The organism is Streptomyces sp. NPDC104381 (assembly GCF_055583745.1).
In genome coordinates this window covers 54,337-136,306 of sequence record NZ_JBVJNK010000014.1, presented here as the reverse complement: position 1 = coordinate 136,306, position 81,970 = coordinate 54,337, and the positions used below count along the sequence as shown (strand labels likewise).

Sequence of the window (81,970 nt, the reverse complement as noted above, 5' to 3'; positions counted from 1 at the left end):
TCCGGATCGGCGTAGACAGCAACGCTCCCGATCCCGGCATCCCGGCAAGCCCGAGCAACACGGACAGCGATTTCACCACGGTTGGCGATGAGCACTTTACGCACGATGAACGTCTCCTGACTCGCTCGGAGTCACCAGACTGTTCGATCGTCGTGCACTTGTTCAACGCATCCGGTTACAGAACTGGGTGCACATTCCCAGGACTCGCCCAGCTGTGTCGAGAGTCGGGCAGGAAATGGTCAGACGCCCGTCAAAACTCTCCGCCGACCTGGGCCCTTCCGGAAAAATGCGGGTGCGGCGGCCGGACCGGCCGCCGCACCCGGAAGGGCGGTGTCGTTTCAGACCGCCCGGACCGAATTTCCGTACCACTCCCGTGTTTCCGCGAAATCACCGGCGAACCCGGGGCCCGGAACGCGGCCCAGATCGGACCAGAGCGGGGCACTGTCGAACCAGTGATCGGTGGCCAGCATGTCCAGGGCGAGCTGCGGCAGGTTCGCGGCGACGAGCAGCTCCCGCGTCTGGGCCACCGTCAACTCCCGTCGCGGCGCGGGGAGGCCCACACAGTCGGCGACGGCACGCAGCAGCTCCGCCGCGGTCACGGGTCGCGGATGGGCGGCGTGGTAGACGGACGCGGTCAGGCTCCCGGCCGGCGCGGATCCCACGCCCAGCACCAGCCGGGCCAGTTCGGAAGCGGAGACGGCGGACATGCAGGCGTGCCACCCCGCCGTGCCGCCGGACATCGCCAGGAGCAGCCGGGCCAGCGCGGGGACGACCCAGATGTCTCCCACCCCGTACACCAGATGGGGCCGGAGCACGATCCCTCCCGCTTCCCGTACGACGTCCTCGGCGGCGGCCCGGGTCCTGGACGTCGCCGAACCCGGGTGGCGGTCCAGGGCCTCGGCGCGGGCGCTCCGGAAGGTCCCCCGGCCGTACACGGAAGCGGTGCTGAGATAGACGATGCGCCGCACTCCCGCCCGCCGGGCCTCCGCGACGAGGGCTGCGGTGCCCCGTGCGTTGACCGCCTCGTTGGCGTCGGCCGGGCCCCCGATCTGCGAGGCGCAGTGCAGCAGGACGTCCACTCCGTCGCAGGCACCCCGGAGGGTCTCCGGCCGGGCGAGGTCGGCGACGACGCCCTGGGCGGGGACGGTCGCGGTCAGGGGGTTCCCCGACACGGTGTTCCCCGGGCCGGCGTTCCTCGGCCCCGCTCCCCCGGAACCGGCGTTCCCCGGCACCGCTCCCCCGGAACCGGCGTTCCCCGGGGCGGCCGGTCCCGCCATGGCCGGCGGGCGGTGGCGCGACATCAGGCGGAGGGGGATCTCCCTGCTGCGGGCTTCCTCGACGACATGGCGGCCGATGAAGCCGGTCGCCCCGGTGATCATGGTGGTGTGCACGAGGCACTCTCTCCAGTCGGCTGGACGAGGGCGGGCTTCAGCAGTCGCGGGGCCGCAGGACGAGCTCGGCGGAGTAGACGGCCCGGCCCTCCTGGATGCCCCGCACCGTCACACGGACGCCGCCGGAGGCGTCGGGACGGCCCGGGGTGGCCTCGATCAGGCACGGCGTGTCGAGTTCGACGTAACGGGTGAAGACGCTGTCGAGGGCGACGACCAGCGCGTCGGGCATTCCGGTGGAGGCGTGGGCGGCCTGCCTGGCCGCCTCCAGCAGCACCATGCCCGGAACATGGTCGACCGGGTGGTCGAAGAAGATCGGGTGCGTGGTGTCGACACGCAGCTCCCACCGGTGCGCTCCGGCACCCGTGCCGTCCTCCCGGTGCACTTCCGCACCCGTGCCCTCCTCGGCCAGGACCACGTGCCCGGCACCGTTGCGCCCGACGCGTGCCGGGTCGATCGGGCGGCCCGGGACGTAACCCGTGCTGGTGGGGCGGTCGCCGCGCAGACGCCGGTGGACGGCGGGGCTCGTGCAGCTGAACCCGGCGCGCCCGGTGGCCAGGGCCACTCCGTCGACGACGGCCGTGACGTCGTACCGCATGCTGCTGAGCGATCTGCCCCTGCGGACCACGTCGCTGCAGACCGTGTGCAGCTCCACCTCGGTCGGCGCGGGGCCGGCGACGAGCATCTCCTCGGTGGTCGCGAAGGACATGTCCCACATCAGGAACTGGTGGCCGAAGGGCGCCCCGAACTCGGCGTGGGACAGCAGCGATCCGATCTGGCGGACCGACTCGATCAGCAGCATCGGGTCCTGATACCCGGCGACCTGCGAGAAGAGCGAGTGCCCACGGGGCCACTGGGCCCGCACGACGAACGATTCGGCCCCACCGGCAGCGCTGTCCGCGACCGCCTCCCACCCGGTGAGCAGCACCTCGGACACGGAGGCGCGGTGCACGTACTGACGCGGCACGGTCGTGGTGAGCTCGGGGACGGACGCGGTGGGACGCGGCGTTAAGACGAGGTTCCTGCTGGGCTCGTACGGTGCTGAGGCAAGGGACGGCATGCGTGGCACTCCCGATCTATGTCTCTGGACAGGGGTGAGCAAGCCGGACGCCGGCAGCCACCCCCGTGGCCGACGATTCGTTGCTGGTCCCAAGATACAGACAGGTCGGTTCGTAATGACAAGTAAAAACTTGGTCTGCGCGTCGTCGAAATCAGGTGTACCTCACAGACATCAGGCCACCCGCAAGCGGAACCCTGACCACCCACTTCGCCCCAAAGTGGACTCCCGGTGACATACACAACACGTACGACGGACATTCGGTCACTCCGGACCCCTTTGACACCCCCACCGGAAAAACAGGCAAGTCAGCCTGATAACTCCTCTGATCAGGCACCTTGGGCACGCGCGTACCGCACCACCCAGACCTCGCGAATTGCCGAACAACTCACCACAAACTCATCATCGCAGCAGGTCAATTGCAGGCTCTCACGAGCAACGCGGCCCGCTTTGTCGTCCGTTGACAATCAGACAAGTCTGTTTGCTATCTTCGGTAGGCGTGAGCATTCAGCAGTCCGTGATGTCACGCCTGTGCCTCAGGAGGAGCAGATGAACCGGCAGGCCTCAGATCTACTCGAACCCCGGACCACTCAGCACCGCCCCTTGGTTTCCCAGCCGCACCGCGCCTCAGCCCTGCCCCATCCACCCTCCGCCGGAGAACGTGACGTCCTGCGTGTCCTGGTCGTCGAGAACGAGGAACGCGCCGCCGACACCCTCGTCCAGGCACTGCTCCGGCAGGGCTACGACGCCGACAGCGTGGCCACCGGCGGCAAGGCGTTACAGGGCCACCACCAGGCCGATCTGATCCTGCTCGACCTGGACCTCCCCGACCTGGACGGCCTGGAGGTCTGCCGCGGGATCCGGGCCGTCAGCGACACCCCGATCATCACCGTGACCGCACGCGGCAGCGAACTCGACCGGGTGCTGGGACTCCAGGCCGGCTCGGACGACTACATGGTCAAGCCGTACGGATTCCGTGAACTACTGGCCAGGATCGAGGCGGTGATGCGCCGGTCGCGCCCCCGCAAGGAGATCGCCCGGACCGTCGACCACGGCCCGCTCCGCATCGACGCCACCACCCGCGAGGCCACGCTGGACGGGCGCCAGGTCGACCTCACCCGCAAGGAGTTCGACCTCCTGCACCTGCTCGCCTCCCAGCCGGGGGCGGTGATCTCCAGACGCCAGCTGATGACCCAGGTCTGGGAGGACACCTGGTCACAGCGGGGCCGCACCATCGACACCCATGTCAGCAGCCTGCGGGGGAAGCTGGGGTCGAGCAGTTGGATCATCACCGTCCGGGGGGTCGGCTTCCGCCTCGGGCACCCCTGACGGGCCCCGGCGGGGCCGGGGCACCGGGAGCGGCGCGACCGCGGACCCGGCGCCCTCGGCACGCGCGGGAACCACCGCTTTCCGGAATGTGCGACCCCAGGTAATGACGCCGTGGGGGCTTCGTCATAGGATGCAGACAAGTCGGTTTGATATCCGTGGTGGCGAGCGCAAGGATCCGGGATGGGTAAGCAGGAACGCGGGACAAGGTCGCGACTCTCGATCCTGGAAGCCGCCGCCCGGGTGTTCGACGCCCGAGGCTTCGACGCGGCGAGCACCAACGAGATCCTCGCGAGCACCGGCCTGACCAGGGGTGCGCTCTACCACCACTTCCCGTCCAAGGAAGCCATCGCCGTGGCGCTGCTGGCCGCGCACGACGAGGCGCTGGTCGTCCCCGACCGCCAGGTGAAGCTCCAGTCGGTCATCGACCTCACCTTCGAATTCGCCTTCCGCCTCCAGCGCGATCCGGTGCTGCGGGCGAGCGTGCGCCTCGCCGTCGAGCAGACGTCCTTCCCCCGCCCCGTGACCACGCCGTACGAGCAGTCGGGCTCGGCCATCCACGATCTGCTGAAGCAGGCACAGCAGCAGGGCGAGATCCTCCCGGGCGTGGACCTGGTGGAGGCGACCTCGGTGATCATCGGCGCGTTCACCGGCATGCAGGTGATGTCGCAGATGTACACCAACCGGAGCGACCTGCCGGAACGCGTGAGCACGATGTGGCGCTTCCTGCTGCCGGGACTGGCCAACCCCGGCATGATCAGCCACCTGCGGATCACGCCGGCCCCGGAGCAGACGCCGAAGCCCGATCCGCAGCCGGAGTCCGAGCGGACCGAGGAGCCGGCAGGGAGCCTCGCACCGCTGAAGGCGCCCGTCCCGGCGACGAGTTCCGCCCGGTCCTGACCCCGGATCAGCCGACGCTACTGATCGGCGGTGGCCCCGATTCCATGGGCCGCGACTCCATGGGCCGCGACTTCCTGCGCCCCGACTTCCTGGACCCCGGCGAACAGGGGCCGCAGAACACCCCAGAGCCGCTCGGTCTGCCGCGGGTCCCACCATCCGCTGTCGGTGTACCCCAGGGACTCCAGCCCCGCGGTGACCACGACGGCCAGATCCGCCAGCGCGTCGGGCGCCGCGCCACCCCGGGCGTCCTCGACGATCCGGTCACGCACCATGCCCAGCACTTCGTCCCGCAGCCGCGGCGCGCTGTCCGTACCGTCGGCACCCAGACCCATCCCGGCGCAGATGAGCTGGTCCTTGGCCATCGCCGCCCCGAGAGCGACGCTGAACCGGGCGGGGGCATCGGCGGCCGGCCCCGCGAAGGAGTCCTCGACCAGCACGGTCGCCCGCTCGCGCGCCTGTGCGTACACCTCGGCCACGAGCTCCGCGATCGACGTGAAGTGGTGGTAGAGCGCCCCCCTGCTCACCCCGGCGACCCGGCAGATGTTCACCAGCCCGGCATCGGCGAACCGTCCGGTGGCTATGAGCTCCGCCGCAGCGCTGACGAGAGCCTCACGGGTCTGCTCGGACCGCTTGTACATGGGCCTGCGCCTGCCTCTTCCTCGATTCGGCACCCGAAAAAGGTCAGGGGAAACCTACCGGCGCCACTGCCTAATCGGAATCATACAAGTCTGCCGGTATCTTGTACCACCCTCTGACCGGACTCGATTCAGGCGCCGACCAGCCGAACCCTCCAATTTCCCGCAAGAATCCATATGTGACCTGAATTGACCGAGAACGACCCCATGAGTACCAGAATTGAAAACAAACCACCCTGTCCGTTCCGACGCCCCCACCCCTCCCCCGCACCCCTGCCCCACCCGGCACCCCCCACCCCGCCACGACCACACCCCCACGCCCCGCCGCGAAGCACACCCACCCGCTACACTGATCCCGCGCCTTCGTAGCTCAGGGGATAGAGCACCGCTCTCCTAAAGCGGGTGTCGCAGGTTCGAATCCTGCCGGGGGCACAAGCGAAAAGGCCACCTAGGAACGTTCCTAGGTGGCCTTTGACATCTACAACTGACATCAACGGCAGCGGTCACTCACGGCCGGGCCGCCTCTTGAGCAGGCGGTCCATGTGGCTGATCGCCTCGCGCTGCGTGTCCTGGACGACGTGTGTGTAGACGTCCATCGTGATGCTGATCTGGCTGTGCCCGAGGATCTCCATCACGACGCGAGGAGCCACCCCGGCAGCGGTGAGGATCGTGGCGCAGCCGTGCCGAGCATCGTGCAGCCGGATCACGCGGAGGCCGGCAGACTCGGCAACGCGGGTGAAGGAGCGGTAGACGTTCCGCGGCTCAACCGGGCGGCCGGTCCGAGTGACGAAGACATGCCCGCCTTCCTGCCACAACTCCCCCGCGCGAGCCTTGGCATCGACCTGCCGCATCCTGTGCCAGCGAAGGGGTGCAATGCACATGGCCGGCAGCGGCACAGCCCGGCGGCGCCGCCCCTTGGGATCGTCCTCGTAGAGAACCCCGCGCCGTCGCTGAGTCTGCTGGCGAACGTAGAGGACCCGGTTGCCCAGGTCCACGTCAGTCCAACGAAGCCCGACCAGTTCCCCGCGCCGCAGGCCCATCGTGATGGCGAGGACGAACGCCGCGTAGAGCGGATCCTTGCGTGCCGCAGCCAGGAAGGCCAGGGTCTCGTCCAAGGACCACGGGCTCAGCTCTCGCGACTTGGCCCGCGGCGGTTCAACGAGACTGGCCACGTTCCGAGTAACCAGCTCTTCCCGGCAGGCCGCGGTAAGGGCGGTGCGTAGCACCCGGTGCGATTCCTTAGCAGTAGCCGCGGTGGTCTTGTTCTCCAGCTGGACGAGGAAGCGCCGGACATCAGCGACACCCAGCGACTCCAGCCGCTTCCCTCCGACCATGGGCACCAGGTACAGCCGGACGTGCGCTTCGTACTTGTCGTACGTACTGAGCTTGCGCCGAGGCTTCACCACGTTATCGAGCCAGTAGGGCAGCCATTCGGAGAGCTTGGCGGACCGCGTGGGTACGGGGATGCCCTGGTCTACCTTGGCGAGCAGTTCGCGGCGCTTGGTGTCGCACTCGGCCCAGGTCTTGCCGTAGGCGAACTTGCGGGCGCGGGTGCCGTCCGGCTGGAGGACGTAGACCGCGGCTTGGTAGCGGCCGTCCTTGCGCTTGGTGATGGTGCCCGCGCCGTTGGGGTTGCGCTTGCGCTGCGTGGCCATCAGGCGGCTTCCTCAATCTCGGTGACGATAAAGTCCCGTACGGCGTCAGCGGGGATGCGCCGGGACCGGCCGATGGTGATGGAGACCAGTCGGCGCGAGCGGATCAGGTCGTAGACGGTGGAGCGCCCGAGCTTGAGCCGCGCCATGACCTCGGGCACGGTGAGCAGTTCGGCGGTGGCGGTGGTCATGCTTCGGCCCCTTCCAGAGCGAGTTGGTCTTGCAGTTCGGCGCGGTGTTCGCGGGCGGTTTCGCGGTTGTGTTGGAGGTCGCGGTGGATGTTGGCGGCGAGCCAGGATTCGCCGGGGGTGTGGCCGTTCCCGGCGTAGGCCCAGTGCGCGAGGGTGAGCGTGGTGGCCTCGGGGTGGTCGTCGGGGTTGGGGAGGCCGAGGGCGGCGCGTTGTTCGGCGGCGCGGTAGTCGGCGCGGACCTGTCGGAGGGCGCCGAGGGTGGTGGAGTAGCGGCGGGATTTGGTGGAGAAATGGCCGCGGAAGCCGAGCATGTGGGCCCAGTCGCGGAGCTTGCGGTCGGGGTAGGCGTGGTGGAGGTCGAGGCACGCTTCGATCAGCCGCCGAGGGTGTTCCGGTACGTCGAGGAGGATCAGGGCCTCCTTGTTGCCGACGCGATGGTCCACGGTCCCGGTGGTCTCGGCTGCCTTCGTGGCGTACTTCGCGACGTAGGAGGCCACGGCCTGTTCGGTGAGGTCCTCACCGTTGCCGAACGCGCCGATGGGCTGGACGTCGAGTTGCGTGCCCCAGCGCAGCACCCAGTCCGAGGGAAAGCCGGCTTCCTCGTTGGCCGGCACGGTGACTTCGACCCGGGCGGCTGCCGCGCGGATGGCGTCGTCGAGGAGATCGAGGGTGGCCCAGGCCGGCGGGGGTGAGTCGGGGCCGTCGGGTCCGTCGAAGCGGATCACGGCGTGGAAGTGGACGGCACCGCGCTTTTGGTACTCGGCGACCTTGCCGAAGGACACCTTGGACTGTTCGCGGGCGGCTTTCTGGGTGAGGCCGGCACGCTTGGCGATTTCGCGGCGGAGGTAGATCGTGAAGTAGCGCCAGAGGTCGGATGCGTGGTTGTTCCACAGCACGGCGCCGGCGTAGTTGTACCGGTCGGGGTCGAGCGGGGTCCCGAGCTCAGCAGCCGTTTCGGGGTGGTGGGTGCCGCAGCGGCAGGGCCGGTTGCCGGGCCGGTTATGGACCGGGCCGAACGAGGGGGCAGTGAGGGTGGCGAAGACCCGCGGGTGGTCCCGGATCGTGGTGGGGGTGCCCTTGTCCGGATCTCCGGTGAGCCCTGCGCGGATGAGGTGGTAGGTGTCGCCGGCGTAGGTCCAGGCGCAGGCGGGGCAGCGGGAGGCGCGGCGGTTGCCGCAGGCGATGCGTAACAGGCCGCCGGGCTCGGTGTCGGTCGTGTAGTGGTGGAGCAGGGTGCCGGTTGTCCGGTCGGTGGTTTTGGTGGCGCCGGTGAGGTGGATGGGCTGTGCGCATCCTCCGGTGCGGCGGATCTGTTCGTTCCAGCGGTCGAAGCCGGTGGACCCGGCCACCCTCAGCACGTCGGCGAGGGTGGTCGGGTCCAGGCCCGCCGCGGTGGCGGTGGTGGTCATGGTCAGCGGCCCGTTCGGTTGTGGGCGGGGCCGTGGTTGGCGGTGTAGCCCTCGACCAGGGCGCGGACCTGGGCGTCACCGGTCGCGGTCGCCGTAGCACCGCAGTGGCATACGGCCGAGCCGGTGGCCGGGGTGTTGGGGGACGGCTTGCTCACGTGGAGTCCGGGGCGGCCCGGGGTGGGGGTCAGGTCGGACACCGTGCTCACGCTCCGATCCGGGCGTCGGCACGGACGGACAGGACGTGGCCGGCCCCGCGGCAGGCGGGGCAGTGGGCGGTGATGGTGTGGCGCTCGCCGGTGGGGGTGGTCTGTCCGGTGGTGATGGCGACGGTGGGGAAGCCGTCGCAGTGGGTGCAGATCGGCCGGGGGCGGGTGTTCTCGGGCATGATGGAGCTCCCTTTCGGGTCCTTTGGATCTGGATGGGGTTGGGCACCCGGGGCGGCGGATACTTGGCGGTTGAGGCCGCCCCGGGGGCTACTTGCTGCGGTGCGAGGAGCGCTTGAGCGTGAGGCCCACGCCGCCCGTGGCCGAGAGAACCGCGACCGTGGCGGCGGCGAACACGTGCAGGGTGACCGCGATCATGAGGATGATCAGAGCGATACCGCCGGCAACCGTGATGGCCAGCACAACGGGGCCGGTGTAGTTGCGAGGCGCAGCCTGAACGATGACGATCTGCTTCGGGTCGGTGCCGGGCGGGAGCTGCCCGAGCAGGTCCGCCGGGATGTGACCGGCGTTGATCTGGTCCTCGGGGTAGCGCACGGGTTTCACCTCCTGTCAGGGGTTGCAGCGGTGGGTTTTGGCGGCGAGTTCGGCGGCGGGGCGGCCGTGGTAGTCGGCGGAGAAGTTGCAGCCCGGGGCCGTGCAGGCCGCGGTGTGCTTGGTGCGGCCCCGGCCGTCGGAGTGCGTGCCGACCTGGACAGGGCCGATACGGATCACGTTGGTGAAGCGGTTCGGACGCGGCATGAGGAAACCTCCTTTCGATCAGGCGAGTTGGGCGTTGATGGCGTCAGCCAGCGGGGCCGGGACGCCGAGGCGAGCGCGGAGGGTGACCGAGTCGATCCGGGCGCCGGTCGTCGCGTGATGCGTGTCCGCGACCTTCCGGGCGTGATCGAGCAAGGCCGGCGGAACAGCCACGGTCGGCTGCTTTGTCGCCGGAGCCGCAGCAGCCGGAGCAGAGGCCGGCGGGAGTTCGGGGGCCGGTTCGGACGTCCGCTCCACCGTGACGTCCGGGGCTGGTTCGGGCTCCGGAGCGGCCAGCGGTGCGGCGGTCCGGGCAGCGGGGTCGGGTGTGGTGGGTGTGTGGGCGAGGAGGGTGCCGCCGAGGAAGGCGAGGGCGGGCCAGCCGGCGACGAGGATGCGGAGCCAGGCCGGGACGTCTTCGAGGTTGAGGAGTCCGGCGGTGGCGATGTTCGCGCCCAGTGATGCGGCCAGGGCGATGACGAACCAGATCCAGGCGGCGCGGTTGTCGGCGTGGGTGCGCATGCGGCGCCAGGCGGCGACCAGGAGCAGGTCCACGCTGATCGGGTAGGCCCAGGCTTTCCAGCCGTCCTGCCCGGCCGCTTCGGCAAGGTCATGCAGGTGAGAGAAGGACAGCGCACCAGCAATGACGGCTTGAACGAGTACGGCGTCGAGACGGAGTGTGCGGGACATCAGGTCACCTCCTTTCAGGGGTGGGCCAGGGGCCGGGCGGGATGTGGTGTTCACCGCCCGGCACCCGGGGTGTTGGGTCAGGCGTCGGGGTCGGTGCCGGAGCCGAAGCAGTTGAGGCAGAGGCCGTCCTGCTGGCCGACCGGGCGACGCTTGCGACCGACCCGCACCGTGGTGGGGACGTTTCCGGTCCCGCCACAGGGCTTGCACACGGCCGGCTCGGTCGAGGTGGAGGGCTGGGTGGGCTTGGTGGTCCGTGGGGCCATGACGTGGGTCCTTCCGGTTCCGGGCATGGGCGGGGTAGGGACCTGGCGCGAGACGGTCACGCCAACCGGAGGTGCGAGGGGTGTTACTCGGTGACCGGCACCGGGGTGGCCAGCGGCGACGCCGGGGCCGGGGTGGTGCGGACGACGGGGCGGAACGGGGCCAGAGCCGGGACGTCGGGGGTCAGGTGCGCGTATGCGTGGCAGATGGCCACAGCGTCGGCTGCGCTCAGTTCGGGGGTGCGGATGCGGGACCAGCCGCCGGAGGCGTCACCGGCCACGGCCACACCGGGGCGATCCGGCGCGATGGTGGTGACGGCGTAGACCGCATCGGGGGCGATGTCGCCGAGGCCCATGTCCGCGGTCTGCTTGTCGTTGACGCGGTGGACGACGCGGCCGGTGAGCTGGGCGCGGAGCATGGTTGCGCCCTTGCCGAGTTCGGAGCCGAAGCGCTGCCCGCAGATCTCCAGATAGATCCCGACCGCCCGGGCCATCTGCGCGAGGCGCACCAGGTGCATGACCATGCGGTCCCGGCGTTCCTCGTCCTTCTTCGCGGCGACGAGGAAGAGTTCCGCGACCTCGTCCACCAGCACCACCAACGGCACCGGACGCGCTTTGATCGGCAGGGCCCAGAGGTCCGAGACGCCGTGGGCGCTCAAGGTGTCGAAGCGCTCTTCCATCTCCCGCACGAGGACTTCGAGCAGGTCCGAAGCCTCAGCCGGTGTGACCGCGAGGGCGGAGAGCCGGGGTGCGTAGCCGCGTTGCTCGACACCGCGCTTGCAGTCGATCCCGACCAGGCCCACCGGGAGCTTCGCGAGGCCGGTGATCAGGTTGCGCTGATACATCGACTTGCCCGACTGGTTCGCACCCAGGGTCAGGCTGTGCGGGATCTTCGTGTAGTCGCGGACGAACGCGGTTCCGTCCTCCCGCAGGGCCACCGGCACCACCAACGGGCCCGAGGTGACCGTGCGGGGCAGCCGGCGCGGCATCTTCACCCGACGCAGCACGTCATACCCCGTCATGCGGAGTTCGACGAAGCCGGGCTTGATCTCGACGACATGGACGGAGTGGACGCCCCAGGCGTGCCGGAGCCGTTCCGAGGCGGCGGCGACGTCGGCAGGCTCCAGGCCGGCGGGGAGACGGAGGGTGACCCGCATGCCGGTGGAGGAGCCCCGGACCCGGCGAACCTTCGGGGGGACCGGCTGGACGTCGGGGCGGCGGGCCACGTTGCGGACCATGAACGCCCGCAGGCGAGACGGCTGGACCGTCAGCCCGCACACATCCATCGTCGAGCGGTACGTGGCGGCGAAGCGGACCCGGGCGACCGGCAGGCCGGCCAGCGACCAGAACACGCGAGGAGCGTGCACCTTCGCATAGCCGAGACCGCCGGCAGCCGATAAGGCCCCCGCCACCTCGATCACCGTGGACAGGTCCGACATGATCAGGCACCCGCCGTGATGGCCACCGCGCGGAAGCTGATCCCGTGCCGGGTCTGCCCGTTGAACGTGTTCTCCCAGTCCCGCGCCTTGAGCCCGATCACCGTGACCGGCGTCCCCGGGGTCAGGTTCTCCGGGACCCCCGTGCTCGGCACCGTCACCTGGTAGAGGTTGCCCTCCCCCTCATCCGAGATCAGCAGACCCACCGTGGCCAGCGGGGCACCGGTCTCCCGGTCCACCGCGATCTCACCGGTCTGCTTACTCACGAGCTTCGGAGTCGGAGGCGTCGCAACGAACACGACAGCGGTCGAAACATCGATCTTGAACGACGGCATAGCAGTCTCCTAGATGCACGGCCCATACCTCTTGGACCTCTTGCTCAACTTGTTGGTACAAGCTGATACCCAGAGATTGCAGCACCGAGTGTGAGTCGTCAAGCACTTCGGGCGAACATGTACCAACAAGTTGACCGAGTGCGTCATGATGGGGTCATGAGTAAGCAGCCGAAGTACCGACAGGTGGCCGACGCACTGCGTCGTGAGATCGACAGCGGCGCCTACGGACCCGGCGCGAAACTCCCCTCAGAGAGTGAGCTCTCAGCCCGCTTCATCGCGTCCAGGAACACCGTTCGTTCCGGCCTGAGCATGCTGGTCAGCGAGGGTTTGATCACGTCTAGCCAGGGGCTCGGGTACGAGGTACGGAAGCACGAAGTCTTCGAACTGAATGCGTCACGGTTCGAGAACCTGAGCTTCCCCCAGGCGGGAGACGCGTACTCAACTGACGTCACCAACGCAGGCCGGCGACCGCACCAGACTTTCCGAGTCGAGCTGACCACCGCTCCCGACTACGTGGCCGCGCGGTTGAAGGTCGACGCGGGATCCCGCGCGGTGCTCCGGTTCTGCCACCGATTCGTGGACGATGTCCCGTGGTCCACACAGGCCACGCACTATCCCGATTGGCTCGTCGAGAAGGCGCCTCGCTTGACGGAGCCCGGCGACATCGCAGAGGGAACGACCCGATATCTCGCGAGCCTCGACATTGAGCAGGTCGGGTACGCCGACGAGATCGCGACGCGGATGCCGACGCCCGAGGAAGCCCGGCTCCTGGAGATCGGTGCGGGCGTTCCCGTTCTCCTGTGGACGCGAACCGGTTACTCCTCCGAACGCCCCGTGCGCTGCACCATCACCACGTTCCGGGGAGACCTAAACCGGATGACCTACGACATCGGCGATCTCTCCGCACGAAGCGAGAACGACCCTCAGTGAAGATCACGACCGCAGTGCCCAGCGACCTAGACCGACTCCTGGCCTTCCGGGTGGAAGCTGCCGCTTGGATCAGCAAACTGGGCAGCGACCAGTGGAGTCGCCCGTACCCCGCAGATCGCCTGTTGGCCACGATCGAAGCCGGGACTGTTTTCATGCTTCGCGACGGGGACCGAACTGCTGGGACGATCACCCTCACGCCAGAGGCGGAAGAGGGTTTGTGGGCTCCCGAAGAGTTGAGGGAAGCGTCCCTTTTCGTCAACAAACTGACGGTGTCCCGCGACTATGCGGGGAAAGATCTTGGAGGAAGGCTGCTCGATTGGGCGGCCGACCGAGCTTACAGGTCAACAGCCAAATGGCTCCGCCTTGATGCATGGACGAGCAACGCGGCCCTACAGCGCTACTACCTGGACCACGGCTTTGAGCATGTCCGGACCGTACGGGAAGGCGGCGCCATCAACGGTGGCCCACGTGTCTCGGGCTGGCTTGCTCAGCGTCCCACGTCCCCCACTTCGCACGGGTTCGAGGACCAGACCCCCGGTCCGCAGGCTTTCGAGCACTGAGTTGTTACAGGTTTCTCTACCTCATCAAGGCACCCGGCTGCGCTCCGCTCCGCCGGGCGCGCTTCCCGGCTCTGGCCGCGCCCGCGCTCCTGCCTTCGGCCCGCTCGGCGCTGCCGCCGCCGACGCGCGCCCGCAGTGGATAGGCCCGAGGGGCATGAGACGAGAACCAAGCCCGCGGCTTCCAGACATGCCTCCGGCGGGGGCGCTCAGACTCCGGGATGGGAGGGGCGCCGTTCGCGAGTGCCGGCCGGTTCGTGGTGAGCGTCGTGGGGGCTCCCATCCCGACCACCTTCGACCCAGGCAGAGCCGAGCAGTCGCGGCCCAGGGCGTCAAGGTCGTTCGTACAGTGGCGCGCTCCACCTTGACGCCCTGAACCACGCCCGCTCCACGGTGTGTGGGTCGAAGGCGGACGGGATGGGAGCTGGGGTGAGTGGTGGGTTGAGACTGGCAGCGCTCGACGCTGTACTGCCAGCCCCTACTCCGTCGCCTTGGGGTGTCCCGGGCCTGCATGAAGAAGCCAGACGATGCGTTTAGCCTCGTCGACGCAGTACCAGATGCGCCCACCCGAGGTAACTTCGTACTGCCACTGAGGATAGGACTGGCCAGCAAAGACTGTTGACTTGAGGCTGCCCTTCAGTCGATGCTGCCGAGTCGTCTCCGGGAACGGACACGGCTGTTCGCGGAGAGTCTCAAAAGCCCTGCGGGCGTTAGTCGTTGCTGTCCGGCAGAGTTCGTCCCAGCCGCGCTTGACATCCGACTTGCCGAACTTCACGTCCCACTCATCACCAATGGGCGGGGGCGCGACACGCTCGCGCTTTGCCCCGCCCACTAGGCGAACTCCCCTATCGGGTCAGCAGACTTCGACCCGCCCGTGATCATCAAGATCCCCCTCAGTCAGCGCAGCGCGCACCTTGGGGTCAGCATAGACCTCGGCGGTACTCCTCCACGCGGCCACAGCGGTCTCAAGTGGCGCGAGGTTGCCTAGGTCATCACAGGCATGGATCGTCTGTACCAGATCAACGAGAAACTCTCGGACGTCCTCTTCGGGGAGGTAGCGGACCCACGGGAACACGTCAGGCAGAACCATGAGCAGCTCCCTAGCTCCGTCGTCCTGCTTCATCAGTGAAACGAACATGCGGCTGGCAACGCTGAAGCCGTTTGCTGTGGACTCAGCCTGAGTCGCACTCATCAGTACAAGGTCATCTTCGTTACGGCGGCGCAGCAGCACCCCCTTACCGTGGGCAGCTCTCTCAGCCACCTCACTCTGCTTGCGCATGAGCTCGGAAAACGGGACCTGGTCTGCGAATCGCGTGCTCATGAGTCCGATGATTGCAGAAGTAGTGCTGAAGTCAACTGGTGGCGCTGTGTATTTCCGCAGCTCAGGGGCTTACATCCGTAACGTCGCAGCTCAGTCTTTGGTAAAGGTTGGGTAAAATTATCGGGCATATCGGACATCCGTTCGCGCTAAACCGACACTTGGCATTTTTCGCTACTCTAGGTGACATTGTCGAGCATTGGCTGTGTGTTTGCCCCGTTTCATGAAGTCAATTCCCTCACGCAGTCTCTGTTGAGGTTCTCGCGCAGCTGTACTCGCGAGGCGGGGATTTCGTGACTTGCATCACACCATCTTGGGTCTGCGTAAGGGCTGTCCTCGATGCGGGCCTATGACTGGGTGAATGGCAATGTCAGTCCCGGCTGCAAGGCTGTCGCCATGATTGGTGAAGTGCCCAACACTCACGTTGGCCAGGAGTTCATCAGCCGGCGACTCGCCCACGAGGCTGGCATCCATCGTCCGCTCCAAGCCGGCATCTGCGGCACCAAGAAGAATGGCGCTGAGTCGATCGTCGTATCCGGCGGGTACAAGGACGACGAGGACCACGGCCACGTCATCGTCTACACCGGACACGGGGGCCAGGACTCATCAAGCAACCAGGTCAGCAACCAGAGCCTCGATGACGCGGGGAACGCGGCCTTGGTTACCAGCTACCTGGAAGGCCTCCCCGTCCGCGTACTTCGCGGTGCACACAAGGGCTCCCAGTGGGCCCCGACTCAGGGATACCGATACGACGGACTCTTCCGAGTCGCCAGCTACGGCAGCAGGCTCGGCATCGACGGCTTCCTGATCTGGCAGTTCCGGCTGGAGGCATACGACGGCACCCCTCTCCCAGAGCCAGTTCAGCAGGAGACGCTTCCAGGCAATGAGGGACCGGCCCGCCCTGACCTCGAACGGGCTCCAGCCGGCAACGAGGCGCCCGAACGTGTGACCACCACCGTCCAGCGAATCGTTCGCAGCAGTGCGGTAAAACGCCAAGTCAAGGCATGGCACGACAACCATTGCCAAATCTGCGCTTTGCGGATCGAGGTACCGGGGGGCAGCTACAGCGAGGGAGCCCACATGCAGGCCCTTGGTAGCCCTCACAACGGCCCCGACACGACAGGCAACGTGCTCTGCCTCTGCCCAAACTGTCACGTGATGCTCGACGCCGGCGCCATCGTGATCAACGATGATCTGGCAGTCATCCGCGGGGGAACTGAGGTAGGGCTACTTCGCACCCACCCGCGGCACATTCTCGATCTCAGCTGTGTCCGCCAGCACCGCGAGCGGTGGCGGCAGGACTGACCTACGCTCAGCTTGGCCCTGACATCCACCGTTGACATCAACGACGCCGGACAGCGACGCACATGCGCATCTCTGCTCGGTCGTCATGGCGGCAGCAGGCATGGGGTACAACGGCGCTCGGCCGAACTCCTAAAGCGGGTGTCGCAGGTTCGAATCCTGCCGGGGGCACCAGGGAAAAGGCCCGGACCGATCAAGGTCCGGGCCTTTTTCGACGCCATCACGTGACGGCGGCCACGTCACCTCGCGGGCTGCATCACGTGCCCCAGCGCGACAAGGCCGATGCCGATCACCAGCAGCGACGGGGATCCCTGGTTCCAGCTCACCACCGAGCAGCCGGTCCATGCGGCTGATCGCCTCCCGCCGGGTGCCGTGGTCGACGTGGGTGTAGGCGTCCGTCGCAAGTCAGCCTCCACCGGCCCTTGTTAGATTCCTGTCGACTCGAACCATCAGGGGGCACAGGTGAATGAAGAGGAAGTGGCGCGCGCGGTCGAAGAGGGCATGCGCCGGCACCACAATCAACGAGTAGCAGCCTGGCAACGCGAGCGGGACAGAGAAAGCGCAAGGTTTTTGGGGTGCCTGGTCTTCGGCGCCCTGATGATCCTTGGATTCATCTTGCTGGTGACGTACGGATAGCCCGCAGCCCACGGCACCGAGCCCTTCGACGCCTGATCCGGTCGCACGGAAGCCGCCCCGAACCCGGCCCCGAAGGGCCGGACAGGGGGCGTCGTCACCTCATGAGGGCAAGGATTCCGGTGGCGATACCGGGCGCCGCGTACGTAAGCCTGTCAGCGGCGGTCACCCCGCCAGGGGCAGCGCCGCCGCTATCGCGTTCCGTTCCTTTCGTGCGAGCAGCGGGAACACGATCTTCAGGCCCTGTTCCTCGTCCGGGGAGGAAACGACGAAGGACGAGTTGAGCAGACGTTCCTTCACCTCGGTACGCACCAGACCCGCGCGAGGAATCGTCATCAGGTGCTCCTCCGGCCGGGCGAACGTCGGGTTGGCCCGGAAGATGAAGATGCGGCGGCCGGTCATCGCCAGGTACATCGGGGTCGGCACCGGCACCACGGCCATGCCGCCGCCGCTCATGATCGCCGAGGCGACCGCGAACGCGGCGGTCCGGCGCACGGACACCGACCTGAGGTTCACGATGGTCGCCACCTCGACCTGCTCGCCGGGTTCGAGCATGGGATCGATGGCGGCCAGCAGCAATCGACGACGCTTCCCGTTCACGGGGCTCTCCTGCATGTTCGGTCTCGACCGGGGGGATGTTCCCGCCCGGGATGCGACGGTCCCGCGTCGGAAGGAATCGCGGGAGGTCGTGGTCCGAGGAGCAGCCGCGGGCCGGACTCCCTCGCGAGATCCGGTCGGCGTGAGCTGTCGGCATACTGTGCCATACGGGGAACGGCGCTCCTCGACCGTGCCCGCTGAGGCACTTGGCAGGCGTCGCCCGAGAAGCTCGGCTCACGCCACCGCCGGCTGCCGCCGCCCCGTCAGCCCGTCTCCGCCACGATCTCCCCGATCACCTGCCGGGCCGTCTCCGCCATCACCGCGTTCGACGTCCGGTAGTACGAGAGCTCCATGAGCGCGATCGACAGGGCCCAGCCCCTCGCCCGTTCCCAGGTCGCCGGGCCCGCACCCACCCGCGTACGGAAGGCCGTTCTCGCGTCGGCCCGTAGCAGGTACCAGGCCGCGATCAGGTCGACCGCGGGGTCGGCCAGGCCCATGGCGCCGAAGTCGATGACCGCGCTCAGGCGGCCGTCCTCCGCGACCAGGACGTTGCCCGGCTGGAGGTCGCCGTGCACCCATACGGCCGGGCCCTCGGGGTCAGGGGCCCGCAGCGCGGCCGCCCAGGCCTCGGACGCGGCGGCGGTGTCGATCACGCCGTGCAGGGCGTCCAGGGCCTTCAGGGTCGCCGTGTCCCGGGCCGCCAGCGGTTCGCTGCGGAAGGCCGGCGGGCCGCCGGTGGTGTCCACGTGACGTAGCGCGAGCACGAAATCCGCCAGATCCGCGGCGAGTTCGGTGGTACCTGCCCCGGGGGGCGGGTTGGTGCCGTCGAGCCAGCGGCAGACCGACCAGGACCACGGATAGCCCTCGCCGGGCCCGCCCTGGGCCAGCGGTGCGGGGATGGCGTGCGGGAGGTGCGGGGCGAGGTGGGGCAGCCAGCGGTGTTCCGTCGCCACGTCCCGCGAGCCGCCCTCGATCCGGGGCAGCCGTACGGCCAGGTCCGTGCCCAGCCGGTAGATGGCGTTGACCGTGCCGGCCGAGCGGACCGGCTCGACCGGGAGATCCGCCCAGGCCGGGAACTGCGCGGCGAGCAGACGTCGTACGAGCGCCGCGTCGGTCTTCGTCTCGTTGGCATGCATCCGGACCATGCAAGCCGAACCGGGCGGGCGCTGTCGACCGAAATCCGGTGGGCGGCGCGGCGCCGCTGCGGCAGGATCCATGCCCATGCCCCTCGTGCTCCCGCCCCGTCTCACCGCGTCCGCCCGGACGATTCGCGACTGCGCCCGGCGGCGAGATCTGCGTACCGTGCAGCTGCCGGACCGGAAGGTGCCCGAGGAGCTGCGCGGCGGGGACGCGTATCTGCACGCCGGGCCCTCCTTCGCCGACGCCGTGGCGCCCGCGCTGGGCATCGCACCGCTCGAAGCTCCCGCCGACTGGCTGGCCCTGCTGCCCGCCGCGTTCGTCCGGCGCGAGATCCGGGCCGTCCCGATCCGGGAGGCGTACGGGCTGCGCCGCCCGGTCTTCGTCAAGTCGCCGAACGACAAGAGCATCCGGGCGCTGGTCTACGCGGACGGGTCCCGGCTGCCGGGGCCGGACGCCGTCGGCCCGGAGACGGTGGTGCTGGTGAGCGATGTCGTGGTATTCGACGCGGAGTACCGGCTGTATCTGCTCGACGGGCAGGTCCACACCGGCAGCCGGTACGCCGCCTCGGGGCAGCTGCACCTGGCTCCCCTCTCCGCCGAGGCACGCGCGTTCGGCTCGGAGCTGCTGGCCGCCGCCGGGCACACGCTGCCGTCCGCGATCGTCGTCGACGTAGGCCGCACCGATGCGGGGCGGTGGGCCGTCGTCGAGGCCAATGCCGCCTGGGCCAGCGGGTGTTACGCGTCCGACCCGGACCGTGCGCTGGATGTGGTGCTCAGGGCCGCCGGCCCTGCCGCGCTCCTGGCGGAACGGGACCGAGCGTTCGTACGGTGATCCCTCCCCCGCTCCGCGTCAGCGGCAGGAGGCCCTCAGCTGCGCCGCCCCGTGGTGCGCGCCCACCAGCGCCGCGTCGCCCCAGTCCCGGCCCCGGTCGACCAGCTGCACGGCGAAGGTGTCCCCCTTGACCGGGTAGCTCCGTACGTCGACCGAGGTGCCCCGGTGCTCCGGCTGGTGCACGGCGAAGCCCGTATAGGCCGAGTCCGTGTTCCGCGGGTCGGACAGGACCCGGTAGACCGTGGGGTCGCCCGCCACGTCCCGGTCGCGGACGCTTCTCGGCACGAAGACCGTCAGCGCGCACTCACGGAAGCCCTCGCCGAGGTGCCAGGACCAGACGGCGCTGCTCCCCCGGTCCTGGACCGGGCTCCCCGACATCGGGACCGCGCTGAACCGGCCGTCGCACGAACCTCCGGTGAAACCACCCGAGTCGACGGTGTACCAGCCGGCGTCGCCGCGCTCGAAGCGCCCGTACTCCGCGTACTCGCCGCTCGTGCAGCCGGGGCCGGCCCACGCGGAGTAGCGGTAACGCCCCGTACCGCCAGCGGGTCCGGAGGGGTCGGCGGATTCGGTGGGTTCGGTGGTTGCCTCACCGGACGGCGCTCCGGTGCTCTCGGGTCCCGTCGGGCCGATCCGGGTCGGGACCCCGCCGCCGATCGGGGCCGGTACGGCGCCGGCCCGGCCCGCGGGCTCCGGGCGCGCGCTACCGGACCCCGTGGCGAGCAGCGACAACGCCGTGGCCAGACTGCCCGCGGCGACCACGACCCCCGCCGCCAGCAGCGCCTTCCGCCGTCTGGGCAGGGTGGAGACCCGGCCCATCAGCGTCTCCTGGGCGATCCAGGAACCGTTCCCGCGAGGCGAGCGCTCCACGGAACCGCAGCGGGGGCAGACCATGCCCGGCAGCGGACCTATGTGTTCGCCGCCGCAATGTTGGCACCTCATGGCAGCACACCATGCCAGTGCTGCCCGCCCGGAGGGAGAGTTCCCGCACTATTGGCGCAGTTCCTCGGGGCACGGTGTGCCCGGCTGGAACTGGTACGGCCCCGCCAGTCGGTAGACCCCCGGGCGCGGTGCGAGGAGTTCGGTCCACTCGTCGCCGTCCCCGTCCTCCTCCACCTTGATGAGGCAGCCGTGGTCGTTGGTGAACTCCTTCGGGGCGTCCCCGTCCTCCGCCGAACGCTTCTTGGACGCCTCCGTCTCCTGCGGCCGCTCCACGCCCTTGCCCTCGTCGTCGACGACGGCCAGCCAGCGGGAGTACGGGATGCGGATCAGGACCCGGCCGGCGGACTGCACGCGGATCGTCAGCGTGTCCTCGCCGGCCCGTTCCACCGTCGCGGGCGGGTCCGCGAGCGGCACCGGGTCCACCACCCGGAACAGCTTCCAGTTGGCGTCGCGCCAGACCGCCTTCAGATACGGCAGCCCCTTCTCGACGAGCGCCGTCTCCTGGAGGGCTCCCGAGTCCGGCTTGCCCGTCGGCAGCACCACGTAGTGCACGGCCCAGCGGTCCAGCCACTCCCGGTAGTTCACGGCGTTGAGGGTGTCGTCGTAGAAGAGCGGGTTGCGCTTCATGTCGGCCTGCCGGTTCCAGCCGCGGGCCAGATTCACGTGCGGCAGGAGCGCCGAGGCCTCACGGTGGCTGCTCGGGGGCACGACCTCGACCCGGCCCCGCTCCGCCCCGGCCCGCTGGAGCTGGTTGACCAGCGGGGCCAGGGCACGGTTCCAGGACGCGGTGGGGGCGGTACGGACGATGTCGTCGACGCCCTTGAAGCCGATCCAGAAGTTCAGCCCGGCGAAGACGACGACCAGGGCGTACCAGCGGCGGGTGCGCGGCGCGGTGTACGGGAGCGCGGCGAGCAGGACCACACCGGCGAACAGCATCGCCATGCGCGACACGTTCGAGCCGATCTGCGAGTCGACCACGTAGGTCAGCAGCGTCCCGGCGCCGTAGACCGCGGCGGCCGTCCGCACGGTGTGCCAGTCCCGGGGCACCAGGAAGAAGACGAACACCGAGTACAGGAAGGGCAGCGACAGGGTGCCCAGGGCCATCGGCTGGGTGCCCGAGAACGGGAACAGCCACGCGGACAGGACCACCACCGCGACGGGGGCCAGGCCCAGCGCGTACGCCCCGGGCCGCCGTTTGTTCAGGAACAGCGCCGCCGCGACCACGCCGAGGAAGAGCCCGGCGACCGGGCTGCCCGCCGTCGCGAGCCCGGCCAGCGGCGCGGCGACACCGGCCTTCGCCCAGCGCTTGTAGCGCCAGCGGTGGGGCCAGCAGAAGACGGCGGCGACGGCACCCAGCGCGAACATCATGCCCAGCCCGAACGTCACCCGGCCCGACAGGGCGTTGCACAGATAGGCGAAGACCCCGGCGAGCGCGCACGCGAGGGGGTTACGGACGGCGGGCACCCGCACCAGGATCAGGGCGGTGAGCGCCGAGGACACGGTGCCGACGACCATCATCGTCGACCGGACGCCGAGCAACGACATCAGATACGGCGACACCACGCTGTACGAGACCGGGTGCATGCCCCCGTACCAGGCGAGGTTGTACGCCGTACCGGGGTGGCGGCCGACGAACTCGGCCCAGGCGTCCTGGGCGGCGATGTCGCCACCGCTGTTCGCGAAGAAGAAGAACCAGAGGAGGTGCACCGCCGCGGCCACCGCGGTCGTCAGCAGCACCGGGTGGCGTCGCAGACGGCTCCGTATCGAGCTGTCGGCGCCGTCCAGGTCTCCGGCCGCCTGGGCCGGGATCCGGACGGGTACGTCCTCGGCCGGCCTGTCGGCGTCGGCCCGTGTCGGCTCAGCGGTGGTCACTGCGACTCTCCCCGTCCTTGCCCGGGCCTGCCGAACCGTCCTAGTACCGCACGGGCCTCATCCGTATGCGGACAGACGCGTCCCGGCGCCCGTCCGTTGCTTTCGGGACGCTAGCATGCGGCATTTTCACCGCGCTGCCCCATCGGCTTCACCGCGCTTCCCCATCGGCGGACGGGCCCCCGGTCCCCGCCGGAGCGGGTGCGGGGGCCCGGCCCGTCAGGTGATGCGGGTGAGCTTGTCGCCGAAGCCGGCTTCCGTCATTCCGCTCTGCAGGGCGACGGGGACCGACACCTTGCCCGTGCCGGTGCCTACGGACACCTCGCCGACGACGGTGCCCGCCTTCGCCACGTGGGCGGGCGTCTTCCCACCGTCCGTCAGCTCGAGGTCGACCTGGAGCCCGCCCCAGCCGACGGCCTTGAGGTCCTTGGTCGCGACCACGGGCGTCCGCGTGCCGAAGCCGTTGTCGACGTACCCGACGACCTGGCCCTTCTTGACGACGGCCGCGGAGTCGACGCCCTCCTGGGCGGTCTGGATCAGCGCGAGACTGCTCTGCAGGGCACGCTGCAGCTTGGCGTCCAGAGTCCCGTCGGTGTCGGCACCCATCACCGCGCCGATGATCCGCCGGGTCTTGCCGTCGATGACCGTCTCGGCCGTCCAGATCAGGTTGCCGCCCGCGGGGGTCGACGAACCGGTCTTGATGCCGCTGACGCCGGGCTCCAGCAGGATGTTGTTGTTGTTGTAGATCGTCTTGCCGATGCCCGGGATCTCTGCCTGGGGCATGTTCACGATCTCGCGGAAGACGTCGTTCTGCGTGACCGCCTTGGCCAGCTTGAGCTGATCCGCGGGGGTGGACCGGGTGGTGGACTCCAGGCCGCTCGGGTCCGTGTAGACCGAGTTCGTCATCCCGAGGTCCTTCGCGGCCGCGTTCATCTTCTCGACGAACGCCTTCTCCGTGGTGGCGTCCCAGCGGGCCAGCAGCCGCGCCACGTTGTTGCCGGACGGGATCATCAGGAGCTGGAGCATCTGACGCTCCGTGTACTTCTGACCCTCCTTGATGGGCGCCGTCGACTCGTCCGGGCGGTTGGCCTCCTCACCGGCCTTCGCGTCGACCACGATCTGGTCGCCCGCCTGCTTACCGGAGATCGGGTGGCCCTGGAGGATCACGTACGCGGTCATGATCTTCGCGACGCTCGCGATCGGCGCGGACTTCTCCTTGCCGTACGTGCCGATGGTGCCGACGCCCTCGACCTCGACGGCCCCCTGCCCGTCCTCCGGCCACGGCATGTCCAGCTTCTCGCCGCCGAAGGTGTACGTGGGTGCGGCGGAGAGGGTCAGCGTGGGGTCGGGCAGCGGACGTACGGCCTGTGCGATCGCAAAGATGATCAGTACGAGCAGGAGGAGCGGGGTCCAGATCTTGACCCGCCGGACCGCGGTGCGGACCGGCGTCTCCGGGGGCGGCGGAGTGTTCGTCAGCTCGGCGAGCAGGTCGAGCGGCGGCCGGGGCGGCATGGGCTGCTGCCTGGTCCGCTCGGCCTCGGGGATGCCTGCCCCGGGGCTCGCGGGGGTGCCGGGACCGGCCGCGACGTCCGGGGTGATCGTGGGACCGACGACGGGCGCGGGGCGTACGTCGTCCGAGCGCAGCGGCACGAACTTGCTGGTCCGCTCGGCGGGGGACTCGGGGGCCTCGGACGCCCCGGTGGCTCCTGTGGTCCCGGAGGCCCCGGTGGTCCCGGAGGCCTTGGCCGCCCAGGAGGCGGGCTTGCGCGCGGCCTCCTTCTCCTTGGACGGGAGCTTCAGTGCGGTCGTCGGCTGGTCGATCTGTTCGGCGCGCGGCGCCTTGAAGACGGCGGTCGGATGATCGATTCCTCGCCCGTCGGCAGCGGCCTCGGCGTCCTTCGCCGGGTCGGCCTCCTCGCGGGTCTTCGGGACGCGGGGGGCGTCGGCGGCGGGGGCGCCGGCGGCGGTCTTGCCGGAAGTCTTGCCGGCGTCTGCTGCCGGGGCCTCGGTCGCGTCGTCCTCGGCGTCGGCGTCTGCCGCAGAGGCGTCGGCGACTGCCGCAGAGTCCTTGTCGTCGGCGTCCTCGTCCTCGACGTCCGCTGCCGTGATCTCGTCGGCATCGGCAGGCGTCCCGCCGGCGGGGGAAGCAGCGTCGGCGCTGCTGCCGGCCGCCTCGCCGCTGTCCTCGGACGGCTTGTCGTCGCCGGCGTCAGCACCGCCCTGAGCTGCGGCTTCCTCGTCGGGACCGGTCGCCACCCAGGCCGCTACAGCGGCACGGAGACGGGCATCGGTCGGCGTCGGCTCATCTCCGGAGCCGGAGCCGGATTCGGCCCCGGACTCGGCCGCAGACGCGGAAGCGGCTGCGGGCTGCTCCTTGGCGTCGGCATCGGCGTCGGCATCGCTGTCATCGTCCGTGCCGGCGCCCGTGGCGTCGTCCGCGTCCGTACCGGCGTCGTCCGTACCGGCGTCGGAGGCGGACGCGGCGGTGTCCCCGGAAGCGGCCACGGACTGTTTGTCGCCCTCGGCCCCCTCCTCGGCTCCGGAGCCCGAACGGGCCTCCGTGCCGCCCGGAACGGGCCCGCTAGCGGCTACAGGCCCCTCAGACGCCTTCGTGGGCTCCCCGGCCGTGTCCTCCGCCTCTGCGGGCTCCTCGGCCCCGTCGCGAGGCTCGGAGGCCTCCTCGGGGCCCTCTGAGCCCGCCGAGCCCTCTGCGTCCCCAGGGGCATTCGCGCTCTCCCGGGTCGCGGACGCGTCGGCGTCCGAGGAACGCGGCACACGGAAGACAGCCGTCTCGCTGTCCGTCGCGGCTCCCGTCGTCGTCCCGCCCGCTGTGTTCCCGCCCGCCGCAGCGACCGGTTCACGGAACACGGCGAGACGCGGATCGCGTTCCTCAGCCGTCCCCGACGACTTCCGCTGCTCCGACTTGTCGGGGGACTCGCCCGCCACCGATACCTCCTTGTGCGCCGCGGGGACATGCCCGCACCTGTCCGAACCATCTACCAGTGTCCTGTGTGAACCCTTGACCGAGCCGCTAGACGAGAACGACATACCTAACGGTTCCCTCACAAAGCACCCAGGCACCCTCGACAGACCAATGTGAGAGGGGTCACCCTGTCAGACATCCACGCGGGGAGGCATGGATGGGCAGGAGCCGCAGAACAATTCCGGAGGAGCTTCTGCTGCTCGCTCTGGACCCGACCACGGGTACCACAGCGCAGCCGCAGTCGCTCGACCTCGGCCTGGCCGGGGCACAGCTAGTGGAGCTGGCTCTGGCAGGACGGATAGCCCCTGACGGGGATCGTATCGCCGTGGTGATGCCACGGCCGACAGGAGATCCGACTCTGGACTCCGCACTGGAACTGCTGCGCCGTCGCGGCAGTCCGGTCCGGGCCGTCCACTGGATCGGCGGGCCCCGACTGGGACTTCGCCAGATCTACCTCGCTCATCTGGAGCGGTGCGGCATGGTGCATGCCGTGGCGGGCCAGATGTGCGGAGTGCTGCCGACGACTCGCTACCAGGCGACGGACACGGCAATCAGCCGGGACATCAAGGCCCGGCTGGACAACGCGATCCGCACCGGCGTACCACCGGACCCGCGGACCGCGGCGCTCGCCGCACTGGCCCACGCGGTCGGACTCGGCAAGCACCTGTACCCCGGGAACGAGGGGCGCTCGTCGCGCTCCCGGCTCCGGGACCTGATCAGACACGACCCGATGGGCGGCCTCGTGGCGCATGCCGTGATGGACGTCCAGAACGGTGTGGCCGTCCAGCCGCGCCGCAATCAGCAGACGGCGAGCGTGCCGTTGCAGCCGCAAGCGCAAGCGCGCCGAGGCAGCATGGCGCACACCTCCGTCCACTGACAGCACGACCGCGCGGACAGTTGCGCGGAGTACCGATACACCGCCGTACCGCCGCACCGACGTCCCCATGACCCGGTTCGGGAGCCGCACCAGGCGCGGGGCAGCCGGATCCACCGGCTGCCCCGCGCTGTTGCGCGTGGTCATTTCGGTGTGGCCATTTCCCAGCGCGGCCGGGACCCCGGGTGGCAATCTGCTGAGCAAGCAGATACGCACAGCTACAACAGCTGCATAGCCGGAGGTGCCGTTCCCGTGCCGACCAACGTCAATCCCACTGTCAGGCGACGCCGGCTGGGCCAGGAACTGCGTCGCCTCCGCGAGATCAAGGGCATGACGGCGGAGGAGGTGGCGGAGCGGCTGCTGGTCTCGCAGTCGAAGATCAGCCGCCTGGAGAACGGCCGCCGCTCGATCAGCCAGCGCGACGTACGCGATCTCTGCGGGGTGTACGAGGTCGAGGACCACCGCATCGTCGACTCCCTGATGCAGATGGCCAAGGACTCCCGCCAGCAGGGCTGGTGGCACGCCTTCGGCGACATCCCCTACAGCGTGTACATCGGCCTGGAGACCGACGCCGAGTCCCTCCGGGTCTACGAACCCCAGGTCGTCCCCGGACTGCTGCAGACCCGGGGATACGCGGAGGCCCTGATCAACGGCGCACTTCCCGAGACGCCGCCCTCCGACATCGAGAAGCGGGTGAACGTCCGGGCCCGCCGCCAGGACCGGGTCAACGCCCCCGAGCACCCCCTGCGCCTGTGGGCCGTCATCGACGAGTCCGCCCTGCGCCGGCTCGTCGGCGGCAAGCAGGTCATGATCGAGCAGCTGGAGCACCTCATCGAGCAGTCCCAGCTGCCCCATGTGACCGTGCAGGTGCTGCCCTTCGACATGGGGGCGCACCCCGGCATCAACGGCCAGTACGCCATCCTGGAATTCCCCGACGCCGCGGACTCCAGCGTGGTGTACATCGAGGGGGTCACCAGCGACCTCTACCTGGAGAAGGCGAACGACGTGCAGCGCTACAGCGTCATGTACGAGCACCTGCGGGCGCAGGCGCTGAACGTGGACCAGACCCGTCAGTTCATCGGCGACATCGCCAAGAGCTACACGCGCTGAGAGCCCTGTGAACCAGGTGGGGGCGGGAAGATACACCGCCACCACCTCACAGCGGAAGACCCGTATGGAATATGCCATCCGGTCGAGTGAACGGCCCCACCACCGGGCGATGTTGGCGAGTAGCGTCGATCACGCCAACAGATCGAAGTTGGTGCCACTCACATCAACTCTCTGAACCGGAGTGAACATGGCCATTCTTCAGGGTGCTACGGAAAACTGGACGAAGTCGTCGTACTCCGGCGGCAACGGCGCATGCGTCGAAGTGAAGTCGCCCGTCACGCAGGCCATCGCCGTGCGTGACTCGAAGGCCCCCGAAGGCCCCTCGCTCTCCTTCGTGTCGGGAGCCTGGAACACCTTCGTCCGCGACGTCGCGTCCGGTTCCATCAACGCCTGACCGGTTCGCCGGTCCTCACGCACCGCACCGTGGCCGGTCATCGCACACGACCGCCAGGAGCCCTCTCGACTGGTCCGCCGTCCTGGCCGAGGGGGCTCGGCCCGCCACCGGAATCGGCGCATGGGAAACAGCGCGTCGGATCCATGCCGCGCGCGCTCAATCACGTCGTACAGCTTTCCCCTTTCTCCGGCCGCACGGGACCCGCATCCCGTGCGGTCGTTCTGCGTTCTCGGGCGTTCCTGATTGCGTCGGTCTCTGCACAGCCTGACGAAGTGCCCGCTCATCGTGTGGCCGCGGTCACGTCGGCGACAACGCCCCGCAAGGTCAAGAACGAGCAAAATCGTTCGCCTTGCTGATCCGCGTTCACATCCCTGACCGAGAAAACCTTGACCGAGGACCCGGGCAAGCGGTTCAATCCCCCAAGTCCCCGTTCCCGCACGGGGGCCCCGCTGAACGGCCGTACTGACGAAGTGCGTTCTCGTTCACAAGGCGGACCCCTGGAGGGGGCACATGAACAGTCTCGACTGGGCCGTGCTCATCGGATACTTCGGTGTGATGGTCGCGATCGGACTCTGGTCGCACAAGCGCGTGGACAACGTCAGCGACTTCTTCACGGCCGGCGGCAAGATGCCGTGGTGGCTGTCCGGCATCTCGCACCACATGTCCGGCTACAGCGCGGTGATGTTCACCGGCTACGCGGGGATCGCGTACCAGTACGGCGTCACGTCCTTCGTGACCTGGTCCCTGCCGATCGCCATCGGGATCGGCATCGGCGCGAAGCTCTTCGCGCCCCGGCTCAACCGGCTGCGGTCGCGGCTGCACGTCGCCTCGCCGCTCGAATACCTGAAGAACCGCTACAACATCCAGACCCAGCAGGCCCTGGCCTGGTCCGGTCTGCTGCTGAAGATCGTGGACGTGGGCGCCAAGTGGGCCGCCATCGCCACGCTGCTCTCCGTCTTCACGGGCATCACCCTGACCCAGGGCATCTTCATCACGGGCGCCATCACCGCCGTCTACTGCACGGTCGGCGGGCTGTGGGCCGACGCGCTCACCGAGCTCGGGCAGTTCGTCATCCAGCTCTTCGCCGGTCTGGCCATGCTGTTCATCGCCATGAGCAAGCTGGGCGGCTTCAGCTCGCTGTGGACGGTCTGGGACAAGCTGCCCGAGGGGCACACCAGCCCGACGGCCGGCCCGTACACGGTGACGTTCCTGCTCGCGTACCTCTTCATCAAGACCTTCGAGTACAACGGCGGCATGTGGAACCAGGCCCAGCGCTACATGGCCACGGACTCCGCGCGCTCCGCGACCCGTTCGGCCCGGCTCTCCGCCGTGCTGTGGCTGGTCTGGCCGGTGGTCCTCTTCTTCCCGATGTGGGTCGCCCCGCTGCTCGTCGAGGCCAAGAAGCCCGACGCCTCGGACAGTTACGCCCTCATGACCGAGCAGCTGCTGCCGCACGGCCTGCTCGGCCTGGTCGTCGTCGGCTTCTTCTCGCACACGATGGCCATGTGCTCCTCCGACGCCAACGCGATCTCGGCCGTCTTCACCCGTGACATCGCACCGGTCTTCTCCAAAGCGGCCCGGAACTGGAGCAACCGCAGCGGTCTGCTGGCCGCGCGGCTCTCCACGCTCGCCTTCCTCGGGCTGTCGATGGCACTGGCGACCCAGATCAACTCGCCGACGTTCAAGGACATCATCTCGGTCGTCATCAAGTGGGTGGCCGGCCTGATGGGCCCGATCGCGATCCCGTTCATGCTCGGCCTGCTGCGCAGGTTCCGCCGGTCCGGCCCGACGGCGGCCCTGACCAGCTGGGCGGCGGGGCTGCTCGCCTTCTACTTCACCAACTACAACTTCGACGGTTCGGTGAAGACGGATGTCGCCCTGCAGTACCAGGTGGCCCTGCCGCTCGCGATCTCGCTGGTGCTCTACGTCGTCATCGGCTTCATCAAGCCCGAGGACACCCCGGAGCGCGACGCGCTGATCGCCAAGATCAACTCGGACGACGGGGGCCCGGCCGCCGACGCGACGGCCGCAGCCGTCCCGCTGCAGAAGCCCGGTCCCGAGAACACCGGCGTTCCCGAAGGCGTGAAGGACTGACCGTCCCTCACGGAGGGGACACATGAACGGTGGGCGGGCGCGGCGGCGCCCGTCCACCTCCGGGCGCGGCGGGAGCGCCCCGCCCGCCTCCGGAGACCCCTCAGTCCCTCGGATAGCGGGCCAGCCAGCCCGGAGCGACGGCGGCCGGGCTGTGCAGGGCGGGGCCCTGGGTCATCTCCATCGCGAAGTCGTCGGCGAGTTCGAGGAGCGTCGAGCGACCCTCCAGCTCCGCCAGCCAGGCCGGCGGCAGCGCCGTCTCCCCGTGCAGCGCGCCGAGAAGGGCGCCGCAGACGGCCCCCGTGGCCGCCGACGGCCCGGAGTGGTTCACCGCGAGCCGCAGCCCGTGACGTATGTCCTCGCCGACCAGCGCGCAGTACAGCGCCACGGCCAGGACCTCCTCCGCCGAGTCGGTGTCCCCGAGCGCCTCGATGAGCGCCGGCCCGGGAATCCCCTGGCGTACGGAGCCGAGGGCCTGCCGCAGCGCCTCGGAGACCTGCTCGTTGCCCGGGCGTTCGGCGAGCAGGGCCAGGGTGCGCTGGACCGAGCCGTCCAGGGTCTCGCCGCGGGCCAGCCCGTGCACCATGACGGCCAGGGCTCCGGCCGCGAGCTGCGCGGTGGCATGGCCGTGCGTGTGCGCGGCGCACTCGACGGCCAGCTGGAGGACGAGCTGGGGCTCCCAGCCCACGAGCAGCCCGAAGGGTGCGGAGCGGGTGAGCGCGGCCGAGTCCCGCGCCGCCGGATTCTTGGGCACCGCGAGGGTGCCCATCGTGGTGTCGCCGAAGCCGACGAGGCACTCCCGGGTGGGGGCGCGGCGGGTGTACAGCCACTCCTCCCTGGCCAGCCAGCCGTTGTCCTTGCGGCGTTCGTCGGGACCCCAGGCGCTCTGGGTGGCCGCCCAGCGCAGATGGGCGCGGTGCACGTCGGTCGGCGGGTGCCAGGCGCCGGTGTCCCGGCGGACCTGGGCCCTGATCAGCCCGTCGACGGTGAAGAGGGTGAGCTGGGTGACGGCGGTGACCGCGCCCCGTCTGCCGTGCGCGGGGACGAAGTCGGCCACCCCGTCCACCCCGTGGGCCGCGCGTATCGCCTCCAGCGTGAGCCCCGAGACGCCCGCCCCGAGCGCGTCCCCGATGGCTCCGCCGAGCAGGGAGCCCCGTACCCGCCCACGGAAGTCCTGCTGCTGGGCACGGCCCCAGACAGCTGTGGTCCCTGTGCTCACCGTGCCCCTTCCGTCCGTCTTACCGTGTGCGACTGCGCAAGCACTGTAATCGAACGGAAGGAGCGGTTCAGGGGGCGGAACGGAATGTACGGACTGGTACGCGAGAGCCCGTGTGCGCGGCTTTCCTCATGATTTCCGGGGCGGTTCGCAAGGGGCGGACCGGGCCTCCGGGGGCGCCGGGATCAGCCGAACATGCCGGGCCGGTAGTCGCCCGCCGGCTGCTGCACGATGACGTTCAGCCGGTTGTACGCGTTGATGACGGCGATCAGGGCCACCAGGGCGACGAGCTGGTCCTCGTCGTAGTACTTGGCGGCGTTCGCCCACACCTCGTCCGGCACCCCGCCGGCCGCGTCCGCGATCCGGGTCCCCTGCTCCGCCAGTTCCAGGGCGGCGCGCTCGGCGTCGGTGAAGACGGTGGCCTCGCGCCACACCGCGATCAGGTTGAGCCGCAGCGACGTCTCGCCCGCCTCCGTGGCCTCCTTGGTGTGCATGTCGGTGCAGAATCCGCAGCCGTTGATCTGGCTGGCCCGGATCTTGACCAGCTCCTGGGTCGCGGCGGGCAGACCCGAGTCGGTGACCACCTTCCCGGCCATGTTGATGTGCTTCAGGAAGGTGGTGGCGGCCTTGTTGCCGAAGAGTTCGAGTCGAGCGTTCATGATCAGCTCCTGCGTAGTCGCGCGATGCTTACACCCCCTCGACGGATGGTCCCCGGCGGGATGTGACACGGCGCCGTGTGACCTGGGTCTCGTGCGGATGTCATCCTCGGCGCTGCCTGCACTCCGCGACCCGACCCGCAGCACATCCCGCCGCACCCGGGCCGCCTCCGTCGCCCACGCGGCTCATCCCACGGCGTCCAGCGTCGGGTAGTCCGTGTAGCCCGTCTCCCCGCCGACGTACATCATGTACGCGTCCCGGACCTGGTTGACCGGCGCGCCCGTACGCATCCGGCGGACCAGGTCGGGGTTGGCGAGGAAGGGGCGGCCGAGCGCGATCACCTCGGCTCCGGCGGCCAGCAGCCGCTCTGCCTCGGCGAGGCCGCCGTCCTCCGGGATGCGGTCCTTCGGCAGTACGGGGTTGGCGATCAGCGTGCCCGCCCAGTCCTTCCGGATCCGCTGGAAGACGGGGTCCTCCGGGTCGGCGTACCCCACGTGCAGATAGGCGAGGCCGGTGCCCGCCAGGGCCGCCAGGAGCGCCGGGTAGATCTCCTCGGTGTCGCCCTCCACCATGCCGTTGACCGTGCTCCAGGGCGAGATCCGCAACCCCACCCGCCCGGGCCCGATCGCCGCCGCCACCGCCTCGGTGACCTCCACGACGAAGCGGATGCGGTGGGCCACGGACCCGCCGTAGGCGTCGGTACGCCGGTTGGTCCCCTGGCCCAGGAACTGGTGGAGCAGGTGGCCGTTGGCGCTGTGCACCTCGACGCCCTCGAAGCCCGCGTCGAGGGCGTTGCGGGCCGCGGAGGCGAAGTCCGCCACGGTGGTGCGGATGTCCTCGGTTGTCATCTCGCGGGGTACGACCGAGGGCACGCGTCCGGCCGGGGTGTGGATCGTCTCCGGCAGCGCGATCGGCGAGGGGGCGACGGGCGTCAGCCCGCTGGTGTCGGGGTGGCCGGCGCGCCCGCCGTGCTGGAGCTGGAGGAACATCTGCCCGCCCTCCGCCCGTACCGCCTCGGTGACCCGGCGCCAGCCCTCCACGTGGGCCTGGCTGTGGATCGCCGTGATGTTCGGGTACGTCTGCCCCACGGCGTTCGGCGTGGATGCCTCCGCGATGATCAGCCCCGCCGAGGCGCGCTGTGCGTAGTACGTGGCCATGAGCGGGGTGGGGACGCCCTCGGGCGTGGCGCGGTTCCGGGTGAGCGGGGCCATCACGAGACGGTGAGGGAGGGCGAGGGGGCCGAGGGCGACGGTCTCGAAGAGCGTCCGGGGGGACGTGGCTGCGGGGGAAGTGGCTGCGTTCGTCATGCCGGAACGGTAAGAATTGACACCGGTGTCAGGTTCAAGTCCCGGAGGCGAGGAATTCCATGCGGATCGGCGAGCTGGCCCGGCGTACGGGCGTGAGCGAACGCTCCCTGCGGTACTACGAGACCCAGGGCATCCTGAAGGCCGACCGTACCCCCGGCGGCCACCGCGACTACCCGGAGGGCGCGGTCGACCGCGTGATCCGCATCCAGGAGTTCTACGCGGCCGGGATCAGCAGCCCGAAGATAGCCGAACTGCTGCCCTGCGTACGGGATGTGGACGGCGGCCCCTCCGCGATCGCCACCCCGCGCCTGGTCGACGACCTGTCCGTGGAGCGCGACCGCATCGACCGGCAGATCGACGAGCTGCGCCGCTCCCGGGAGGTGCTGGACGACGTGATCGCCACGGCGGCGGGCGAGGGCACGGACCGCGGCTGAGCCGCGCCACAGTTCGTGCACCGCCGGGTGCGCCCAAGAAATACGACACAAGCTGTCGGGTATGGCGTCGAGCATGGCTGCACCGGTCCTCGGCGATGACGTTCCCGGGCCGGCTCGCACAGCCGCACAGGACTCGAGGAGACTCATGCCCGACACATCGACACCCGCGCTCCACGGAAGGATCGCCCTGGTCGCAGGTGCCACCCGAGGCGCCGGGCGCGGCATCGCGGTGCAGCTCGGGGCGGCGGGTGCGACCGTCTACGTCACCGGCCGCACCACACGGGAGCGGCGCTCGGAGTACGACAGGCCCGAGACGATCGAGGGGACCGCGGAGCTCGTCACCGCGGCGGGCGGGACGGGCATCGCGGTGCCGACCGACCATCTGGTGCCCGAGCAGGTCCGTGCGCTGGCCGAGCGCATCGACGCCGAGCAGGGGCGGCTCGACGTCCTCGTCAACGATGTCTGGGGCGGCGAGCGGCTGTTCGCGTTCGACAAGCCGGTGTGGGAGCACGACCTCGACGACGGACTGCGGCTGCTCCGGCTGGGCGTGGAGACCCACGCGATCACCAGCCACTTCGTGCTGCCCCTGCTGGTGCGGCGGCCGGGCGGGCTCGTGGTCGAGATGACCGACGGGACGGCCGCCTACAACGCGGCGAACTACCGCAACTCCTACTTCTACGACCTGGTCAAGAACAGCGTGCTGCGCATGGCGTTCGTGCTCGCCCACGAGCTGGAACCGCACGGCGGGACGGCCGTGGCGCTCACCCCGGGCTGGATGCGCTCGGAGATGATGCTCGACGCCTTCGGCGTGACCGAGGAGAACTGGCGCGACGCGCTGACCGAGGTGCCGCACTTCTGCATCTCGGAGAGCCCGGCGTACGTGGGCCGCGCGGTCGCCGCCCTGGCCGGTGACCCCGACCTCGCGCACCGGAACGGCCGGTCCCTGTCCAGCGGGCAGCTCGCCCAGGAGTACGGCTTCACGGACCTCGACGGATCCCGCCCCGACTGCTGGCGCTACCTGGCCGAGGTCGAAGCCGCCGGCAAGCCGGCCGACGCCACGGGATACCGGTGAGGGACCCGGGGCGCCGGCCGGACGGGAGGCCCGCTCAGGCCTCCAGCACCGGCAGCAGCTCCGGCAGGTGGCCGTCCGAGGCTGTCGCGGCCTTGACGCGCTCCTCGGGCACCTCGCCGTACAGCGTCGTGCGCGGCTTCGCCGGGCGGCCCGCCAGGTCGGCGATGGCGACAAGGTCCTGGATCGAGCGGTACGAGCCGTAACTGGAGCCCGCCATGCGGGAGATGGTCTCCTCCATCAGCGTCCCGCCCAGGTCGTTGGCGCCCGAGCGCAGCATCTCCGCGGCCCCCTCCGCGCCGAGCTTCACCCAGCTGGTCTGGATGTTGGTGATGTGCGGGTGGAGGAGGAGCCGCGCCATCGCCGTCACCGCCCGGTTGTCCCGGTCCGTCGGGCCCGGGCGGGCGATGCCCGCCAGGTAGACCGGGGCGTTGGTGTGGATGAAGGGCAGCGTGACGAACTCCGTGAAGCCGCCGGTCTCCTGCTGGAGCCGGGCCAGCGTCCGGAAGTGGCCGAGCCAGTGGCGGGGCTGGTCGACATGGCCGTACATCATCGTGGACGAGGAGCGCAGGCCCGTCTCGTGGGCCGTCCTGATGACCTCCAGCCAGGTGGCGGTCGGCAGCTTGCCCTTGGTGAGGATCCAGCGGACCTCGTCGTCGAGGATCTCCGCCGCCGTGCCCGGGATCGAGTCGAGCCCGGCGTCCTTGGCGGCGGCCAGCCAGTCGCGGATGGACAGGCCGGTGCGGGACGCGCCGTTGACGACCTCCATCGGCGAGAAGGCGTGGACGTGCATGCCGGGGACGCGTTCCTTCACGGCCCGCGCGATGTCGAAGTACGCGGTGCCGGGCAGGTCCGGGTGGATGCCGCCCTGCATGCAGACCTCGACCGCGCCGACGTCCCAGGCCTGCGCCGCGCGGTCGGCGACCTGGTCCAGGGAGAGGGTGTAGGCGTCGGCGTCCGTACGCCGCTGGGCGAAGGCGCAGAAGCGGCAGCCGGTGTAGCAGACGTTGGTGAAGTTGATGTTCCTGGTGACGATGTAGGTGACGTCGTCACCGACCACGTCCCGGCGCAGGGTGTCCGCGATCCGGCACAACTCGTCCAGCGCCGGGCCGTCGGCGTGGAGCAGGGCCAGGGCCTGGTCGTCGGTGAGCTTCGTCGGGTCGTCGGCGGCCTGGCTCAGCGCCTGGCGTACGTCGGCGTCGATACGGGACGGGACCATGCCGGGGGCCGCGGCCTCGCGCAGGGCCTCCCAGTCGCCGTACACCTCGTCGAAGTCGTTCCGCCGGTCGCCGGTGCGGCCCTCGGTGTCGATGGTGCGGTGCAGGTCGGTGCGGCCGGAGGCGTTGAAGCCCTCGTCGGGTTCCTGCCAGGGCAGCCCGGTGGGGATCGCGCCCTCCTTGGCGAGGCCGGTCTCCGGATCGGCGAGCGCCCGCACGTGCGGCAGGAGGCGCGGGTCGAGCCAGGGCTCGCCGCGCTGGATGAACTCCGGGTAGATGGTGAGGCGTTCGCGGAGCTGGAAGCCGGACTCCGCCGTACGGGCCGCCAGTTCCTCGATGTGCGGCCAGGGGCGCTCGGGGTTCACATGGTCCGGGGTGAGGGGCGAGACGCCGCCCCAGTCGTCGATGCCCGCGCCGATCAGCAGGGCGTACTCCGCGTCGACGAGGTTCGGCGGGGCCTGGATGCGGGCCGAGGGGCCCAGGATGTGACGGGCGACGGCGATGGCCGCGGCCAGCTCCTCCAGCTCCGCGTCCGGCATCCCGCGCATCGCGGTGTCCGGCTTGGCGCGGAAGTTCTGGACGATGACTTCCTGGATGCCGTGGTAGGCGCGGGCCGTCCTGCGCAGCTCGAAGAGGGAGTCGGCGCGCTCCTCGTACGACTCGCCGATCCCGATCAGGATGCCGGTGGTGAACGGCACGTTGGACCGGCCCGCGTCCTCCAGCACGCGCAGCCGGACCGCCGGCTCCTTGTCGGGGGAGCCGTAGTGCGGGCCGCCCTTCTCGGACCACAGCCGGGTCGCGGTCGTCTCCAGCATCATCCCCATGGACGGGGCGACGGGCTTCAGCCGCTGCAGGTCCGTCCAGGTCATCACACCGGGGTTCAGGTGCGGCAGCAGCCCCGCCTCCTCCAGCACCCGCACCGCCATGGCCCGTACGTACGCCAGGGTGTCGTCGTACCCCTCGGCCTCCAGCCACTCCCGTGCCTCGGGCCATCGGTCCTCGGGCCGGTCGCCGAGCGTGAACAGGGCTTCCTTGCAGCCCATTTCGGCACCCCTGCGGGCGATGTCGAGGACCTCGTCCGGCGAGAGGAACATGCCGTGGCCCTCGCGCCTGAGCTTCCCGGGCACGGTGACGAAGGTGCAGTAGTGGCAGGTGTCGCGGCAGAGCCGGGTCAGCGGGATGAAGACCTTGCGGGAGTACGTGATCACTCCCGGCCGGCCCGCGGCGTCGAGGCCCGAGTCCCGGACCCGGGCGGCGGACGCGGCGAGGTCGGTCAGGTCATCCCCCCGCGCCTGGAGCAGGACGGCGGCCTCGGCCACGTCGAGGGCGACACCGTCGCGGGCCCGCCGGAGGGCGCGCCGCATGGCGTTGGTCGTGGGGCGCTGAGGAACGGTCATGATCCGAGCATACGAGCGCCCCCCTCCTTCCGGACCAGGGCCTCTTCCGTGCGTAACCGCCTTTCCCGCACTGGCGCCTTGGCCGTTATGTCCCGCTTGCCCCGTAGGCTCGGAGGGGTGATGAAAACGATCGTCTTCGACATCGGAGAAACCCTCGTCCGTGACGACCGCCTCTGGGCCTCGTGGGCCGACTGGCTCGGCGTCCCGCCGCACACGGTCAGCGCGCTGGTCGGCGCGGCCGTCGTCCAGGGCCGCGACGCCACCGACGCGCTGCGCGTCCTGCGCCCCGGCATGGACGTCGGCGAGGCGTACCAGGCCCGGGCGGCGGCCGGGCGCGGCGAGCATCTGGACGAGACGGACCTCTACCCCGACGTGCGCCCGGCGCTGGCCGAACTGCGCGCGCTGGGCCTGCGGGTCGTCGTCGCGGGTGACCGGACGGCGCGGGCGGGAGAGCTGCTGCGGGCGCTGGACCTGCCGGCCGATCTGGTCGTCACCTCGGAGGAGTGGGGCGCCGCCAAACCGGACCGGGAGTTCTTCGCCCGCGTACTGGAGGTGTCGGACGCGTCGCCGGAGTCCACCCTGTACGTGGGTGACCACCCCGCCGACGACCTCTTCCCGGCGAAGTCGTGCGGGCTGCGCGCCGCCCACATCCGCCGTGGCCCGTACGGGCATTGGTGGGCCGACCACCCGGACGTCCTGGAGACGGCCGACTGGTGCGTCGGCGCCCTGACCGAACTGCCGGCACTGCTGGGCAGGACGAAGCGACGGACGGCCCTCACCGCCGCACCGCCGGAGCGGCCGAACGCGCCCGAGCTGCCGACACAGGCCGCACCGCCGCAAGGACAGGAGGAGGCGGCGGACCCGGAGGAGGACGCACCCACGCAGGACCCGCAGGAGGGGACAGCACCTCAGGAGGCGGCCCCGTCCCCGCGGACCCAGGCCTGAGTCCCTACTCCCCCGCGCCCTGTTCGTCGGTTCCGCTCAGCGAGAGCCGGAGCCGGTCGCTCGCCAGTCGCATGTGCTCGGCCATCGCCGCGTCCGCCCCCTCCGGGTCGCCCGCCCGGATCGCGTCGAGCACGGCCCCGTGCTCGTGCAGCGTGCCGCTGACCGTGCCCTCGATGTCTCCCGCCCGCTCCATCCAGACCTGGAGCAGCGCCCGGATGGAGTGCAGGATGTCGCTGAGCACCGTGTTGCGGGCGATGTGCGCCGTCTCCAGATGGAAGGCGATATCGGCCTCGATGAACGCCTTGACGTCCGTCCCGGCCTCCCGCATCCGCTCCAGGTGCTGCTCCAGCCGCTCGACGTCCTCCCGCGAGGCCCGGTCCGCGGCGAGCCGCGCCGACATGCCCTCCATGAAGGTGCGGACCTCGACCAGGTCCTGCGTACGCCGCTGACCGAGCATCAGGCCCCAGTTGATGGCGCGCGGCAGGAACTCCGAGGTCCCCTCCCGGACGTACGAGCCCGAGCCCGGCCTGATCTCGATGATGCCCAGGACGTCCAGCGCGGACAGCGCCCCGCGCACGCTGGAGCGCGCGACGCCGAGGGCGTCGGCGATCTGGCGCTCGGCGGGCAGGCGCGTGCCCGGCTTCAGGTTGCCCTCGGACAGATGATCAAGGAGCCGCTTGGCCACCTCACTGACCGAGGACTCCCGTACGACGGGGCGCAGAAGTGACGTGAAATCGGGCGCTTCGGGCTGCGTGGACACGCTGACCAGTACATCAGACGGGGCGGTGGATCCCCGGAGCGGGCGGAAGATAACGCGCTCATCGGTCCAGGAGAAGAGCTCAGGGGAGCGACCTACGTCACTTTGGTAAATTGGTGACCAATTTAGGATCCAGGGCTAGCTTGGAGTTGTTCACCGGCCGGAAACACGACCTTCCACGGTTCGCCTCCGCCTGCCGGAGCAGACACGGAACCCGGACAGAGCGGTCCGCGAGCGAGGAGTCTCCATGGGCGCCACCGCGCATTCAGTGATCGAGAGATCAGCGATCAGGAAGGTCTCGGTCCGGCTCGTCCCCTTCGTGGCCCTGATGTTCTTCGTGAACTATCTGGACCGCACCGCCGTCTCCTTCGCGGAGCCCAACGGCATGGGACAGGACCTCGCCCTCACCGCGGCGCAGTTCGGCTTCGCGTCCGGGGTCTTCTTCATCGGTTACATCATTCTCGAAGTGCCCAGCAACATGGCGCTGCACAAGTTCGGCGCCCGGCGCTGGCTGGCCAGGATCATGGTGAGCTGGGGCGTCGTCGCCCTCCTCTTCACCTGGGTGCAGAACAGCGAGCAGCTGTACACGCTCCGCTTCCTGCTCGGTGTCGCCGAGGCGGGCTTCTTCCCCGGCGCGATCCTCTTCCTCAGCCAGTGGGTGCCCTCCCGGCACCGTACGAAGGTCCTCGGCCTCTTCTACCTGGCGCAGCCCCTGACCACCGTGATCGGCGCCCCGCTGGCCGGCTGGTTCATCAACCAGCACGGGCTCCTCGGCCTCGAGGGCTGGCGCGTGATGTTCCTCGGGGTGTCCGTCCCGGCGATCCTGCTGGGCGTCATCGCCTGGTTCTACCTGATCGACAAGCCGGCCGACGCGAAGTGGCTGACCGCCGAGGAGCGGGACTGGCTGACCGAGGAGCTGGCCGCCGAGAACGCGGGCAAGACCGGCGCCGACGAGAAGAGCAGCCACGGCAGGGAGGCGCTCAAGGCCGCCTTCACCAACAGCCGGGTCTGGACGCTCGCCCTCATCTACTTCGGCTTCATCTACGGCCTGTACGCCCTCGCGTTCTTCCTGCCGACGATCATCAACGGCTTCCAGGAGCAGTTCGGCACGACGTTCAGCGTGATGGACAAGGCCCTGATCACGGCCATCCCGTACCTCCCGGCCGCGATCGTCCTCTTCTTCTGGTCCCGCCACGCCACCCGGCACGGCGTCCGCACCTGGCACATCGCGGGACCGGCCGTCGTCGGCGGGATCTCCATCCCGGTCGCCCTCTACATGGGGTCGCCGGCCGCCACGGTCGCCGTCATCACCGTCACCGCCTGTGCGATCTTCGCCGCGCTGCCGGTCTTCTGGTCCGTCCCCTCGCAGTTCCTGACCGGCGCGACAGCCGCCGCCGGTATCGCCCTGATCAACACGGCGGGCAACGTGGCCGGCTTCGCCGCCGGCTATGTCACCGGCTGGCTGAAGGACTTCAGCGGTGCCTACTACCTGCCGCTGTTCCTCGTCGGGGCCTTCATGCTCATGTCCGCCGCGCTGATGCTGTGGCTCGCCAACCGGTCCAAGGGCCGGGGCGCGCACCACGGCCGGCCCCTCGCAGAGGTCCGCTGATGACCCGCCTGTCCAACGACCCCGCCGCCTTCGCCGACGAAGCGCTCGAAGGCTTCGCCGCCGCCCACCCCCGCAGGGTCCGCCAGGTCCCCGGCGGCGTGGTCCGGGCCACCCGCACCACCCCCGGCCAGGTCGCCGTCGTCGTCGGCGGAGGCTCCGGCCACTACCCGGCCTTCTCCGGGCTGGTCGGCCAGGGCCTCGCCCACGGCGCCGCAGTCGGCAACGTCTTCGCCTCCCCCTCCGCCCACCAGGTGCGCCAGGTGGCGCGGGCCGCCGAGACCGGCGGCGGCGTCCTCCTCGCGTACGGGAACTACGCCGGCGACGTCCTGCACTTCGGGCAGGCGGCGTCCCGGCTGACCGCCGAGGGCATACCCACCCGCACCCTGGGCGTCACGGACGACATGTCCAGCGCCTCACCCGACGAGGCCCACAAGCGCCGCGGTGTCGCCGGTGACCTGGTCGTCTTCAAGACCGCCGCGGCGGCGGCCGAGGCCGGGCAGCCGCTGGACGAGGTCGCCAGGATCGCCGAGCTGGCGAACGCCCGTACACGGTCCTTCGGCGTCGCGTTCTCCGGCTGCACCCTGCCGGGCGCCGACCACCCCCTGTTCAGCGTCCCCGAGGGCCGGATGGCCGTCGGCCTGGGCATCCACGGTGAGCCCGGCATGGGCGAGCGGCCCGTACCGACCGCCGACGAAGCGGCCGAACTCCTGGTCGCCACCGTCCTCGGCGAGCTCCCCGAAGGAGTGGCCTCCCCGCGCGGGCAGCGGGTCGCGGTGATCCTCAACGGCCTCGGCTCGGTGAAGTACGAGGAGCTGTTCGTCGTCTACCGCCGGGTCGCCCAGCTGCTCGCCGAGGCCGGGGTGGAGGCCGTGGACCCCGAGGTCGGCGAGCTCGTCACCAGCTTCGACATGGCCGGTGTCTCCCTCACCCTGTGCTGGCTCACCGACGAGCTGGAGCCCCTGTGGGCGGCCCCGGCCGACGCCCCCGCGTACCGCAAGGGCACCGTGGAGGCGGCGGACCTCTTCGTCCCGGACCCGTCGGCGGAGACCGTCGAGGAGACCGTCCCGCCCGCCACCGACGACTCCCGTGCGGCGGCCCGCACGGTCCTCGCCGCCCTGCGCGTCCTCAAGGACACGGTCGACGTCCACGCCGAGGAGCTCGGCCGGATCGACGCGGTCGCCGGCGACGGCGACCACGGCATCGGCATGCAGCGGGGCTCCACCGCTGCCTACGAGGCGGCGGCCCGCGCCGAGGCGCTCGGCGCCGGTGCAGAAACGCTTCTGCACCGGGCCGCCGACGCCTGGGCGGACCGGGCCGGCGGCACGTCGGGCGCCCTGTGGGGCGTCATGCTCCGCGCGGTCGGCACGGCGCTCGGCGACACCGAGCGTCCCACCGCCCCGGCGGTCGCCGCGGGGGTCGCCCAGGCCGCGGCGGACGTGAGGGAGCTGGGGAAGGCGGAGGTCGGCGACAAGACGATGGTCGACGTCCTCGTCCCGTTCTCGTACGCGCTCATGGCCGCCGCCGAGGCGGGGCAGCCCCTGGCCACCGCCTGGGACACGGCCGCGCACTCCGCGTCCGCCGCCGCCGAGGCCACCGCGGACCTGCTCCCCCGGATGGGCCGCGCCCGCCCGCATGCGGAGAAGAGCCTCGGCACCCCGGATGCCGGAGCCCACTCGCTCGCCCTGATCGTCCGTGCCGTGCACGGCGTGTTCGTACCCACCCTGGAGAACCACTGATGTCCGAGAAGCGGTCCGAGAAGCGGTCCGAGAAGCCGTCCGAGAAGCTCCGCGTCGTCGTCGGCTCCGACGACGCCGGCCACGCGTACAAGGAAGCCCTCAAGCGGGACCTGGAGGCCAGCGGCCTCGTCGCCACCGTCACCGACGTGGGGGTCGACGCGGACGGGCACACCGCCTATCCGAAGGTCGCCATCGCCGCCGCCGAGATGGTCGCCCGCGGCGACGCCGACCGCGCCCTGCTGGTCTGCGGCACCGGGCTCGGGGTGGCCATCGCCGCGAACAAGGTCAAGGGGATCCGGGCCGTCACCGCCCATGACTCCTTCTCCGTCGAGCGCGCGGTCCTCTCCAACAACGCCCAGGTCCTCACCTTCGGCCAGCGCGTCGTCGGTCTGGAGCTGGCCCGCCGGCTGGCCGCCGAGTGGCTGACGTACCGCTTCGACGAGGCGTCGGCGTCCGCGGCCAAGGTCGCGCTGATGGACGACTACGAGAACAAGAACGACGAGAACCACCAGGAAGCCGCAGCCTGATGCCCGCGCAGAACCGCCCCCGGGTCACCGTCGGGGTGAGCCTGAAGATGTACTTCGGCCACCACGAGACCCTCAACTGGGCCCGCAGCATCGCGGATCTGGCCGCCCGGCACCCCGCCGTCACCGGCGGCACGGCCGAGCTGTTCGTGCTGCCCGCGTTCCCCGCGCTCGTCCCGGTCACCGGCATCCTCGCCGGTACGGAGGTACGGACCGGGGCACAGGATCTGGCCACCGAGGACTCCGGTCCGTACACCGGCGAGGTCAGCGGGGCGCACCTGCACGAGATCGGCGCCCGCTACGCCGAGGTCGGCCACGCAGAGCGGCGCCGGCTCTTCGGCGAGGGCGACACGGTCGTCGCCGCCAAGACGGCCGCCGCCCTGCGCAACGGGCTGACCCCGGTGCTCTGCGTCGGCGAACTCGACCGGGTCGCCCCCTCCGAGGCGGCCGCCCGCACGGTCGCCGAGGCCGAGCGGATCCTGGCCACGGCCTCCCACGAGGGCCCCCTCGCCCCGGTCGTCCTCGCGTACGAACCGCAGTGGGCCATCGGCGCCCCCCGGCCCGCCTCGCCCGCCCACATCCGCACGGTCTGCGAGGCCCTGACGGACTGGCTCGCCACGCAGCCCGCCCTGTCCGGCAGCCGCGTGATCTACGGGGGCAGCGCCGGCCCGGGCCTGCTGACCGAGCTGGGCGCGTGCGTGGACGGGCTGTTCCTCGGCCGCTTCGCCCACGACCCGGCAGCGGTGGAACGCATCCTCGACGAGGCGCGGGAAGGAGCCGCCGCGTGTACGGCCTGAGCACCTACGCCTTCTTCTGGCGCATCTCCGACCGGGCCCCGCGCCCCCTCACGCTCGACGAGATGCTGGCGCAGACCCGTGAGCTGGGCGGCGAGGTCTTCCAGATCTGCGACTACCCGCCGATCGAGACGTACGACGACGACCAGCTCGACGCCCTGCGCGCCACGGCGGCCGGCCACGGCCTCACGCTGGAGCTGGGCACCCGGGGCGTACGCACGGAGCACCTCGCCGCGTACCTCCGCATCGCACGGCGCCTGGGCGTGACGCTGGTCCGCTCGATGCTGAACACCCCGGACCACCGGCCGTCCGTCGCGGAGGCCACCGCGCTCCTGCGCGACGCCGTGCCCGCGTACGCGGCGGCGGGGGTCACGCTCGGCCTGGAGACCTACGAACAGGTCTCCACCGACGACCTGCTGGCCGTCGTACGCGGTGTGGACAGCCCGCACCTCGGCGTGGTCCTGGACCCGGGCAACAGCGTCGCCCGGCTGGAGCGCCCGGTGGACGTCGTCGACGCCACCGCCCCGCACGTGGTGAACATCCACGTCAAGGACTTCTCGTTCTCCCGCCGTGACGGCTGGGTCGGCTTCACCTTCGCCGGCTGCCCTCTCGGCGAGGGCCTGCTCGACTACGACGACATGATCCGCAAGGTCGGTCCCGGCGAGCGTGGCATCAACCAGATCGTGGAGCACTGGCTCCCCTGGCAGGGCGGTTTCGAGGAGACCGCCCGCCTGGAGGACCGGTGGACCCGGCACAGCATCAACACCCTTCTGAGGAGCAAGTAATGGCCACCGGGAACAAGACAGTCGCCGTCATCGGGGCCGCGGGCAAGATGGGACAGCGCGTCTCGAACAACCTGGTCGGGAGCGACTTCACCACGCTCTTCTCCGAGAACTCGCCCAAGGGCCAGGAGCTCGTCCGTGAGCTCGGCCGCGAGCTGACGGAGAGCGCCGACGCCGCCGCACAGGCCGACGTCGTGATCCTCGCCGTCCCGGACGTCGTCCTGGGCACGGTCTCCGAGCAGCTCGTCCCGGTCATGAAGCCCGGCGCGATCCTGCTGACCCTGGACCCGGCCGCCGCGTACGCCGGTCTGCTGACCCGCCGCGCGGACGTGCACAACGCGGTGGCGCACCCCTGCCACCCGTCGGTGTTCCTGGAGCGCACCACGAAGGAGGAGTGGGCGGACACCTTCGGCGGTATCGCCGCCCCCCAGGAGGTCGTCGCCTCCTTCGAGCCCGCCTCCGAGGCCCCCGACCCGGCGGCGCGGGAGCTGGCCGAGGCCGTCATCTCCACGATGTACGCGCCGGTCGTCGAGGTGCACTGGGTGACCGTCAAGCAGCTCGCGGTCCTGGAGCCGACGCTCGTCGAGACGATCGCCTGCATGGTCGGCGCCCTGCTGACCGAGGCCCTCCACGAGACCGTCCACACGGTGGGCGTCCCGGAGAAGGCGGCCCGCGCCATGCTGCTCGGCCACACGCAGGTCGCGCTGGCCAACACCCTCAAGGGGTCGAACCCGTTCTCCGACGCGTGCCTGATCGCGATGGACTACGGCCGTGAGTCGATCGTCCGTGACGACTGGAAGAACGTCTTCAAGGACGACGAGCTCGACAAGGTCATCACGCGGATGCTCAAGATCAAGGAGATCAAGCGCTGACCCGGTCCTGACCACCGGCGCCACCGCTCAGGTCCCCGCGGAACCGGGCCGGGCCCTCCATCAGGGGTGGAGGGCCCGGCCCTTCGCATGCCGCTTTCCTTACGAGCCGAGGATGCGGGAGATCCCGTAGTCGAAGCGTTCGTCGAAGGAGGTGTCCTCGAAGTGCCCGGCGGCCCGGGACAGCGAGGGGTACTCCCCCGCGCCCAGGCTTCGGGCGAACGCCGGACCCCGCGCGTCCGGCAGTGCCTGCTCCTCCTGGGCCAGCCCGAGGGTGAAGTAGACCAGCGCCCAGCACGTCCAGACCGCCTCGCGCTCCGGCAGCCCGCCGGCCAGCAGCGCCTCGACCAGCAGCTCGGCGAAGCGGAGGGTGGCGGGCTCGGCGGCGTACGTACCGGCCACGATCCTGGCCCCGTCCCGGTGGGCGAGCAGGGCGCGGCGGTAGCGGTGGAACAGCTCGCGGACGCGCGGCTCCCAGGGTTCGGGCAGCCCCTCGACCGGGACCTCGGCCAGGATCGCGTCCGCCATCAGCTCCAGCAGCCGCGCCTTGGTCTTGGCGTGCCAGAGCACGGTGTTCATGCGTACGCCGAGCCGGTCGGCGATGCCCCGGATCGAGAGCCCGTCCGCGCCCTTCTCGTCCAGCAGTTCCAGCCCCGCGCGCACCACGGCGTCGGGGCCCAGCCGCGTCTGCCCCGGCGCGGATGTCTCCGCCCGCACTTGCTTCTTGGTCACCGACCTAGTCTACTGGGCCTCCCCACCCTTGGTCACTGACCAAGGGATTTGGGCGCCACGAGACAGAGGAGCAGCGTTCATGGAACACGTCGTCATCGCGGGAGGCGGGCCCACCGGACTGTGGCTGGCCGCCGAACTGCGCCTGGCCGGGGCATCCGTCACCGTCCTGGAGGCGCGCGACGAGCGCGACCCCCACTCGAAGGCCCTCACCCTGCACCCCCGCACGCTGGAGATCCTGGCCTTCCGGGGCGCGGCGGAGCCCTTCCTCGCCGAGGGGAGGCGCATCCCCAGCGGCCACTTCGGGGGGCTGGACGACCGGATGGACTTCGGCGTGCTCGACACCCCGTACCCGTTCACGCTCGCCCTGCCCCAGGCCCGTACCGAGGAGCTGCTGGAGGCGCACGCGGTGGCGTCGGGGGCCGTTCTGCGGCGCGGGCACCGGGTCACCGGTCTCACCCAGGACGAGAGCGGGGTGACCGTGGAGGCGGCAGGTCCCGACGGCCCGTACACCCTGCGCGCCGCGTACGTGGTCGGGTGCGACGGCACCCGGAGCACCGTGCGCGAGGCCGCCGGCATCCCGTTCCCCGGCACCGACGCCACGACCTGGGGCTGGCTCGGCGACGTCGTCCTGGACGCCCCGCCCGAGGGCGCGGTGTACGCGGCGTCGGGCCCCGCGGGCGGCGTCATGGTCGTCCCGATGCCGGACGGTGTGCACCGGGTCGTCGGCGGCGACCCCGACAGCAACGGCCCCGACCACCCCGGCGAGCTGACCCTCGCCGCGCTCCGCGCCAAGGTGACCCGGATCGCCGGCACCGACTTCGGCATGCGCGACCCGAGCTGGCTCTCCCGCTTCGGCAACGCCTCCCGCCAGGCCGCCGCGTACCGCGAGGGCCGCGTCCTGCTCGCGGGCGACGCCGCGCACATGCACTACCCGGCCGGAGGCGTGGGCCTCAACGTCGGCTTCCAGGACGCCACCAACCTCGGCTGGAAGCTGGCCGCGACGGTGGCGGGCACCGCACCCGAGGGCCTCCTGGACAGCTACCACGACGAACGCCACCCGGTCGGCGCCGACCTGTTGCTCAGCACCCGGGCCCAGACGGCGCTGATGAACGCCCACGAGGCGGAGGGCCGGGACCTGCGCACCCTGCTCGGCCAACTCATCGCCACCGTGCCCGAGTTCTCCCGCAGCCTGGCCGAACGCCTCTCCGGGCTGGCCGTCACCTACCCGGCCCCGGCGCCCCGCCACCCCCTGACCGGCCACCGCGCGCCCGACCTGCGACTCGGTGACGGCACGGGCCTCTTCGACCTGCTGGGCACCGGCCGCCATGTCCTCCTGCACTTCACCGGCACCCCGGCGCCGCCCTCCACCCCGTACGTCCTCACGCGCACCGCGCCCGAGCCCGACTCCCGCCCCGCCTGGTCCACCGTGCGTGCCGCGCTCATCCGCCCGGACGGACATGTCGCCTGGGCGAGCGAGGAGTCCGGGGCGGAAGCCCTGCGGGCCGAGGCACGAGCGGCGGTGTCCGCCGTCCACCGCTGACCACGGCCGGGGCCGGTCAGCCGTACAGCGCCACGCGGTAGAGATCAGCGAGCGCCCCGTCGATGGGATGGGACTGCGGACGGCCCGAGGAGTCGAGCCTGCTCCACCTCTGCAGATTCACCGCGACGGCCATCTGCCGCTCGCCGTCCGCAGAGGTCATGGCCAGCGTCCCCCCGCCCCAGACCGTGCCACCGTGGCCCCAGAACGCGCCCTGGCCGGGGCCCTCCATCGGGTACAGGCCGAGGCCGTACTCGATGATCCTCCCCTCCTGGGAGACGACCGGGCCGGTGCGCCGCATCTGCTCCAGCGACGACGAGCCGACGATCTTCCCGGCGAGCAGCAGGCGGTAGAAGCGGTTGAGGTCCGCGACGGTCGATATGAGCGAGGCCGTCGGCCCCACGAACGACATGTCGTAGACGCTGTAGTCGCGGGGCGGGTCGATCATGCCGAACCATGCCTCGTAGATCTTCGCGTGGGGCCCGTCGACCTGGGTGCCGGTGGGGAAGCCGGTATCCCTGAGCCCGGCACGCTCGATGACGTCCCGGGTGATGCACTGCTCGGCCGTGGTGCCGGTCACCCGCTCCAGCAGTTCGCCGAGGAGCAGGTAGTTGGTGTTGGAGTACACCCCGGGAGCGCCGCCCGGGGTGCCGACGGCGGGTGCGGTGACCCCCATCCCGATCAGGTCGGCGGAGTGGAACCGGGTGAACCGGTGGTCCTCCAGGCTCTCGGGCCGGGTCTCCGCGACGACGGGGAACCCCTTGAGGGAGGGGTAGGCGTACGGGAGGTACTCGGCGAGGCCGCTGGTGTGGTCGAGCAGCATCCGCACCGTGATCGCCTCCCCTTTCTCCCCGGGAACCAGCTCAGGGAGGTATCGGCCGATGGGCGCGTCGAGGTCGACCCGGCCGCGCTCGGCCTGCTGGAGGACCGCCGCCGCGGTGAAGGTCTTGGTGACGCTGCCGACGCGGTGCCTCAGGCCGGGGGTGACGGGACGGCCGGTGGCGACGTCGGCGACCCCGGCGGCGCCCCGCCAGACCTGGTCGCCGTGTCGGACCTCGGCGAAGAGGCCCGGCATCCCGGCGCGGACGACGTTCTCGATGGCGGCGTCCAGCCCTGCGGTGTCCAGCGCGTTCCTCACGACATGCGTCCTCTCGTGTTGCACGGCACACCGACGGCCCACTGCCAGGCCGTCCGGCGCTCTTGAACCCATTATGCACGCGGTGCGTGCAACACCAAGTGCATACGTTAGGCTGGTGCCGAGGCAAGGGGTGAAACATGGCAGGCAGAAGGCGCTGGTCGACCGAGGAGATCCTGGACGCGGCCGCGGAGTCGCTGCGCACGAGCGACGCCGATTCGTTCAGCGTGCGCAAGCTCGCGGCGGTGCTCGGCACCGATTCCTCCAGCCTCTACCGGCACTTCCGCAGCAAGACGGAGCTGCTGCGCGCGGTCGCCGACCGGATCCTCCTGGAGGCCATGGACGGCTACCGCCCCGAGGGCGACTGGAAGCAGCGCATCATGGCCCTGGCGCTGAACCTGAGAGAGGCGTTCGGCCGGCACCCCCAGCTCGCAGCGACCTGGGGGCGCTACGCGTCGAGCGGCACCGGCTCCCGGATGCTCATGGAAGAGGTGCTTCAGGCCCTGCGCTCGTCGGGGCTCCCCGACGACGAGATCCCGACGCGCTACCACCGGATCGCGGTCCTCATCGCGGCCCTGATCGCCTCCGAGGCCGGGATCAGCACCGTCACCCCCGAGGAGCACGAACAGGGCATGGAGCTCTTCCGGGTGGCGGTGCTGGGCGCCGACCCCGAGCGCTTCCCGGCGCTGGCCCGTTTCGGCCGCGACATCCAGCCGCTCGGCGCGGACCGTCGGGCCGCGTTCGAAGAGCTCCTGGCCGCGCATCTGGACCGGATCGAGGCCGCGCTCCCCCCGGCGTGACCGTGATCTCCATGTGATCGACAGCCCGTAATCTCCCAGCGGACAGGGGAATCGCGGGGCTGCGATCACATGGGGGCGGACGGCACATGACCTACAGACGCGCGGCGATACCGGCACTGGCCGGAGGACTGCTGCTCACGGCGCTGCTGTGGTGGGCGGGGGCGAGCGTGGACGCGCTGCACCTCCGGGGCGCGACGAACACGCTCGGGGGCCGGCTGGTCGCCGATCTCCAGAGCTGGCTCTCGCCCTGGTCGTACGATCCCCCGGACTCCGTCCGGTTCGGCACCGGAACGCTGGGAGAGATCGGGGACCCGGCCACCGCCGACCCCGACCGCTATCTCTCGCTGCACGGGACGGGCATGCAGATCCGGTTCGCCGCGGTCTTCGCCTTCTTCGTACCGGGCGCGCTGCTCCTGGTGCGCCGACTGCCGCCGGTGAACCGCCGGATGCCGGCCGCGCTGGCGGCGGTGTGGGCCTGGGGCATGGTGTCCGGCATGCTGGCGTCGGCCGTCTCCGCGCCCTGGCTGATCGCCTCGACCGGGCGCGGGAGTTACCGGTTCCTGCCCCAGCTCGCGGGCATGGCGTCCTCCGGGCAGCAGATCGTCGCGGTGGCCGCGCTCGTCGCGGCGGTGGTCACCGTGCTCGCCGCCCGGATCACCGCCAGGGGTGCGGGCCCGCTGCCGCTGGGGGCCGTTCCCGTACGGGCCGCCCGCCTGGCGGCGACCGCCGGGACCGCCGTGGTCTCGGTGTCCCTGGTGGTCCTCTCGTACCAGTCCGTGGCCGCGTCCATCCAGACGGTCTCCCTGTCCGGCCGGCTGCTCTCCGAGCCGGGTGACCTGCTGCGCGCCTGGCTGCTGCTCGGCGGCTGGAACGCGCCGACGGGCGGATCCCTCGGCCACTGGCTCCTGTACCGCCTCGCCGATGTGCTGATGCTCGCCGTGGTGTGGTGGGCGCTGCGGCTGCTGCCCGTCCTGCTGACCCGGGCCACCGTGCCGGCGATGGCGGTCGGCGGGGTCTGCGCCACCGTCGTCGGGCTGCTGGCCTCCCAGCTGTTCCAGTTCGCGGTGACCGGGACCGACGCCGGCCTCCGATGGGGCTGGCAGTACCTGGCGGGCGCCCTCGGCGGCCATGTCCCGGCCGCTCTGACCTGGGGTCTCCTGGCGGGCCTCACCGCCGCCGTGACCCTGCGGCCGGCCGGTGGCCGCGCGGAGGCCCCCGGGCCCGTGCCGACGGAGGTCACCACGCCGGTGTGACGGCCGCGGCCCCCGCCCGGTCGCCGGGCGGGGGCCGCGGTGTGCGGAAGAACCGGCCTACTTGCCGAGCACCGCCTTCATCACGTTCCGGGCGATCGGGCCACCCAGGCCACCGCCGGAGATGTCCGAGCGGGAGATGTCCATCGCGGTCGGGTCGATGAAGACAGCGACCGCCACCGACTTGCCGTCGGGCTTCTTGCCGTACGAGACGAACCAGCCGTACGGGACTTCCTTGCTGACGTCGTTGCCGCGCTGCGCCGTACCCGTCTTGCCGCCCACCGTCACACCGTCGATCAGGGCGCGCTTCGCGCTGCCCTCCTTGGCGGTGAACTCCATCATCTCCTGGATCTTCTTCGCGGTCTCCTCCGAGACGGCCTGGCTCTTGAGCTGCGGCTCGTGCTTCTCCAGGGTCGACAGGTCCGGTCCGCGCAGCTCGTCGACGATGTACGGCTGCATCAGCTTGCCGTCGTTGGCGAGGGCGGCGGTGACCATCGCCATCTGCATCGGGGTGCTCGTGAGGCTGCCCTGGCCCATGCCGGTGAGGGCGGTGCCGGGCTTGTCGAGCTCCTGGGGGTAGAGGCTCTTGGTGGCGAGCATGTCGCCGAACGCGTCCGAGTAGACGTCCTCGTTGAAGCCGAACTTCTCGGCCGTCTCCCGCATCCCCTCGTCGCCCACCTTGAGGGCGGCGTCCAGGAAGACGTTGTTGCAGGAGTACTGCATGGCCGTCTTCATCGACGCCTTGCTGCAGGTCGCGTCCCCGGCCTCACTGCTGATCCTGCTGGACGACTGCGGCAGCTGGTACGGGGAGATCGCGTCGGTGTGGGCGTCGACGTCCGTGACGACGCCGTGCTCCAGGGCCGCCGCCGCCGTCAGGATCTTGAAGGTGGATCCGGGCGGGAAGGTCTCGCGCAGCGGGCGGTTGGCCAGCGGCTTGCCCTTGTCGTCGATCAGGGCCTGGAACTTGTCGCCCTCCTTGAAGGAGTTGCCGGCGAAGACCGAGGGGTCGTACGAGGGCGTCGAGACCATGGCGAGGACCTTGCCGGTCGCCGGGTCGAGGGCGACCACCGCGCCCCGCGCGTCGAGGTCGGTCAGGCCCTTGTAGGCCGCCTCCTGCGCCTTCGGGTCGATGGTGGTGATCACATCGCCGCCGCGCCGCTCCTCACCGGTGAGGATGCCCTTGGCGTTCTGGAAGGCGAAGCGCTCGTCCTGACCGCTGAGGACGCTGTCGTACGTCTTCTCCAGGAGGGACATGCCCTGCGCCTGGGAGGCGTAGCCGGTGACGGGCGCGTACATCGGGCCCTGCTTGAAGGTGCGCTGGTACTTGAAGTCGGTCCCCTCGACCTCCTTCGACCCCGTGATCGCCTTGCCGCCCACGATGATGTCGCCGCGCGGGGTGGCGAACTGGGTTATCTTCACCCGCCGGTTGTGCTCATGGGTGGCCAGCTCCTGGCTCTTGGCGTACTGGAGCCAGTTCGTCCGTATCAGCAGGGCCAGCATCAGCAGCCCACAGAAGACGGCTATATGTCGCAACGGCCTGTTCATCGTGCTCCCGCTCCCAGGCAGCCGAGCACACACGCACACGGGCCGCACCATCGATGTCCGGAGGTGATAGATGCGATTTTAGCCTCGATGGTTGCATCGACGGATCACCCCCGGCAGCCGACCGGACAGGTTCCCTCACAGATGCGCGGCGTAGGCGTCCAGCGCGCGCAGCACCTCCGCCTCACCGGCCGGGGGCAGTTGCGCCACGACCTCCTCGATGCCGAGCTCCGCGAAGTGCGCCAGCTTCCCCGGGGAGGGCTGGACGGCGTACGGCACGACATGGAGCTGCTCCGGGTCGCGGCCCGCCTCCTCCCAGGCGGCACGCAGCTTCGGTACGGACTCCGAGAGGCCCCGCCCGCCGATCGGCAGCCAGCCGTCCGCCTCACGCGCGATCCGCTCGAACAGCTTCGGCCCCGCCGCCCCGCCGATCAGGGTGCGCGGGCCGTTCACCGGGCCGCGCGGCCGCTGCACCGGCTTCGGATAGGCGTAGCTGGCCCGGACGGACGCCGACTCGCCCTCGTACGCCGTCGGTTCGTCGGCCCACAGGGCGCGCATCAGCGCCAGCCGCTCGCTGCCCAGCGCACGCCGGGTCGACCACTCCACACCGTGGTCGGCGGCCTCCTCCACGTTCCAGCCGTAGCCGATGCCGAGCGTGAACCGGCCGCCGGAGAGGTGGTCGAGCGTGGCGGCCTGCTTCGCCAGGTCGATCGGGTCGTGCTGGGCGATCAGCGTGATGCCCGTGCCGAGGGTCAGCCGCTCGGTGACGGCGGCCGCCTGGGCCAGGGCGACGAACGGGTCGAGGGTGCGGCCGTACTCGGCCGGCAGCTCACCGCCCGCCGGGTACGGGGACTCCCGGCTCACCGGGATGTGGGTGTGCTCGGGCAGATACAGCCCGGCGAACCCCCGCTGCTCCAGCTCCCGCGCGAGCCTGACCGGTGTGATCGTCCCGTCGGTGAGGAAGATCGTTGTGGCGATCCGCATGCGAGGCACCTCCGTCGTCGTCCGTGACGGCCCACGGTATGCGGTGGACCGCGCCACGGGGCCCACTCCGCCGCGGACACCGTCCCGATTCAGCCGTGACCCCACCGCGCCGGTCGTCCGATTCCGCCGTAACTCCGCCGCCGCCGAAGCCCGTTCGCCTCGTGACGCCCCCCTGCCACACCCCGGAAGGCGAAAGTTAGGTTAGCCTAAGTTTCATTCTGCTCCGTCGCACACGGGAGGCTTTCATGGGTCACGGCTGGGAGGGCGTCGTCCTCAAGCTCTTCCGGGGGCGGGACTTCACGTTCACCGTCACCGGAGCGGAACAGCTCACCGAGGACTTCCGGCGGGTGACCGTCACCGACGGCGGCCTGCTCGCGGCCACGGGCGGCGCACACCCGACCATGTGGGTCAGGCTCTGGTTCGAGCGGGACGGCAAGCCGCACCAGCGCGGTTACACCCTCGTCGACCCCGACCCGGAGGCCGGCACGTTCGCCCTGGAATTCGCCCTCCACGACGGGACCGCGAGCGACTGGGCCCGCGCCGCGCGGCCGGGCGACACGATCGACGCGACGCTCCAGGGCACCCGCTTCTCCCTGCCCGAGCCACGGCCCGCACGGCTCTTCGTGGTGGGGGACGCGGCGTCGCTGCCCGCCGTCAACTCGCTGCTGGACGCGCTCCCCGGCATCCCGGCGACGATCTGGTGCGAGACCGCGCACGCCTCGGACGAGAAGCTGCCGTTCCGGCTGGACGCGGACCACCACACCCTGCACACCGTGCCGCGCCGGGACGGGGGCGCCCACCTGGTCTCCGAGGTGAAGGCGGCCCTGCCCCGCCTGCTCGGCGAGGACGCGTCGGACGCGTACGTCTGGATCGCCTGCGACACGGCGACGACGCGGACCCTGGCCTCGTACGCCCGCAAGGAGCTGGCCGTCCCCAAGGAGCGGGTGAACGCGCTGGGTTACTGGCGCGCGGACTGACCCGCGCCCGCTCAGTCGTCCACGACGAACGCCGGGGTCTCCTTCGTCAGCACCTCACCGCGGAAGAACGCCGGGCCTCGACGGCGCATGGCCTCCATCAGCACCACACCGAGCAGCAGCAGCCCGACGCCGATGACGAAGACGGAGCCGACACCGAGGACGGAGGACCCGGATCCGTACGCCGGGTCCCACATGTCGTACAGGGTCTTGCCGAAGACCGCCGTCAGCAGGATGCCGCCCACCACGGGGAAGAGGCCCTTGAGGAAGAGGTCGCGGACGGACCGGGTGAGCTCCGCGCGGAAGTACCAGGCACAGGCGAAGGCCGTCAGCGCGTAGTAGAAGCAGATCATCAGCCCGAGCGCGTAGATGGTGTCCACCAGGACGTGCTCGCTGACCAGGGTCATCACCGTGTAGAACGCGCCGGTCGCGACCCCCGCGACGACCGTGGCCCTTCCGGGCGTACGGAACTTCGGGTGGACCTTGGCGTAGGAGGCGGGCAGCGCCTCGTACGCGGCCATCGCCAGGACCGTGCGCGCCACCGGGATGAAGGTGGTCTGGAGGCTCGCGGCCGCGGAGGCCAGCACCGCCACGAAGAGCAGGATGCCGAGGCCGGGGCCCATGACCGGCCCGGCCAGGGCGGCGAAGACGTTGTCGGAGGTGTCCGGGTTGGCGAGGCCCAGGCCGGATCCGCCGGTGCCGACGGCCATCTGGGCGGCGATGCCGGTGGCGAGGTAGGAGCCGACCAGGACGACCATCGCGATGAGCGCGGCGCGGCCGGGCGTCCTCTCCGCCCCGGTGGTCTCCTCGTTGGCGGTGAGACAGGTGTCCCAGCCCCAGAACATGAAGATCGAGAGCGACAGCCCGGCCGTGAAGGCGGCGAAGGACCGGACGGCGAACGGGTTCAGCCAGGACCAGGAGAAGTCCGTCGAGGTCGCGGCGAAGTCGCCGCTGCCCGCCTTCTGCACGGCCATCGCCACGAACACCGCGAGGACCACGAGCTGGAGGGCCACGAGGGTGTACTGGAGGCCCTTGGTGGCCGTCATCCCCCGGTAGCTGATCGCCGTCGCGACGGCGATCAGCAGGAGGCAGGTGAGGATGTGGACCGGCTTGCTGTCGTCCAGGGAGGCGACCGCGTCGCTGCCGGAGAGCTCGCCGGCCAGCAGCCAGAAGTAGGAGGTGGCGACGCCCGCGAGGTTGGACAGGACGATGATCGTGGCGATCACCAGACCCCAGCCGCACATCCAGCCCAGGCGCGGCCCGAAGGCCTTCACCGTCCAGGTGAACGAGGTACCGCAGTCCGGCACGGCCTTGTTGAGCTCCCGGTAGGCGAAGGCGACCAGCAGCATCGGCAGGAACCCGGCCAGGAACACGGCGGGCATCTGCACCCCCACCTCACCGGCGGTGGAGCCGAGGGTGGAGGTCAGGCAGTACACCGGGGCGACGGTGGAGATGCCGAGGACGGCGCTGCCCATCAGGCCGACGGAGTTCCCGCCGAGGCCCTTCTCGCGTACGCCGCCGTCGGCCGGGGCGCTTTCCCGTACCGTCTCTCCGGCCCGTGGCCGCGCGTCCAGCTCAGTCATGGAGAGGACGCTATGCGCTGCGGTTTCCATATCCGGAGGGTGAGACTCCGATGTCTCACCCTTGAATCGCCACGCCCGTACGACAGTTGAGCGCACACATCGAAGGCTCCGGATGAACACAGCCTTGCAATCAATGCACAGGAATGCGGCCGAGAAGCGTACGGGAACCGCACCCCTGTCCGCTTTGTGCGGATTCAAAAATTTCCCGCCGCCCCTGGACGGGCCCTGATCAGGGCTTGCGGTACAGCTCCTCGATCTCCGCGTCGAAGTCCCGTGTGATCGCGTCCCGCTTCAGCTTCAGCGACGGGGTGAGGTGCCCGCTCTCCTCGGTGAAGTCCTTGGGCAGGACGGTGAACTTACGGATCGACTCGGCGCGCGAGACCAGCCGGTTGGCCTCGTCGACCGCGCGCTGGAGAGCGGTGCGCAGCTCCTCGTCGTGGACGAGCTCGCGCAGGGGGACGTCCTCCTTCTTCCGCATCCGGCGCCAGTGGGCCAGGCCGTCCGGCTCCAGAGTGATGAGGGCGCTGATGAACGACCGGTTGTCCCCCACGACCATGCACTGGCTGACCAGCGGGTGGGCGCGCAGCCAGTCCTCCAGCGGGGCCGGGGTGACGTTCTTGCCGCCGGACGTGATGATGATGTCCTTCTTGCGGCCGGTGATCGTGAGGTAGCCGTCCTCGTCCAGGGCCCCGAGGTCGCCCGTCGGGAACCAGCCGTCCTCCGTGTACGGGGTGGCCGCGCCGCGCTCGGTGTCCCAGTAGCCGCCGAAGACCTGGCCGCCGCTGAGCAGCACCTCCCCGTCGTCCGCGATCCGCACGGCGGTGCCCGGCAGCGGCCAGCCCACCGTGCCCAGGCGGGGTTTGAGCGGCGGGGTGACCGTGGCGGCGGCCGTGGTCTCGGTCAGGCCGTAGCCCTCGAAGATCTGGATGCCGGCCCCCGCGTAGAAGGCGGCGAGCCTGCGCCCCAGCGGGGATCCGCCGCAGATCGCGTACCGGACGCGGCCGCCCAGGGCCGCCCGGATCCGCCGGTAGACCAGCGGGTCGTAGAGGGCGCGGGCGGCGCGGAGCCCCAGGCCGGGGCCGGGGCCCGTGCCGTGCTCGGAGGCCTCGACGGCCTCGCCGTAACGCCGTGCGATGCGGGCCGCGCGGTCGAAGGAGGAGGCGCGGCCCATCTTCTCGGCGGTGGCCCGGCCGGTGTTGTAGACCTTCTCCAGGACGTACGGGATGGCCAGCAGGAACGTCGGCCTGAAGCCCGCCAGGTCCGCGAGCAGATCCTCGGTCCGGATGGACGGCGCGTGCCCCAGCCGCACCCGGGCCCGCATGCAGCCGATGGCCACCATCCGGCCGAAGACATGGGAGAGCGGGAGGAACAGGAGCGTGGAGGCGGGGTCCTTCGAGACCGACTTGAAGACCGGGTGGAGCAGCTCGATGGCGTTGTCGACCTCGGCGAAGAAGTTCCCGTGGGTCAGCACGCAGCCCTTGGGGCGTCCCGTGGTGCCGGAGGTGTAGATGAGGGTGGCGGGGCTGTCCGGTTCCAGGGCGCCGCGCCGCTCGGCGACCGCCGCGTCGGGTATGTCCTTGCCGGCCGCCTTCAGCCGGCCGATCGCCCCCGTGTCGAACTGCCACAGATGGGTGAGGTCCCCGAGCTGCTGCCGCTCCTGGCTGACCAGCCGGCCCTGCTCCTTCGTCTCGACCGCGCAGGCGGCGGCTCCGGAGTCCTGGAGGATCCAGCGGGTCTGGAACGCCGACGAGGTGGGGTAGACGGGCACGGTGACCAGCCCGGCCGCCCAGGACGCGAAGTCGAGGAGCGTCCACTCGTAGGTCGTACGGGCCATGATCGCGATCCGGTCGCCGCTCCGGAGCCCCTCCGCGATCAGCCCCTTGGCGACGGCCTGGACCTCGGCGGCGAACGCGGCGGCGGTCACGTCCTGCCAGCTGCCGTCGTCCTGCTTACGGCTGAGGACCGGCTCGGAGGGGGCCTCACGGGCGTTGTCGAAGGGGATCTCGGCGAGCGAGCCCCGCAGGACGGCCGGCGCGAACGGCGGTACGGAGACTTCCCGTACCGCACCGTCGGCGTCCCTGACCCTGGTCGGCTCGACCAGGACGGGAACGGTGGGCGCGGCGGATGCGGCGGATGCGGTGGCGGGCGTGGTCACGAGCGGCTCCTCGACAAGGGGTCCGGCGCCGGGCCCCGTCCCTGGGGCTCCGGCGCCGAGGCGGCTGCTGGGTGCGCGGGTCGTTCACGTACTGCGGTGCGGCGGGCGCGGGTCGTTCATGCGGTGCGGTACGGCAGGTGCGGCCCGGCCGGGGATGGATTCCGTCGGCGGTCAGGGGCGTTCGAGGATGGCGGTGACCCCCTGGCCGCCCGCGGCGCAGACCGAGATCAGGCCCCGGCCCGGCGCGTCCCGCTCCGCGAGGAGCTTGGCCAGGGTCGCCACGATCCGGGCGCCCGTCGCGGCGAAGGGGTGACCGGTGGCGAGGGATGATCCGACCACATTCAGCCGGTCCCTGTCGACGGGTGCGAGCCCCTGTTCCTCCCAGGACGCCAGGGTGGCGAGCACCTGGGAGGCGAAGGCCTCGTGGATCTCGAAGAGGTCGAAGTCCCCGACGGTCAGCCCGGCGCGCTCCAGCATGCGCGGCACGGCGTACGCGGGCGCCATCAGCAGCCCGTCCTCACCGTTCACGTAGTCCACGGCGGCCGTCTCGTACAGCGACAGGTAGGCCAGCGGTTCCAGGCCGTGGGCCTCGGCCCACTCCTCGCTCGCCAGCAGCACGGTGGCCGCGCCGTCGGTGAGCGGCGTCGAGTTGCCCGCGGTCATCGTCGCGTCCGGGTGGTCCGCGCCGAACACCGGCTTCAGCGTGGCGAGTTTCTCCACCGTGGAGCCGGGGCGCAGGTTCTGGTCCCGGTCGAGACCGAGGTACGGGACGACGAGGTCGTCCAGGAAGCCGCGTTCGTACGCCGCGGCGAGCCGCTGGTGGCTGGTGGCGGCCAGCAGGTCCTGGTCCGCACGGGCCACTCCCCACGTACGGGCGGTGACCGCGGCGTGCTCGCCCATCGAAAGCCCGGTACGGGGCTCGGCGTTGCGCGGGATGTCCGGGACGAGGTGCCCGGGGCGCACGGCGGAGAGGGCCTTGAGCCGGGCGCCCGTCGACCTGGCGCGGCGCGCCTCCAGCAGGATCCTGCGCAGCCGGTCGTTGACGCCGAGGGGCGCGTCGCTCGTGGTGTCCGCGCCGCCCGCGATCGCCGAGTCGACGGCACCCAGCGCGATCTTGTTGGCCGCCGCGATGACGGCCTGGAGACCGGTGCCGCACGCCTGCTGGATGTCGTACGCGGGTGTGCGCGGGTCCAGCGCGGAGCCCAGGACGGTCTCGCGGGCCAGGTTGAAGTCCCGGCTGTGCTTGAGGACCGCGCCGGCGACGAACTCGCCGACCTGCTGCCCCCGCAGGCCGAAGCGTTCGACGAGCCCGTCCAGCGCGGCGGTCAGCATGTCCTGGTTGGACGCCCGTGCGTACGGGCCGTCGGAGCGTGCGAACGGAATACGACTGCCACCGATGACCGCGACACGGCGCGGCTGCGGAAGTGCGAGGGGAATCAACGCGACCAGCTCATCTCGACAACTCCTGACCCTTGAGTAACCTTACTCAGGAGTAAATCTACGACCGAGCAGGAGTCCAGACAATGGCCGACCGCTATCTGCACTTCACCGGCACGGCATCCGGCCGCTTCCTGACCCGCAGGCTCGGCCTGCCGCAGCCCGCGCCGCTGCGCCGCTGGACACTCGAAACCCCTTCCCTCGACGGGCCGTTGCTGCACCTCACCGCAGGCAGCTCCGACCGCACCGGAGCCCTCGGCCCGGTGCTCGCCGCGACCGGCCTGAAGGCCGTCGACCGGGCGGAACGCCCCGCCGCCGTCGTCCTGGACGCCACCGGCGTCACCACGGCCGCCGGCCTCGCCGACGTACACGCCGCACTCCACCCCGTCGTACGGTCGTTGGCCGGCGGCGGCCGCGTCGTCGTCCTCGGCACCACGCCGTCCCCCGACGACCACCACCAGGCGGCCGCGCAGCAGGCCCTCGAAGGGTTCGTGCGCTCGCTCGGCAAGGAGATCGGCAGGGGCGCCACCGCGCAGCTGCTGCGGTTCGCCCCCGGAGCGGACACCGCCTCGGCGGAGTCCACCCTCCGCTTCCTGCTCTCCCCCCGCTCCGCCTACATCAGCGGCCAGGTCGTCGAACTCACCGCCGACGCACCGGGCGAGGTCGCCGACTGGGCCGCGCCGCTGACCGGACGCACCGCGCTCGTCACCGGCTCGGCCCGCGGCATCGGCGCGGCCGTCGCCTCCGTCCTCGCCAGGGACGGCGCCCAGGTCATCTGCCTGGACGTCCCGCAGGCCGAGGAGGAACTGGTCCGCACCGCCGACCGGCTCGGGGCCACCGCCCTGCCCCTGGACATCACCGCGCCGGACGCCGCCGACCTGATCGCCGCGGCCGTCCCCGACGGCCTCGACGTCCTCGTCCACAACGCGGGCATCACCCGGGACCGCCGGCTCGCCAACATGCCCGCCGACCGCTGGGCCTCGGTCATCGACGTCAACCTCGACAGCGTCCTGCGCACCACGGACGCCCTCATCGGGTCGGGCACCCTGCGCCGCGGCGGCCGTATCGTCGCCACCGCCTCCATCGCGGGGATCGCGGGCAACAACGGCCAGACCAACTACGCGGCCAGCAAGGCGGGCATCATCGGCCTGGTCCGCTCCCTGGCCCCGCGCGCCGCCGCCGAGCACGGCATCACCGTCAACGCCGTGGCGCCCGGCTTCATCGAGACGAAGATGACCGCCGCCGTGCCGCTCCTCATCCGCGAGGCGGGCCGCCGGATGAACTCCCTGTCCCAGGGCGGCCTTCCGGTCGACGTCGCCGAGACCACCGCCTGGTTCGCCCAGCCCGCGTCCGGGGCCGTCAACGGCCAGGTCGTACGGGTCTGCGGCCAGAGCCTGCTGGGGGCGTGACCGATGACCGGTCTGAGCCTGTCCCTCGTCCGCGGGGCCGTCACCTCGCCGTTCAAGCACGCCGGACGCCCCGGCGCCACCCTGCCCGCCACCCGGGAGGTGCTCCCGGCCGGCCCCGCCGCCCCCGGCCCCCTCGCCGCGTACCTCACGGTCTGCGGCTTCACCGGGCGGGACACCCTGCCGCTCACCTACCCGCACGTCCTGGGCTTCCCCCTGGCCATGCGGCTGATGACGGGCCGCGGCTTCCCCCTGCCGGTGCTGGGCCTGGTCCACACCTGGATCGAGATCACCGGACACCGGGAGCTGCGTCCGGCGGACGCGCTCGAACTCACCGTGTACGCCGATGAGCTGACGCCCCACCGGCGGGGCACGGAGGTCACCGTGGTGACCGAGGCGCGGCGGGCGGGCGAGCTCGTCTGGGAGTCACGCAGCGGCTATCTGTCCCGCCACACCACCGGTGCCCCCGCCACGCCCGCGCCGCCGCCGGCCCCGCTCCCCGAGCTGCCCGCCGTGAGCGAATGGCGGCTGCCCGCCGACCTCGGGCGCCGGTACGGGGCCGCGTCGGGCGACCGGAACCCGATCCATCTCCACCCCGTGACGGCCCGGCTGTTCGGCTTCCCCCGTCACATCGCGCACGGCATGTGGACCGTCGCCCGCTGTCTGGCGGAGGCCGACAGCGGTGCGGACACCGGCGGGACGGACACCGCCGGAGCGGGCCGGATCCGCTCCGTACGGGCTGACTTCAAGGCTCCCGTCCTGCTGCCCTCCACCGTCACGTACGCCGCCGACGGCACCGCCTTCCAGGTGCGCGGCGGCAGCCGCATCCACCTCTCCGGACGCATGACCCGGGAGGGCTGAGCGGCGGCGGCTCAGTCGTCCCGGGACTGCCAGCCGCGCCCGTGCATCAGGTTCTCCAGGCCCGCCCACGAGAAGTTCATCAAGGTGGAGGCGGCCTCCTTGGCCGAGACGCCGGGAGTGACGTTCGCCCAGCCGGCGAGCGCCTCCGCCGCCCCCACCAGCGCCTGCGCGAGCCCCGCCACGTCCCGGTCGGGCAGCGCGGGATCGCTGTGCGCCTCACGCGCCGCCGCGCCGATCAGACCCGTCACGAACGCAACGATCTCCTCGCGCAGCGCCCCGACCTCACTGACGAACGGCTCCCCGTGCGAGCTCGCCTGCTGGTGCAGCACCGCCCAGCCGTCCGGGTTCTCCGCGGTGTGCGTGAAGAACCCACGGAGCCCCGCCCACAGTTGCCGGTCGGCCGGCATCCCCGGCTCCACCGACGCCCGCACGGCTTCCACCAGCGCCTTCGACTCCCGGCGGATGCACGCGGTGAAGAGCTCCTCCTTGGAATTCAGATACAGATAGACCAAGGGCTTCGACACTCCGGCCAGTTCCGCGATCTCGTCCATCGAGGCGGCCCGGTACCCGCGCTGCCCGAAGGTCCGCACGGCCGCGTCCATCATCTGCTGCTCACGCACCGCGCGCGGCATCCGTTTGCTCTTCACTGCACCCACGTCGGACATCCCTCCCACCCCCTCTGCGCTACTCCCCGGTAAGGGTACGGCGCGGCCCCGCCGGCCATCGTACGGAAGGGCGGGTCCGGGCCACGACGGCCAGGAGTCGTCCGTCCCGTCCATCCACCCAGGGACTTACCACGTACGCCTCCGCCTCCCCCCGGGATCACCCCAGGGTCCGATGCCTCGGCCCCCTTCCGCCGCGTAGCGTCCCTGACATGACGATCAGACTCCAGAGACGGACGGCCGTCGTCGCCCTGTCGGCGATGCTCCTGGCGGTCACGCCCGCTGTCACAGCCCAGGCCTTACCCGGCGCCGCGCCCTCGCAGGCCGCGCCCGCCGCCGCGACGACCGAGCTGCCTCGCCCGACCGGCCCGTACGCGGTCGGCACCGAGGTCCTGCACCTCACCGACCACAGCCGCGCCGACCCCTGGGTGCCGGAAGCCGGGGACCGCGAGCTGATGGTCTCCCTGTACCACCCCGCCCGCCCGGGACGGCCCGGCGCCGCCGCTCCGTACATGACCACGCGGGAGGCCGAGGCCGTGCTCGCGGGCCGCGGGCTGCCGGACGACGCCCCCGCCCTGGTCAGCTCGCTCGGCACCCATGCCCGCACCGGGGCACGCCCGGCCCGGGGGCGCTTCCCCTTGGTGCTGCTCTCCCCCGGCTTCGGCAACCCGCGGGCGACGATGACCTCGCTCGCGGAGGAGCTGGCGAGCCGCGGTTACGTGGTGGCGAGCGTCGACCACGCCTACGAGTCCGTCGGGACCGAGCTCCCCGACGGCCGGGTCCTGACCTGCGCGGCCTGCGACCGGGTCGACGCCGCGCCCTCCGAAGAGGCCCGGCGGGAACTGACCCGGCTCGTCTCCACCGGACGGGCCACGGACCTCTCCTTCGTGCTGGACCGGCTGACCGGCCACCGGCCCGCCTGGAAGAACGCCCGCATGATCGACCCCGAGCGGGTCGCCGTGGCCGGCCACTCCATCGGGGGCAGCGCGGCCGCCTCCGCGATGCTCGCCGACCCGCGCTTCGACGCGGGGGTCACCATGGACGGCACGTTCCAGGAGCGCGTCCCCGCGTCCGGCCTCGGCGCGCGCCCCTTCCTGATGCTGGGCACCACGTCCTTCCACACCCCCGGCGGCGACGAGTCCTGGGACGAGGCCTGGCAGCACCTGGACGGCTGGAAGCGCTGGCTGGGCGTCGAGGGCTCCGGGCACTCCAGCTTCACGGACGTACCCGTCCTGGAGGACCGGATGGGCGTGACGCTGGACCCCACGGTCACGCTCTCCACCGGCCGTCAGGTCCGCATCACCCGTGACTACGTCGCCGCCTTCCTCGACCAGCACCTGCGCGGCCGCCACCAGCGCCTGCTGGACGGCCCCACCGCCGGCAACCCGGAGGTGGTCTTCCAGCACCCCTGACCGGACCCCCTGACCACCCCGCACACAGGAGCGCCCCCGGACACGGGGTCCGGGGGCGCTGCTGCGCGGGTGCGGCTGTCACACCGTGACGGGGACACCCTTCGGCTCCGCGTCGCGCACCTCGGGCTCCTCGACCGGGGAGGCCGACGCCGAGTTGTACGCGTCGTGGTCGAGGATCTTCTCGCGGGCCGCGACGATCACCGGGACCAGCGCCTGTCCCGCCACGTTCGTGGCGGTGCGCATCATGTCCAGGATCGGGTCGATGGCGAGGAGCAGGCCCACGCCCTCCAGCGGGAGGCCCAGCGTCGACAGGGTGAGGGTCAGCATGACCGTGGCGCCGGTGAGGCCGGCGGTGGCCGCCGAGCCGATGACCGAGACGAACGCGATCAGGATGTAGTCACCGATGCCCAGCTGGACGTCGAAGATCTGCGCGATGAAGATCGCGGCCAGCGCCGGGTAGATCGCGGCGCAGCCGTCCATCTTCGTCGTGGCGCCGAACGGGACGGCGAAGGAGGCGTACTCCTTCGGAACGCCGAGGCGCTCGGTGACCCGCTGGGTGACCGGCATGGTGCCGACCGAGGAGCGGGAGACGAAGGCCAGCTGGATCGCGGGCCAGGCGCCCTTGAAGAACTGGATCGGGCTGACCTTGGCGACCGTGGCGAGCAGCAGCGGGTAGACGCCGAACAGCACCAGGGCGCAGCCGATGTAGACGTCGGCGGTGAACGTGGCGTACTTGCCGATCAGGTCCCAGCCGTAGTCGGCGATGGCGTAGCCGATGAGGCCGACGGTGCCGATCGGGGCGAGGCGGATGACCCACCACAGGGCCTTCTGGAGGAGCTCCAGGACCGACTCGCTGAGCGTAAGGATCGGCTGGGCCTTCTCACCGAGCTTGAGCGCGGCGATACCGGCGACGGCGGCCATGAAGACGATCTGCAGGACGTTCAGCTCGGTGAACGGCGTGATCACGTTCTCCGGGATGATGCCCGTGAGGAAGTCGAGCCAGGAGCCCGCGTGCTCGGGCTTGGCGCCGTCCTTCGGGGTGAGGCCGGTGCCGGAGCCCGGGTTGGTGATCAGGCCGATCGCGAGGCCGATGGCGACGGCGATCAGCGAGGTGATCATGAACCAGAGCAGGGTGCGGGTGGCCAGCCTGGCGGCGTTGTTGACCTTCCGCAGGTTGGTGATGGACACCAGGATCGCGAAGAAGACGAGGGGCGCGACGGCCAGCTTCAGCAGCTGGACGAAGATGTGGCCGACCTTGTCGAGCGTGGTGTAGAGCCAGGCGATCTCGTAGCTGCGGGTGATCCAGCCGAGCAGGACACCGAGGACGAGACCGGCGACTATCTGCACCCAGAAGGGGATGCTGGGCAGACGGAAGCCGGAACCGGACGGCTTACCGGCTTCGGTCTCTGCGGCGGGCGCGGGATTCGCGGACACGGACACACTCCAGATGGGACGCATCGGGACGTACGGCGACAGACGTACGGTCGTGCGGTCGAACAGGGGGACGGGGGTGCGGCGCCCGCGTCAGGGGCGGCGCCGCTGCATGATGCCGGTTCAGACGTTGCGGCAACAGACCGCGGACATACAGCGGCAGAGATCGACATGCAGGCGCGCCACGAGCGGGACGCCCGGGGCGTGACGGATGCGCACTGCGGTCAACATGTCGAATACGTTAACACTGCAACTTTGAGAACCTCAAAGGTACGCTTCTTGATCATTTATGAACGGTGCGCGTGCGGGCACGCGAAAGCCCCGGTACGGGAGCGGATGCTCCGGCCCGGGGCCTCGTCCGTCAGGGGTGCGGCTGTGAGGAACCTTACGCGGCGCCTACTGGGCGACGCTGTCCTCGCGGGTGCGGTTCGCCTCGAGCCTGGCCTTGGTCCGGTCGACCGTCGTGATGATCTGCTCGGACATCTCGTCACGCTGCTTGCGCAGCAGGATGTAGCTGAGCGGCGCGGAGAGCACGAGGCCGAGGAGGATGACCCAGACGACGTTGGAGCCCCCGACGCCGGAGGGGAGCACGCCGAAGTGGACGGCCACGCCGGCGACGAAGAAGCAGCCGACGAAAATCAGCAGGCGCATGGCGGTGTACCGGATCGTTGCGCTCGGCTTGGCAGCGGACACGGCTGGCCTTCTCTCTACGTCCGACGTTCCTGCGGTCGTGCAGTCTGGGTCCTGCCCGACCAGTGAAGCATGCCCCGAATTCGATCAGTTCGCAGGGTTGCCCCGGCGGGCCCGCGTCACGGACGGAAGAGCGGGAGCAGCATGATCACGTCGTCGCGGTAGTCGTCCTCGGCGACCCGGATGGCGTTCGGGACCCGGCCCACCTCCTTGTATCCGCAGGAGGCGTAGAAGCGGTCGGCCCCGGTGCCGCCACGGCAGGTGAGCCGGATGGCGTCGATGCCGTCGAGCCCCAGGGCGGCGTCGGCCGTGGCCGCCATCAGCTCGTGTCCGTACCCCTTGCCCTGGTGGCGGGGGTGGACCATCACCGTGTAGACGCCGATCCAGTGCCGCATGAGCCGGTGGGTGTTGCGGGCGAGGAAGGCGGTGGCGGCGACCGTGCCGTCCTCGTCGCGCCCGACGATCACGTGGGTGCGGCCCTCGGCCATCCCGGCGAGGTGCTTGACCAGCTCGGTCCGCACCTCGTCACCGGTGACGGGCGGCACGAAGCCGACGGCCCCTCCGGCGTTGCTGACGTCGACCCAGAGCGCGGTGATGCCGTCCCGCAGCTCACGGTCGAATGAGGGATCCACCTCGAATGTAAGTGCCATACGAGCACATTAACTATTACGCAATGGGCGCTCAAGCCGCGTCCACCACGCGAGAAAGCCCCGGCCGGGGGACGGCAGGCCGGGGCTTTCGTACAGCGGGACACCCGGGACACCCGCCGTGGGGTGCGGGGCGTCGGGCGGGTGTGTCGCCTCAGACGCGCATGGGCTGCGGCGTCTCGCGGCGCTCGGCGTCCGGGCCCGGGTACTCGCGCAGGATCTCGTACCGGGTGTTGCGCTCCACGGGCCGGAAGCCGGCGTCGCGGATGAGGTCCAGCAGGTCCTCACGGCCGAGCTTGTTCGGGGTGCCGTAGTCGTCGGCGTCGTGCGTGATCTTGTACTCGACGACCGAGCCGTCCATGTCGTCGGCGCCGTGCTGGAGCGCGAGCTGCGCGGTCTGCACGCCGTGCATCACCCAGAAGACCTTGACGTGCGGGACGTTGTCGAAGAGCAGCCGCGAGACCGCGAAGGTCTTGAGCGCCTCGGCACCGGTCGCCATCGACGTACGCGCCTGGAGGGTGTTGCGGACCTTGCCGTCCTTCATGTCCACGAAGTCGTGCTGGTAGCGCAGCGGGATGAAGACCTGGAAGCCGCCGGTCTCGTCCTGCATCTCCCGCAGCCGCAGCACGTGGTCGACGCGGTGACGGGGCTCCTCGATGTGCCCGTACAGCATCGTCGCCGGGGTCTTGAGACCCTTCTCGTGCGCGAGACGGTGGATGCGCGACCAGTCCTCCCAGTGGGTGTTGTGGTCGACGATGTGCTGGCGGACCTCCCAGTCGAAGATCTCCGCGCCGCCGCCGGTCAGCGACTCCAGACCGGCGTCGATCAGCTCGTCGAGGATCTCGGAGGCCGAGAGCCCGGAGATCGTCTCGAAGTGGTGGATCTCCGTCGCCGTGAACGCCTTGAGCGCCACCTCCGGCAGGGCTTCCTTGAGCGCGCTGAGCGAGCGCGGGTAGTAACGCCACGGCAGGGTGGGGTGCAGTCCGTTGACGATGTGCAGCTCGGTGAGGTTCTCGCCCTGCATCGCCTTCGCGAGACGGACGGCCTCCTCGATGCGCATCGTGTACGCGTCCTTCTCGCCCGGCTTGCGCTGGAACGAGCAGTACGCGCAGGACGCGGTGCACACGTTCGTCATGTTGAGGTGACGGTTGACGTTGAAGTGGACGACGTCGCCGTTCTTCCTCGTGCGCACCTCGTGGGCCAGCCCACCGAGCCACGCCAGGTCGTCGGACTCGTAGAGCGCGATCCCGTCCTCGCGGGTCAGCCGCTCGCCGGCCCGGACCTTCTCCTCCAGCTCGCGCTTGAGTCCCGCGTCCACCAGTGCCCCTCACATGTCTCTGTGCAGTCGTTCCGCGGCCCACGGTACTCCCCCGGCCTCCGGGCGCGGGCACCCCCGTCGCCGCTCCGCGTCAGACCTCCTCGGGGAGTTCCCCGACCCGGTTCTCCCACTTGGTGGAGAGCACGACCGTCGTACGGGTCCGGGAGACGCCCCGGGTGCCGCTGAGCCGCCTGATGGTCTTCTCCAGCCCGTCCACGTCGCCGACCCGGACCTTGAGCATGAACGAGTCGTCGCCCGCGATGAACCAGCAGTCCTCGATCTCGGCGAGGTCCTTCAGCCGGTGCGCGACGTCCTCGTGGTCGGCGGCGTCGGAGAGGGAGATGCCGATCAGCGCGGTGACGCCGAGCCCCAGCGACGCCGCGTCGACGGTCGCGCGGTAACCGGTGATGACACCGGCGGTTTCCAGCCGGTTGATGCGGTCGGTGACGCTGGGCCCGGAGAGCCCTACGAGCCGCCCCAGCTCGGCATACGAGGCCCTGCCGTTCTCTCTGAGGGCCTGGATGAGCTGCCTGTCCACCGCGTCCATGTGACTGAAACCTTCCATTGTTCAGCAGTACCGCGAGTTTACGTGTAGAATCTAAGGCACAACAGGGTCAGGCCCTGTAAATCTTTCTCATCATCCAAGAAACGCTTTCGAATCTTCAGGAGTGAACGTCACCGTGTACTCGATCGAGATGGCCTACGCCCGGATGCGCGAGCTGCAGGACCTGGCCAACCGCTCGCGTGCCCATCAGCCCGCCGCCGCCCACCGCGTCGACCGCACCCGCGGCCCGCGCGTGTCCAAGAAGCGCTGACCCCACCGGGTTCAGCCCCGGGAGGCGCCACCGAGCTCCCCCTCCCACCGGCGGTACAGCTGGTGCGGCACCCCCGCCGCGTCCAGCACCCGCCCGGCGACGAAGTCCACCAGGTCCTGGATGCGCGTCGCCCCCGCGTAGAACGCCGGAGAGGCGGGCAGCACCACGGCGCCCGCCTCGTCGAGCGCCACCATCTGCTTCAGCGTCTGACCGCTGAGCGGCGTCTCGCGTACGGCGACGACCAGCTTCCGCCGCTCCTTGAGCGTCACGCTCGCGGCCCGCTGGAGCAGGTCCTTCGAGAGCCCCAGCGCCACCCCGGCCACGCACGCCGTCGACGCCGGGACGATCAGCATCCCCTTCGCCGGGTACGACCCCGAGGACGGCCCGGCCGCCAGGTCACCGGCCGCCCAGTGGCGTACGCCGCCGATGTCCGGCCGGAAGGTGTCCGGCTTCCCGTCCGCGCCCCGCGCCAGCCAGCTCCGCAGGTCCTCCTGCCAGTGGGCGTCGCGGAAGGCGATCCCCGTCTCGTCCAGGAGCGTCAGCCGCGAGGCGCGGCTGACCACCAGATCGACGCTCTCCCCTGCGTCCAGCAGTCCGCGCAGCACCGACGCCGCGAAGGGCGTGCCCGACGCGCCCGACACCCCGACAATCCAAGGCCTGCGTTCCTGCTGAGTCATCGAAGTCCTGGCTGTCACACCGCCGAGCCTATCCGGCACCCCGCTCCAGGAACCGAGCCAGGGGCTCCGGACGTTGCAACGGATGAGAGAACAGCCATGGACAGGGGGTGACCATGCCCGGCACACGGACGACCGCCACCGCACGGGCCGTCACGGCCGGAGCGGTCATGCTCGCCTGGGTCGCGCTCCTGTGGCTGCTCGAAGGCATCGACATGGCGACGGGTAACGCCCTCGACACCTACGGCGTCAGCCCCCGCGAGCCCGCCGAGCTGGCCGACGTCGTGCCGTCGGCGTTCCTGCACAGCGGCTGGGAGCACGTGGCGTCCAACAGCGTCCCGCTGCTGGTCCTCGGCTTCATCGCCGCGCTCGGGGGGATACGCAGGTTCGCCGCCGTGGTGCTCGTGGTGATCGTGACGTCCGGCCTCGGCGTCTGGCTCACCGCGCCGCCGCACACGGTGACGCTCGGCGCGTCCGGTGTGGTCTTCGGCCTCTTCGGCTATCTGCTGGTACGCGGCTTCGTCGACCGGCGCCCGCTGGACATCGTCGTCGGCGTGCTCATCGCCGCGGTCTACGGCTCGCTGCTCTGGGGCGTGCTGCCGACGGACTCCGGCATCAGCTGGCAGGGCCATCTCTTCGGCCTCGTGGGCGGGGTGGCGGCGGCGTTCTTCTTCCGCCGCCCCCGCCGCCCGCACGGGCCGGGCTACGTCACGGTGTGAGGCCCCGCACCAGCAGGTCGAGCAGCGCGCAGGCGAAGAGCGCTATCCCGATGAAGCCGTTGACCGAGAAGAAGGCCCGGTTCAGCCGGGACAGGTCGTGCGGCCGCACGACCCGGTGCTCGTACACGAAGGCGACGGCGACGATCACCATGCCGATCCAGTAGAAGATCTCCGCGTCCGTCGCCAGGCCGAACAACACCAGCAGCCCGGTCGTCACGACGTGGCAGACCCTGGCCCCCCACAGCGCGGCCGGGATCCCGAACCGCGCGGGGAAGGAGAGCACACCGTGGGCCCGGTCGGCCCGCACGTCCTGGCAGGCGAAGATCAGGTCGAAGCCGCCGATCCAGATGCCGACGGCCAGCCCCAGGATCACCGCGTCCCACGACCAGCTCCCGGTCACCGCCAGCCAGGCGCCGATCGGGCCGATGGCCTGGGCGAGGCCCAGGATCGCGTGCGGGAAGTTCGTGAACCTCTTGCCGTACGGATAGACGACCATCGGCACGACGGCCACGGGCGCCAGCGCCAGGCACAGGGGGTTCAGCAGGGCGGCGGCGCCCAGGAAGAACACGAGGGCCACGAGCGCGCCGGTCCAGGCGGACTTCACCGTGACCGCGCCGGTCACCAGCTCACGGCCCTCCGTGCGCGGGTTACGGGCGTCGATCTCCCGGTCGATGATCCGGTTGGCGGCCATCGCGAACGTACGCAGTCCGACCATCGCGACGGTCACGAGCAGCAGCGTGCCCCAGTGGAACGTGCCGTCCAGCTGGAACATCGCGGTCAGCGCGGCGATGTAGGCGAACGGCAGCGCGAAGACCGAGTGCTCGATCATCACCAGCCGCAGGAACGCGCGGGGCTTGCTGCGCGGCTGGGGCACCGCGGCGGCGGAGGCACTCACAGGCCGTACTCCTTCCAGCGGCGGTCGACCATCGCCGCCGTATCCGGGTCGGACTCGACCATGGCCGGCCAGCCCCCGTCCCGGGTGTACCCCTCCTCGGGCAGCTTCCTGGTCGCGTCGATCCCGGCCTTTCCGCCCCAGAACTGCTGGTAGGAGGCGTGGTCGAGATGATCGACCGGGCCCTCGGTGAGCAGCAGGTCACGGGCGTAGTCGGTGTTGCCGAGCGCGCGCCAGGCCACCTCGTGGAGGTCGTGGACATCGCAGTCGGCGTCCACGACGACGATCAGCTTGGTCAGCGACATCATGTGCGCGCCCCAGACGGCACTCATCACCTTCTGGGCGTGCTTGGGGTACTTCTTGTCGATCGACACGATCGCACAGTTGTGGAACCCGCCCGCCTCCGGCAGGTGGTAGTCCACGATGTCCGGGATGATGATCTTGAGCAGGGGCAGGAAGAACCGCTCGGTGGCCCGCCCCAGCGGACCGTCCTCGGTGGGCGGCCGGCCCACGACGATCGACTGGAGCAGCGGACGCTTCCGCATCGTCACACAGTCGATCCTCAGCGCGGGGAAGGGCTCCTGGGGGGTGTAGAAGCCGGTGTGGTCGCCGAAGGGCCCCTCGGGCAGCATCTCGCCCGGCTCCAGCCACCCCTCGATGACGACCTCGGCCTGCGCAGGAACCTGGAGCGGAACGGTCTTGCAGTCGACCATCTCGATCCGCTTGCCCTGGACGAAGCCGGCGAAGAGGTACTCGTCGATGTCCCCGGGCAGCGGCGCCGTCGAGGCGTACGTGACCGCCGGCGGCGCTCCGAACGCGATGGCGACGGGCAGCTTCTCGCCGCGCCTGGCGGCCACCTGGTAGTGGTTGCGGCTGTCCTTGTGGATCTGCCAGTGCATCCCGATGGTGCGCTTGTCGTGGCGCTGGAGCCGGTAGAGCCCGAGGTTGCGGATCCCCGTCTCGGGGTCCTTGGTGTGGGTGAGGCCGAGGTTGAAGAAGGAGCCGCCGTCCTCGGGCCAGGTGAAGAGCGCGGGCAGCTGGTCCAGGTCCACGTCGTCGCCGGTCAGGACGACCTCCTGGACGGGGGCGCTGTCGGACTTCACCTTCTTCGGCGGCAGATGGGTCACCGCGCCGAGCTTCCCGAACGCCTCCCGGATCCCGACGAAGCCCTGCGGCAGCTCCGGCTTGAGGAGGCCGCCGATCTTGTCGCTGATCTCGGCGTAGGACTTCAGCCCGAGTGCCTTGAGCAGTCGCCGGTCGGTCCCGAAGACATTCATGGCCAGGGGCATGGACGCCCCCTTGACGTTCTCGAAGAGCAGCGCGGGGCCGCCCGCCTTGTTCACCCGGTCGACGATCTCGCCGACCTCCAGATACGGGTCGACCTCGGCCTTGATGCGCTTGAGATCGCCCTCGCGCTCCAGAGCCCGGAGCAGGGAGCGAAGATCGTCGTAAGCCATAAGGCCAAGTATCGGACACCCGCTACCCTGGGCCCATCACCGGGGGCGGTCCGTGCGCCCCGTCACCTCACCTCGGGGGATCTCCACGATGCTCAGGGCCCTGATCTACATCCTGCCGCTGGCGCTGACGATCTTCGCGTTCATCGACTGCCTGAACACCCCGGAGGACGAGGCGAAGCACCTGCCCAAGATCGCCTGGGTCTTCATCATCCTGCTGTTCTGGATCGTCGGGCCGATCGTCTGGCTGGCCGCGGGCAAGGTGCGCCACGCGTCCGCCGGCGGCGGGGCGTCCTCGGAGTGGCACCGCGGCCGCCGAGGCACCTGGGTGGCGCCCGACGACAACCCTGACTTCCTGAACTCGCTGAAGGACAGCGAGAAGAAGGACGGGAGCACGCGGGACGCGCACACACGGGACGAGGCCCACCTCGCGGACTGGGAGGCGGACCTGCGCCGCCGCGAGGAGGAGATCAAGCGCCGGGAGAGCGGTGCGGGCCCCGAGGACACCACTCCGCCCGCCGGCTCATGACCTCGTGACCTCGTGACCTCATGAGGACAGCAGGCGCCCCAGCCGTTCGAGCAGGGGCAGCAGAGCGGTGCGCTCCTCGGGGGTGAGGGCCTCCAGCGCGCCGTGCACCACGCGCATCTCCGCGCGGATCCGGTGCGCCAGCTCGGTGCCCTCCGCCGTGCGGGCGGCCACCTTGGAGCGGCGGTCACCGGGCGCCGGGGTGCGTGTCACCAGGCCACGGGTCTCCATGCGGCCGATGAGCCCGGTCGCGTTGGACGCGTCGCACACCAGATGACTGGCGAGCGCGCTCATGGGCATGGGTTCATTGAGGGCGATCAGCGCCCGGGCCTGCGACGTGCTGAGACCGTGGCGGCCCGCGACGGCCGTGAGGTCGTCGTGGTGGCCACGGACGACGACTGCGAGGGGTTCCAGCAGTTCGTCCGGAGTAGGGACGGCGCGGGGTGCCGGTTCCGTCGTCATGGTCGGTCATCCTTCGATCGGTACGCGCGGTCCGGAGGCCCGGACCCTGTCCGCCACGCATCCGCATTCATTTGACATGCTCAACTTTGACCCGTTACATGAAGGGTATTGCTTGAGCATATCAAGCTTCAGTTCCACGCGTCTTACGTCTCGCGTCTCGTAGGGAGCACCCCCCATGCCCTCCGTACTCTTCGTTCTCACCGGTGCCGACCACTGGACCCTCAACGACGGCACCACCCACCCCACCGGCTTCTGGGCCGAGGAACTGGCCGCCCCGCACCGTGTCTTCGCGCAGGCGGGCTTCGACATCACCGTCGCCACCCCCGGCGGGGTCGCCCCCACCGTGGACAGCGTGAGCCTCACCGCCGAGAGCAACGGGGGCCAGGAGCAGGCCGACGCCGTGGCCTCCTACCTCGCCGCCATCGACGAGACGCTCCGCATCCCCGCCCGGCTGGAGGACGTGGTCCCCACCTCGTACGACGTCGTCTTCTACCCCGGCGGCCACGGGCCCATGGAGGACCTGGCCGTCGACGAGGCGTCCGGGCGGCTGCTCACCTCGGCCCTGGACTCCGGCACCCATGTCGCCGTGCTGTGCCACGCCCCCGCCGCCCTGCTGGCCGCCCGCCGCGAGGACGGCAGCTGGCCGTTCGCCGGGTACCGCATGACCGGCTTCAGCAACGCCGAGGAGACCCAGGCCGGGCTGGCCGCCAAGGCGCCCTGGCTGCTGGAGAACCGCCTCGTCGAGCTCGGCGCCGACTACACCGCCGCCGACCCCTGGGCGGTGCACACCGTGCACGACCGCACCCTGCACACCGGCCAGAACCCCGCCTCCTCCGAGCAGCTGGCCCGCGAGATCGTGGCCGCCCTGTGAGCGCCCCCGCGACCGTGCGGGAAACCCCGGCCGAGGTCGTCGCCCGGCTCCGCACGGCCTTCCGCACCGGCCGGACCAGGGACCTCGGCTGGCGCACGGAACAGCTGACCCGGCTCCGCGCCCTGCTCACCGAGCGCGGTGACGCTCTGGCCGAGGCCCTCCACGCCGACCTGGGCAAGAGCCGCAAGGAGGCCTACCGGACCGAGATCGACTTCACGGTCCGCGAGATCGACCACACCCTGGAGCGCCTGGCCGGCTGGCTGGAGCCCGAGCCCGCCCCCGTACCGGCCGTCCTCGCCGGGGCGACCGCCCACACCGTGCAGGACCCGCTCGGCGTCGTCCTGGTCATCGCGCCCTGGAACTACCCGGTGCAGCTGCTGCTCGCACCGGTCGCGGGGGCGCTGGCGGCGGGCAACACCGTCGTCGCCAAGCCCAGCGAGCTGGCGCCCGCCACCTCCGCCGCCCTGGCCCGGCTGCTGCCGGAGTACCTGGACACCGACACGCTCACCGTGGTGGAGGGCGCGGTCCCGGAGACCACCGCGCTGCTCGCCGAGCGCTTCGACCACATCTTCTACACGGGCAACGGCACGGTCGGCCGCATCGTGATGGCCGCCGCGGCGAAGCACCTCACCCCGGTGACGCTCGAACTGGGCGGCAAGTCACCCGCGTTCGTCGACCGCGGCACGGATCTGGGGACGGTGGCCGCCCGGCTGGTCTCGGGGAAGTTCCTCAACACGGGCCAGACGTGCGTGGCGCCCGACTACGTCCTGACCGACCCGGAGACCGCGCCCGCCCTCGTGGACGCGCTCGCCGCGGCGGTCGAGGAGCGGTTCGGCCCGGACGCCTCGCAGTCGCCGGAGTACGGCCGGATCGTCAACGAGCGCCACTTCGACCGGCTGGTGGGCCTCCTGGACTCCGGCCGTACGGTGACGGGCGGCGCCCACGACCGGGACACGAAGTACATCGCCCCGACCGTGCTGGCCGATGTCGCCCCGGACTCCCCCGTGATGCGCGAGGAGATCTTCGGCCCGGTGCTGCCGGTCCTCACCGTGGACGGCCTCGACGAGGCCATCGGGTTCATCAACGACCGGGACAAGCCCCTGGCCCTGTACGCGTTCACGGAGTCCCCCGGCGTACGGGAACGGCTGCTGGCCGAGACCTCGTCCGGCGGGGTCGGGATGGGCCTTCCGCTGGCCCATCTGACCGTCTCCGACCTGCCGTTCGGCGGGGTCGGCGAGAGCGGCATGGGCAACTACCACGGCCGGTACTCCCTGGAGACGTTCAGCCACCGCAAGGCGGTCCTGGACACCCCGCTGGGCTGACCGTACGGACGACGGGAGGGCGCGACCGCTGCGGTCGCGCCCTCCCGTCGTCCGTGTGCGTACCGGTCAGACCCCGGCGTAGGAGTGCTTGCCGGTGACGAAGATGTTCACGCCGTAGTAGTTGAACAGCCAGCAGCCGAAGGCGACGAGCGCCAGGTAGGCGGCCTTGCGTCCCTTCCAGCCGGCCGTCGCGCGGGCGTGCAGGTAGGCGGCGTACGCGACCCACGTGATGAAGGACCAGACCTCCTTGGGGTCCCAGCCCCAGTAGCGGCCCCAGGCGTCGCCCGCCCAGATCGCGCCCGCGATGATCGTGAACGTCCACAGCGGGAAGACCGCGGCGTTGATGCGGTACGAGAAGGTGTCCAGGCTCTTGGCGGCCGGCAGCCGCTCCAGGACGGAGGAGGCGAACTTCCCGGGCGTGCCGCCGTTCGCGATCTTGTTCTCGTAGCTGTCGCGGAAGAGGTAGAGCAGCGTGCCGACGGCGCCGAGGTAGAAGACGGCGCCGCAGATGATGGCGGTGGAGACGTGGATCCACAGCCAGTAGGAGTGGAGCGCGGGCACCAGCTGGTCGCTGTCGGTGTACAGCGTGGTCGTGGCGATGCCGAGGTCCAGCAGGACCGTGGTCACCAGCAGCAGACCGATCCAGCGGACCTTCTTCCGCAGGGCCAGCAGGATGAGGTACGCGCCGACGGCCACCGTGGAGAAGGTGATCGAGAACTCGTACATGTTGCCCCAGGGGGCCCGCTGCACCGACAGGGCGCGCGCGACGACGCCGCCCGCCTGGACGGCGAAGGCGACGACGGTCAGGGAGACGGCGATACGCCCCCACAGGTCGCCCTTGAAGGTGCCGCCCGCCGCCCCGGGACCGTCCGGGACGTCACGGGTCCCGGCGGCGGAGCGCGTGACGATCCTGGGACGGTCCAGCACGGCGGTGCCGCCCTGCTGCGCGACCTGCACCTTCACCGCGGAACTGGCGGCCGCCATGTCCTGCTTCAGCGCGGCGGCCGTGCGGCCGACCTTGCTGCGGCTGCCGAAGACCCACTCGGCGATGTGCGCGAAGAAGGCCAGGGTGTAGACGGCCATCGACGAATAGATCAGCACATTGCTGGTATGTGCCAGGTTCTCGTTGGTTGCGGCGGCGAGATTCACTTCTCAGCCCCTTCGGCAGGTTCTTCGGAAGGTGGTTCGGTCACGGATTCGGGATCGGGCGCGGTGGGTGCCACGGTGTGGAGTGCGACCGCGAGATCACCCAGCTCCTCGGGCAGCTTCGCGGACTCGCTCCGTCCCAGGCCCGCCATCTCGACGACGGTGACGCCGTCCGCTCCCCGCACGGCCCGCACCCACACGCGGCGGCGCTGGATGAAGAGCGATCCGGCGAGCCCGATGATGGCGGCGACGGCTCCGGTGAGCGCCCAGCCGCTGGCGGGCTGGCGCGAGATCTGGAAGCTGGCCCATTCCTCGACGCCCTCGAAGGTGACGGAGCCCGCGCCGTCGGGGAGCTTCATGCTCTCGCCGGGGCGCAGCCGCTTCTTCAGCTGGTCCCCGTTGCTGTCCTTGAATTCCTTCATCTTGGACGTGTCGAGCTGGTACACGTTCTGCGGCAGCCCGGAGTCGACGCCCAGGCTGCCGTGGTAGCCGTTGAGCGCGAGGACCGGGTAGTCGAGGCCGGGGTACTGCGAGAACATCGTGCCCTGGCCGGCACCGGCGAACGTGGGGACGAAGAAGGCCTGGAAGCCCAGCTGGGTCTTCACACCGTTCTTGTCCTTGTAGCCGTCCATCACCTTCACGGCACCGGTCGAGGTGACGTTGTTGTCGATGGGCAGCAGGGGCACGGCGCTCTTGTAGACCTCCTTGCCGCTGCCGTCCTTGACCGAGATCACCGGGGCGTAGCCGTGGGCGTTGAGGTAGACCTTCGTCCCGTCGACGACGAGCGGCTTGTTGACCTCGATGACCTTCTGCTTCTCCTCGCCGTCGGCGCCCTCGGAGTACGTGACCCTGGCCTCGTAGGTCCGGGGCGTGCCGCGCTGGGGGCCGCTGCGCTCGTACGTGCCGACGAAGTCCTTCAGGTCGAAGCTGAAGGGGGTGAGGTCGTCGTTGTCGAAGAGCGAGCCGGACTTGAAGTCGTCGTACTGGGTGATCGTGTTGGCGAAGCCGTCGCCCTCGACGATCAGCTTGCCGCCCTCGGACTTGAAGAGCTGTCCGCCGGCGAACGCGACGAGCATGACGATCAGCGCGATGTGGAACAGCAGGTTGCCGGTCTCGCGCAGATAGCCCTTCTCGGCGGCCACCGCGTCACCGGCCGTGTGCGAGCGGAAGCGCCGCTTGCGCAGGAGGGCGAGCGCGGCCTCACGGACCTGCTCGGGCTCGGCGTCGGTGCGCCAGGTGGTGTACGCGGGCAGCCGGGTCAGCTTCTTGGGGGCGCCGGGCGGGCGGCCGCGCAGCTGGCCGATGAACTGGCCGGTACGCGGGACGATGCAGCCGATCAGCGAGACGAACAGCAGGATGTAGATCGCGGAGAACCACACCGAGCTGTAGACGTCGAAGAACTGGAGCTTCTCGTAGAGAGGCGTGACGGTGGTGTGGGCCTCCTTGAAGGTCTGCACCTTCAGTTCGTCCACGCTGTTCTGTGGGATCAGTGAGCCGGGGATCGCGCCGAGCGACAGCAGGAAGAGCAGGATCAGCGCGACCCGCATCGAGGTGAGCTGCCGCCAGAACCAGCGGGCCCAGGCGATGGCGCCCATCGCCGGTACGGAGGAGGCGGACTCCTCGCGCGGGGCGGTGGAGAGCTGGTCCCCGGCCCGGCCGAGGTCGCGCTCGTCCGTGGTGTTCGTGTTGCTCATGGACTCAGATCCCCACAGTGAAGCCGTTTGACCAGGTCTGCATCTCCTGGATGAGCAGGTCCCACGCGCCCGTCAGCAGGAGTACCCCGGTCACGATCATCATGCCGCCGCCGATCCGCATGACCCATGCGTAGTGGCGCTTGACCCAGCCGAAGGCGCCGAGCGCCCGGCGGAAGGCGATGGCCGCCAGGACGAAGGGGACGCCGAGTCCGAGACAGTACGCGACGGAGAGCACCGCCCCCCGGCCGGCCGTGGCCTGCTCGAACGCCAGCGCGTTGACGGAGGCGAGCGTCGGGCCGAGGCACGGCGTCCAGCCGATCCCGAAGAGGGCACCGAGCACGGGCGCTCCGACCAGCCCGGTCACCGGCCGCTTGTGGATCCGGAACTCGCGCTGCGTCATCCAGGGCATGAGGCCCATGAAGAAGATCCCCATGAGGATCATCAGGATGCCGAGGACCTTGGAGAGCGTCCCGCTGTACTCCTGGAGCGTCTGGCCGAAGAAGCCGAAGAGGGCGCCCCCGGAGACGAACACCACGGTGAAGCCGAGCACGAAGAGGGAGGCTCCGGCGACGGTCCTGCCGCGCCGCCGCTCGGCCAGGTCGGCGCCGCTGACGCCGGTGACGTAGCTGAGGTAGCCGGGCACCAGCGGCAGGACGCACGGCGAGAAGAAGGAGACGAGACCGCCGAGCAGGGCGATGGGCAGCGCCACGACGAGCGCCCCGCTGAAGACCGTCTCGTTTCCGCCGGTGATCGCGGCCAGTTCGAGCACCGGAGTCACTTCTCCGCGGCCAACGGGTCGATCATCTTCCGCAGCTTCTCCGCGTCGAGCGCGGCGAGCGAGCGTGCGGCGAGCTTCCCGTCCCGGTCGATGACCACGGTCGACGGGATGGCCTGGGGATTCAGCGTGCCCTTGGGGAAGCGCAGGAGCAGCTTCCCGGTCGGGTCGTAGATGCTCGGGTAGGTGACCCCGAAGTCCTTCTCGAAGCTGAGCGCGAGGGACTTCTGGGGGTCCCGGGTGTTGACGCCGACGAACTGGACGCCCTGGGCCTCGGTCGCCTTCGCCACCTTCTCGAAGTGCTTGGCCTCGGCGCGGCAGGGGCCGCACCAGGAGCCCCAGAAGTTCAGGACGACGACCTTGCCCTTGTAGTCGGCGACGGAGAGGTCCTTGCCGTCCAGGGTGGTGCCGTCGAGCTTCGGAGCATCCGTGCGGTCGGCCCTGTCGACGGTGGAGATGCCCCCGCTGCCGGTGACGAAGTTGGTGTTGCCGCCGCCGCCGGCCTTGGTGCCGCCACCGCACGCGGACAGGATCAGGACACCGGCCACGGCGGTGGCGGCCAGCAGGGCGGAGCAGCGTCGGGGTGCACGGCCAGAGCTCATGTGAAAAGTTTCGCATGGCAGTTCCGGGGATCTTGGGCACCCCCCTCGGTGCCCGTAAAGCCCCTTGTCAGGCCTGTTTAAAGAAGGCGTTCCAACCGCCCTCCGGGGCCTGTCCCACCTGGAGCGAACGGAGCTTGGTGAGCACCGCCGGGTCCTGTACGTCGAGCCAGTCGACGAACTGCCGGAAGGAGACGAGGCGCACATCCGGCTTCCCCGCGATGTGCTTGAGCGCTTCCTCGACGGCGTCCATGTAGATGCCGCCGTTCCACTCCTCGAAGTGGTTGCCGATATAGAACGGCGCGCGGTTCGTCCCGTAGGCGCGGTCGAATCCGGCGATATACGCGTCGGTGGCCTGGGTGCGCCACCCCGGATAGCGCGACGGCATGCCGTTGGTCGAATTCTTCGACTGGTTGGCGAGGATGTTGTAGTCCATGGAGAGGACTTCGAAGGTGTGGCCGGGGAACGGAATGCCCTGGAGCGGAAGGTCCCAGACGCCCTGGCGCTTCTCGGGCCACATCTGGGTGCCGCCGGGTGAGCTCGCGTCGTAACGCCAGCCCAGCTGCTTCGCGGTGGGCAGGAGGTTGTCCTGGCCGAGCAGACAGGGCGTACGGCCCCCGACCAGTTCCTTCCGGTAGTCGAAGGGCAGCGGTTCGAGATCGTTCCACCCGGTGTTGGTCCGCCATTCGGTGACGAACGACACCGCCTGGTCGATCTCGCTCTGCCATTGCGCGGGGGTCCAGTTGCCGACCGATCCGGAACCGCCGCAGAAATGGCCGTTGAAATGGGTGCCGATCTCGTGCCCGTCCAGCCAGGCCTGACGGACGTACTTCAGGGTCTGCTTGACGTGGTCGTCCGAGAGATAGCCGATGTCGGAGGCGCCCCGGGGGTTGTTGGGCGGGCGGTAGAGGGACTTCTTCGACTCGGGCAGCACATAGAGCCCGGAGAGGAAGAAGGTCATCGCCGCGTCGTGTTCCTCGGCGAGTTCGAGAAAGCGCGGGAAGAGCCCGTTGCCGACCTCGCCCGCCCCGTCCCACGAGAAGATCACGAACTGCGGCGGTGTCTGGCCGGGTTCGAGCGGAACGGGGGCGGCGGGCTGATTCGGCTGCTTTCCGGTGTCGGCCGTGGAACCGTCACCGATCAGCCTGACCTGTTTCTTGGGAGGGCCTCCGCCATTCCCGTGCGTCCCTTTGCCGCCCTTGGCGCCCTTCTCGGGATCCGGCTTGCCACTGTCCGAAGAGCCGAGAGAGCCGCAGCCGGTCATCGACAGTGCGGCTGCGGCTCCGAGGCCGGCCCCGAGCAGGCCCCTTCGGTTGATTTCACGCATAGCGTCCCCATCTGCGGTCGTATTACCTCAAGGCCATACAAACTGGCGATGGCTTAGATGAGGAAACCAACACGACGGTTCCACTGATAATCACAAAAGTTGTTACGTGAACACACCCTTACAGGTGCTGCACACGGCGCACAGAACGGCGGGCCCGCGGGCCCGGGGCGGCTACGCCCCGAACGCCTTGGACTTCCCCTTCACCGGCTTCGCCCCCGCGAGGAGGTGCGCCGGCACCAGGTCCCTGGCGGGCTCGGTGTACCCGACGGACACGATCTCGTCGCCCTGGTACGTGAAGGTCGTCAGCGAGGCCAGGGTGCACTGCCGCTTGCGCGGGTCGTGCCACAGCCTGCGCCGCTCCACGAAGCTCCGCACGATCCAGATCGGCAGCTGGTGGCTGACGCAGACCGCCTCGTGGCCCCGGGCGGCGTCGCGCGCCGCGTCCAGGGCGCCCATCATCCGTACGACCTGCTCGATGTACGGCTCACCCCAGGACGGCTTGAAGGGGTTGGTCAGGTGCTTCCAGTTCTCGGGCTTGCGCAGCGCGCCGTCGCCGACCCCGAAGGTCTTGCCCTCGAAGACGTTGGCGGCCTCGATGAGGCGTCCGTCGGTGGCCAGATCCACGCTGTGCGACTTGGCGATCGGCGTGGCGGTCTCCTGGGCGCGCTCCAGCGGGGAGGCCACGACGTACGTGATGTCGCGCTTCTCCAGGTGCTCGGCCACCCGGTCGGCCATCCGGCGGCCGAGGTCGGAGAGGCTGTAGCCGGCCCGGCGCCCGTAGAGCACGCCGTCCGGGTTGTGCACCTCACCGTGGCGCATCAGGTGGACGACGGTGATGTCCTTCGCGCTGTTCTCGCTCATGCGGTGGCCTCCGATGCGGCACGGGCGGCGGCGGGCAGCGCGGCGGCGACCCGCTCGATCGCCCGCGCGTCGTGGGAGGTGGAGACGAACCAGGACTCGAAGGCGGAGGGCGGCAGGTACACGCCCTGCTCCAGCATCGAGTGGAAGAACGCGGT

Annotated in this window: 81 protein-coding genes and 1 tRNA gene (1 of these 82 cut by a window edge); 32 read left to right on the top strand and 50 right to left on the bottom strand. The window is 70.5% G+C overall.

Annotation, left to right across the window (positions count from 1 at the left end; genetic code table 11):
* The 3 genes from ACZ607_RS34870 to ACZ607_RS34860 all read right to left on the bottom strand — a co-directional run.
* On the bottom strand, positions 1 to 104 hold a 104-nt coding region (locus ACZ607_RS34870), incomplete at its 3' end, for a biotin carboxylase N-terminal domain-containing protein (protein WP_184742946.1).
* A gap of 234 nt (positions 105 to 338) precedes the next feature.
* Positions 339 to 1,391 carry an NAD-dependent epimerase/dehydratase family protein gene (locus ACZ607_RS34865; protein ID WP_469741910.1) on the bottom strand — a complete coding sequence of 351 codons (1,053 nt, stop codon included), beginning with the start codon at positions 1,389 to 1,391 and terminating at the stop codon, positions 339 to 341.
* A 37-nt stretch (positions 1,392 to 1,428) separates the two neighbouring features.
* Positions 1,429 to 2,355 carry a ScbA/BarX family gamma-butyrolactone biosynthesis protein gene (locus ACZ607_RS34860; RefSeq protein ID WP_469741908.1) on the bottom strand — a complete coding sequence of 309 codons (927 nt, stop codon included), beginning with the start codon at positions 2,353 to 2,355 and terminating at the stop codon, positions 1,429 to 1,431.
* 639 nt (positions 2,356 to 2,994) lie between these two features.
* Between ACZ607_RS34860 and ACZ607_RS34855 the strand changes: the two genes are divergently transcribed.
* Together ACZ607_RS34855 and ACZ607_RS34850 are read left to right on the top strand one after the other, a co-directional pair.
* Positions 2,995 to 3,774: a response regulator transcription factor gene (locus tag ACZ607_RS34855; RefSeq protein WP_469741906.1), complete on the top strand. Its 780-nt coding sequence runs from the start codon at positions 2,995 to 2,997 to the stop codon at positions 3,772 to 3,774.
* Between the two features lie 180 nt (positions 3,775 to 3,954).
* Positions 3,955 to 4,671, top strand: a complete 717-nt coding sequence (locus ACZ607_RS34850; protein WP_469741904.1) for a ScbR family autoregulator-binding transcription factor — start codon at positions 3,955 to 3,957, stop codon at positions 4,669 to 4,671.
* 17 nt (positions 4,672 to 4,688) lie between these two features.
* On the opposite strand, the gene ACZ607_RS34845 is transcribed toward ACZ607_RS34850, so the two are convergent.
* The gene (locus ACZ607_RS34845) at positions 4,689 to 5,309 is read right to left on the bottom strand and encodes a TetR family transcriptional regulator (protein WP_469741901.1); all 621 of its coding nucleotides are present in this window, start codon (positions 5,307 to 5,309) and stop codon (positions 4,689 to 4,691) included.
* A gap of 356 nt (positions 5,310 to 5,665) precedes the next feature.
* On the opposite strand from ACZ607_RS34845, the gene ACZ607_RS34840 reads away from it, so the two are divergent.
* Positions 5,666 to 5,738, top strand: a tRNA-Arg gene (locus ACZ607_RS34840).
* Positions 5,739 to 5,809: 71 nt separating this feature from the next.
* Here the strand turns inward: ACZ607_RS34840 and ACZ607_RS34835 are convergent.
* The 11 genes from ACZ607_RS34835 to ACZ607_RS34785 form a co-directional block, all read right to left on the bottom strand.
* Positions 5,810 to 6,961: a tyrosine-type recombinase/integrase gene (locus ACZ607_RS34835; protein WP_469741899.1), complete on the bottom strand. Its 1,152-nt coding sequence runs from the start codon at positions 6,959 to 6,961 to the stop codon at positions 5,810 to 5,812.
* Positions 6,961 to 7,149 (bottom strand): helix-turn-helix domain-containing protein, encoded by a 189-nt coding sequence (locus tag ACZ607_RS34830; protein WP_073747300.1) that lies wholly within the window; start codon positions 7,147 to 7,149, stop codon positions 6,961 to 6,963. Before ACZ607_RS34830 ends, ACZ607_RS34835 begins: the two co-directional genes overlap by 1 nt.
* A complete protein-coding gene (gene repSA / locus ACZ607_RS34825; RefSeq protein WP_469741898.1) occupies positions 7,146 to 8,558 on the bottom strand; it encodes a replication initiator protein RepSA in 1,413 nt (470 codons plus the stop codon). Before repSA ends, ACZ607_RS34830 begins: the two co-directional genes overlap by 4 nt.
* Positions 8,559 to 8,560: 2 nt before the next feature.
* On the bottom strand, positions 8,561 to 8,755 hold the full coding sequence (locus tag ACZ607_RS34820; protein ID WP_469741920.1) for a hypothetical protein: 195 nt from the start codon (positions 8,753 to 8,755) through the stop codon (positions 8,561 to 8,563).
* A gap of 5 nt (positions 8,756 to 8,760) precedes the next feature.
* On the bottom strand, positions 8,761 to 8,943 hold the full coding sequence (locus tag ACZ607_RS34815) for a hypothetical protein (RefSeq protein ID WP_469741896.1): 183 nt from the start codon (positions 8,941 to 8,943) through the stop codon (positions 8,761 to 8,763).
* An 88-nt stretch (positions 8,944 to 9,031) separates the two neighbouring features.
* Positions 9,032 to 9,316, bottom strand: a complete 285-nt coding sequence (locus ACZ607_RS34810) for a hypothetical protein (RefSeq protein ID WP_469741894.1) — start codon at positions 9,314 to 9,316, stop codon at positions 9,032 to 9,034.
* A 15-nt stretch (positions 9,317 to 9,331) separates the two neighbouring features.
* Complete coding sequence (locus tag ACZ607_RS34805) at positions 9,332 to 9,520, bottom strand: mobile element transfer protein (RefSeq protein ID WP_469741893.1); 189 nt, start codon at positions 9,518 to 9,520, stop codon at positions 9,332 to 9,334.
* Positions 9,521 to 9,538: 18 nt separating this feature from the next.
* Positions 9,539 to 10,207, bottom strand: a complete 669-nt coding sequence (locus tag ACZ607_RS34800) for a DUF2637 domain-containing protein (RefSeq protein ID WP_469741891.1) — start codon at positions 10,205 to 10,207, stop codon at positions 9,539 to 9,541.
* A 77-nt stretch (positions 10,208 to 10,284) separates the two neighbouring features.
* Positions 10,285 to 10,470, bottom strand: coding sequence for a DnaJ-like cysteine-rich domain-containing protein (locus ACZ607_RS34795; RefSeq protein ID WP_469741889.1), 186 nt, complete (start codon positions 10,468 to 10,470; stop codon positions 10,285 to 10,287).
* A gap of 83 nt (positions 10,471 to 10,553) precedes the next feature.
* Positions 10,554 to 11,906, bottom strand: coding sequence for an FtsK/SpoIIIE domain-containing protein (locus ACZ607_RS34790; RefSeq protein ID WP_469741887.1), 1,353 nt, complete (start codon positions 11,904 to 11,906; stop codon positions 10,554 to 10,556).
* A gap of 2 nt (positions 11,907 to 11,908) precedes the next feature.
* Positions 11,909 to 12,238 (bottom strand): SCO3933 family regulatory protein, encoded by a 330-nt coding sequence (locus ACZ607_RS34785; protein WP_266535892.1) that lies wholly within the window; start codon positions 12,236 to 12,238, stop codon positions 11,909 to 11,911.
* A 156-nt stretch (positions 12,239 to 12,394) separates the two neighbouring features.
* Here ACZ607_RS34785 and ACZ607_RS34780 point away from each other — a divergent pair, with 156 nt between their 5' ends.
* On the top strand, positions 12,395 to 13,168 hold the full coding sequence (locus tag ACZ607_RS34780; RefSeq protein ID WP_469741883.1) for a GntR family transcriptional regulator: 774 nt from the start codon (positions 12,395 to 12,397) through the stop codon (positions 13,166 to 13,168).
* Positions 13,165 to 13,728 carry a GNAT family N-acetyltransferase gene (locus tag ACZ607_RS34775; protein ID WP_469741880.1) on the top strand — a complete coding sequence of 188 codons (564 nt, stop codon included), beginning with the start codon at positions 13,165 to 13,167 and terminating at the stop codon, positions 13,726 to 13,728. Before ACZ607_RS34780 ends, ACZ607_RS34775 begins: the two co-directional genes overlap by 4 nt.
* Before the next feature lie 850 nt (positions 13,729 to 14,578).
* Here the strand turns inward: ACZ607_RS34775 and ACZ607_RS34770 are convergent.
* Entirely contained in the window at positions 14,579 to 15,046 is a 468-nt protein-coding gene (locus ACZ607_RS34770) for a hypothetical protein (protein ID WP_469741878.1), read from the bottom strand.
* A 336-nt stretch (positions 15,047 to 15,382) separates the two neighbouring features.
* On the opposite strand from ACZ607_RS34770, the gene ACZ607_RS34765 reads away from it, so the two are divergent.
* Entirely contained in the window at positions 15,383 to 16,348 is a 966-nt protein-coding gene (locus tag ACZ607_RS34765) for a YDG/SRA domain-containing protein (RefSeq protein ID WP_469741876.1), read from the top strand.
* 795 nt (positions 16,349 to 17,143) lie between these two features.
* Here the strand turns inward: ACZ607_RS34765 and ACZ607_RS34760 are convergent.
* Together ACZ607_RS34760 and ACZ607_RS34755 are read right to left on the bottom strand one after the other, a co-directional pair.
* Positions 17,144 to 17,578 carry a hypothetical protein gene (locus ACZ607_RS34760; RefSeq protein WP_469741874.1) on the bottom strand — a complete coding sequence of 145 codons (435 nt, stop codon included), beginning with the start codon at positions 17,576 to 17,578 and terminating at the stop codon, positions 17,144 to 17,146.
* A gap of 260 nt (positions 17,579 to 17,838) precedes the next feature.
* Positions 17,839 to 18,711 (bottom strand): aminoglycoside phosphotransferase family protein, encoded by an 873-nt coding sequence (locus ACZ607_RS34755; RefSeq protein ID WP_469741872.1) that lies wholly within the window; start codon positions 18,709 to 18,711, stop codon positions 17,839 to 17,841.
* An 85-nt stretch (positions 18,712 to 18,796) separates the two neighbouring features.
* On the opposite strand from ACZ607_RS34755, the gene ACZ607_RS34750 reads away from it, so the two are divergent.
* The gene (locus ACZ607_RS34750) at positions 18,797 to 19,546 is read left to right on the top strand and encodes an ATP-grasp domain-containing protein (protein ID WP_469741870.1); all 750 of its coding nucleotides are present in this window, start codon (positions 18,797 to 18,799) and stop codon (positions 19,544 to 19,546) included.
* 18 nt (positions 19,547 to 19,564) lie between these two features.
* On the opposite strand, the gene ACZ607_RS34745 is transcribed toward ACZ607_RS34750, so the two are convergent.
* The 3 genes from ACZ607_RS34745 to ACZ607_RS34735 form a co-directional block, all read right to left on the bottom strand.
* Positions 19,565 to 20,488 carry an adhesin gene (locus tag ACZ607_RS34745; protein ID WP_469741867.1) on the bottom strand — a complete coding sequence of 308 codons (924 nt, stop codon included), beginning with the start codon at positions 20,486 to 20,488 and terminating at the stop codon, positions 19,565 to 19,567.
* A gap of 48 nt (positions 20,489 to 20,536) precedes the next feature.
* Positions 20,537 to 22,360 (bottom strand): MFS transporter, encoded by a 1,824-nt coding sequence (locus tag ACZ607_RS34740; protein ID WP_469741865.1) that lies wholly within the window; start codon positions 22,358 to 22,360, stop codon positions 20,537 to 20,539.
* Positions 22,361 to 22,576: 216 nt separating this feature from the next.
* Positions 22,577 to 25,303, bottom strand: coding sequence for a D-alanyl-D-alanine carboxypeptidase family protein (locus ACZ607_RS34735; protein ID WP_469741863.1), 2,727 nt, complete (start codon positions 25,301 to 25,303; stop codon positions 22,577 to 22,579).
* A gap of 194 nt (positions 25,304 to 25,497) precedes the next feature.
* On the opposite strand from ACZ607_RS34735, the gene ACZ607_RS34730 reads away from it, so the two are divergent.
* From ACZ607_RS34730 to ACZ607_RS34715, 4 genes are all read left to right on the top strand, one after another.
* Entirely contained in the window at positions 25,498 to 26,217 is a 720-nt protein-coding gene (locus ACZ607_RS34730; RefSeq protein WP_099177736.1) for a GOLPH3/VPS74 family protein, read from the top strand.
* 249 nt (positions 26,218 to 26,466) lie between these two features.
* Positions 26,467 to 27,324 carry a helix-turn-helix domain-containing protein gene (locus ACZ607_RS34725; RefSeq protein ID WP_469741861.1) on the top strand — a complete coding sequence of 286 codons (858 nt, stop codon included), beginning with the start codon at positions 26,467 to 26,469 and terminating at the stop codon, positions 27,322 to 27,324.
* Between the two features lie 187 nt (positions 27,325 to 27,511).
* Entirely contained in the window at positions 27,512 to 27,718 is a 207-nt protein-coding gene (locus ACZ607_RS34720) for a DUF397 domain-containing protein (protein ID WP_014155679.1), read from the top strand.
* A 510-nt stretch (positions 27,719 to 28,228) separates the two neighbouring features.
* Entirely contained in the window at positions 28,229 to 29,812 is a 1,584-nt protein-coding gene (locus ACZ607_RS34715) for a sodium:solute symporter family protein (protein ID WP_469741857.1), read from the top strand.
* 100 nt (positions 29,813 to 29,912) lie between these two features.
* Here the strand turns inward: ACZ607_RS34715 and ACZ607_RS34710 are convergent, their stop codons facing one another.
* The 3 genes from ACZ607_RS34710 to ACZ607_RS34700 all read right to left on the bottom strand — a co-directional run bounded on the left by ACZ607_RS34710 (position 29,913) and on the right by ACZ607_RS34700 (position 32,989).
* Positions 29,913 to 31,028 carry an ADP-ribosylglycohydrolase family protein gene (locus ACZ607_RS34710; RefSeq protein ID WP_469741853.1) on the bottom strand — a complete coding sequence of 372 codons (1,116 nt, stop codon included), beginning with the start codon at positions 31,026 to 31,028 and terminating at the stop codon, positions 29,913 to 29,915.
* Positions 31,029 to 31,210: 182 nt separating this feature from the next.
* Positions 31,211 to 31,684 (bottom strand): carboxymuconolactone decarboxylase family protein, encoded by a 474-nt coding sequence (locus ACZ607_RS34705; RefSeq protein ID WP_469741850.1) that lies wholly within the window; start codon positions 31,682 to 31,684, stop codon positions 31,211 to 31,213.
* A gap of 183 nt (positions 31,685 to 31,867) precedes the next feature.
* On the bottom strand, positions 31,868 to 32,989 hold the full coding sequence (locus ACZ607_RS34700) for an alkene reductase (protein ID WP_469741847.1): 1,122 nt from the start codon (positions 32,987 to 32,989) through the stop codon (positions 31,868 to 31,870).
* A 59-nt stretch (positions 32,990 to 33,048) separates the two neighbouring features.
* Between ACZ607_RS34700 and ACZ607_RS34695 the strand changes: the two genes are divergently transcribed.
* A complete protein-coding gene (locus ACZ607_RS34695; RefSeq protein WP_469741845.1) occupies positions 33,049 to 33,423 on the top strand; it encodes a MerR family transcriptional regulator in 375 nt (124 codons plus the stop codon).
* Between the two features lie 145 nt (positions 33,424 to 33,568).
* Positions 33,569 to 34,495, top strand: coding sequence for an SDR family oxidoreductase (locus tag ACZ607_RS34690; RefSeq protein ID WP_469741844.1), 927 nt, complete (start codon positions 33,569 to 33,571; stop codon positions 34,493 to 34,495).
* A 34-nt stretch (positions 34,496 to 34,529) separates the two neighbouring features.
* Here ACZ607_RS34690 and ACZ607_RS34685 read toward each other — a convergent pair whose 3' ends face one another.
* Entirely contained in the window at positions 34,530 to 37,106 is a 2,577-nt protein-coding gene (locus tag ACZ607_RS34685; RefSeq protein ID WP_469741842.1) for a bifunctional FO biosynthesis protein CofGH, read from the bottom strand.
* Between the two features lie 120 nt (positions 37,107 to 37,226).
* Between ACZ607_RS34685 and ACZ607_RS34680 the strand changes: the two genes are divergently transcribed.
* Entirely contained in the window at positions 37,227 to 38,051 is an 825-nt protein-coding gene (locus tag ACZ607_RS34680; RefSeq protein ID WP_469741918.1) for an HAD family hydrolase, read from the top strand.
* 4 nt (positions 38,052 to 38,055) lie between these two features.
* On the opposite strand, the gene ACZ607_RS34675 is transcribed toward ACZ607_RS34680, so the two are convergent.
* On the bottom strand, positions 38,056 to 38,811 hold the full coding sequence (locus tag ACZ607_RS34675) for a FadR/GntR family transcriptional regulator (RefSeq protein ID WP_469741840.1): 756 nt from the start codon (positions 38,809 to 38,811) through the stop codon (positions 38,056 to 38,058).
* 244 nt (positions 38,812 to 39,055) lie between these two features.
* On the opposite strand from ACZ607_RS34675, the gene ACZ607_RS34670 reads away from it, so the two are divergent.
* From ACZ607_RS34670 to ACZ607_RS34645, 6 genes are read left to right on the top strand one after another with little or no spacing between them, the layout of a single operon-like run.
* The gene (locus ACZ607_RS34670) at positions 39,056 to 40,417 is read left to right on the top strand and encodes an MFS transporter (protein ID WP_469741836.1); all 1,362 of its coding nucleotides are present in this window, start codon (positions 39,056 to 39,058) and stop codon (positions 40,415 to 40,417) included.
* Positions 40,417 to 42,153: a dihydroxyacetone kinase family protein gene (locus ACZ607_RS34665; protein WP_469741834.1), complete on the top strand. Its 1,737-nt coding sequence runs from the start codon at positions 40,417 to 40,419 to the stop codon at positions 42,151 to 42,153. Before ACZ607_RS34670 ends, ACZ607_RS34665 begins: the two co-directional genes overlap by 1 nt.
* Positions 42,153 to 42,680, top strand: coding sequence for a ribose-5-phosphate isomerase (locus ACZ607_RS34660; RefSeq protein ID WP_469741832.1), 528 nt, complete (start codon positions 42,153 to 42,155; stop codon positions 42,678 to 42,680). The genes ACZ607_RS34665 and ACZ607_RS34660 overlap by 1 nt, the downstream gene beginning before the upstream one ends.
* Complete coding sequence (locus ACZ607_RS34655; RefSeq protein ID WP_469741830.1) at positions 42,680 to 43,474, top strand: triose-phosphate isomerase family protein; 795 nt, start codon at positions 42,680 to 42,682, stop codon at positions 43,472 to 43,474. The genes ACZ607_RS34660 and ACZ607_RS34655 overlap by 1 nt, the downstream gene beginning before the upstream one ends.
* Positions 43,462 to 44,256, top strand: coding sequence for a sugar phosphate isomerase/epimerase family protein (locus ACZ607_RS34650; protein ID WP_469741829.1), 795 nt, complete (start codon positions 43,462 to 43,464; stop codon positions 44,254 to 44,256). Before ACZ607_RS34655 ends, ACZ607_RS34650 begins: the two co-directional genes overlap by 13 nt.
* Positions 44,256 to 45,125, top strand: coding sequence for a phosphogluconate dehydrogenase C-terminal domain-containing protein (locus ACZ607_RS34645; RefSeq protein ID WP_469741826.1), 870 nt, complete (start codon positions 44,256 to 44,258; stop codon positions 45,123 to 45,125). Before ACZ607_RS34650 ends, ACZ607_RS34645 begins: the two co-directional genes overlap by 1 nt.
* A 99-nt stretch (positions 45,126 to 45,224) precedes the next feature.
* Here the strand turns inward: ACZ607_RS34645 and ACZ607_RS34640 are convergent, their stop codons facing one another.
* The gene (locus ACZ607_RS34640; protein ID WP_469741824.1) at positions 45,225 to 45,854 is read right to left on the bottom strand and encodes a TetR/AcrR family transcriptional regulator C-terminal domain-containing protein; all 630 of its coding nucleotides are present in this window, start codon (positions 45,852 to 45,854) and stop codon (positions 45,225 to 45,227) included.
* A gap of 79 nt (positions 45,855 to 45,933) precedes the next feature.
* On the opposite strand from ACZ607_RS34640, the gene ACZ607_RS34635 reads away from it, so the two are divergent.
* Positions 45,934 to 47,394, top strand: a complete 1,461-nt coding sequence (locus ACZ607_RS34635; RefSeq protein WP_469741821.1) for an FAD-dependent monooxygenase — start codon at positions 45,934 to 45,936, stop codon at positions 47,392 to 47,394.
* Between the two features lie 16 nt (positions 47,395 to 47,410).
* Here ACZ607_RS34635 and ACZ607_RS34630 read toward each other — a convergent pair whose 3' ends face one another.
* The gene (locus tag ACZ607_RS34630) at positions 47,411 to 48,529 is read right to left on the bottom strand and encodes a serine hydrolase domain-containing protein (protein ID WP_469741819.1); all 1,119 of its coding nucleotides are present in this window, start codon (positions 48,527 to 48,529) and stop codon (positions 47,411 to 47,413) included.
* Between the two features lie 137 nt (positions 48,530 to 48,666).
* On the opposite strand from ACZ607_RS34630, the gene ACZ607_RS34625 reads away from it, so the two are divergent.
* The gene (locus ACZ607_RS34625; protein WP_469741815.1) at positions 48,667 to 49,326 is read left to right on the top strand and encodes a TetR/AcrR family transcriptional regulator; all 660 of its coding nucleotides are present in this window, start codon (positions 48,667 to 48,669) and stop codon (positions 49,324 to 49,326) included.
* Positions 49,327 to 49,412: 86 nt separating this feature from the next.
* Positions 49,413 to 50,579: a hypothetical protein gene (locus ACZ607_RS34620; protein ID WP_469741813.1), complete on the top strand. Its 1,167-nt coding sequence runs from the start codon at positions 49,413 to 49,415 to the stop codon at positions 50,577 to 50,579.
* 57 nt (positions 50,580 to 50,636) lie between these two features.
* Here the strand turns inward: ACZ607_RS34620 and ACZ607_RS34615 are convergent, their stop codons facing one another.
* Positions 50,637 to 52,121, bottom strand: a complete 1,485-nt coding sequence (locus ACZ607_RS34615; RefSeq protein ID WP_469741811.1) for a peptidoglycan D,D-transpeptidase FtsI family protein — start codon at positions 52,119 to 52,121, stop codon at positions 50,637 to 50,639.
* 135 nt (positions 52,122 to 52,256) lie between these two features.
* Positions 52,257 to 53,102, bottom strand: a complete 846-nt coding sequence (locus ACZ607_RS34610; RefSeq protein ID WP_469741809.1) for an LLM class F420-dependent oxidoreductase — start codon at positions 53,100 to 53,102, stop codon at positions 52,257 to 52,259.
* 245 nt (positions 53,103 to 53,347) lie between these two features.
* Between ACZ607_RS34610 and ACZ607_RS34605 the strand changes: the two genes are divergently transcribed.
* A complete protein-coding gene (locus tag ACZ607_RS34605; RefSeq protein ID WP_469741807.1) occupies positions 53,348 to 54,079 on the top strand; it encodes a siderophore-interacting protein in 732 nt (243 codons plus the stop codon).
* Between the two features lie 11 nt (positions 54,080 to 54,090).
* Here ACZ607_RS34605 and ACZ607_RS34600 read toward each other — a convergent pair whose 3' ends face one another.
* The 3 genes from ACZ607_RS34600 to ACZ607_RS34590 form a co-directional block, all read right to left on the bottom strand.
* The gene (locus tag ACZ607_RS34600) at positions 54,091 to 55,659 is read right to left on the bottom strand and encodes an APC family permease (RefSeq protein ID WP_469741805.1); all 1,569 of its coding nucleotides are present in this window, start codon (positions 55,657 to 55,659) and stop codon (positions 54,091 to 54,093) included.
* A gap of 229 nt (positions 55,660 to 55,888) precedes the next feature.
* Positions 55,889 to 57,814, bottom strand: a complete 1,926-nt coding sequence (locus ACZ607_RS34595; protein WP_469741803.1) for an AMP-dependent synthetase/ligase — start codon at positions 57,812 to 57,814, stop codon at positions 55,889 to 55,891.
* A 171-nt stretch (positions 57,815 to 57,985) separates the two neighbouring features.
* A complete protein-coding gene (locus tag ACZ607_RS34590; RefSeq protein ID WP_469741916.1) occupies positions 57,986 to 59,263 on the bottom strand; it encodes an acetyl-CoA C-acetyltransferase in 1,278 nt (425 codons plus the stop codon).
* 74 nt (positions 59,264 to 59,337) lie between these two features.
* Here ACZ607_RS34590 and ACZ607_RS34585 point away from each other — a divergent pair, with 74 nt between their 5' ends.
* Together ACZ607_RS34585 and ACZ607_RS34580 are read left to right on the top strand one after the other, a co-directional pair.
* Entirely contained in the window at positions 59,338 to 60,660 is a 1,323-nt protein-coding gene (locus tag ACZ607_RS34585) for a 3-oxoacyl-ACP reductase (protein WP_469741801.1), read from the top strand.
* 3 nt (positions 60,661 to 60,663) lie between these two features.
* Positions 60,664 to 61,518 carry a MaoC family dehydratase gene (locus ACZ607_RS34580; RefSeq protein ID WP_469741799.1) on the top strand — a complete coding sequence of 285 codons (855 nt, stop codon included), beginning with the start codon at positions 60,664 to 60,666 and terminating at the stop codon, positions 61,516 to 61,518.
* Between the two features lie 11 nt (positions 61,519 to 61,529).
* Here the strand turns inward: ACZ607_RS34580 and ACZ607_RS34575 are convergent, their stop codons facing one another.
* Positions 61,530 to 62,174, bottom strand: a complete 645-nt coding sequence (locus ACZ607_RS34575) for a TetR/AcrR family transcriptional regulator (protein ID WP_469741797.1) — start codon at positions 62,172 to 62,174, stop codon at positions 61,530 to 61,532.
* Between the two features lie 218 nt (positions 62,175 to 62,392).
* On the opposite strand from ACZ607_RS34575, the gene ACZ607_RS34570 reads away from it, so the two are divergent.
* Positions 62,393 to 63,592: an alpha/beta hydrolase family protein gene (locus tag ACZ607_RS34570; RefSeq protein WP_469741795.1), complete on the top strand. Its 1,200-nt coding sequence runs from the start codon at positions 62,393 to 62,395 to the stop codon at positions 63,590 to 63,592.
* Between the two features lie 78 nt (positions 63,593 to 63,670).
* Here the strand turns inward: ACZ607_RS34570 and ACZ607_RS34565 are convergent, their stop codons facing one another.
* The 5 genes from ACZ607_RS34565 to ACZ607_RS34545 form a co-directional block, all read right to left on the bottom strand.
* Positions 63,671 to 65,026, bottom strand: coding sequence for a dicarboxylate/amino acid:cation symporter (locus tag ACZ607_RS34565; protein WP_469741793.1), 1,356 nt, complete (start codon positions 65,024 to 65,026; stop codon positions 63,671 to 63,673).
* A 393-nt stretch (positions 65,027 to 65,419) separates the two neighbouring features.
* Positions 65,420 to 65,716, bottom strand: coding sequence for a DUF4229 domain-containing protein (locus ACZ607_RS34560; RefSeq protein WP_469741791.1), 297 nt, complete (start codon positions 65,714 to 65,716; stop codon positions 65,420 to 65,422).
* Between the two features lie 116 nt (positions 65,717 to 65,832).
* Entirely contained in the window at positions 65,833 to 66,363 is a 531-nt protein-coding gene (locus ACZ607_RS34555) for a GNAT family N-acetyltransferase (RefSeq protein ID WP_469741789.1), read from the bottom strand.
* A 151-nt stretch (positions 66,364 to 66,514) separates the two neighbouring features.
* Complete coding sequence (gene mqnE, locus ACZ607_RS34550) at positions 66,515 to 67,678, bottom strand: aminofutalosine synthase MqnE (RefSeq protein ID WP_469741787.1); 1,164 nt, start codon at positions 67,676 to 67,678, stop codon at positions 66,515 to 66,517.
* A gap of 91 nt (positions 67,679 to 67,769) precedes the next feature.
* Positions 67,770 to 68,225 (bottom strand): Lrp/AsnC family transcriptional regulator, encoded by a 456-nt coding sequence (locus ACZ607_RS34545; protein ID WP_382991646.1) that lies wholly within the window; start codon positions 68,223 to 68,225, stop codon positions 67,770 to 67,772.
* Positions 68,226 to 68,346: 121 nt separating this feature from the next.
* Here ACZ607_RS34545 and ACZ607_RS34540 point away from each other — a divergent pair, with 121 nt between their 5' ends.
* Positions 68,347 to 68,493, top strand: a complete 147-nt coding sequence (locus ACZ607_RS34540; protein WP_469741785.1) for a hypothetical protein — start codon at positions 68,347 to 68,349, stop codon at positions 68,491 to 68,493.
* 11 nt (positions 68,494 to 68,504) lie between these two features.
* On the opposite strand, the gene ACZ607_RS34535 is transcribed toward ACZ607_RS34540, so the two are convergent.
* Positions 68,505 to 69,170, bottom strand: coding sequence for a UbiX family flavin prenyltransferase (locus ACZ607_RS34535; RefSeq protein WP_469741914.1), 666 nt, complete (start codon positions 69,168 to 69,170; stop codon positions 68,505 to 68,507).
* 113 nt (positions 69,171 to 69,283) lie between these two features.
* On the opposite strand from ACZ607_RS34535, the gene ACZ607_RS34530 reads away from it, so the two are divergent.
* On the top strand, positions 69,284 to 69,886 hold the full coding sequence (locus ACZ607_RS34530; protein ID WP_469741783.1) for a rhomboid family intramembrane serine protease: 603 nt from the start codon (positions 69,284 to 69,286) through the stop codon (positions 69,884 to 69,886).
* On the opposite strand, the gene mqnP is transcribed toward ACZ607_RS34530, so the two are convergent.
* Together mqnP and ACZ607_RS34520 are read right to left on the bottom strand one after the other, a co-directional pair.
* Positions 69,876 to 70,781: a menaquinone biosynthesis prenyltransferase MqnP gene (mqnP, locus tag ACZ607_RS34525; RefSeq protein ID WP_469741781.1), complete on the bottom strand. Its 906-nt coding sequence runs from the start codon at positions 70,779 to 70,781 to the stop codon at positions 69,876 to 69,878. The genes ACZ607_RS34530 and mqnP overlap by 11 nt on opposite strands.
* Positions 70,778 to 72,235: a menaquinone biosynthesis decarboxylase gene (locus ACZ607_RS34520; RefSeq protein WP_469741778.1), complete on the bottom strand. Its 1,458-nt coding sequence runs from the start codon at positions 72,233 to 72,235 to the stop codon at positions 70,778 to 70,780. The genes mqnP and ACZ607_RS34520 overlap by 4 nt, the downstream gene beginning before the upstream one ends.
* 88 nt (positions 72,236 to 72,323) lie before the next feature.
* Between ACZ607_RS34520 and ACZ607_RS34515 the strand changes: the two genes are divergently transcribed.
* Positions 72,324 to 72,761 carry a PLD nuclease N-terminal domain-containing protein gene (locus tag ACZ607_RS34515; protein ID WP_469741776.1) on the top strand — a complete coding sequence of 146 codons (438 nt, stop codon included), beginning with the start codon at positions 72,324 to 72,326 and terminating at the stop codon, positions 72,759 to 72,761.
* 18 nt (positions 72,762 to 72,779) lie between these two features.
* On the opposite strand, the gene ACZ607_RS34510 is transcribed toward ACZ607_RS34515, so the two are convergent.
* A complete protein-coding gene (locus ACZ607_RS34510) occupies positions 72,780 to 73,220 on the bottom strand; it encodes a MarR family winged helix-turn-helix transcriptional regulator (RefSeq protein ID WP_469741774.1) in 441 nt (146 codons plus the stop codon).
* 175 nt (positions 73,221 to 73,395) lie between these two features.
* On the opposite strand from ACZ607_RS34510, the gene ACZ607_RS34505 reads away from it, so the two are divergent.
* Both ACZ607_RS34505 and ACZ607_RS34500 read left to right on the top strand, forming a co-directional pair.
* The gene (locus ACZ607_RS34505) at positions 73,396 to 74,091 is read left to right on the top strand and encodes a type 1 glutamine amidotransferase domain-containing protein (protein WP_469741772.1); all 696 of its coding nucleotides are present in this window, start codon (positions 73,396 to 73,398) and stop codon (positions 74,089 to 74,091) included.
* Positions 74,088 to 75,413 carry an aldehyde dehydrogenase family protein gene (locus ACZ607_RS34500; RefSeq protein ID WP_469741770.1) on the top strand — a complete coding sequence of 442 codons (1,326 nt, stop codon included), beginning with the start codon at positions 74,088 to 74,090 and terminating at the stop codon, positions 75,411 to 75,413. Before ACZ607_RS34505 ends, ACZ607_RS34500 begins: the two co-directional genes overlap by 4 nt.
* A gap of 66 nt (positions 75,414 to 75,479) precedes the next feature.
* Here the strand turns inward: ACZ607_RS34500 and ccsB are convergent, their stop codons facing one another.
* The 7 genes from ccsB to hemL form a co-directional block, all read right to left on the bottom strand.
* Entirely contained in the window at positions 75,480 to 76,562 is a 1,083-nt protein-coding gene (ccsB, locus tag ACZ607_RS34495; protein WP_469741767.1) for a c-type cytochrome biogenesis protein CcsB, read from the bottom strand.
* Positions 76,559 to 78,253, bottom strand: a complete 1,695-nt coding sequence (resB, locus tag ACZ607_RS34490) for a cytochrome c biogenesis protein ResB (RefSeq protein WP_469741765.1) — start codon at positions 78,251 to 78,253, stop codon at positions 76,559 to 76,561. Before resB ends, ccsB begins: the two co-directional genes overlap by 4 nt.
* Positions 78,254 to 78,257: 4 nt before the next feature.
* Positions 78,258 to 79,031, bottom strand: coding sequence for a cytochrome c biogenesis CcdA family protein (locus ACZ607_RS34485; protein ID WP_469741763.1), 774 nt, complete (start codon positions 79,029 to 79,031; stop codon positions 78,258 to 78,260).
* Positions 79,028 to 79,630, bottom strand: coding sequence for a TlpA family protein disulfide reductase (locus ACZ607_RS34480; protein WP_469741759.1), 603 nt, complete (start codon positions 79,628 to 79,630; stop codon positions 79,028 to 79,030). Before ACZ607_RS34480 ends, ACZ607_RS34485 begins: the two co-directional genes overlap by 4 nt.
* A gap of 67 nt (positions 79,631 to 79,697) precedes the next feature.
* A complete protein-coding gene (locus ACZ607_RS34475) occupies positions 79,698 to 80,954 on the bottom strand; it encodes a polysaccharide deacetylase family protein (protein WP_469741756.1) in 1,257 nt (418 codons plus the stop codon).
* Between the two features lie 171 nt (positions 80,955 to 81,125).
* A complete protein-coding gene (locus ACZ607_RS34470) occupies positions 81,126 to 81,815 on the bottom strand; it encodes a histidine phosphatase family protein (protein WP_469741754.1) in 690 nt (229 codons plus the stop codon).
* Positions 81,812 to 81,970 carry the final stretch of a glutamate-1-semialdehyde 2,1-aminomutase gene (gene hemL, locus ACZ607_RS34465; protein WP_469741752.1) on the bottom strand. It continues 1,149 nt past the right edge of the window, so only the last 159 of its 1,308 coding nucleotides appear in the window; its start codon lies beyond the right edge, outside the window — the gene reads right to left on this strand; it ends in the stop codon at positions 81,812 to 81,814. Before hemL ends, ACZ607_RS34470 begins: the two co-directional genes overlap by 4 nt.

Excerpts from the sequence above, each read along its gene's own strand:
- ACZ607_RS34855 (WP_469741906.1), top strand. The coding sequence starts at position 2,995 with ATGAACCGGCAGGCCTCAGATCTACTCGAACCCCGGACCACTCAGCAC.
- ACZ607_RS34850 (WP_469741904.1), top strand. The coding sequence starts at position 3,955 with ATGGGTAAGCAGGAACGCGGGACAAGGTCGCGACTCTCGATCCTGGAA.
- ACZ607_RS34845 (WP_469741901.1), bottom strand. The coding sequence starts at position 5,309 with ATGTACAAGCGGTCCGAGCAGACCCGTGAGGCTCTCGTCAGCGCTGCG.
- ACZ607_RS34835 (WP_469741899.1), bottom strand. The coding sequence starts at position 6,961 with ATGGCCACGCAGCGCAAGCGCAACCCCAACGGCGCGGGCACCATCACC.
- ACZ607_RS34830 (WP_073747300.1), bottom strand. The coding sequence starts at position 7,149 with ATGACCACCGCCACCGCCGAACTGCTCACCGTGCCCGAGGTCATGGCG.
- repSA (WP_469741898.1), bottom strand. The coding sequence starts at position 8,558 with ATGACCACCACCGCCACCGCGGCGGGCCTGGACCCGACCACCCTCGCC.
- ACZ607_RS34815 (WP_469741896.1), bottom strand. The coding sequence starts at position 8,943 with ATGCCCGAGAACACCCGCCCCCGGCCGATCTGCACCCACTGCGACGGC.
- ACZ607_RS34805 (WP_469741893.1), bottom strand. The coding sequence starts at position 9,520 with ATGCCGCGTCCGAACCGCTTCACCAACGTGATCCGTATCGGCCCTGTC.
- ACZ607_RS34800 (WP_469741891.1), bottom strand. The coding sequence starts at position 10,207 with ATGTCCCGCACACTCCGTCTCGACGCCGTACTCGTTCAAGCCGTCATT.
- ACZ607_RS34795 (WP_469741889.1), bottom strand. The coding sequence starts at position 10,470 with ATGGCCCCACGGACCACCAAGCCCACCCAGCCCTCCACCTCGACCGAG.
- ACZ607_RS34790 (WP_469741887.1), bottom strand. The coding sequence starts at position 11,906 with ATGTCGGACCTGTCCACGGTGATCGAGGTGGCGGGGGCCTTATCGGCT.
- ACZ607_RS34785 (WP_266535892.1), bottom strand. The coding sequence starts at position 12,238 with ATGCCGTCGTTCAAGATCGATGTTTCGACCGCTGTCGTGTTCGTTGCG.
- ACZ607_RS34780 (WP_469741883.1), top strand. The coding sequence starts at position 12,395 with ATGAGTAAGCAGCCGAAGTACCGACAGGTGGCCGACGCACTGCGTCGT.
- ACZ607_RS34770 (WP_469741878.1), bottom strand. The coding sequence starts at position 15,046 with ATGAGCACGCGATTCGCAGACCAGGTCCCGTTTTCCGAGCTCATGCGC.
- ACZ607_RS34765 (WP_469741876.1), top strand. The coding sequence starts at position 15,383 with ATGCGGGCCTATGACTGGGTGAATGGCAATGTCAGTCCCGGCTGCAAG.
- ACZ607_RS34755 (WP_469741872.1), bottom strand. The coding sequence starts at position 18,711 with ATGCATGCCAACGAGACGAAGACCGACGCGGCGCTCGTACGACGTCTG.
- ACZ607_RS34750 (WP_469741870.1), top strand. The coding sequence starts at position 18,797 with ATGCCCCTCGTGCTCCCGCCCCGTCTCACCGCGTCCGCCCGGACGATT.
- ACZ607_RS34745 (WP_469741867.1), bottom strand. The coding sequence starts at position 20,488 with ATGAGGTGCCAACATTGCGGCGGCGAACACATAGGTCCGCTGCCGGGC.
- ACZ607_RS34730 (WP_099177736.1), top strand. The coding sequence starts at position 25,498 with ATGGGCAGGAGCCGCAGAACAATTCCGGAGGAGCTTCTGCTGCTCGCT.
- ACZ607_RS34720 (WP_014155679.1), top strand. The coding sequence starts at position 27,512 with ATGGCCATTCTTCAGGGTGCTACGGAAAACTGGACGAAGTCGTCGTAC.
- ACZ607_RS34715 (WP_469741857.1), top strand. The coding sequence starts at position 28,229 with ATGAACAGTCTCGACTGGGCCGTGCTCATCGGATACTTCGGTGTGATG.
- ACZ607_RS34705 (WP_469741850.1), bottom strand. The coding sequence starts at position 31,684 with ATGAACGCTCGACTCGAACTCTTCGGCAACAAGGCCGCCACCACCTTC.
- ACZ607_RS34700 (WP_469741847.1), bottom strand. The coding sequence starts at position 32,989 with ATGACGAACGCAGCCACTTCCCCCGCAGCCACGTCCCCCCGGACGCTC.
- ACZ607_RS34695 (WP_469741845.1), top strand. The coding sequence starts at position 33,049 with ATGCGGATCGGCGAGCTGGCCCGGCGTACGGGCGTGAGCGAACGCTCC.
- ACZ607_RS34690 (WP_469741844.1), top strand. The coding sequence starts at position 33,569 with ATGCCCGACACATCGACACCCGCGCTCCACGGAAGGATCGCCCTGGTC.
- ACZ607_RS34685 (WP_469741842.1), bottom strand. The coding sequence starts at position 37,106 with ATGACCGTTCCTCAGCGCCCCACGACCAACGCCATGCGGCGCGCCCTC.
- ACZ607_RS34680 (WP_469741918.1), top strand. The coding sequence starts at position 37,227 with ATGAAAACGATCGTCTTCGACATCGGAGAAACCCTCGTCCGTGACGAC.
- ACZ607_RS34670 (WP_469741836.1), top strand. The coding sequence starts at position 39,056 with ATGGGCGCCACCGCGCATTCAGTGATCGAGAGATCAGCGATCAGGAAG.
- ACZ607_RS34665 (WP_469741834.1), top strand. The coding sequence starts at position 40,417 with ATGACCCGCCTGTCCAACGACCCCGCCGCCTTCGCCGACGAAGCGCTC.
- ACZ607_RS34660 (WP_469741832.1), top strand. The coding sequence starts at position 42,153 with ATGTCCGAGAAGCGGTCCGAGAAGCGGTCCGAGAAGCCGTCCGAGAAG.
- ACZ607_RS34655 (WP_469741830.1), top strand. The coding sequence starts at position 42,680 with ATGCCCGCGCAGAACCGCCCCCGGGTCACCGTCGGGGTGAGCCTGAAG.
- ACZ607_RS34645 (WP_469741826.1), top strand. The coding sequence starts at position 44,256 with ATGGCCACCGGGAACAAGACAGTCGCCGTCATCGGGGCCGCGGGCAAG.
- ACZ607_RS34635 (WP_469741821.1), top strand. The coding sequence starts at position 45,934 with ATGGAACACGTCGTCATCGCGGGAGGCGGGCCCACCGGACTGTGGCTG.
- ACZ607_RS34625 (WP_469741815.1), top strand. The coding sequence starts at position 48,667 with ATGGCAGGCAGAAGGCGCTGGTCGACCGAGGAGATCCTGGACGCGGCC.
- ACZ607_RS34620 (WP_469741813.1), top strand. The coding sequence starts at position 49,413 with ATGACCTACAGACGCGCGGCGATACCGGCACTGGCCGGAGGACTGCTG.
- ACZ607_RS34615 (WP_469741811.1), bottom strand. The coding sequence starts at position 52,121 with ATGAACAGGCCGTTGCGACATATAGCCGTCTTCTGTGGGCTGCTGATG.
- ACZ607_RS34610 (WP_469741809.1), bottom strand. The coding sequence starts at position 53,102 with ATGCGGATCGCCACAACGATCTTCCTCACCGACGGGACGATCACACCG.
- ACZ607_RS34605 (WP_469741807.1), top strand. The coding sequence starts at position 53,348 with ATGGGTCACGGCTGGGAGGGCGTCGTCCTCAAGCTCTTCCGGGGGCGG.
- ACZ607_RS34600 (WP_469741805.1), bottom strand. The coding sequence starts at position 55,659 with ATGACTGAGCTGGACGCGCGGCCACGGGCCGGAGAGACGGTACGGGAA.
- ACZ607_RS34585 (WP_469741801.1), top strand. The coding sequence starts at position 59,338 with ATGGCCGACCGCTATCTGCACTTCACCGGCACGGCATCCGGCCGCTTC.
- ACZ607_RS34580 (WP_469741799.1), top strand. The coding sequence starts at position 60,664 with ATGACCGGTCTGAGCCTGTCCCTCGTCCGCGGGGCCGTCACCTCGCCG.
- ACZ607_RS34570 (WP_469741795.1), top strand. The coding sequence starts at position 62,393 with ATGACGATCAGACTCCAGAGACGGACGGCCGTCGTCGCCCTGTCGGCG.
- ACZ607_RS34555 (WP_469741789.1), bottom strand. The coding sequence starts at position 66,363 with ATGGCACTTACATTCGAGGTGGATCCCTCATTCGACCGTGAGCTGCGG.
- ACZ607_RS34545 (WP_382991646.1), bottom strand. The coding sequence starts at position 68,225 with ATGGACGCGGTGGACAGGCAGCTCATCCAGGCCCTCAGAGAGAACGGC.
- ACZ607_RS34535 (WP_469741914.1), bottom strand. The coding sequence starts at position 69,170 with ATGACTCAGCAGGAACGCAGGCCTTGGATTGTCGGGGTGTCGGGCGCG.
- ACZ607_RS34530 (WP_469741783.1), top strand. The coding sequence starts at position 69,284 with ATGCCCGGCACACGGACGACCGCCACCGCACGGGCCGTCACGGCCGGA.
- ACZ607_RS34520 (WP_469741778.1), bottom strand. The coding sequence starts at position 72,235 with ATGGCTTACGACGATCTTCGCTCCCTGCTCCGGGCTCTGGAGCGCGAG.
- ACZ607_RS34515 (WP_469741776.1), top strand. The coding sequence starts at position 72,324 with ATGCTCAGGGCCCTGATCTACATCCTGCCGCTGGCGCTGACGATCTTC.
- ACZ607_RS34510 (WP_469741774.1), bottom strand. The coding sequence starts at position 73,220 with ATGACGACGGAACCGGCACCCCGCGCCGTCCCTACTCCGGACGAACTG.
- ACZ607_RS34505 (WP_469741772.1), top strand. The coding sequence starts at position 73,396 with ATGCCCTCCGTACTCTTCGTTCTCACCGGTGCCGACCACTGGACCCTC.
- resB (WP_469741765.1), bottom strand. The coding sequence starts at position 78,253 with ATGAGCAACACGAACACCACGGACGAGCGCGACCTCGGCCGGGCCGGG.
- ACZ607_RS34480 (WP_469741759.1), bottom strand. The coding sequence starts at position 79,630 with ATGAGCTCTGGCCGTGCACCCCGACGCTGCTCCGCCCTGCTGGCCGCC.
- ACZ607_RS34475 (WP_469741756.1), bottom strand. The coding sequence starts at position 80,954 with ATGCGTGAAATCAACCGAAGGGGCCTGCTCGGGGCCGGCCTCGGAGCC.
- ACZ607_RS34470 (WP_469741754.1), bottom strand. The coding sequence starts at position 81,815 with ATGAGCGAGAACAGCGCGAAGGACATCACCGTCGTCCACCTGATGCGC.